Annotated in this window: 96 protein-coding genes and 1 riboswitch (1 of these 97 running past the window's edge); of the genes, 64 read left to right on the top strand and 32 right to left on the bottom strand. The window is 73.3% G+C overall.

What is annotated here, in order from left to right:
- Together ABZ721_RS24545 and ABZ721_RS24540 are read right to left on the bottom strand one after the other, a co-directional pair.
- Positions 1-615 carry the 5' portion of a DNA-formamidopyrimidine glycosylase family protein gene (locus ABZ721_RS24545; protein WP_358790829.1) on the bottom strand. 177 nt of this gene lie to the left of the window's left edge, so the window shows 615 of its 792 coding nt (coding positions 1-615); it begins with the start codon at positions 613-615; the stop codon falls past the left edge of the window.
- 139 nt (positions 616-754) lie between these two features.
- A complete protein-coding gene (locus ABZ721_RS24540; RefSeq protein ID WP_358790828.1) occupies positions 755-5,458 on the bottom strand; it encodes a DEAD/DEAH box helicase in 4,704 nt (1,567 codons plus the stop codon).
- 105 nt (positions 5,459-5,563) lie between these two features.
- Here ABZ721_RS24540 and ABZ721_RS24535 point away from each other — a divergent pair, with 105 nt between their 5' ends.
- From ABZ721_RS24535 to ABZ721_RS24525, 3 genes are all read left to right on the top strand, one after another.
- Positions 5,564-6,430 carry an AraC family transcriptional regulator gene (locus ABZ721_RS24535; protein WP_358790827.1) on the top strand — a complete coding sequence of 289 codons (867 nt, stop codon included), beginning with the start codon at positions 5,564-5,566 and terminating at the stop codon, positions 6,428-6,430.
- 142 nt (positions 6,431-6,572) lie between these two features.
- Positions 6,573-7,328 carry an AzlC family ABC transporter permease gene (locus ABZ721_RS24530; protein WP_358790848.1) on the top strand — a complete coding sequence of 252 codons (756 nt, stop codon included), beginning with the start codon at positions 6,573-6,575 and terminating at the stop codon, positions 7,326-7,328.
- Complete coding sequence (locus ABZ721_RS24525; protein WP_358790826.1) at positions 7,328-7,639, top strand: AzlD domain-containing protein; 312 nt, start codon at positions 7,328-7,330, stop codon at positions 7,637-7,639. The genes ABZ721_RS24530 and ABZ721_RS24525 overlap by 1 nt, the downstream gene beginning before the upstream one ends.
- A 21-nt stretch (positions 7,640-7,660) precedes the next feature.
- Here the strand turns inward: ABZ721_RS24525 and ABZ721_RS24520 are convergent, their stop codons facing one another.
- The 3 genes from ABZ721_RS24520 to ABZ721_RS24510 form a co-directional block, all read right to left on the bottom strand.
- A complete protein-coding gene (locus tag ABZ721_RS24520; protein WP_358790825.1) occupies positions 7,661-8,575 on the bottom strand; it encodes a hypothetical protein in 915 nt (304 codons plus the stop codon).
- Positions 8,576-8,700: 125 nt separating this feature from the next.
- Positions 8,701-10,068, bottom strand: a complete 1,368-nt coding sequence (locus ABZ721_RS24515) for a chloride channel protein (RefSeq protein WP_358790824.1) — start codon at positions 10,066-10,068, stop codon at positions 8,701-8,703.
- Positions 10,065-10,628, bottom strand: coding sequence for a potassium channel family protein (locus tag ABZ721_RS24510; RefSeq protein WP_358790823.1), 564 nt, complete (start codon positions 10,626-10,628; stop codon positions 10,065-10,067). Before ABZ721_RS24510 ends, ABZ721_RS24515 begins: the two co-directional genes overlap by 4 nt.
- 124 nt (positions 10,629-10,752) lie before the next feature.
- On the opposite strand from ABZ721_RS24510, the gene ABZ721_RS24505 reads away from it, so the two are divergent.
- The 4 genes from ABZ721_RS24505 (at position 10,753) to recX (ending at position 14,048) form a co-directional block, all read left to right on the top strand.
- Positions 10,753-10,947, top strand: a complete 195-nt coding sequence (locus ABZ721_RS24505) for a DUF3046 domain-containing protein (protein WP_358790822.1) — start codon at positions 10,753-10,755, stop codon at positions 10,945-10,947.
- A gap of 114 nt (positions 10,948-11,061) precedes the next feature.
- The gene (locus tag ABZ721_RS24500) at positions 11,062-12,147 is read left to right on the top strand and encodes an AI-2E family transporter (RefSeq protein WP_358790847.1); all 1,086 of its coding nucleotides are present in this window, start codon (positions 11,062-11,064) and stop codon (positions 12,145-12,147) included.
- 202 nt (positions 12,148-12,349) lie between these two features.
- Complete coding sequence (gene recA, locus ABZ721_RS24495; RefSeq protein ID WP_358790821.1) at positions 12,350-13,474, top strand: recombinase RecA; 1,125 nt, start codon at positions 12,350-12,352, stop codon at positions 13,472-13,474.
- A 4-nt stretch (positions 13,475-13,478) separates the two neighbouring features.
- Entirely contained in the window at positions 13,479-14,048 is a 570-nt protein-coding gene (gene recX / locus ABZ721_RS24490; RefSeq protein ID WP_358790820.1) for a recombination regulator RecX, read from the top strand.
- A gap of 78 nt (positions 14,049-14,126) precedes the next feature.
- Here the strand turns inward: recX and ABZ721_RS24485 are convergent, their stop codons facing one another.
- From ABZ721_RS24485 to ABZ721_RS24465, 5 genes are all read right to left on the bottom strand, one after another.
- Entirely contained in the window at positions 14,127-15,866 is a 1,740-nt protein-coding gene (locus ABZ721_RS24485; RefSeq protein WP_358790819.1) for an FAD-dependent monooxygenase, read from the bottom strand.
- Positions 15,867-16,080: 214 nt separating this feature from the next.
- The gene (locus ABZ721_RS24480; RefSeq protein ID WP_358790818.1) at positions 16,081-16,932 is read right to left on the bottom strand and encodes an amino acid ABC transporter permease; all 852 of its coding nucleotides are present in this window, start codon (positions 16,930-16,932) and stop codon (positions 16,081-16,083) included.
- Positions 16,929-17,576, bottom strand: a complete 648-nt coding sequence (locus ABZ721_RS24475; RefSeq protein ID WP_358790817.1) for an amino acid ABC transporter permease — start codon at positions 17,574-17,576, stop codon at positions 16,929-16,931. Before ABZ721_RS24475 ends, ABZ721_RS24480 begins: the two co-directional genes overlap by 4 nt.
- Positions 17,577-17,780: 204 nt before the next feature.
- Positions 17,781-18,704 (bottom strand): glutamate ABC transporter substrate-binding protein, encoded by a 924-nt coding sequence (locus tag ABZ721_RS24470; protein ID WP_358790816.1) that lies wholly within the window; start codon positions 18,702-18,704, stop codon positions 17,781-17,783.
- 148 nt (positions 18,705-18,852) lie between these two features.
- Entirely contained in the window at positions 18,853-19,629 is a 777-nt protein-coding gene (locus ABZ721_RS24465; protein ID WP_358790815.1) for an amino acid ABC transporter ATP-binding protein, read from the bottom strand.
- Positions 19,630-19,922: 293 nt separating this feature from the next.
- Here ABZ721_RS24465 and ABZ721_RS24460 point away from each other — a divergent pair, with 293 nt between their 5' ends.
- Both ABZ721_RS24460 and ABZ721_RS24455 read left to right on the top strand, forming a co-directional pair.
- Positions 19,923-20,663 carry a response regulator transcription factor gene (locus ABZ721_RS24460; protein ID WP_358790814.1) on the top strand — a complete coding sequence of 247 codons (741 nt, stop codon included), beginning with the start codon at positions 19,923-19,925 and terminating at the stop codon, positions 20,661-20,663.
- 15 nt (positions 20,664-20,678) lie between these two features.
- Positions 20,679-22,085 carry a HAMP domain-containing sensor histidine kinase gene (locus ABZ721_RS24455; protein ID WP_358790813.1) on the top strand — a complete coding sequence of 469 codons (1,407 nt, stop codon included), beginning with the start codon at positions 20,679-20,681 and terminating at the stop codon, positions 22,083-22,085.
- Positions 22,086-22,134: 49 nt separating this feature from the next.
- Here the strand turns inward: ABZ721_RS24455 and ABZ721_RS24450 are convergent, their stop codons facing one another.
- Both ABZ721_RS24450 and ABZ721_RS24445 read right to left on the bottom strand, forming a co-directional pair.
- Positions 22,135-24,090, bottom strand: coding sequence for a bifunctional serine/threonine-protein kinase/glutamate ABC transporter substrate-binding protein (locus ABZ721_RS24450; protein WP_358790812.1), 1,956 nt, complete (start codon positions 24,088-24,090; stop codon positions 22,135-22,137).
- A 43-nt stretch (positions 24,091-24,133) separates the two neighbouring features.
- Positions 24,134-25,117, bottom strand: a complete 984-nt coding sequence (locus tag ABZ721_RS24445) for a TAXI family TRAP transporter solute-binding subunit (protein ID WP_358790811.1) — start codon at positions 25,115-25,117, stop codon at positions 24,134-24,136.
- Positions 25,118-25,263: 146 nt separating this feature from the next.
- Here ABZ721_RS24445 and miaB point away from each other — a divergent pair, with 146 nt between their 5' ends.
- Both miaB and ABZ721_RS24435 read left to right on the top strand, forming a co-directional pair.
- A complete protein-coding gene (gene miaB, locus ABZ721_RS24440; protein ID WP_358790846.1) occupies positions 25,264-26,748 on the top strand; it encodes a tRNA (N6-isopentenyl adenosine(37)-C2)-methylthiotransferase MiaB in 1,485 nt (494 codons plus the stop codon).
- 66 nt (positions 26,749-26,814) lie between these two features.
- On the top strand, positions 26,815-27,543 hold the full coding sequence (locus ABZ721_RS24435; RefSeq protein WP_358790810.1) for a hypothetical protein: 729 nt from the start codon (positions 26,815-26,817) through the stop codon (positions 27,541-27,543).
- Between the two features lie 100 nt (positions 27,544-27,643).
- On the opposite strand, the gene ABZ721_RS24430 is transcribed toward ABZ721_RS24435, so the two are convergent.
- Positions 27,644-27,904: a hypothetical protein gene (locus tag ABZ721_RS24430; RefSeq protein ID WP_358790809.1), complete on the bottom strand. Its 261-nt coding sequence runs from the start codon at positions 27,902-27,904 to the stop codon at positions 27,644-27,646.
- 195 nt (positions 27,905-28,099) lie between these two features.
- On the opposite strand from ABZ721_RS24430, the gene miaA reads away from it, so the two are divergent.
- The 6 genes from miaA (at position 28,100) to hflX (ending at position 36,240) form a co-directional block, all read left to right on the top strand.
- Positions 28,100-29,050 carry a tRNA (adenosine(37)-N6)-dimethylallyltransferase MiaA gene (miaA, locus tag ABZ721_RS24425; protein ID WP_358790845.1) on the top strand — a complete coding sequence of 317 codons (951 nt, stop codon included), beginning with the start codon at positions 28,100-28,102 and terminating at the stop codon, positions 29,048-29,050.
- Between the two features lie 106 nt (positions 29,051-29,156).
- Positions 29,157-29,633 (top strand): hypothetical protein, encoded by a 477-nt coding sequence (locus tag ABZ721_RS24420; RefSeq protein ID WP_358790808.1) that lies wholly within the window; start codon positions 29,157-29,159, stop codon positions 29,631-29,633.
- Between the two features lie 50 nt (positions 29,634-29,683).
- Positions 29,684-30,580, top strand: coding sequence for a diaminopimelate epimerase (gene dapF, locus ABZ721_RS24415; protein WP_358790807.1), 897 nt, complete (start codon positions 29,684-29,686; stop codon positions 30,578-30,580).
- Between the two features lie 230 nt (positions 30,581-30,810).
- Positions 30,811-32,988, top strand: a complete 2,178-nt coding sequence (locus tag ABZ721_RS24410) for an HD domain-containing protein (RefSeq protein ID WP_358790806.1) — start codon at positions 30,811-30,813, stop codon at positions 32,986-32,988.
- A gap of 193 nt (positions 32,989-33,181) precedes the next feature.
- Complete coding sequence (locus tag ABZ721_RS24405; RefSeq protein ID WP_358790805.1) at positions 33,182-34,654, top strand: M1 family metallopeptidase; 1,473 nt, start codon at positions 33,182-33,184, stop codon at positions 34,652-34,654.
- Positions 34,655-34,734: 80 nt separating this feature from the next.
- Positions 34,735-36,240: a GTPase HflX gene (gene hflX, locus ABZ721_RS24400; protein WP_358790804.1), complete on the top strand. Its 1,506-nt coding sequence runs from the start codon at positions 34,735-34,737 to the stop codon at positions 36,238-36,240.
- Between the two features lie 84 nt (positions 36,241-36,324).
- Here the strand turns inward: hflX and ABZ721_RS24395 are convergent, their stop codons facing one another.
- On the bottom strand, positions 36,325-37,485 hold the full coding sequence (locus tag ABZ721_RS24395; RefSeq protein ID WP_358790803.1) for a hypothetical protein: 1,161 nt from the start codon (positions 37,483-37,485) through the stop codon (positions 36,325-36,327).
- A 199-nt stretch (positions 37,486-37,684) separates the two neighbouring features.
- Between ABZ721_RS24395 and ABZ721_RS24390 the strand changes: the two genes are divergently transcribed.
- The 5 genes from ABZ721_RS24390 to ABZ721_RS24370 all read left to right on the top strand — a co-directional run bounded on the left by ABZ721_RS24390 (position 37,685) and on the right by ABZ721_RS24370 (position 44,282).
- Positions 37,685-39,133, top strand: a complete 1,449-nt coding sequence (locus ABZ721_RS24390; protein WP_358790844.1) for a diaminobutyrate--2-oxoglutarate transaminase family protein — start codon at positions 37,685-37,687, stop codon at positions 39,131-39,133.
- Positions 39,134-39,208: 75 nt separating this feature from the next.
- Positions 39,209-41,065 (top strand): IucA/IucC family protein, encoded by a 1,857-nt coding sequence (locus tag ABZ721_RS24385; protein ID WP_358790802.1) that lies wholly within the window; start codon positions 39,209-39,211, stop codon positions 41,063-41,065.
- A 27-nt stretch (positions 41,066-41,092) separates the two neighbouring features.
- Positions 41,093-41,785, top strand: a complete 693-nt coding sequence (locus ABZ721_RS24380) for a GNAT family N-acetyltransferase (RefSeq protein WP_358790801.1) — start codon at positions 41,093-41,095, stop codon at positions 41,783-41,785.
- Positions 41,786-41,943: 158 nt separating this feature from the next.
- Positions 41,944-43,698 carry an IucA/IucC family siderophore biosynthesis protein gene (locus ABZ721_RS24375; protein ID WP_358790843.1) on the top strand — a complete coding sequence of 585 codons (1,755 nt, stop codon included), beginning with the start codon at positions 41,944-41,946 and terminating at the stop codon, positions 43,696-43,698.
- An 80-nt stretch (positions 43,699-43,778) separates the two neighbouring features.
- Positions 43,779-44,282, top strand: a complete 504-nt coding sequence (locus tag ABZ721_RS24370) for an FHA domain-containing protein (RefSeq protein WP_358790800.1) — start codon at positions 43,779-43,781, stop codon at positions 44,280-44,282.
- Here the strand turns inward: ABZ721_RS24370 and ABZ721_RS24365 are convergent.
- On the bottom strand, positions 44,260-45,537 hold the full coding sequence (locus tag ABZ721_RS24365; protein ID WP_358790799.1) for a protein kinase: 1,278 nt from the start codon (positions 45,535-45,537) through the stop codon (positions 44,260-44,262). The genes ABZ721_RS24370 and ABZ721_RS24365 overlap by 23 nt on opposite strands.
- A gap of 103 nt (positions 45,538-45,640) precedes the next feature.
- Here ABZ721_RS24365 and ABZ721_RS24360 point away from each other — a divergent pair, with 103 nt between their 5' ends.
- Positions 45,641-47,749 carry an ATP-dependent DNA helicase gene (locus ABZ721_RS24360; RefSeq protein ID WP_358790798.1) on the top strand — a complete coding sequence of 703 codons (2,109 nt, stop codon included), beginning with the start codon at positions 45,641-45,643 and terminating at the stop codon, positions 47,747-47,749.
- 66 nt (positions 47,750-47,815) lie between these two features.
- Here ABZ721_RS24360 and lexA read toward each other — a convergent pair whose 3' ends face one another.
- Complete coding sequence (gene lexA / locus ABZ721_RS24355) at positions 47,816-48,586, bottom strand: transcriptional repressor LexA (protein WP_358790797.1); 771 nt, start codon at positions 48,584-48,586, stop codon at positions 47,816-47,818.
- Between the two features lie 562 nt (positions 48,587-49,148).
- Between lexA and nrdR the strand changes: the two genes are divergently transcribed.
- The 9 genes from nrdR to ABZ721_RS24310 all read left to right on the top strand — a co-directional run bounded on the left by nrdR (position 49,149) and on the right by ABZ721_RS24310 (position 58,703).
- Positions 49,149-49,661 carry a transcriptional regulator NrdR gene (nrdR, locus tag ABZ721_RS24350; RefSeq protein ID WP_358790796.1) on the top strand — a complete coding sequence of 171 codons (513 nt, stop codon included), beginning with the start codon at positions 49,149-49,151 and terminating at the stop codon, positions 49,659-49,661.
- 132 nt (positions 49,662-49,793) lie between these two features.
- Complete coding sequence (locus ABZ721_RS24345) at positions 49,794-52,688, top strand: vitamin B12-dependent ribonucleotide reductase (RefSeq protein WP_358790795.1); 2,895 nt, start codon at positions 49,794-49,796, stop codon at positions 52,686-52,688.
- Between the two features lie 287 nt (positions 52,689-52,975).
- The gene (locus ABZ721_RS24340) at positions 52,976-53,758 is read left to right on the top strand and encodes an MBL fold metallo-hydrolase (protein ID WP_358790794.1); all 783 of its coding nucleotides are present in this window, start codon (positions 52,976-52,978) and stop codon (positions 53,756-53,758) included.
- Complete coding sequence (locus ABZ721_RS24335) at positions 53,755-54,600, top strand: arylamine N-acetyltransferase (RefSeq protein ID WP_358790793.1); 846 nt, start codon at positions 53,755-53,757, stop codon at positions 54,598-54,600. Before ABZ721_RS24340 ends, ABZ721_RS24335 begins: the two co-directional genes overlap by 4 nt.
- Before the next feature lie 142 nt (positions 54,601-54,742).
- Entirely contained in the window at positions 54,743-55,351 is a 609-nt protein-coding gene (locus ABZ721_RS24330; RefSeq protein ID WP_358790792.1) for a YdbC family protein, read from the top strand.
- Positions 55,352-55,515: 164 nt separating this feature from the next.
- Positions 55,516-56,184, top strand: a complete 669-nt coding sequence (locus ABZ721_RS24325) for a histidine phosphatase family protein (protein ID WP_358790791.1) — start codon at positions 55,516-55,518, stop codon at positions 56,182-56,184.
- A 56-nt stretch (positions 56,185-56,240) separates the two neighbouring features.
- Complete coding sequence (locus ABZ721_RS24320) at positions 56,241-57,155, top strand: ADP-ribosylglycohydrolase family protein (RefSeq protein WP_358790790.1); 915 nt, start codon at positions 56,241-56,243, stop codon at positions 57,153-57,155.
- A gap of 155 nt (positions 57,156-57,310) precedes the next feature.
- Complete coding sequence (locus tag ABZ721_RS24315) at positions 57,311-57,997, top strand: ribonuclease HII (protein WP_358790789.1); 687 nt, start codon at positions 57,311-57,313, stop codon at positions 57,995-57,997.
- A gap of 46 nt (positions 57,998-58,043) precedes the next feature.
- Positions 58,044-58,703, top strand: a complete 660-nt coding sequence (locus ABZ721_RS24310) for a hypothetical protein (RefSeq protein ID WP_358790788.1) — start codon at positions 58,044-58,046, stop codon at positions 58,701-58,703.
- 42 nt (positions 58,704-58,745) lie between these two features.
- Here the strand turns inward: ABZ721_RS24310 and ABZ721_RS24305 are convergent, their stop codons facing one another.
- Positions 58,746-59,336: a hypothetical protein gene (locus ABZ721_RS24305; RefSeq protein ID WP_358790787.1), complete on the bottom strand. Its 591-nt coding sequence runs from the start codon at positions 59,334-59,336 to the stop codon at positions 58,746-58,748.
- 222 nt (positions 59,337-59,558) lie between these two features.
- Positions 59,559-61,742: a DEAD/DEAH box helicase gene (locus ABZ721_RS24300; RefSeq protein WP_358790786.1), complete on the bottom strand. Its 2,184-nt coding sequence runs from the start codon at positions 61,740-61,742 to the stop codon at positions 59,559-59,561.
- A 132-nt stretch (positions 61,743-61,874) separates the two neighbouring features.
- Here ABZ721_RS24300 and ABZ721_RS24295 point away from each other — a divergent pair, with 132 nt between their 5' ends.
- Complete coding sequence (locus ABZ721_RS24295) at positions 61,875-63,104, top strand: DUF4192 domain-containing protein (protein ID WP_358790785.1); 1,230 nt, start codon at positions 61,875-61,877, stop codon at positions 63,102-63,104.
- On the opposite strand, the gene ABZ721_RS24290 is transcribed toward ABZ721_RS24295, so the two are convergent.
- The gene (locus ABZ721_RS24290; RefSeq protein WP_358790784.1) at positions 63,016-64,326 is read right to left on the bottom strand and encodes an alpha/beta fold hydrolase; all 1,311 of its coding nucleotides are present in this window, start codon (positions 64,324-64,326) and stop codon (positions 63,016-63,018) included. The two genes, ABZ721_RS24295 and ABZ721_RS24290, sit on opposite strands and share 89 nt — an antisense overlap.
- 116 nt (positions 64,327-64,442) lie before the next feature.
- Here ABZ721_RS24290 and ABZ721_RS24285 point away from each other — a divergent pair, with 116 nt between their 5' ends.
- The 6 genes from ABZ721_RS24285 to ABZ721_RS24260 all read left to right on the top strand — a co-directional run bounded on the left by ABZ721_RS24285 (position 64,443) and on the right by ABZ721_RS24260 (position 72,891).
- Complete coding sequence (locus ABZ721_RS24285; RefSeq protein WP_358790783.1) at positions 64,443-66,458, top strand: glycogen debranching N-terminal domain-containing protein; 2,016 nt, start codon at positions 64,443-64,445, stop codon at positions 66,456-66,458.
- 125 nt (positions 66,459-66,583) lie between these two features.
- Complete coding sequence (locus ABZ721_RS24280; protein WP_358790782.1) at positions 66,584-67,318, top strand: NUDIX hydrolase; 735 nt, start codon at positions 66,584-66,586, stop codon at positions 67,316-67,318.
- Between the two features lie 49 nt (positions 67,319-67,367).
- Positions 67,368-69,083, top strand: coding sequence for an ATP-binding cassette domain-containing protein (locus ABZ721_RS24275; protein WP_358790781.1), 1,716 nt, complete (start codon positions 67,368-67,370; stop codon positions 69,081-69,083).
- 111 nt (positions 69,084-69,194) lie between these two features.
- The gene (locus ABZ721_RS24270) at positions 69,195-70,154 is read left to right on the top strand and encodes a FadR/GntR family transcriptional regulator (protein ID WP_358790780.1); all 960 of its coding nucleotides are present in this window, start codon (positions 69,195-69,197) and stop codon (positions 70,152-70,154) included.
- Positions 70,155-70,411: 257 nt separating this feature from the next.
- A complete protein-coding gene (locus tag ABZ721_RS24265; protein WP_358790779.1) occupies positions 70,412-71,959 on the top strand; it encodes an RNA polymerase sigma factor in 1,548 nt (515 codons plus the stop codon).
- 83 nt (positions 71,960-72,042) lie between these two features.
- Positions 72,043-72,891, top strand: coding sequence for a serine protease (locus ABZ721_RS24260; protein ID WP_358790778.1), 849 nt, complete (start codon positions 72,043-72,045; stop codon positions 72,889-72,891).
- A gap of 85 nt (positions 72,892-72,976) precedes the next feature.
- On the opposite strand, the gene ABZ721_RS24255 is transcribed toward ABZ721_RS24260, so the two are convergent.
- Complete coding sequence (locus tag ABZ721_RS24255; RefSeq protein WP_138357478.1) at positions 72,977-73,207, bottom strand: hypothetical protein; 231 nt, start codon at positions 73,205-73,207, stop codon at positions 72,977-72,979.
- 422 nt (positions 73,208-73,629) lie between these two features.
- On the opposite strand from ABZ721_RS24255, the gene ABZ721_RS24250 reads away from it, so the two are divergent.
- The 3 genes from ABZ721_RS24250 to ABZ721_RS24240 all read left to right on the top strand — a co-directional run bounded on the left by ABZ721_RS24250 (position 73,630) and on the right by ABZ721_RS24240 (position 78,017).
- The gene (locus ABZ721_RS24250; RefSeq protein ID WP_358790777.1) at positions 73,630-75,753 is read left to right on the top strand and encodes a DNA topoisomerase IV subunit B; all 2,124 of its coding nucleotides are present in this window, start codon (positions 73,630-73,632) and stop codon (positions 75,751-75,753) included.
- Between the two features lie 168 nt (positions 75,754-75,921).
- The gene (locus ABZ721_RS24245) at positions 75,922-76,392 is read left to right on the top strand and encodes a DUF485 domain-containing protein (RefSeq protein WP_358790776.1); all 471 of its coding nucleotides are present in this window, start codon (positions 75,922-75,924) and stop codon (positions 76,390-76,392) included.
- The gene (locus tag ABZ721_RS24240; protein WP_358790775.1) at positions 76,392-78,017 is read left to right on the top strand and encodes a cation acetate symporter; all 1,626 of its coding nucleotides are present in this window, start codon (positions 76,392-76,394) and stop codon (positions 78,015-78,017) included. Before ABZ721_RS24245 ends, ABZ721_RS24240 begins: the two co-directional genes overlap by 1 nt.
- 63 nt (positions 78,018-78,080) lie before the next feature.
- Here ABZ721_RS24240 and ABZ721_RS24235 read toward each other — a convergent pair whose 3' ends face one another.
- Positions 78,081-78,773, bottom strand: a complete 693-nt coding sequence (locus ABZ721_RS24235; RefSeq protein WP_358790774.1) for a response regulator — start codon at positions 78,771-78,773, stop codon at positions 78,081-78,083.
- Positions 78,770-80,461: a sensor histidine kinase gene (locus ABZ721_RS24230; RefSeq protein WP_358790773.1), complete on the bottom strand. Its 1,692-nt coding sequence runs from the start codon at positions 80,459-80,461 to the stop codon at positions 78,770-78,772. Before ABZ721_RS24230 ends, ABZ721_RS24235 begins: the two co-directional genes overlap by 4 nt.
- A gap of 215 nt (positions 80,462-80,676) precedes the next feature.
- On the opposite strand from ABZ721_RS24230, the gene ABZ721_RS24225 reads away from it, so the two are divergent.
- From ABZ721_RS24225 to ABZ721_RS24215, 3 genes are all read left to right on the top strand, one after another.
- Positions 80,677-81,492 carry an ABC transporter ATP-binding protein gene (locus ABZ721_RS24225; RefSeq protein ID WP_358790772.1) on the top strand — a complete coding sequence of 272 codons (816 nt, stop codon included), beginning with the start codon at positions 80,677-80,679 and terminating at the stop codon, positions 81,490-81,492.
- Positions 81,482-82,387 (top strand): ABC transporter permease, encoded by a 906-nt coding sequence (locus ABZ721_RS24220; protein ID WP_358790771.1) that lies wholly within the window; start codon positions 81,482-81,484, stop codon positions 82,385-82,387. The genes ABZ721_RS24225 and ABZ721_RS24220 overlap by 11 nt, the downstream gene beginning before the upstream one ends.
- Positions 82,388-82,466: 79 nt before the next feature.
- Positions 82,467-83,495: an ABC transporter substrate-binding protein gene (locus ABZ721_RS24215; protein ID WP_358790770.1), complete on the top strand. Its 1,029-nt coding sequence runs from the start codon at positions 82,467-82,469 to the stop codon at positions 83,493-83,495.
- 24 nt (positions 83,496-83,519) lie between these two features.
- Here the strand turns inward: ABZ721_RS24215 and ABZ721_RS24210 are convergent, their stop codons facing one another.
- Positions 83,520-84,434 (bottom strand): sucrase ferredoxin, encoded by a 915-nt coding sequence (locus tag ABZ721_RS24210; RefSeq protein ID WP_358790769.1) that lies wholly within the window; start codon positions 84,432-84,434, stop codon positions 83,520-83,522.
- Positions 84,435-84,517: 83 nt separating this feature from the next.
- Positions 84,518-86,968: a DNA topoisomerase IV subunit A gene (locus ABZ721_RS24205; RefSeq protein ID WP_358790768.1), complete on the bottom strand. Its 2,451-nt coding sequence runs from the start codon at positions 86,966-86,968 to the stop codon at positions 84,518-84,520.
- Positions 86,969-87,161: 193 nt separating this feature from the next.
- Between ABZ721_RS24205 and ABZ721_RS24200 the strand changes: the two genes are divergently transcribed.
- The 4 genes from ABZ721_RS24200 to ABZ721_RS24185 all read left to right on the top strand — a co-directional run bounded on the left by ABZ721_RS24200 (position 87,162) and on the right by ABZ721_RS24185 (position 92,001).
- Entirely contained in the window at positions 87,162-88,520 is a 1,359-nt protein-coding gene (locus ABZ721_RS24200) for a pitrilysin family protein (RefSeq protein ID WP_358790767.1), read from the top strand.
- Positions 88,517-89,908, top strand: coding sequence for a pitrilysin family protein (locus ABZ721_RS24195; protein WP_358790766.1), 1,392 nt, complete (start codon positions 88,517-88,519; stop codon positions 89,906-89,908). Before ABZ721_RS24200 ends, ABZ721_RS24195 begins: the two co-directional genes overlap by 4 nt.
- A gap of 200 nt (positions 89,909-90,108) precedes the next feature.
- A riboswitch (cyclic di-AMP (ydaO/yuaA leader) is annotated at positions 90,109-90,267 on the top strand.
- Positions 90,268-90,282: 15 nt separating this feature from the next.
- Positions 90,283-91,122, top strand: coding sequence for a M23 family metallopeptidase (locus tag ABZ721_RS24190; RefSeq protein ID WP_358790765.1), 840 nt, complete (start codon positions 90,283-90,285; stop codon positions 91,120-91,122).
- A gap of 177 nt (positions 91,123-91,299) precedes the next feature.
- Positions 91,300-92,001 (top strand): GntR family transcriptional regulator, encoded by a 702-nt coding sequence (locus ABZ721_RS24185; protein ID WP_358790764.1) that lies wholly within the window; start codon positions 91,300-91,302, stop codon positions 91,999-92,001.
- A 169-nt stretch (positions 92,002-92,170) separates the two neighbouring features.
- Here the strand turns inward: ABZ721_RS24185 and ABZ721_RS24180 are convergent, their stop codons facing one another.
- Positions 92,171-92,452 carry an HPr family phosphocarrier protein gene (locus ABZ721_RS24180; RefSeq protein WP_277440470.1) on the bottom strand — a complete coding sequence of 94 codons (282 nt, stop codon included), beginning with the start codon at positions 92,450-92,452 and terminating at the stop codon, positions 92,171-92,173.
- A gap of 170 nt (positions 92,453-92,622) precedes the next feature.
- Here ABZ721_RS24180 and ABZ721_RS24175 point away from each other — a divergent pair, with 170 nt between their 5' ends.
- The 4 genes from ABZ721_RS24175 to ABZ721_RS24160 are packed head-to-tail and all read left to right on the top strand — an operon-like array spanning position 92,623 to position 97,970.
- Entirely contained in the window at positions 92,623-95,379 is a 2,757-nt protein-coding gene (locus tag ABZ721_RS24175) for a GNAT family N-acetyltransferase (protein ID WP_358790763.1), read from the top strand.
- A gap of 27 nt (positions 95,380-95,406) precedes the next feature.
- Positions 95,407-95,991 carry a DUF5998 family protein gene (locus ABZ721_RS24170; protein WP_138357495.1) on the top strand — a complete coding sequence of 195 codons (585 nt, stop codon included), beginning with the start codon at positions 95,407-95,409 and terminating at the stop codon, positions 95,989-95,991.
- On the top strand, positions 95,991-97,190 hold the full coding sequence (locus ABZ721_RS24165; RefSeq protein ID WP_358790762.1) for a nucleotide pyrophosphatase/phosphodiesterase family protein: 1,200 nt from the start codon (positions 95,991-95,993) through the stop codon (positions 97,188-97,190). The genes ABZ721_RS24170 and ABZ721_RS24165 overlap by 1 nt, the downstream gene beginning before the upstream one ends.
- 57 nt (positions 97,191-97,247) lie before the next feature.
- Positions 97,248-97,970, top strand: a complete 723-nt coding sequence (locus ABZ721_RS24160) for a thymidine kinase (protein ID WP_358790761.1) — start codon at positions 97,248-97,250, stop codon at positions 97,968-97,970.
- Here ABZ721_RS24160 and ABZ721_RS24155 read toward each other — a convergent pair.
- Positions 97,951-98,724, bottom strand: coding sequence for a VOC family protein (locus ABZ721_RS24155; protein WP_358790760.1), 774 nt, complete (start codon positions 98,722-98,724; stop codon positions 97,951-97,953). The two genes, ABZ721_RS24160 and ABZ721_RS24155, sit on opposite strands and share 20 nt — an antisense overlap.
- 214 nt (positions 98,725-98,938) lie before the next feature.
- On the opposite strand from ABZ721_RS24155, the gene ABZ721_RS24150 reads away from it, so the two are divergent.
- Entirely contained in the window at positions 98,939-99,766 is an 828-nt protein-coding gene (locus ABZ721_RS24150) for a sulfurtransferase (RefSeq protein WP_358790759.1), read from the top strand.
- Positions 99,767-99,863: 97 nt separating this feature from the next.
- Here the strand turns inward: ABZ721_RS24150 and sepH are convergent, their stop codons facing one another.
- A complete protein-coding gene (gene sepH, locus ABZ721_RS24145) occupies positions 99,864-100,928 on the bottom strand; it encodes a septation protein SepH (RefSeq protein ID WP_358790758.1) in 1,065 nt (354 codons plus the stop codon).
- A 425-nt stretch (positions 100,929-101,353) separates the two neighbouring features.
- On the opposite strand from sepH, the gene ABZ721_RS24140 reads away from it, so the two are divergent.
- Positions 101,354-102,166, top strand: a complete 813-nt coding sequence (locus ABZ721_RS24140; RefSeq protein WP_358790757.1) for a hypothetical protein — start codon at positions 101,354-101,356, stop codon at positions 102,164-102,166.
- 25 nt (positions 102,167-102,191) lie between these two features.
- Here ABZ721_RS24140 and ABZ721_RS24135 read toward each other — a convergent pair whose 3' ends face one another.
- Both ABZ721_RS24135 and ABZ721_RS24130 read right to left on the bottom strand, forming a co-directional pair.
- A complete protein-coding gene (locus ABZ721_RS24135; RefSeq protein WP_358790756.1) occupies positions 102,192-103,520 on the bottom strand; it encodes a D-arabinono-1,4-lactone oxidase in 1,329 nt (442 codons plus the stop codon).
- Positions 103,471-104,721 (bottom strand): MFS transporter, encoded by a 1,251-nt coding sequence (locus ABZ721_RS24130; RefSeq protein WP_358790755.1) that lies wholly within the window; start codon positions 104,719-104,721, stop codon positions 103,471-103,473. Before ABZ721_RS24130 ends, ABZ721_RS24135 begins: the two co-directional genes overlap by 50 nt.
- Before the next feature lie 115 nt (positions 104,722-104,836).
- Between ABZ721_RS24130 and ABZ721_RS24125 the strand changes: the two genes are divergently transcribed.
- Both ABZ721_RS24125 and ABZ721_RS24120 read left to right on the top strand, forming a co-directional pair.
- Positions 104,837-105,964 carry a ferrochelatase gene (locus ABZ721_RS24125; protein ID WP_358790754.1) on the top strand — a complete coding sequence of 376 codons (1,128 nt, stop codon included), beginning with the start codon at positions 104,837-104,839 and terminating at the stop codon, positions 105,962-105,964.
- A complete protein-coding gene (locus ABZ721_RS24120) occupies positions 105,961-106,761 on the top strand; it encodes an inositol monophosphatase family protein (protein WP_358790842.1) in 801 nt (266 codons plus the stop codon). The genes ABZ721_RS24125 and ABZ721_RS24120 overlap by 4 nt, the downstream gene beginning before the upstream one ends.
- Before the next feature lie 190 nt (positions 106,762-106,951).
- Here ABZ721_RS24120 and ABZ721_RS24115 read toward each other — a convergent pair whose 3' ends face one another.
- Positions 106,952-107,125, bottom strand: coding sequence for a hypothetical protein (locus ABZ721_RS24115; RefSeq protein WP_283464665.1), 174 nt, complete (start codon positions 107,123-107,125; stop codon positions 106,952-106,954).
- 236 nt (positions 107,126-107,361) lie between these two features.
- Between ABZ721_RS24115 and ABZ721_RS24110 the strand changes: the two genes are divergently transcribed.
- The 4 genes from ABZ721_RS24110 (at position 107,362) to ABZ721_RS24095 (ending at position 110,831) form a co-directional block, all read left to right on the top strand.
- Positions 107,362-108,015, top strand: coding sequence for a response regulator transcription factor (locus ABZ721_RS24110; protein ID WP_358790753.1), 654 nt, complete (start codon positions 107,362-107,364; stop codon positions 108,013-108,015).
- An 87-nt stretch (positions 108,016-108,102) separates the two neighbouring features.
- The gene (locus ABZ721_RS24105; RefSeq protein ID WP_358790841.1) at positions 108,103-109,296 is read left to right on the top strand and encodes a HAMP domain-containing sensor histidine kinase; all 1,194 of its coding nucleotides are present in this window, start codon (positions 108,103-108,105) and stop codon (positions 109,294-109,296) included.
- Positions 109,297-109,757: 461 nt separating this feature from the next.
- On the top strand, positions 109,758-110,060 hold the full coding sequence (locus ABZ721_RS24100) for a DUF4193 domain-containing protein (protein WP_138356502.1): 303 nt from the start codon (positions 109,758-109,760) through the stop codon (positions 110,058-110,060).
- Positions 110,061-110,075: 15 nt separating this feature from the next.
- Positions 110,076-110,831 (top strand): hypothetical protein, encoded by a 756-nt coding sequence (locus tag ABZ721_RS24095; protein ID WP_358790752.1) that lies wholly within the window; start codon positions 110,076-110,078, stop codon positions 110,829-110,831.
- Here the strand turns inward: ABZ721_RS24095 and ABZ721_RS24090 are convergent.
- Together ABZ721_RS24090 and ABZ721_RS24085 are read right to left on the bottom strand one after the other, a co-directional pair.
- The gene (locus ABZ721_RS24090) at positions 110,818-111,264 is read right to left on the bottom strand and encodes a DUF3093 domain-containing protein (protein ID WP_358790751.1); all 447 of its coding nucleotides are present in this window, start codon (positions 111,262-111,264) and stop codon (positions 110,818-110,820) included. The genes ABZ721_RS24095 and ABZ721_RS24090 overlap by 14 nt on opposite strands.
- A gap of 46 nt (positions 111,265-111,310) precedes the next feature.
- The gene (locus tag ABZ721_RS24085; RefSeq protein ID WP_358790750.1) at positions 111,311-112,195 is read right to left on the bottom strand and encodes an SDR family oxidoreductase; all 885 of its coding nucleotides are present in this window, start codon (positions 112,193-112,195) and stop codon (positions 111,311-111,313) included.
- A 131-nt stretch (positions 112,196-112,326) separates the two neighbouring features.
- Between ABZ721_RS24085 and ABZ721_RS24080 the strand changes: the two genes are divergently transcribed.
- From ABZ721_RS24080 to ABZ721_RS24070, 3 genes are read left to right on the top strand one after another with little or no spacing between them, the layout of a single operon-like run.
- On the top strand, positions 112,327-112,890 hold the full coding sequence (locus tag ABZ721_RS24080; protein WP_358790840.1) for a PaaI family thioesterase: 564 nt from the start codon (positions 112,327-112,329) through the stop codon (positions 112,888-112,890).
- The gene (gene dut / locus ABZ721_RS24075) at positions 112,887-113,417 is read left to right on the top strand and encodes a dUTP diphosphatase (protein WP_358790749.1); all 531 of its coding nucleotides are present in this window, start codon (positions 112,887-112,889) and stop codon (positions 113,415-113,417) included. Before ABZ721_RS24080 ends, dut begins: the two co-directional genes overlap by 4 nt.
- 2 nt (positions 113,418-113,419) lie before the next feature.
- On the top strand, positions 113,420-114,199 hold the full coding sequence (locus tag ABZ721_RS24070; RefSeq protein WP_358790748.1) for a DUF3710 domain-containing protein: 780 nt from the start codon (positions 113,420-113,422) through the stop codon (positions 114,197-114,199).
- The last annotated feature ends 91 nt before the right edge of the window (positions 114,200-114,290 follow it).

The raw sequence follows: 114,290 nt of genomic DNA, 5'->3' as shown, positions 1-114,290 counted from the left end.
ACGGTTCTTGTTGGCCTCCAGCAGCTTCTTGGCGAGCAGGACCAGCTTCTCCACGCCCGCGTCGCCGGCCGGTGTCCAGGGGGTGATGCCGCGCAGGAAGCAGAGCTCCGACACGTAGACGTTGCCGACCCCGGCCAGATTGCGCTGGTCCAGGAGCGCTTCGCCGATGGGTCGGGCGGGGTCGGCCGCCAGCCGCGCGGCGGCCTCGGCCGGATCCCAGTCCGGGCCCAGCAGGTCGGGGCCGAGATGGCCGACGACACTGTCCTCCTCGGAGGTGGGCAGCAGTTCCAGCACCGGGAGCCGGTAGCCGACCGCCACCCGGGCGGAGGTCTCCAGCACGGCGCGGACCTGGTGGAGGGGCCCGCCGCGCCAGCGCTCGCCCGGCGCGTACAGGTGCCAGGAGCCGTCCATGCGCAGATGGGAGTGGAGCGTCAGATCCCCGTCGAGCCGCGTCATCAGGTGCTTGCCGCGGGCGACGACTTCGAGGACGCGGCGGTTCGCGAGGTCGGCGGTGGCGAGCTGCGGCACGCGCAGGTCGGCGCGGACGAGGGTCTGGCCGGCCAGGGCCTCGTCGAGTCGGCGTACGGTCAGCCAGACCGTGTCTCCTTCGGGCACCTTTCCATGATGCCTCCCGGGTCTGACACACCCCGTCGGGTCCGACACACCCCGTCCGGTTCGTCCCGGCGGCGCGGACCGGCCGGGCCCCGGGGCCGGAGCGCAGGGTGTGCGGCCCGCCGCCGGGGCCAGGCGCCCGTCAGGCCCGCAGGCGCAGGCCGCGCGGGGTCGCGTGGAAGCCCGCGGTCTCCAGGGCGCGGCCCAGCGGCGAGGTCAGGGCGGACTCGCCGTTGGTGCGCTCCACCGTGAGCCGCCCGAGCGCGCCCTCCCGGGCCGCCAGCGCGAGGGCGTCCGCGGCGGCCGAGAGCCGTTCCTCGTCGTCGGGCCAGGCCAGCAGCGTCTTCCCGCCCCGCTCCACGTACAGGGCCAGCTCGCCGTCGACGAGGACCACCAGGGCGCCCGCCTTGCGGCCCGGCTTGTGCGTGACGCCCTCCGGCTGCGCCGGCCAGGGCAGGGCGGCGCCGTACGCGTTGGCGGGGTCGGCGGCGGCGAGGACGACGGCCCGCTGGCCTGCGCGGGTGCCCTCCTCGCGGTCGCGGGCGGTGTTGATGGCGCGCAGCCGGTCCACCGCGCCGTCCATCGCGAACTGGGCGGCGCCGAGCCCCTCGACCACGTAGCCGCGCCGGGTCTGGCCGGTCTCCTCGAAGGCCGACAGCACCCGGTAGGCGGCGGAGAAGCCGCCCTCGACGCCCTCGGCGGCGACCGCCCCGCGCGTGACGACCCCGTGGCGGTCCAGCAGGCTGTGGACCAGGGCGTGCGCCCGCAGCGTCGGGTCGGACTCCGGGGCCGGGACGAGCGACCAGCGGCCCGCCGTCGTCGGGGGTCCGGTGCGGGACGCGGTCCCGCGCGAGGCGCGGCCGGCGAGGGTGCCGTACCGCCCCCGGGGGACCGAACGCGGTGCGCGGTGCGCGGTGGACCCGGCGGTGCGGCCGGAACCGAGCAGGGCGCGCAGCGGGGCCAGGGTGTCGTTGGTGAGCCGGCCGGACCACGCCAGGTCCCAGACCGCGTCCGCCAGTTCCAGGTCGGAGGTGGCCACGCCCGCCGCCCGCACCTGGTCGGCGATCTGCCGGAAGAACAGGCCGTAGCCGCCGGTGAGGGCGTCCAGGGCGGCCTGGTGCAGCGGGGAGAGTTCGAGCGGGTGCGGATCCTTGAGCAGCAGCGGCGCCGTGTCGGCGAGATGGAGCGAGACCCAGCCGTCCTTGCCGGGCAGCGCCCCCGCGCCGGACCACAGCACCTCGCCGGATGCGGTCAGCTCGTCCAGCATCGCCGGGGTGTAGCCGGAGACCCGGGACGGCAGCACGAGCTTCTCCAGCGCGGAGGCGGGCACCTCGGCGCCCTGCAACTGCTCGACGGCCCGGACCAGACCGTCGACACCGCGCAGGCTGTGGGTGCCGACGTGCTGCCACTGGGGGAGGAAGGTGGCCAGGGTGGCGGGCGGCACCGGCTCCACCTCGTGCCGCAGCGCCGCCAGCGAGCGGCGCCGCAGCCGGCGCAGCACCGCCGCGTCGCACCACTCGTGGCCCGCGCCGCCGGGCCGGAACTCGCCCTGCACGACGCGGCCGCTCGCCGCCAGCCGCTGCAGCACGCCGTCCGCCACGGCCGTGCCGAGACCGAAGCGCCGCGCGGCTTCGACGGAGGTGAACGGGCCGTGGGTGCGGGCGAAGCGGGCGAGCAGGTCCCCGAGCGGGTCCTTGACCGGTTCCGTGAAGGCCTCGGGGACGCCGACGGGCAGCGCCGTACCCAGCGCGTCCCGCAGCCTTCCGGCGTCCTCGACCGCGGCCCAGTGCTCGCTGCCGGCGATCCGGACCCGGATCGCGCGGCGCGCCGACTCCAGCCCCGCCGCCCAGTCCGGCTCGGCGCCGCGCACCGCCAGCTCGGCTTCGGTGAGCGGTCCGAGGAGCCGCAGCAGGTCCGCGACGCCCTCGGCGTCCTTGATCCGGCGCTCCTCGGTCAGCCACTGCAACTCCAGCTCCAGCTCGGCCAGGACGTCGGCGTCCAGCAGCTCGCGCAGCTCGGCCTGGCCCAGCAGCTCGGCCAGCAGCCGGGAGTCCAGCGAGAGGGCGGCGGCGCGGCGCTCGGCGAGCGGGGAGTCCCCCTCGTAGAGGAACTGGGCGACGTAGCCGAAGAGGAGGGAGCGGGCGAAGGGGGAGGGCTCGGGCGTGGTGACCTCCACCAGCCGCACCCGGCGCGCCTCGATGTCACCCATCAGCTCGACGAGCCCCGGCACGTCGAAGACGTCCTGCAGGCACTCGCGGACCGCTTCGAGGACGATCGGGAAGGAGCCGAAGTCCGACGCGACCTGGAGCAGTTGGGCGGCGCGCTGGCGCTGCTGCCACAGCGGGGTGCGCTTGCCGGGGGAGCGCCGCGGCAGCAGCAGCGCGCGGGCCGCGCACTCGCGGAACCGGGAGGCGAACAGCGCGGAGCCGCCGACCTGGTCGGTGACCAGCTGCTCGACCTCGCCCTTGTCGAAGGCGACGTCGGAGGCGCCGACCGGCGACTGGTCGGGGTCGAGCGCGGTGCCCGGCCGGCCGGGGCCGGTGCCCGGCTGATCGCTGCCGGGGCCCGCGTCGAGCAGGTCCAGGCCCATCAGGTCCGCGTCGGGCAGCCGCAGCACGATGCCGTCGTCGGCGTGCATCACCTGGGCGTCCAGCCCGTACCGCTCCATGAGGCGGGCGCCCAGCGCCAGCGCCCAGGGCGCGTGCACCTGCGCGCCGAAGGGGGAGTGGACCACCACCCGCCAGTCGCCCAGCTCGTCACGGAAGCGCTCCACGACGATCGTCCGGTCGTCCGGGATGTGGCCGCAGGCCTGCCGCTGCTCCGCCAGGTACGCCAGGACGTTGTCCGTCGCCCAGGTGTCGAGCCCGGCCTCGGTCAGGCGGTCGCGGGCCGCCTCGGGGCCCAGCCGTCCGACCTCGCGGACGAACGCGCCGACCGCCCGGCCGAGCTCCAGCGGGCGGCCCAGCTGGTCGCCCTTCCAGAAGGGGAGCCGGCCCGGGACCCCGGGCGCGGGGGAGACGAGCACCCGGTCGCGGGTGATGTCCTCGATCCGCCAGGACGTGGTGCCCAGCGTGAAGACGTCGCCGACGCGCGACTCGTAGACCATCTCCTCGTCCAGCTCGCCGACCCGGCCCCCGCCCTTCTTCGGGTCGGAGCCGGCCAGGAAGACACCGAACAGCCCGCGGTCCGGGATGGTGCCGCCGGAGGTCACGGCCAGCCGCTGCGCCCCGGGGCGGCCCGCGACCGTGTTCGCCACCCGGTCCCAGACGATGCGCGGCCGCAGCTCCGCGAAGGCGTCGGAGGGGTAGCGGCCGCCCAGCATGTCGAGGACCGCCGTGTACGCGGAGTGCGGGAGCGCCGCGAAGGGCGCCGCCCGGCGCACCAGGGCGAGCAGCTCGTCCACGTCCCAGGTGTCGAGCGCGGTCATGGCGACGATCTGCTGGGCCAGGACGTCCAGCGGGTTCGCCGGCACGCGCAGGGACTCGATGGAGCCGGTCCGCATCCGCTCGGTGACGACCGCCGCCTGCACCAGGTCGCCCCGGTACTTGGGGAAGACCACACCTGTCGAGACGGCACCCACCTGGTGCCCGGCCCGGCCGACGCGCTGCAGCCCGGAGGCGACGGACGGCGGCGACTCCACCTGGATGACGAGATCGACCGCGCCCATGTCGATGCCCAGCTCCAGGCTGGACGTCGCGACCACGGCCGGCAGCCGCCCGGCCTTGAGGTCCTCCTCGACGATGGCGCGCTGCTCCTTGGAGACCGACCCGTGGTGGGCGCGGGCCATCAGGGCGGGCGCGCCCTGCGCGGCGCCCGACTGGGCCATGACCTCGGCGGGCGACGCGCTCTCCGGCAGCGGTTCGCCGGTGGCCCGCTCGTAGGCGATCTCGTTGAGCCGGTTGCACAGCCGCTCGGCCAGCCGCCGGGAGTTGGCGAACACGATGGTCGAGCGGTGCGCCTGCACCAGATCGGCGATCCGCTCCTCCACATGCGGCCAGATCGACGCCCGCTGCTCCGCCCCGGCCGCGGCACCGGAGTGCTCGGCGACGGGGGAGCCGCCCAGCTCGCCCAGGTCCTCCACGGGCACGACCACCGACAGGTCGAACCGCTTCTGCGACGCCGGCTGGACGATCGTCACCTTGCGCTGCGGCGAGAGGTAGCGGGCGATCTCCTCGACCGGCCGGACGGTCGCGGACAGCCCGATCCGCCGGGCGGGGCGGTCGAGCAGCTCGTCCAGCCGCTCCAGGGACAGCGCCAGGTGCGCTCCGCGCTTCGTGCCGGCGACGGCGTGCACCTCGTCCAGGATCACCGTCTCCACGCCGCGCAGCGCCTCGCGGGCGGCCGAGGTGAGCATCAGGAAGAGCGATTCGGGGGTGGTGATCAGGATGTCCGGCGGGCGGGTGACCAGGGCGCGGCGCTCGGCGGCGGGGGTGTCCCCGGAGCGGATGCCGACCCGGACCTCCGGCTCGGGCAGCCCGAGCCGGACGGACTCCTGGCGCAGACCCGTGAGCGGGCTGCGCAGGTTGCGCTCCACGTCGACCGCGAGGGCCTTGAGCGGGGAGATGTAGAGCACCCGGCAGCGGCGCTGGGTCTCGGCGGGCGGCGGGATGCTCGCCAGCCGGTCCAGCGAGGCCAGGAACGCTGCCAGGGTCTTGCCGGAGCCGGTCGGCGCGACCACCAGGACGTCGGAGCCCTCCCCGATCGCCCGCCAGGCACCGGCCTGGGCGGAGGTGGGCGCGCTGAAGGCTCCCGTGAACCACGCGCGGGTGGCCGGGGAGAACGCTTCCAGGGCGGCGGCCGGGTCCCCTTCCGGTTCCGGCTCTCCCTGACTGGTCCGTCGCGACATGTCCCCATCCTGCCCCGCCCCACTGACAACGGCCTCGGGACCCGCGTGCGGGGCCGCCCCCGGGACCCGCGCGCGGGGCTCCGGGCCCGTCGGCAGAATGGGTGCATGGCACGGCGCGAACCGGCACCCGAGCGGGCACGGCACTGGCAGCACCCGCAGCTGCCGGGCGTGGACCTGCTGAGCGCGCGGTACGTCAGCCACACGTTCTCCCGCCACTCCCACGACGGATACGTGATCGCGGCGGTCACCCGGGGCGTCGAGGGCATCGGCATGCCCGGCGGCGACCTGCGCGCGGGCGCGGGCGGGGTCGTCCTCATCAATCCCGAGACCCCGCACTCGGCGTACGCGGGGACCGAGGACGGCTGGAGCTACCGCGTCCTCTACCCGAGCGTCGACGTGGTGGCGGCCGTCGCCGCCGAGACGGCCGGCCGGCACGGCACCCCGGCGTTCACCGGCACCGTCCTCGACGACCCGGACTGCGCACGGCTGATCGCGGACATCCACGCCGCCGCGGAGCGCGACAACGCGCTCGCGGCCGACACCCTGCTGCGGGTGGCCGTCGCCCGGCTGCTGCGCCGCTACGGCGCGGACACGGCGGCGCCCGGCGCGCTGCCCTCCGCGGGGGCGCTCGCCGCCGGGCGGGCCAGGGAGCTGCTCGTCGAGCGGATCGCTTCCCCGCCGACGCTGGACCAGCTGGCCGCGGAACTGGGCACCAAGCCGTTCGCGCTGCTGCGCGCGTTCAAGAGCGCCTACGGGCTGCCGCCGCACGCCTGGCTGACCGGCGAGCGGGTGCGCGCGGCCCGCCGGATGCTGGACACGGGCACCGCGCCCGCCGAGGCGGCCCTCGCGGTGGGCTTCACCGACCAGCCGCATCTGAACCGGCACTTCACCCGGATCGTGGGCGTGCCCCCGGGCGCCTACCGTCGCGAACGCGCAAGAACGTACAAGACGGGTGAGGACCCCGCTCCGTAACGTTCGGCGAGTGACACGAGCAGCACGCATACACGGTGACAGCGGGGGACCGGACAGCGCGGAGGCCGGGGAGCGGCCCGGGGGGTCGGAGGCGCCGGAGACATCGGGGGCATCGGAGGCCGCCGCGCGGCCGACGTCCGCCGTGGTCCGGGACGCGCTGGCCGTCGGTGTCGCCGTCGGCCTGTCCGGGTTCGCCTTCGGCGTGACGTCGGCCGGAGCCGGCCTGACCGTCGCGCAGACCTGCGCGCTCTCCCTGCTGGTCTTCAGCGGCGCCTCGCAGTTCGCCCTGGTCGGCGCGCTGGGCGCGGGCGGCAGCCCGTTCGCCGCGGCGGCCGGCGCGTTCTTCCTCGGCGCGCGCAACGCGTTCTACGGCCTGCGGCTGTCGCAGCTGCTGCGCTTCCCGCGCGCGGTGCGCCCGTTCGCGGCCCAGTGGGTGATCGACGAGACCTCCGCCGTGACGCTCGCGCAGCCCGACCGGCGCAGCGCGCGGATCGGCTTCACCGTCACCGGAGCCACCATCTACCTGCTGTGGAACCTGACCACGCTGCTGGGCGCCCTCGGCGCCTCGGCGCTGGGCGACCCGGCGGCGTGGGGGCTGGACGCGGCGGGCCCGGCCGTCTTCCTCGCGCTGCTCGCACCCATGCTGAAGGGCCGGCGCGAGCGCATGGTGGCCGGGCTCGCCGTCGTCCTCGCCCTGGCCTGCCTGCCCCTGCTGCCCGCCGGGGTGCCGGTGCTCGTCGCGGCCCTCGCCGCCCCGGTCGTCCTGATCGCGGCACGCCGCGGAACGGCCCGCGAGGACGCGGCGGCCACGACCGCCGGCCAGGACACCACCGACACCACCGACATCACCGACGCTACGGCCACGACCGACACCGCACTCCGGACGGGGAAGCACTGATGACCACCTGGATCGCCATCGGCGTGACCGCCTTCGGCTGCTACGCGGTGAAACTGCTCGGCCTGTCCGTTCCGGCCGGGATCCTGGAGCGGCCGCTGGTGAAGCGGCTCGCCGCCCTCGTCCCGCTCGCCCTGCTGGCCGCGCTCACCGCGCTGCAGACGTTCGGCACCGATGAGCTGAAGCTCGTCGTCGACGCCCGCGCGGCCGGGCTGGCCGCCGCCGCGGTGGCGCTGCTGCTGCGCGCGCCGTTCCTGGTCGTCATCGCCGCGGCGGTCCTGGTGACCGCCGCCGTACGGGCGCTGACCGGCTGACCGGCTGACCGGCCCGGCGGCTCAGATGATGGGACGGCCGTAGGCGCGCAGCGTGCGCAGCGCCTCGATGGTGATGATCGGCCGCCACTCCAGCCGGGTGCCCGGCGCCCACGCCCGCCACCGCATCGGCCAGCCGCCGTCGTCGCCCTGCTCCGCCGTCAGGAAGTCCAGCGACCGTTCCAGCTCGTCGTCGCTGAACCACTGCCGGGCCAGCGACTGCGGGGCGCGCGCGTAGTCGTACGCGAAGTGGTGCTCGCCCGGCGCGTATCCGGCGGGCAGCGGGCAGTCGTCCGCGCGGTCCGGCTCCAGCACCACCAGCTGCTGGTCGCGCACCGACTTCCCCAGCCGGTGGGCCGCGTCCCGGGCCCGCGCCCGGTCCGGGACGGCGTCCAGGAACGCCACGGCCGCCTGGACCTCGTACGGGTGCGTCGCTTCCAGCGCCTCGATCGCGGCCCAGCAGAACTCCGTGGCCCGGAACAGCCACGCGTGCCACACCTCGTTGGCGTGCAGCACGCCCACCACGGGGGCCGTCGCCAGCAGCGCGCCCCCGGGCGCCTCCGTCACCGGGATCCACGGGGCGGCAGGGTAGCCCCGCAGCGACGGGTGCACGGCGGGCAGCGCGCCCTCCACGGTCGAGACCTCCGTCAGGTACCGGCACACCCGCTCGGCGCGCTGGCCGCCGCAGCGTCCGATCCCGTCGAGCACGTGCAGCGCGTGCGCGGTGTGCAGCGGCTGGCTCACCGGTCCCCGCAGGTCCGGCTCCAGGGCGTGCCCGAAGCCGCCGTCGTTGTTGCGGTACGCGTTCAGCGCGGTCTCGACCGCGTCGACCGCCGCGTCCGAGTCGTCGAGGAAGTAGTACGTGAACCTGCGCTGCTCGAGGACGCGTGCGGTCAGCCACACGAAGTGCTCGGCGCGCGCGAGGGGGGTTCCTGGCATGCCCGCACAGTAGGGCGCCTTTCCCGCACTGCATACGCCTGATGCAAGGGTGCACCCGGCCGTGCGACACCCAGCCCCCGTGTGCGGGATTCCGCCGCCCCGAAGTTGACGCGCGCGGCCGCCGCTCAGGCCTTCGCCGCGCCTTGCCGCGCCTCGGCGTCCGCCGGCGCTCCGGCGTCCGCCGGGATCCGGGGCCAGGGAGGCAGCAGCTCGGTGGTGACGAAGGCGACGACGGCCGCCAGGATCACGACGGGCATCATCGCGGAGCCGCCGAGCAGCAGGCTGACCAGGACCACGCTGCTGACCGGCAGCCGCAGGGCGCTCGCCGCCGAGGCCGCCATGCCGGCCGCGAGGGCCGGCACGAAGCCCAGGCCGGGAAGGGACGAGAACAGGACGCCCGCGGCGGCGCCCAGGAAGAGCGAGGGGAAGATGGGCCCCCCGCGCAGGCTGCCCAGGCACAGCGCGTACGCGGCGCCCTTGAGCAGCAGGACGGCGACGAGCGCGCCGATCCCCCAGGCGTGCGGGTCGGCGGCCAGCGCGGTCAGCGTCGCCTGTCCCGACGAGGCGACCTCGTCGGGCGCGCGGTCGGTGATCAGCGCGTAGAGGGCGGCGCAGCCGCCCGCGGCCAGTGCGCAGAGCACGGTCCGGGGGAGCGTCCGCACCGGGACGAACGCCGCGGTCAGCCGGCCAGCGCCCAGCACGAAGTGCACGAAGACGCCGATGGCCACGGCCAGGAGCAGCGTCCAGAGGATGTCCGGCGCGTCCAGCCGCGGCAGGGGGCCGGGCAGTTTCAGCGCCAGGCTGCCGGTCTGCAGCCCCGTCCACCGGCCGAACCCGGTGAACACCAGCGCCCCCACCCCGCTGGACAGCAGGGCGGGCAGCATGACGGCGAACAGCTGCGGTCCGCCGACCCCGGCCACCTCGATCAGCAGCACGGCCGCGATCAGCGGGTTGCCGAAGATGGCGGCGATGGCCGCGGCGGCGCCGGCCGCGCCGACGAGGGCCGTGCTCTGCGGTGTCGCCGCACTCCTGACGAGGTTCCGGAAGAGCAGCGCCAGGCCGCTGCCGAGCGCGATCAGCGGCGCCTCGGGCCCCAGCACCGCGCCGAACGGCAGGCTCGCCGCTGCGGCGAGCAGCACACCGGGCAGGGCGGCGGCCGAGGCGCCGCCGGTGTGCAGGCCGGCGGCGGGGATGTGGCCGCCGCCACCGGGCAGCCGGGTGGCGATCAGGCCGACGCAGACGCCGGCGATCGCGAGGAGGGGCAGCGGCCACCACCACGGGGGTGCGTCCCAGCCCCAGGCCTGCGGAAGGTCGGCCCACAGCAGGTGGCCCAGCTGGTGCATCCCGACGAGGAACCAGAACGCGGCGAGGGACACCGGGATGCCGACGAGCGCGCAGAGGACGAGCGTCCTGAGGTAGCCCGGCGCCAGCAGCAGGCCCCGCAGCGGATCCGCCGCCCCCGGTTCGGCCGGCCGGGGTTTCGCTTCGTTCATGGGCCGTCCTCCAGGGTTTCCGGCGGGGAGTCCGCCGACGAGTCCCGCCGCCGCAGCCCGATCCGGACCGCGCCGAAGAGGACCTTCGCGATCAGGCCCACGATGATCAGGTCGGCGACCATCTGCACCGTGGTCAGCACCCGGCTGGGTTGGCTGAGGGGTGTGATGTCCCCGAATCCCACGGTCGCGAACACCGTGACCGTGAAGTACAGCGCGTCCGTCCGGGTCAGCGGCTCCGAGAACGACGCCGGCCGGTCTCTGGCGACCAGGTAGTACGCGGCCGAGAACAGCAGCAGGAACAGCGGCACGGCGGTGGCCAGCACCTCGACGGCGCGCAGCCCCGGATACGCCGCACGGGTGACGGCGGTGACCTGCCGGACGACCAGGCACCCGAAGGCGACCAGGCCCAGGACGAGCAGCACGGCACTGGTGGCGCCGAGTTCCCGGTCGAGCGGCACCAGGTAGTACAGCCAGGTGAGCAGCGCGGCCGAGGCCGCCGAGCGGAGCAGGCACTTCACCAGGAGCCGCCGGTGGTGCCGCGTGCTGGGGATTGCGCCCATCACCTCTCCTCCGACGAGCCGCACCACCCCCGCGCCCATTCCAGCACCCACCCACCCGCCCCGCACCTCGCCCCGGGCCCACCCCGTCCCGTTCCCGCCACTCGCGTCGCGGGATACTGGGGGCATGAAGTTGACGGTGTTCTGGGAGCGGATGCGGGTGCAGTTCGGGGAGGGGTACGCGGACTCCTTCGCCCGGGATCATGTGATGGCGGAGCTCGGCGGGCGGACCGTGTGGGAGGCGCTGGACTCGGGGTGGGAGGCCAGGGACGTGTGGCGGGCGGTCTGTACGGCGATGGACGTGCCGGCCGGGCGGCGCTGAGTCCGCGGAGGGTTGATCCCGGACTTTTCGGTCATCGCGTCCAGACTGGGGTGCGTGTCAGGAACCGGTGGGAGCAGCGTCCAGGAAGAGGAGCCGTCGGCTCCCCGTGCGCGGATGCCGCGGTGGCTGCCGCGCGCGATGGTGCTCGCGCTGGTGCTGGCGGGCTGCTTCCAGCTGGCCGGCTGGGCGTTCCACCAGCTGACCGGGCTGCTGATCAACATCCTGATCGCGTTCTTCGGCGCGCTGGCGATCGAGCCGGCGGTGGGCTGGATGGCGGCGCGCGGGGTGCGGCGCGGGGCGGCGACGGGGGTGGTGCTGCTGGGGGCGTGCCTCGCGATCGGGGCGTTCGTGGTGGCGCTCGGCTCGCTGCTCGTGGACCAGATCACGACGATCGGCCAGAACTTCCCGCAGTACGTCGACGACGTGGTGGTGTGGGTCAACCGGACGTTCCACACGCAGCTGGACGTCGGGACGCTGCAGGACAACGTCCTGCACTCGGACTGGGTGCGCAACTACCTGCAGAACAGCGCGGGCAACGTGTGGGGGCTGTCGGCCACGGTCCTCGGGATCGTCTTCCAGCTGTTCACCGTGGCGCTGTTCGCGTTCTACTTCGCGGCCGACGGGCCGCGGCTGCGCCGGGGGCTGTGCTCGGTGCTGCCGCCGGCCCGGCAGGCGGAGGTGCTGCGGGCCTGGGAGATCGCGGTCGCCAAGACGGGCGGGTACATCTACTCGCGGGCGCTGATGGCGCTGGTGTCGGGCGTGGCGCACTACGTCCTGCTGCAGGTGCTGGGGGTGCCGTACGCGCCGGCGCTGGCGGTGTGGGTGGGGCTGGTGTCGCAGTTCGTGCCGACGGTCGGGACGTATCTGGCGGGCGCGCTGCCGATGCTGATCGCGTTCACCGAGGATCCGTGGGACGCGGTGTGGGTGCTGGGCTTCGTCGTGGTCTACCAGCAGTTCGAGAACTACGTGCTGCAGCCGCGGATCACGGCGAGGACCGTGGACATCCACCCGGCCGTCGCCTTCGGGTCGGTCATCGCCGGCACCTCGCTGCTGGGGGCGGTGGGCGCGCTGGTCGCTATCCCGGTGACCGCGACGCTGCAGGGGTTCTTCGGGGCGTACGTGAAGCGGTACGAGGTGACGGATCCCCGGGCGCACGGGCCGCGGCGGCGGCCGTGGCTGCGGAGGCGGCGTCGGACGTGAGGGACGTGAGGGATCGGACAGTGCGTCCGGGGCCCAGCGTGTCGCTTGACACGCAAATCGAACATCCATTCTGATGGGTGGTCCGGGCCGGTTCTCCACGGAGGTTTTCCACAGCTCGGAGCGACGTCCAGGCGCATTGTCAGTGGCAGGGACTAGCGTCATGGACGTGAAGCGATCGACTCAAACATCCCGGGTGGAGCCCATGGCAGGTAACGACCGCGAGAAGGCGCTGGACGCCGCGCTCGCACAGATTGAACGGCAGTTCGGCAAGGGCGCGGTCATGCGCCTGGGCGACAAGCCGAACGACCCCATCGACGTCATCCCCACCGGGTCGACCGCCCTGGACGTGGCCCTCGGTGTCGGCGGCATCCCGCGCGGCCGTGTGGTGGAGGTCTACGGGCCGGAGTCCTCCGGCAAGACGACCCTCACGCTGCACGCGGTGGCCAACGCGCAGAAGGCCGGCGGCACGGTGGCGTTCGTCGACGCCGAGCACGCGCTCGACCCCGAGTACGCCAAGGCCCTCGGCGTCGACACGGACAACCTGCTGCTCTCCCAGCCGGACACCGGCGAGCAGGCGCTGGAGATCGTGGACATGCTGGTCCGCTCCGGCGCGATCGACCTCATCGTGATCGACTCCGTGGCCGCCCTCGTGCCGCGGGCCGAGATCGAGGGTGAGATGGGCGACTCGCACGTGGGTCTGCAGGCCCGGCTCATGAGCCAGGCGCTGCGCAAGATCACGGGTGCGCTGCACCAGTCCAACACCACGGCGATCTTCATCAACCAGCTCCGCGAGAAGATCGGTGTGATGTTCGGCTCGCCGGAGACCACCACCGGTGGCCGCGCGCTGAAGTTCTACGCCTCCGTGCGGCTCGACATCCGCCGCATCGAGACCCTCAAGGACGGCACGGACGCGGTCGGCAACAGGACCCGCGTCAAGGTCGTCAAGAACAAGGTCGCGCCGCCCTTCAAGCAGGCGGAGTTCGACATCCTCTACGGCCACGGCATCAGCAAGGAGGGCGGCCTGATCGACATGGGTGTCGAGCACGGCTTCGTCCGCAAGGCCGGTGCCTGGTACACGTACGAGGGCGACCAGCTCGGCCAGGGCAAGGAGAACGCCCGCAACTTCCTCAAGGACAACCCGGACCTCGCCGACGAGATCGAGAAGAAGATCAAGGAAAAGCTCGGCATCGGTGTCCGGGCCGTGGCCCCCGGCGCCGAGCCGGGAGCCGACGCGGCGGGTGGGGCGGCCGACACCGCCGCTCCCAAGGCCGAGGTCCCGGCGCCCAAGACGGTGAAGGCGACCAAGGCCACCGCGGCCAAGGCCTGAGGCCATGGCGAGTCGGCACCCCGATCGCGGCGGCTCTTCCGAGTCGAGGGCCTCGAAAGAGCCGCCGCTCAGCCCGGAGGAGCAGGCGCGGGCGCTGTGCCTGCGCCTGCTCACCGGGAACCCCCGCACGCGGAAGCAGCTCGCCGACGCGATGCGCAAGCGGGAGATCCCGGACGACGTGGCGGAGCAGCTGCTGGAGCGGTTCCAGGAAGCCGGCCTGATCGACGACCAGGCGTTCGCCAACGCCTGGGTGGAGTCCCGGCACCGCGGGCGGGGCCTCGCCCGCCGGGCGCTGGCGAGGGAGCTGCAGACTCGGGGGGTGGACGCGGAGCTGGTCACCGAGGCGGTGGCCCAGCTCGACTCCGACCAGGAGGAGGAGCGGGCCCGCGAGCTGGTGGACCGCAAACTGCGGACCACGCGGGGGCTGGAACGTGACAAGCGGCTGCGCCGCCTCGCGGGCATGCTCGCCCGCAAGGGCTACCCGGAGGGGCTCGCCCTCCGGGTGGTCCGCAGGGCTCTGGAGGAAGAGGGCCAGGACGAACCGGACGTCCTGGAGTACCACCCGCTGGGATGACGGTGCCCGCGGGCAGGGCACCGCGGTCTCCGCGGGCCCGGGCGTTTCCGCCCGGGCGGTGCGGTCGCCGGTACGGCGTCAGGGTGTCCGGTTGCCGACCGGGTCGTCCTGGGGGGCGGTCCGGTGCGGGGGGCCGCCGCGGGCCAGGTCCGCGTAGGAGTACAGCTCCGCGGGACGGCAGCCGACCATGGCCGTCACGAGGTGGCCGTCCGGGCGGATCAGCAGCACGCTGTGGGCCGTCGCGCCCGGGTAGGCCTCGGCCACGAGCAGCTCGGCGCGCATCGGCAGCGCGGCGACCGCCGACGCGAGCCGCGGCATCAGGCCGGCCGTCAGCCAGTGCCGGCTGTCCCACACCCCGGTGCCCGGGGCGATCAGCATCACCAGCAGGTTCTGGCCCAGCCGGTCCCGCAGGCGGCCCGTCGAGCCGTCCAGCGCCGTCACCGGCACGTCGACGACCAGCCCGCCCGGGGGAGTGGCGCAGGTCGCGACCAGCGGTGAGCCGACGGTCTTGCCACCGCCGGTGCCGCCCCCTCCCGGCCGCGGTGCGGGCAGCGCCAGCGGCGAGCGGCCGTATACCGGCGGGGAGGCGACCGGCCCCCGGCCGAGATGGCTGTCGGTCAGCAGCTCCGCGTACCCGCGGGCGGACCCGGAGAGCAGCGTGTGGCGGACCGCGGTCCAGGCCCCGCCGGCCCGCACCAGCGGCAGCGCCTGGTCGGTGGCGCGCAGCCGGGCCCCGACCGCCTCGCGCCGCTCGGCCTGGTAGCTGTCGAGCAGGGTGTCGGAGGCGCCGTCGTGCCAGGCGATCGCGAGCTTCCAGGAGAGGTTCTCGGCGTCCCGCAGGCCCTCCTCCACGCTCTGGGCGCCCAGCGCGCCCATCAGGTGGGCGGCGTCGCCGGCGAGGAACGTCCGGCCCACCCGCCAGCGGCGGGCGAGCCGCTGGTGCACCGGGTACTCGGCCGAGCCGACCAGTTCGTACGGCACGACGCTGCCGCACCATGTGGTCAGTATCGAGCGGACGCGGGTCACCAGCTCGTCGGCGGTCAGCACCTCGCCCCGGCCGGGCAGCAGCCAGTCGAACCGCCACAGGCCGTCGGGCAGCGGGCGGGCCGTCACTTCCTGGCCGGTGCCGAGGCCGGGGGGATCGCGGTGCAGCAGCGCCACGCCGGGCTCGGGGAGGTCGACGCGCAGCGCGGCGACGGCGTGCCGGTCGACGGCCGTCTTGCCGGGGAAGCGGACCGCGAGCAGCTTGCGGACGGTCGAGCGCGGCCCGTCGCAGCCGACCAGGTAGCTGCCGCGCCACCAGGTGCGGTCGGCGCCGCGGGTGTGCACGGTGACACCGGTGGCGTCCTCGTCGATCTCGTCGACGCGCGAGCCGGTCACGATCCGCACGAGGCCGTGGCCGTGCAGGGTCTCCCGCAGCCCCCGTTCCAGCCGGTGCTGGGAGATGTGCACCGGCGACGGTTCCACGGGTTCGTCCTCGAACGCGGACTCGAACTCGGACGCGGGTCCGGACCCGCCCCCGGACCGGGCCTCGGCCCCCGGGTCGAAGTCGATGCGCAGCACCTCCTGCCGCCGGCGCAGGGTGCGCCAGCCGGCCCAGGTGGTGCCGTCCGCGTACACCCGCGGGTAGCCGAGCCGTTCCAGCAGGGCGGCGGTGTCGGCGCTCAGGACGGTGGTGCGGGGATGGCGCAGGTCGTCACGGGCGTCGGCCGGCCCCTCGGCTTCGTCGAGGACGATGGTCGGGACACCGCGTTTGGCCAGAGCGAGCGCGAGGGCGAGGCCCGTGGGGCCCGCCCCCGCGACGATCACCGGGTCCACAGGGCGGTCCCCGGAAGATGTGCAGTCACGATACGTATGCAATCCACTGCGAGTGCGTGCGTCAAGTGACGGCGGAACGTCGGCGCGGTGCGAACCGACGCACCGTCACCGAATGAGCCGACGTACCGTCACTTCAGTGACCGGTGGGCCGCCCGTGACCCACCGGCGACCCACCGACGCACCGTCAGTTCCACAGCGCGGGAGCGCCGACGCGTCACTCCGCGGTGGCGACCAGCGCCTCGGCCTCCGGCGTGGGAGGCGGCGCCCCCTTCGGGCTGCGCCGGGCGCGCTTCTCGACCCAGGTGGCCACGGCGGACAGCAGCATGCACATCGCGATGTAGATCGTGCCGATGACGAGCAGCACCTGGAAGTACGGGTAGTTGCCGGGCGTCGGCGTGTTCCCCGCCAGGATGCGGCCCACGTACAGCAGCTCGGTGTAGGCGATGAGGTACCCCAGCGAGGTGTCCTTCAGGGTCACCACGAGCTGGCTGATGATGCTGGGCAGCATGGCCCGGACGGCCTGCGGGACCAGGATGGTCAGCATGACCTGGGTCTTGCGCATGCCCAGCGCGTAGGCGGCCTCGCCCTGGCCCCGGGGGACGGCGTTGATGCCGGCCCGGAAGATCTCCGCCTGGACCGACCCGTTGTAGAGCGTCAGGCCGATCACCAGGGCCCAGAAGGGCTCGAAGACCGTCGCCCACAGCAGGTAGATCATGATGATCAGCGGCAGTGCGCGGAAGAACTCCACGGCCGACGAGGCGACCAGGCGGATCGGGGTGTGGTCCGAGAGCCGTCCGGCGGCCAGCACGGTGGCCAGCAGCAGCGAGAAGACCGCCGCCAGCGCGAACGCCTTGAGGGTGGCGACGATGCCGTCGGTGATCTGCTGCTGGACCCCGGAGTACTGGAACAGGTCCCACATGTAGGACTTGAACTCGCCCTTGGACTCCAGCCGCATGGCCGCGAAGACCAGCAGCCCGGCGAGACCCAGGCTGCCGAGGACCGTGTAGATCCGGTTGCGCAGCCGGGTCCGGGGTCCCGGGGCGTCATACAGGACACTCGCCGTCATCGGGCCACCGCCAGCCGGTTCTCGAGCAGCCGGAACAGGCCGCTGATCGCAAAGGTGATGATCAGGTACGCGAGGGCGATCCAGATGAAGATCACGGTGAGGTTGAAGCCCTCGTCGCTCAGCAGCTTCTGGGTGGAGAACAGCTCGGTGACGCTGAACGCACCGGCGATCGCCGAGTTCTTGGTGAGCGCGATCATGAGGCTGCCGATCGGCGCGATGACCGTACGGGCCGCCTGCGGGAGGATGATCAGCCGCAGGATCTGGCTGAAGGTCATCCCGATGCTGCGCGCGGCCTCGGCCTGGCCGAGCGGCACGGTGTTGACGCCGGAGCGCACCGCCTCGCAGACGAACGCCGAGGTGTAGAAGCCGAGGGCGAGCACCGCCAGCTGGTACGAGCTGAGGCCGGTCGCGACGACCTCGGGCACGATGAACGTGGCCACGAGGAAGAGCAGGGTCAGCGGGGTGTTGCGCAGCAGCGTCACCCACAGCGTGCCGAAGGCCCGCAGCGGAGGCACCGGCGAGACCCGGAACGCGGCGATGAGTACCCCGAGCAGCAGGGCGAGCACCGCGCTGGCGCCGGTGAGCGACAGCGTCCCGAAGAACCCCTGGCGGAACAGGGCGAAATTGTCGAACAGCACGTTCATCGCGGCTCACCTCGCCGGTTCGCTGGGGGCTGGCAGGGCCAGGAGGGCATCGTCGGTCCAGGGCGTGCGGGGGGTACGACGGGTCGCGCCCCGGCAGGAAGCAGCATCGAGGTAGGCCTCACGAGGGCGTTGCGGCCCGCCGGCCGGCCACCGGTGGACCGCCGTGGGAACGACGGGACCGGGGCCGGCCGGCGGGCCGGCGGATCAGTAGCGGTCGAGGGCCGGCGGCGCGGTGTACGGCGCGCCGGACAGGCCCAGCGTCGCGTCGTAGGCCTTCTTGTAGTCGCCGTTGTCCTGGTGCGCCTTCAGCGCGTCGCTGATCGCGTCGCGCAGCGCCTTGTCGTCGTGCGCGAGGCCGATGCCGTAGGGCTCCTGGGAGAACGTCTTGCCGACGACCCGGAACTTGCCGGGCGCCTGCGCGGCGTAGCCCTTGAGGATCGCGTCGTCCGTGGTGACCGCGTCGACCTGGCCGGTCTGGAGCTGCTGCACGCAGTCCGAGTACTTGCCGAGGGCGACGACGGTGGCACCGTACTTCGGGTCCTTGATCCGCTCGAGCGGCGTGGAGCCGGTGATGCTGCAGACCTTCTTGCCCTTGAGGGCGTCCGGGCCGGTGATGTCGGTGTTGGTCTTGGCCACCAGCAGGTCCTGGCCGGCGATGTAGTACGGGCCGGCGAAGGAGATGTCCTTCTTGCGGGCGTCGTTGATCGTGAAGGTGCCGACGTAGTAGTCCGCGTCACCCTTCTTGATCGCCGGCACGCGCAGGCTGGAGTCGAAGGTCTTCCACTCGATCTTGTCGGCACCGAAGCCGAGGTCGGCGGCGACCATCTTGGCGATCTCGATGTCGAAGCCGTTGCGGTCGTTGGTGCCGGGCGGCTGGAAGCCCAGGAACGGCTGGTCGGCCTTGACGCCGATGACCAGCTTGCCGCGCTGCTGTGCCTTCTTCAGCACGGCGGAGTCGATCGTCACGCCCGTCTTCGCGGCGTACGTCGGCAGCTTGGGGGCGTTGGCACCGGTGGTGGCCTTGGCACCGGGCGCGTCCGGCGTGCCCTCCTTGCCGCCACAGGCGGTCGCGGATGCGGTCAGCGCCAGGACGACGAGCCCGGCGGCGGCGGATTTACGGATATTCATGGGGACATCCCTTGCGTCGTCAGTCGTCAGTGCGTCGTCGGTCAGTGCATCGTCAAGCGTCGGTCGTCGAGCGTGAAGCCCGGTTTCAGCCGTTGGCGGCTGTCGTGCGGGCCGGCCGCGTGCGGGAGCGGACGGCCGTCGGGCAGCGTCAGTGGTGGAGGATCTTGGAGAGGAAGTCCTTGGCACGGTCGCTGCGCGGGTTGCTGAAGAACTGCTCCGGCGTCGCTTCCTCGACGATCCGTCCGTCGGCCATGAACACGACCCGGTTGGCGGCGGAGCGGGCGAACCCCATCTCGTGGGTGACGACGATCATCGTCATGCCGTCCCGGGCGAGCTGCTGCATGACCTCCAGCACCTCGTTGATCATCTCCGGGTCGAGCGCGGAGGTCGGCTCGTCGAAGAGCATGACCTTCGGGTCCATCGCCAGCGCGCGGGCGATCGCCACCCGCTGCTGCTGGCCGCCCGAGAGCTGCGCCGGGTACTTGTCCGCCTGGACGCCCACGCCGACCCGGTCGAGCAGCTGGCGGGCCCGGTCCTCGGCGGCCTTCTTGTCGGTCTTGCGGACCTTGACCTGTCCGAGCATCACGTTCTGCAGAACGGTCTTGTGCGCGAAGAGGTTGAAGGACTGGAAGACCATGCCCACATCGGCACGCAGCCGGGCCAGTTCCCGGCCCTCCTGCGGTAGCGGCCTGCCGTCCACGGTGATGGAGCCCGAATCGATCGTCTCCAGCCGGTTGATGGTGCGGCACAGCGTGGACTTGCCGGACCCCGAAGGACCGATGACGACCACGACCTCACCGCGGGTGATCGTCAGATCGATGTCCTGGAGCACGTGCAGGGCGCCGAAGTGCTTGTTCACGCCACCCAGTACGACCAGGTCGTCGGTCGCCGGCGCGGCGTCCTTGGTCACTGAGACTTCGGTCATCGGCGTGTGCTCCATCCTCGTCGGTTCGGCAGACCCTAGTGATGCATGATGACGAGCGTCATTACATCTGAGCTGAACTTGAGCATCACGATTCGGATACTCTCCGCCACGGCCGATGCGCCCTGCGTTGCCGTGCGTACCGGCTGGATAACAGTCCGGGGCAGGCACCGGTGCCCACTTGACGCGCCCCTCGCCGGTCGGGGTGTATTCCGGGTAGGTACCGGACGCCGGCCGACGGCGCGGGTCCGGACGGTGAACGAATCGACGCTGATGTGGGAAAGGAGGGTGAACCGATGAGATTGCTGCTGGTGGAGGACGACGACCGGGTCGCCGCCGCACTGTCGGCCGTGCTCGCGAAGCACGGCTTCGACGTCACCCACGCCCGCAGCGGCGAGGAGGCCCTGCGCGCGCTGTTGCCCGCCCAGGGCCCGTCGTACGGGTGCGTGCTGCTCGACCTCGGCCTGCCCGACCAGGACGGCTTCGAGGTGTGCAGCCGGATCCGCCGCCGCACCTCGACCCCCGTCATCATGGTCACCGCGCGTGCCGACGTGCGGTCCCGCATCCACGGCCTGAACCTCGGCGCCGACGACTACGTCGTCAAGCCGTACGACACCGGTGAGCTGCTCGCCCGGATCCACGCGGTCGGCCGGCGGCCGCCGCTGCGGCCCGCGGAGTCCGCCGCCGCCCCCGGGCCGTCGGGCGGCGCCGAGGCCGGCGCGGCCGAGCGGCCGCCGTCGGGCAGCGTGCGGCTCGGCCCGGTCGACATCGAACTGCCCACCCGCCGCGTTATGGTGAGCGGCGAGCCGATCGCGCTCACCCGCAAGGAGTTCGACCTGCTGGCCCTGCTCGCGCAGCGGCCCGGGGTGGTCTTCCGCCGCGAGCAGATCATCAGCGAGGTGTGGCGCACCAGCTGGGAGGGGACGGGGCGCACCCTGGAGGTGCACGTCGCCTCGCTGCGCTCCAAGCTGCGGATGCCGTCCATGATCGAGACGGTGCGCGGGGTCGGTTACCGGCTCGTCGTCCCAGCCGCCTGAGACCCAGGACCCCGCTTGAGCTCGCGTCTCCTCCCCCTGCTGCTCGCGTTGATGGCGGGCGTCCTGCTGGCGCTGGGCTTTCCGCTGGCCGCCAGCATGGCCGCGGCCCAGCAGCAGCGGGTGGTCGTCGACCGCATCGACGACACCGCGCGCTTCGCGTCGCTCGCCCAGTTCGTCACCGCCCGCACGCCGCAGTCCGCGAGCGCCGTTGGCGACGACGAACGGCTGCACGTACTGCGCTCGGAACTCAGCCGGTACGAGGAGCTGTACGGCATTCGCGCCGGGGTGTTCTACCGCGACGGCACCGCGATGGGTGTCGCCCCCGCCCAGTGGCGGCTGCCCGCGGCGGGGGAGGCGAACGCCGCCTACAGCGCGGCGCTGGCCGGCCGCCGCAGCCACGACCCGCGGCAGGTGTGGCCCTGGCAGCGCCGCACGCTGGCCGTCGCCTCACCGATCATCCGCGACGGGGACGTCGTGGCCGTGGTGCTCACCGAGTCGCCCACCGGGGCGCTGCGTTCGCGCATCCTGCACGGCTGGCTGCTGCTGGGCGCCGGCGAACTGGCCGCGATGGCCATCGCGGTGCTGTTCGCGTTCCGGCTCACCGGCTGGGTGCTGCGCCCGGTCGCGATCCTGGACCGCGTCACGCACGACATCGCCACCGGCCGGATGAAGTCCCGGGTCGCGGCGGCCGGCGGGCCGCCCGAACTGCGCCGGCTGTCGCGGTCGTTCAACGAGATGGCCGACAACGTCGAGCAGGTGCTGGAACAGCAGCGGGCCTTCGTCGCCGACGCCTCCCACCAGCTGCGCAACCCGCTGGCCGCACTCATGCTGCGGATCGAGCTGCTCGGCTTCGAACTTCCCGAAGGCAACCAGGAGGTGGCCTCCGTCCAGGACGAGGGCCGCCGGCTCGCCCAGGTGCTGGACGACCTGCTCGGCCTGGCGCTGGCGGAGCACGCGGACGCCGACCTCGCGCTCGTCGACATCGCCGCGCTCGTCGGCGAGCGGCTCGGCGCGTGGCGGCCGGTCGGCGCGCGCGAGGGCGTCGCCCTGGAATACGCGGGCAAGACCGCGGTCACCGGCTGGTCCGATCCCATCGCGCTGTCCAGCGCGTTGGACGCCGTCATCGACAACGCGCTGAAGTTCACGCCGCGCGGCGGACGGGTCCGGGTGCTGGTCGCGGGGGAGGGCGACGAGGTGGCCGTCACCGTCTCCGACGGCGGTCCCGGCCTGACCGAGGAGGAGCTCGCCCGGATCGGCGACCGCTTCTGGCGCAGCCCCCGCCACCAGAACATCGACGGCTCCGGGCTCGGACTCTCCATCGCCCGCGTCCTGCTGGCCCAGAGCGGCGGCCGGCTCTCCTTCGCGGCGAACGAGCCCACCGGCCTCGCGGTGACGCTTACGGTGCCGCGCTCGGCGCGGTGACACCTGCCCGCGCCGCCGCCCGCGTTCCGCCCGCCCCCGACCGATGCCGCTAGCCGCACTCCGTCTGGTCGGGGGGCAGCTGGTCCGCCAGCTCCTTCGGGGCGAGCGGCTTGAGATACGTGGTGTACGACGACTTCCAGTGCCCCGAGGCGATCTCCTCCCTTATGGCGTCGCACACCGCGCCGCGCAGCGCCGGCTCGCCCCGGCGCAGGCCCACGCCGTACTGCTCGCGGCCGAACGGGGCGCCGAGCAGCCGCAGTTCGGTGGGGTGCTGCGCCCGGTAGCCGGCCAGGATCACGTCGTCGGTGGAGACCGCGTCCACCCTGCCGGAGAGCAGGTCGGCGACGCACAGCCCGTACGAGGCGCGCGGCTCCAGCAGTATCCGCGGGTACCCGGTGCGCAGCCGCGCCTCCGGCGTGGAGCCCTGCACGGTGCACACCCGGTGGCCGTCCAGGTCCGCGACGCCGTTCACGCCGGTCGACCGGGCCGGCACCAGGAAGTCCTGTCCCGCCACGTAGTACGGACCGGCGAAGTCCACCGTCTCCTTGCGCTCCTGGGTGATCGAGTAGCTGGCCACTATCAGGTCGACCTGCCCGGTGCTCAGCCGGTACTCGCGGCTCTGGGTGTTGACCACCTCGAAACGCACCGTGGTGAAGCCCAGGTGCTTGGCCACCGCCCGCGCGATGTCGATGTCGAACCCGCGGAAGCCGCCGGGCGCCTGCGCGGCGCGCTCGCTGAGCCCCGGCTGGTCGCCCTTCACGCCCACCAGCAGGTAGCCGCGCTCCCGGGCCGCCCGCAGGGTCTCCGAGCTGCCGAGGGAGGGGCCGGCGGACGCGGTGAGGCGGTCCACGGCGAACCAGCCGGCCGCCGCCAGCACCACCAGCGCCAGCGCCCCGGCCGCCCAGGCGCGCCGGCCGCGGAACCGGGCGGCGGGGCGCCGTGGCGGGGCGGCGGCGGAGTCGGGACCCGGGCCGGAACCGGCCGCACCGGAGGTCTCGGGGGGAGGGGCCGGAGCGGTCGGGCCCGGCAGGTCGTCCGGTCCCAGCGGCCCCGTGTCGACGCCGCCGGCGACGCTGTCGCCGTCCCTCCACGGCAGCTCGGCGACCGGCGTGTGGCCGTCCTCCGGGTAGAACGACGTCGCGTACTGCGGGGTCTCCTGCGCCACGTGCTGCAGCAGCTGCTCGGCCCGCTGCGCCGTCAACCGCGCCAGCGGGTCCTTCACCAGCAGGCCGTCGATGAGCGGCCGCAGCGGCCCGCAGTACGTCATGGGCGGCGGCTCGCTCTCGCGCACCGCCTCCAGCACCTCGTACGGGGTCGGCCCGCGGAAGGGCGCGCGCCCCTCGACCGTCTCGTAGAGCGTCACCCCGAGCGACCACAGGTCGGCGGCGGGGGTGGCCTCGCGCGGCGCCGTGCCGTGCGGGGCGCACAGCTCCGGTGCCAGGTACCGGGGGGTGCCGACGAGCTCGTGCAGCCGGGTCACCTGCGCGGCGCCCTCGAAGGTCGCGATGCCGAAGTCCATCAGCACCGCGCGCCCGTCCCGGCGGAAGAGGATGTTGTGCGGCTTCACGTCCCGGTGCAGCACTCCCGCCGCGTGCACCGCCCGCAGCCCGCGCAGCACCTCCAGGCCGATCCTGGCCGTCTGCAGCGCGGCCAGCCGGCCGCGCTCCTGCAGCTGGTCCGCGAGCGAGCGCGGATTGACCTGCTCCATCACGATCCAGACCTGGCCGTCGGCCTCGATCACGTCGTGCACCGCCACCACGTGCTCGTGCCCGATCCGGGCGATGGCCCGCGCCTCGCGCCGCGCCCGCTCCACCCACTGGGCCTGGGTGTCGGGATCGACCGCACCCCGGAACAGCAGTTCCTTCACGGCGACCTGGCGGCCCAGCCGGTTGTCGTACGCCTCCCACACCACGCCCATACCGCCACGGCCCAGCGGGCGCTGCAGCTCGTACCGGCCGTCGACAAGAGTGTGGGGCCCGCCGTCTGGTGTACCCCCATTACGCATGCGTAGAGATTAGGGCCTCCGCATGTGTGTGCCAGGAGCTGGCCTACGGTTTCACGGACCGGTAGTAGCGCCGGGCGCCCTCGTGCAGCGGGAGGGGGTCGGTGAAGACGGCGGTGCGCAGGTCCACCAGCTGGGCGGCGTGGACCTTGTTGCCGATCTCGTCGCGGCTGTCGATGACCGCGCGGGTGAGCCGCTCGACGAGCCCGGTGTCCGCCCGGTCGGTGGTCACCAGCAGGTTGGCGACGGCGATGGTCGTGACGGCCGTGCCGTGCTGCATCGTCGGATAGGCGTCGGCGGGCATCACCGCCTGCCGGTAGTAGCCCGTCGACGCGCCCATCGAGTGCAGCGTGTCCACCAGGTCGCCGAGCTGGACGAGCTTGACCTTGCTGGAGGCCGCCAGGTTGGTCACGGTGTTGGTCGGCAGGCCGCCGGACCAGAAGAACGCGTCCAGCTCGCCCGCCTTGAGCATCCCGGGCGCCGTGTCGATGCCGACCGGCACCGCGGTGAGGTCCCTGGCCGGGTCGAGCCCCGCGGCGGCCAGCAGCCGGCGCGTTATGAGGTTCACCCCGGAGGCCGCCTGGCCGACGCCGACCCGCTTGCCGCGCAGGTCGCGGGCGGAGCCGATCGCCGAGTCCCGGGGGACGACGAGCTGCATGTAGTCGTCGTACAGCCGGGCGCAGGCGCGCAGCCGGTCCTTGCCCGGGCCCCGGTAGTCGGCCACCGCGTCCGCTGCGGCGATGGTGAAGTCGGCCTGCCCGGAGGCGACGCGCCGCACGTTGTCGACCGAGCCCTGGGACTGCAGGAGGTCCACCCGCACCCCGGGCAGCTGGTCCCGCAGGTCGCTCCTGAGCATCTTCCCGTAGGTCTCGTAGACCCCGGCGGCGACACCGGTGGAGAACGAGACCGGGTCCTTCGGGTACGAGGGGCCGCGGGACGGCAGCAGCCACCACAGGAGCAGCGCGAGGGCGGCGGCGGCCGCGAGGACCGACTGCAGCGCGCGGCGTCTGCCGATGTGGGGCACGTTCATGGTGCGGATCCTGCCAGGCGGGCGCCGCTGTGGGTAGCGCCGGCCCGGCGGGCCGGGGCCCGCGGGGCGGGACGGCCGGGGGAGGCGGGGCGCCCGCGGCTCCCGGTACCCGCGCGCCCCCGTACCCTGGTCGGGTGAGCGGTGAGGTGGCTGGTTTGAAGACATACGAGGTCCGCACCTACGGGTGCCAGATGAACGTGCACGATTCGGAACGGCTGTCCGGCCTGCTGGAGGGCGCGGGCTACGTCCGCGCGCCCAAGGGGGCGGACGGGGCGGACGTCGTCGTCTTCAACACCTGCGCGGTGCGGGAGAACGCCGACAACCGGCTCTACGGCAACCTCGGCCAGCTCGCCCCGCAGAAGGCGGCCCGGCCGGGCATGCAGATCGCGGTCGGCGGCTGCCTCGCCCAGAAGGACCGCGACACCATCGTGAAGCGGGCCCCCTGGGTCGACGTGGTCTTCGGCACCCACAACATCGGCCGGCTGCCGGTGCTCCTGGAGCGGGCCAGGATCGCCGAAGAGGCACAGGTCGAGATCGCCGAGTCGCTGGAGGCGTTCCCCTCCACGCTGCCGTCCCGCCGCGAGTCCGCCTACGCCGCCTGGGTCTCGGTCTCGGTCGGCTGCAACAACACCTGCACCTTCTGCATCGTGCCCGCGCTGCGCGGCAAGGAGGAGGACCGGCGGCCCGGCGACATCCTCGCCGAGGTGGAGGCGCTGGTCGCCGAGGGCGTCGTCGAGATCACCCTGCTCGGCCAGAACGTGAACGCGTACGGCTCGGGCATGGGCGACCGCGAGGCGTTCTCCAAGCTGCTGCGGGCCACCGGGCAGGTCGAGGGCCTGGAGCGGGTGCGCTTCACCTCCCCGCACCCGAAGGACTTCACCGACGACGTGATCGCCGCGATGGCCGAGACGCCGAACGTGATGCACCAGCTGCACATGCCGCTGCAGTCCGGCTCCGACACCGTCCTCAAGGCGATGCGCCGCTCGTACCGGCAGGACCGTTACCTCGGCATCATCGAGAAGGTGCGCGCGGCCATGCCGGACGCCGCCATCTCCACCGACATCATCGTGGGCTTCCCGGGCGAGACCGAGGCGGACTTCGAGCAGACGATGCACGTGGTGCGCGAGGCGCGCTTCGCGCAGGCCTTCACCTTCCAGTACTCCAAGCGCCCCGGGACCCCGGCCGCCGACATGGACGGGCAGATCCCCAAGGAGATCGTCCAGGAGCGCTACATGCGGCTGTCCGCGCTCCAGGAGCAGATCTCCTGGGAGGAGAACAGGACGCAGATCGGCCGCACGCTGGAGGTCCTGGTCGCCGAGGGCGAGGGCCGCAAGGACAAGGCCACCCACCGGCTCTCCGGCCGCGCGCCCGACAGCCGCCTGGTGCACTTCGAGAAGCCCGCGGGCACCGACCCGCGCCCCGGTGACATGGCCATGGTGGAGATCACCTACGCCGCCCCGCACCACCTGCTCGCCGAGCGCCCCGCGCTCTCGGTGCGGCGTACCCGGGCCGGGGACGCGTGGGAGCTGCGCAACGCCGCCCCCAAGGCGCCGGCCGGCGTGATGCTCGGGCTGCCGACTATCGGCGCCCCGGCGCCGCTGCCCGTGGTGGAGAGCGGCTGCGGGCTCTGACTGCTCCGCGCGGGGCCGGTCCGCCCGGTCCTGCGGGAGCATGATCGGCGCGGCTAGGCTGCGGGCATGCTCGTAGCCGCCGCAGTCTGCCCGTCCGCCCCGCTGCTCGTACCCGAGGTCGCGGCGGGCGCCGCCGCCGAACTGGACGCGCTGCGTGCCGCGTGCGCCGACGCCGTCGGGGTGCTCGCGGCGTCCCGGCCCGACCGGCTGGTGGTGATCGGCCCGGCGGAGCAGCCCGGCCGGGGGCGGCACCACGAGGGTGCGCGCGGCTCGTTCCGGGAGTTCGGCGTCGACCTGGACGTACGCCTCGGCTCGGGACCCGCTCCCGAGGCCTCGGCGCAGGACACCGGGGCCGACCGCCCGCTGCCGCCGTCGCTGGCCGTCGCCGCCTGGCTGCTGCGCGGCTGGGCCGCCGCTCCGCTGGAGGCGCTGGGCGTGGGCGAGCAGCTCGAACAGGACCGCTGCGCCGCCACCGGCGCCATGATCGCGGGCACGGCGGACCGGGTCGCGCTGCTGGTGATGGGCGACGGCAGCGCCTGCCGCACCCTCAAGGCCCCCGGCTACCTGGACGAGCGTGCGGAGCCCTTCGACGCCTCGGTCGCCGCGGCGCTGGCCGCCGCCGACCTCGGGGCGCTGGCCGCGCTGGACGCGGAGCTGGCGCAGGAGCTGCAGGCCGCCGGACGGGCCACCTGGCAGGTCCTCGCGGGCGCCGCGCAGGGCGCGGGCCTGGCCGGACAGCTGCTCCACGAGGACGCCCCCTACGGCGTCGGCTACTTCGTCGCCACGTGGACGTAGTCCCCGCCCCCGGGGACACCGGGAAACCAGGACGCCGATAGGCCAGGACGCCGGTGGGCCGCGGGGCCGGAGCGCCGCGGCCCATCGGCGTTCGCGCCCTCTAGGCGCGGGCGCCCTCGCCGGCCTCGCTGTCGGCGGCGTCCGCCGTGGACTGCTGCTTCGGGATGCCGACCGGCTCCGCCTCGTCGGCGGCCTCCGCCGCCGGCTCCGCGGCCCCGTCCGCCGCCGCGTCCTGCTCCGCTGCGACGGGCTCAGCGACCGCCTCGGCGCCCTCCTCCGGCTCCGCCGTCAGAGTGACGGCTTCCGCCGCCTCGCTTGACGGGTCGGCCGACTGACGTCGAAACCATCCGAAAACGCCCATTTCTACTCCAGACCATGTTCGTGAGGTCGAGATCCCGCGTCGCCCGGGGCACGTCGTTGCGCCGCTCGGGTCCGGCCGGCCCGAAAAACCCGGGATCCGGCCTGCGGAATCTCTCCAGAGGCAACGAGTGCGGCAGCGCTCCGTCACGTCCCTCGATCGTGGGGGTGCCCGCGGGTTTGGGAGACTGGACCCGTGCTGCACTCTCCCGGGGAGCGACCCCCCGTACTTCCGAGCAAAGATCTCGTCATCGCCGTCGTCGGCCCCACCGCGGCCGGCAAGTCCGACCTGGGCGTGGCCCTGGCCCAGGCGCTGGACGGCGAGGTCGTCAACGCCGACTCCATGCAGCTCTACCGCGGCATGGACATCGGCACCGCCAAGCTCGCCACCGACGAGCGCCACGGCGTGCCGCACCACCTGCTGGACATCTGGGACGTGACCGAGGCCGCGAGCGTCGCCGAGTACCAGCGCCTCGCCCGCGCCGAGATCGACCGGCTGCACGCGGCCGGGCGGACCCCGGTGCTGGTCGGCGGCTCCGGGCTGTACGTGCGCGGCGCCATCGACGCGCTGGAGTTCCCCGGCACCGACGCCGCCGTCCGGGCCCGGCTGGAGAAGGAGCTCGCCGAGCGGGGCCCCGCGGCGCTGCACGCGCGGCTGGCCGAGGTCGACCCCGAGGCGGGCCGGGCGATCCTGCCCAGCAACGGCCGGCGGATCGTCCGGGCGCTGGAAGTGGTGGAGATCACGGGACGGCCGTTCACGGCCAATCTGCCGGGCCCGGACTCGATCTACGCCACCGTCCAGATCGGCGTCGACGTGCCGCGGCCCGAGCTCGACGAGCGCATCGCGCTGCGCGTCGACCGGATGTGGGACGCGGGGCTCGTGGACGAGGTGCGGGAGCTGGAGGGGGCCGGGCTGCGGGAGGGCCGCACCGCCTCGCGGGCGCTCGGCTACCAGCAGGTTCTCGCCGCGCTCGGGGGCGAGTGCACCGACGGGGAGGCCCGCGCGGAGACCGTCCGGGCCACCAAGCGCTTCGCCCGCCGCCAGGACTCCTGGTTCCGCCGCGACCAGCGGGTGCACTGGCTCTCGGCACGGGGCCAGGAACTCACCGATCAGGCGCTGACGTTGGTCGAAGCTGCGGTTACAGCCTGATCACGTGATGGCATCGGGACGCCTCAGCGTGATGAGACGGCCACGCGGCCGTGCCATCATCGAGCATCGAGTTACGGGCGTCGGAGATGGGGGAGGGCGCGTGGCGATGGAAGCCGGTCCCCAGAACTCCTCGTCCGACCGCCCCGCCGACCTGGACGCACGCCTCGGAACGGACGCGCTGATCGAACCCGGGACGCTGATGGAACCCGGCGCGCTCCTCGACCCGGACGCGCTGATCGAGCCGGAGCTCGTTCCGGTGGAGCTGCGGCCGCAGCGCCGGCTGCGGATCTGGCAGCTCGCCCCGATCGTCGCCCTCGGCGTCGGCGGCTCCCTGATGTTCGCCTTCCCGCTCGCCTTCGAGTTCGGTGACGGCGGCGCGGTCGTGGCCATGCTCGGCCTGCTGCTGAGCTGCTGCTCCGCGGGCTGGGGCATCATGGCCGCCCGCCGGGTCGGCCACACCTGGCCGGGGCTGCCCGCCCGCGGCTCCGGCCGCCGCGCCGACTGGCGCTACATCGTCGGGTACACGCTGTTCAGCGCCCTGCTGGCGGTCCTCGCCATCTGGCGCGTCGCCCGCCTGCGCTGAGCCCGCCCCGCCGCCGGGCCCCCCGTCCCGGTGGCCTTAGGCTGGTCCTTGTGACCACCACGCAGCAGGGCCTGTCCTTCCTCAAGGGCCACGGCACCGAGAACGATTTCGTGATCGTCCCCGACGCGGACGGCCTCCTCGAGCTGTCCCCGGCCGCCGTCGCGCGGCTCTGCGACCGCCGGGCCGGCGTCGGCGGCGACGGGCTGCTGCGGGTCGTGCGCTCCGCGGCCCACCCGGAGGCGGCCGGCATGGCCGGCGAGGCCGAGTGGTTCATGGACTACCGCAACAGCGACGGCAGCGTCGCCGAGATGTGCGGCAACGGCGTCCGGGTCTTCGCCCGGTACCTGCAGCGCGCCGGGCTGGCCGGCGCCGGCGACCTGGCGGTGGCCACCCGGGCGGGCGTCCGCCGGGTGCGCATCGCCAAGACGGACGCCGACGGCACGCTCGGCGAGATCACCGTCGGCATGGGCCGCGCCGTCCTGCCCGAGGGGGAGGTGACCGTCACCGTGGACGGCCGCAGCTGGCCCGCGCGCAACGTGAACATGGGCAATCCGCACGCCGTCGCCTTCGTCGGGAGCCTGGACGACGCGGGCACCCTGTACACGGCGCCCGCCGTCACCCCCGCCGCCGCGTACCCGACGGGCGTCAACGCGGAGTTCGTGGTCGACCGCGGCGAGCGCCACGTGGCGCTGCGCGTCCACGAGCGGGGCTCCGGCGAGACCCGCTCCTGCGGCACCGGCGCCTGCGCCGTCATGGTCGCCGCCGCCCGCCGCGACGGCGCGGACCCGGCCGTCACCGGACGGCCCGTCACCTACACCGTGGACGTCCCCGGCGGCCGGCTGGTGATCACCGAGGGCGCCGACGGCGAGATCGAGATGACCGGGCCGGCCGTGATCGTCGCCGAGGGCGTGGTCGACGCCGCGTGGTGGGACGCCCCGTCCGCCTGACGCTCCGACAGCGTCCGAAACCCGCAGGGGAATCGGACTCCTGAGCGACCTTTCCGAACTGGCCTCCCGTACTGTTTTCCCGCACTTGTTCCCTCGAACGGGTGATGGCGATCACTCTGGACGAGAGCGCAGCCGCCGCACGTGGTGGGCTCGGTAGCATCAAGCACCGGCGCGGCCCCCACTCTCCGTGGAGAGCGCCCGCCGCCGGGTGACGCTGCCGGAGGTGCCCGATGAGCGCGGACAACGCAGTGGATGCCGCCCCCGCCCCCGACGACGAGGGCCGCAGGCGCGGACTGCGCCGCATCGACCTGCGCAGGCTCGGCCGGGCGGCACTGCTCGGACCGGGCGGCCGGGAGTGGGGCCTGCCCGCCGGCGGCCGCGGCCAACGGGTGCCGGGCGCCATCGAGCACCTCGCCAAGGTGCACCGGCTGCGCCATCCCGGGGTCGGCGCGGCCGGCATCGAGACGCTGCGCCGCGCGTACCTGCTCGCCGAGTCCTCGCACCGCGGCCAGATGCGCAAGAGCGGCGAGCCGTACATCACGCATCCGCTCGCCGTAACGCTGATCCTGGCCGAACTGGGCGCCGAGACAACGACCCTGACGGCGTCTCTGCTGCACGACACCGTCGAGGACACCGAGGTGACGCTCGATCAGGTGCGGGAGGAGTTCGGCGAGGAGGTCTGCTACCTCGTCGACGGCGTCACCAAGCTCGAACGCGTCGACTACGGCGCCGCCGCCGAGCCCGAGACCTTCCGCAAGATGCTCGTCGCCACCGGCAGCGACGTCCGCGTCATGTCGATCAAACTCGCCGACCGGCTGCACAACATGCGCACCCTCGGGGTGATGCGCCCCGAGAAGCAGGCGCGGATCGCCAAGGTCACCCGGGACGTGCTCATCCCGCTCGCCGAACGGCTGGGCGTGCAGGCCCTCAAGAGCGAGCTGGAGGACCTGGTCTTCGCCATCCTCCACCCCGAGGAGCACGCCCGCACTCGCGCGATGATCCTCGCCAACGCCGCCCGCCCGGACCCGCTGGCGGCCGTCGCCGACGCCGTGCGGACCGTGTTGCGCGAGGCCGGGATCGCCGCCGAGGTCGCCATCCGGCCCCGGCACGCCGTGTCCGTGCACCGCGTGCTGCTCAAGCGCGGCGCGGACGAACTCGGCGGCTGCGAGTTCGGGCGGCTGCTGGTGCTCGTCGCGGAGGACGCCGACTGCTACGCCGTCCTCGGTGAGCTGCACACCTGCTTCATCCCGGTGATCGCGGAGTTCAAGGACTTCATCGCCGCCCCCAAGTTCAACCTGTACCAGTCGCTGCACACCGCCGTCGCCGACGAGGAGGGCCGGATCGCCGAGGTGCTGGTCCGCACCCGGCGGATGCACCGGGTCGCCGAGGCCGGGGTCGTCGCGCTGGGCAATCCGCACACCCTTGCCGAGCCCCCGCAGGCCGCCGACGGCGAGCGGGTCGACCCGACGCAGCCGGGCTGGCTGTCGCGGCTGCTGGAATGGCAGCGCGACGCCCCCGACCCGGACACGTTCTGGACCGCGCTGCGCGCCGACCTCGCCCAGGACCGCGAGGTCACCGTCTTCTCCACGCGCGGCGGGGACACCACCGGCACCATCCGGCTGCCCGCCGGGGCCAGCTGCGTGGACGCCGCCTACGCGCTGCACGGCGAGGCCGGCCACTCCTGCGTCGGCGCCCGCGTCAACGGCCGCCTCGCCCCGCTGCGCAGCAAGCTGCGGGACGGCGACATCGTGCAGATCCTGCTGGACGAGTCCGGCGCGTCGGGGCCGTCCGCCGACTGGCTGGAGCACGTGCGCACCCCCGCGGCCCGCATCGCCGTCACCCGCTGGCTGGAGCTCCACCCGGTGCCGCCCGCCGACGAGGAGCCCGCCGCCCGCGCGGAGCGGCCCGCGTACAGCGCGGACACCGCGGCCGACGAGGAACCGGTCGCCGTCACCGACCTGGCGGGCGCCGCCGTCCGCCTGGCGCGCTGCTGTACGCCGGTGCCGCCCGACGAGGTCACCGGCTTCGTCATCCGCGGCGGCACGGTCGCCGTGCACCGCGAGGAGTGCCCGACGGCGTTCCGGATGACCGGCGCCGGCCGGGAGCCGGTCCCCGTCCGGTGGCGGGGCGGCCGTCCTGCGGGAGCCGGGTTCCGCGCCACGCTGCTCGCCGAGGCGCTCGGCAGGCCGCGGCTGCTCGCGGACCTCACCGAGGCCATCGCGGGCGAGGGCGTGGGCATCGTCTCCGCCTCCGTGGAGCCCCCGCAGGAGCACCGGGTGCGCCACACGTACACCGTCGAGCTGCCCGACGCCGAGGCGCTGCCGGGGCTGATGCGCGCCATGCGGTCGGTGCCCGGCGTGTACGACGTCTACCGGGCCCAGCGCGTGGTCGCCGCCGCGCGGCGGTGACGGCCGGGCGCCAACGCTCCCAGTCACCCTGAACGGTCCCCTCCGGTCCCTTCCGGTCCCTTCCGGTCCCTTCCGGTCCTTTCCGATCGGGTCCGGTCGGGGTCCGGACAGGCGGCGGGGCCGATCGCAGCCGATCGGGTGGGCCGCTGCGCGTCGCGCACTGCGGGGCGCCGCCCCCTGATAGCGGTAGCGCATGATCCCCATCACGCGGCGCAGCGGCGCCGTGCTCGCGGCGGTCGCCGCCGTACTGACCCTGACCGCGGCGGACCTGCCCGGCGACCCCGCCGCAACGGCGTCGGGGCTCGGCGACCGGCTCTACCCCGACCTCGGCAACCCCGGCTACGACGTGGCCGCCTACGACCTCTCCTTCGACTACCGCGGCAACGACCGGCCGCTGGACGCCGTCACCCGCATCACGGCCCGCGCGCTGCGGCCGCTGACCGGGTTCCACCTGGACTTCGCCGCGGGCACGGTCTCGTCGGTCCAGGTCAACGGGCGACCGGCGGCCTACGAGCGGGAGCGCGAGGAGCTGGTCGTCACCCCCGAGGAGCCGGTTCCCGGCGGCGGCGAGCTGCTGATCACCGTCGTCCACACCAGCGACCCGCGCACGCCGGACAGCGGCTGGGTGCGGACCGCCGACGGGCTGGCGATGGCCAACCAGGCCGACGCGGCGCACCGCGTCTTCCCCTGCAACGACCACCCCTCGGACAAGGCCGCCTTCACCTTCCGCGTCACGGCCCCCGAGGACCTCACGGTGGTGACCAACGGCGTCCCGGACGCCGCCCCGGCGCCCGCGCCCGCGTCGGCGCTCACCTGGACGTACCGGCCCGCGAACCCGATGGCCACCGAGCTGGCCCAGGTCTCCGTCGGCCGCTCCACCGTACTGCGCAGGACCGGCCCGCACGGGCTGGCGCTGCGCGACGTGGTCGGGGCCGCCGACCGCGACCGGCTGGAGGCCCGGCTCGCGATGACGCCCGGGCAGATCGCGTGGATGGAGGAGCAGGTCGGCCCCTACCCCTTCGAGACGTACGGGATCCTCAGCGCCGACACCACCACCGGCTTCGAGCTGGAGACGCAGACCCTCTCGCTCTTCGAGCGCCGCGTCCTGCTCGCCCCCGAGGCGGTCGCCGCCCCGCTGATGGTCCACGAGCTGGCCCACCAGTGGTTCGGCGACAGCGTCACCCCCGCCGCCTGGTCGGACCTCTGGCTCAACGAGGGGCACGCCACCTGGTACCAGGCGCTGTACGCGGCGCAGAAGTACGGCGTCGGCCTCGACGAGCAGCTCCGCGCCGCCTACGAGGGCGACACCCGGGTCCGGCAGGCGGACGGACCGCCCGCCGCGCCCAAGCCGCCCCGGCCGGGCAAGCTCGGGATCTTCCGGAACAACGTCTACGCCGGCGGGGGGCTGGTCCTGTACGCGCTGCGCCAGGAGATCGGCGCCTCCGCCTTCCAGCGGCTGGAAAGGGCCTGGGTGGGCCTGCACCGGGACGGGAACGCCTCGACGGCCGACTTCACCGCCCTGGCCTCCGCGGTCGCCGGACGGGACCTGAGCGGCTTCCTGGAGGCCTGGCTGTACGGGGCCGCCACCCCGCCGATGCCCGGTCACCCCGACTGGGTGGCCGGCTCCGCGGGGCACCGCACACCGATGGCGCCGAAACCCGCGTGACCAGCGGCGGCGGGCGTGCGACCATCGTAGGGACGGACAACACGCCCGTCGCCTTCCCAGCCGTTCGACCAAAGGATCCAATGACCTCCTCTTCCTCCTCTTCAAACGACCGCCAGCGCCTCCCCGAGAGCCTTCGGGCCGACGCCCTGATGGAAGAGGACGTCGCCTGGAGCCACGAGATCGACGAAGAGCGGGACGGTGCTCAGCTCGAACGCTCCGAGCGCGCCTCGCTGCGCCGCGTCGTGGGTCTGTCCACCGAGCTGGAGGACGTCACCGAGGTCGAGTACCGGCAGCTCCGCCTGGAGCGCGTCGTACTCGTCGGTGTCTGGACCTCCGGGACCGTGGACGACGCGGAGAACTCCCTCGCGGAGCTCGCCGCCCTCGCCGAGACCGCGGGCGCCCTGGTGCTCGACGGCGTGATCCAGCGCCGCGACAAGCCGGACCCGGCCACGTACATCGGCTCGGGCAAGGCACAGGAGCTGCGCGACATCGTGCACGAGACGGGCGCCGACACCGTCGTCTGCGACGGTGAGCTCAGCCCCGGCCAGCTCATCCACCTCGAGGACGTCGTCAAGGTCAAGGTGGTCGACCGCACCGCCCTGATCCTCGACATCTTCGCCCAGCACGCCAAGTCCCGTGAGGGCAAGGCCCAGGTCTCGCTCGCGCAGATGCAGTACATGCTGCCGCGCCTGCGCGGCTGGGGTGCCTCGCTCTCCCGCCAGATGGGCGGCGGCGGGTCCAGCGGCGGCGGGGCCGGCGGTGGCGGCGGCATGGCCACCCGCGGTCCCGGTGAGACCAAGATCGAGACCGACCGGCGCCGCATCCGCGAGAAGATGGCCAAGATGCGCCGGGAGATCGCGGAGATGAAGACCGGCCGCGACCTCAAGCGGCAGGAGCGCAAGCGCAACAAGGTGCCGTCCGTCGCGATCGCCGGATACACCAACGCGGGCAAGTCCTCGCTGCTCAACCGCCTCACCGGCGCGGGCGTGCTGGTGGAGAACACGCTGTTCGCCACCCTGGACCCGACCGTGCGCCGGGCCGAGACGCCGGGCGGCCGGCTGTACACGCTGACCGACACCGTCGGGTTCGTGCGGCACCTGCCGCACCACCTCGTCGAGGCGTTCCGCTCCACCATGGAGGAGGTCGCGGAAGCGGACCTCATCCTGCACGTGGTGGACGGCTCGCACCCGGTCCCGGAGGAGCAGCTCGCCGCCGTGCGGGAGGTCTTCCGCGAGGTCGAGGCGCTCAAGGTGCGCGAGATCGTCGTGATCAACAAGGCGGACCTGGCCGACCCCCTCGTGCTGCAGCGCATGCTGCGCAACGAGAAGCACGCCATCGCGGTGTCCGCCCGCACCGGCCAGGGCATCGACGAGCTGCTCGCGCTGCTCGACGAGGAACTGCCGCGGCCCGAGGTCGAGATCGACGTCCTCGTGCCGTACAGCCAGGGCGCGCTGATCGCCCGGGCGCACGCCGACGGCGAGGTGCTCTCCGAGGAGCACACCGGCGAGGGCACGCTGCTCAAGGCCCGGGTGCACGAGGACCTGGCCGCCGAGTTCGAGCCGTTCGCGCTCGTCGCCAAGCACTGACCGGTCCGCCGGAGCACGCACGGAAGGGCCCGCCCCCGACGGGGGCGGGCCCTTCCGTGCGTCAGCTGCCTGCGTGAGCGCCGTCTACTGGAACTGCTTGCTCACCTTGTCGTACACGGCCTTCGCCTCGGCGCCCAGGTGCGGGCCCGCCAGCCAGGTCGCCGTGACCGGGCCGATCGAGGTGTTGCTGACCAGCGCCACCTCACCGTTCGGCTGCTTGGCGTACCAGCCGCCGCCGGACGAACCGCCCGTCATCGTGCAGCCGAGCCGGTACTCGGTCGGCTGGTCGGCGAAGATCGACAGCCGGCCGGGCTTGCCCGTGCAGTTGAACAGCCGCTGGCCGTCGAAGGGCGGCGCGGCCGGGTACCCCCAGGCGCCGATGCTGCCCACCTTCGCCGCGGTCGGGGCGTTGAACCAGACCGGCAGCGCGGACCCGACCTTCTCCTCCAGCGACTTGGTGCCGCTCGCCTTGTCCGGGGCCACGTGCAGCACCGCGAAGTCGTACGGGGAGCCCTTGCCGCCGGTCTCCGCACCGGTCGCGATCCACTGGTCGGAGGTGGCGGCGCCGTCGGCCCAGAACACGCCGAGCGGTGCGAGCTGGTCGCGCTTGGCGCCCTTCAGCTGCGCCGCGGTCTTCCCGCCGTCGTTGTAGGACGGGACGAAGATGACGTTGCGGTACCAGCCGCCCGCGCCACCCGCGTGCACGCAGTGACCCGCGGTCCACACCAGGTTGGACTTGCCCGGGTGGGCGGGGTCCTTCACCACCGTGCCGGAGCAGACCATCGAGCCCTTGGGGCCGTCGAAGAAGATCTTCCCGTCGCCCGGCCCGTTCTCGTGGTACGGCGCCTCGACGGCCTTGGCCTTGTTGACGGCGGGCACCGGGTCGGTCTTGCCCTTGTCGGCCGCGACGTCGTCGGGCACCTTCTTGTCGTTCTGCTCCGCGCCCTTCATCCGGTCGTCGTCCCACAGACCGTCGATGACCGGGTTGACGAACTCGGAGGCCTTGCGCAGCCACTGGTTCTTGTCCCAGTTCTTCCAGGCCCCGTCGCGGTACGCCTTCTTCCACTTCTCGAGGTCCCCGAGACTGGTGGGCAGGGCGGACGGGAGCTTCGCGCCGCCCGTGCTCGGGACCGAGGCGCTCGGCTGGGGATCCGCCTTGTCGTCGGACGGCCCGCAGGCGGTCGCCGAGACCGCGAGCAGGGCCGCGACCGCGGCGGCGGCCAGTGGCCGGCTTATGGATGGCATGGGTCGTGTCCCCCTGGTTGTGTAGCGGCGTTCGTGCCCCCGCGAGGGGGCGGTTCCCACTATGCCGTTGCTGTGGGGGACGGCGCCCGGCGGGTCCGCGGTTCCGCGCGAAAGATCTTCCGGCCGACCGTGATCGGACCAGCGGCCCGTCGTTAGTGCGGACAGGGGACGTCGACCGGAGGAGTGAGCAGTGGCCGCCATCTCGAGCGTGCCGGGCCAACTGGCGGCCTCGGCGGACGACTTCGCGGCGGGGGAGGGGATCCTGCGGCGGCAGTCGCTGCGCGAGTCCGCGGCCCGCACCTACGCCCGTTCGCTGCCGGTCGTCCCGGTCAGGGCGCGGGGGATGACGGTCGAGGGCGCCGACGGCCGCCGCTATCTGGACTGCCTGTCCGGCGCGGGGACCCTGGCGCTCGGGCACAACCACCCGGTCGTCCTGGAGGCGATCCGCGCGGTCCTGGACTCCGGGGCCCCGCTGCACGTCCTCGACCTGGCCACACCGGTCAAGGACGCCTTCACCACCGCCCTGTTCGAGACGCTGCCGCCCGAACTGGCCGCCCACGGGCGGGTGCAGTTCTGCGGACCGGCCGGCACGGACGCGGTCGAGGCGGCCATCAAGCTGGTGCGCCACGCCACCGGCAACAGCGGCCTGCTGGCCTTCACCGGCGCCTACCACGGCATGACCGCGGCCGCGCTGGCCGCGACCGGGGACACCGCGGCGCGCGCCACGGTCGGCGAGGCCGACGCGCGGGTGACCCGGCTCCCGTACCCGTACGACTACCGCTGCCCGTTCGGCACCGGCGGCGACCGCGGGGCGGAGCTGTCCGCCCGGTGGACGGCCAGCCTGCTGGACGACCCCAAGGGCGGGGTCCAGCCGCCCGCCGGGATGCTGCTCGAAGTGGTGCAGGGCGAGGGCGGGGTGATCCCCGCGCCCGAGGCGTGGCTGCTGCGGATGCGCGAGATCACCGCCCGGCGCGGGATCCCGCTGATCGTCGACGAGGTGCAGACGGGCGTCGGGCGCACCGGCACCTTCTGGGCCGTCGAGCGGAGCGGGATCGTGCCCGACGTGATGGTGCTCTCGAAGGCGATCGGCGGCAGCCTCCCGCTTGCCGTCATCGTCTACCGCGAGGAGCTGGACACCTGGGCACCCGGCGCCCACGCGGGCACCTTCCGGGGCAACCAGCTCGCCATGGCGGCGGGCACCGCCACCCTGCGGTACGTCCGGGAGAACGAGCTGGAGACGCGGGCCGGCGCGCTGGGCGGCCGGATGACGGCCCGGCTGCGCGGACTGGCCGCGCACCATCCGTGCGTCGGCGACGTGCGCGGCCGGGGCCTGATGATCGGCCTCGAACTCGTCGACACCGAGGCCGAACCCGACGAGTACGGGTCGCTGCCCGCCGCTCCGCAGCTCGCGGTGGCCGTGCGGCGGGAGGCGCTGCGACGCGGCCTGATCGTCGAACTCGGCGGCCGGCACAGCAGCGTCGTCCGGCTGCTCCCGCCGCTCACCATCACCGACGAGCAGGCCGAGGCGGTGCTCGACCGGCTCGCGGACGCCGTCGCGGCCGCCGAGCGGAGCGTGCGCGGGACGCACGGCGCTTTCGGGACACACGGTGTGTCCACCGGCGCCCCAGAGGTGGAGGATCGCGTATGACGAACTCCTCGGGCCACGACTGATGCACCCCCAGACCTCCGGGCCGACGGGCCCACCGACCCACGGAGTACCGGCATGACCGCAGGCCCCGGCACGAACGCCGATCCCGGCACGACCGCAGATCCCGGCGCCGGCCCGGGCGCGGCCGCCCCGACCCACGTGCCCCCGCAGACGCGGCGGACCCTGCCGTCACCGGCCGGGCCCGACCCCCTGGAGGCGTCCGACGCCTACGCGGCGGCCGACGCGGCGACGGTCGAGGGGCTGCTGCGCTGCTGGGTGCGCGAGAACGCGCTCACCGAGCCCCGGGACGGGGTGCTGCGGGTGCCGCTGCCCGCCAGCGGCACCGGCTTCGACGTGCGCGTCCGGCACTGGTCGGCGACCGGGCACCACCGGTTCGAGCACGCCCGGCTCGCCCCCGGCGGCCAGGCGCCGCTGACCGCCGTCTGCCTGGCGGCGCTGCTGGCCCGCGAGGCGGGCACGGACGCGGCCGGGGGCGCCGATCTGATCGGCCGGGTCGCGGACTCGGCGCGCCGCACGGCCCGGTTCATCAGCGACCGGCGGGAGCGTCCCGGGGCGCCCGCCACCACGGACCCGTTCCTCGAAGCCGAGCAGTCGCTCATCCTGGGCCACTCCCTGCACCCCACGCCCAAGGGCAGGGAAGGGCTCTCCGAGGCGGAGTCCCGCGCCTTCTCGCCCGAGCTGCGCGGCTCCTTCCCGCTCCACTGGTTCGCCGTCGACCGCGCCCTGATCGCGTCCGACTCCGCCTGGACCGTCCGGGGCCGCACGGTTCCCGCCGACCGGCTCCTCGCCGACCTCGCGGGCCCCGGCCTGGACCTCGCGGACGGCGAGGCCGTGCTGCCGCTGCACCCCTGGCAGGCCCGCGAGGTGCGGCACCGGCCCGAGGTGCGGGGGCTGCTCGCGACGGGACGGCTGCGCGACCTCGGCCCCCTCGGCGGCCCCTGGCACCCGACCTCGTCCGTCCGCACGGTGTACCGCTCGGGCGCCCCCGCCATGCTCAAGCTCTCGGTGGCGCTGCGCATCACCAACTCCCGCCGCGAGAACCTCCGCAAGGAACTGCGGCGCGGCACCGAGGTCCACCGGCTGCTGCGCAGCGGCCTCGCCGGGCAGTGGAGCGCCGCGCACCCCGGCTTCGACATCGTCCGCGACCCGGCGTGGCTTGCGGTGAACGCGCCCGACGGCGAGCCGCTGCAGGGCCTGGACGTGGTGCTGCGGCACAACCCGTTCGGCCCCGGCGACCAGGCCCACTGCGTGGCCGGCCTCACGTCGCCGCGCCCCTGGCCCGGCCTGCCGGCGACCGCGCTGCGCTCGCGGCTGGCCGACCTCGTCGGCCGCCTCGCGGCCCGTACCGGCCGGCCGCCCGCGGCCGTGGCCGCCGAATGGTTCCTGCGCTACCTGGACACCGTCGTCCGCCCCATCCTGTGGCTCGACGGGGAGGCGGGGGTCGCCCTGGAGGCGCACCAGCAGAACACCCTCGTGCTGCTGGACGCGGACGGCTGGCCGTGCGGCGGCCGCTACCGGGACAACCAGGGGTACTACTTCCGGGAGTCGCACCGGGCCGCGCTGGAACGGCGGCTGCCCGGGATCGGCGCGCGGAGCGATACCTTCGTGCCGGACGCCATCGCCGACGAGCGCCTCGCCTACTACCTCGGCATCAACAACGTCCTCGGCCTGATCGGCGCGTTCGGCTCGCAGGAGCTGGCCGGCGAGCACCTGCTGCTCGCCGCCTTCCGCCGGTTCCTCGGCCAGGAGGCGGCCACCGGCCGCTCACGACTGCCCGAGCAGTTGCTCGGGGCCGCGACACTGCGCTGCAAAGCGAACCTGCTGACCCGGCTGCACGGTATGGATGAACTCGTCGGCCCCGTCGACACCCAGTCCGTCTACGTGACGATCCGCAATCCGCTGGCCGCCTGAGCGGTCCGACCAGGAGAGGAGGGAGCCGTGCTGCCGCCCGCCGACTCCACCACCGAGGACACCCTGGACCTGCCCCTGTCCGACGAAGTCCTCGCCCTCCTCAACGCGCCGGATCCGGCGCGCGGCGCCGGGGCCCCGGACACGGACGGCGGCCTGCTCGGCGGGGTCGCGGAGTGGGGGCCGATGGCCACCCGGGCGGGCACCTTCCAGCTCGTGCCCGTGGCCGTCGCCCGCGACCTGTCCATGATCAGCGGCTGGATGAACGACCCGGCGGTCGCCGAGTTCTGGGAGCTCGCCGGGGAGCCGGGCGTCACCGAGCGGCACCTGCGCGGCCAGCTCGACGGCGACGGGCGCAGCGTCCCCTGCCTCGGCGTCCTGGACGGCGCCCCCATGAGCTACTGGGAGCTGTACCGGGCCGACCTCGACCCCGTCGCCCGCTACTACCCCTCCCGCCCCCACGACACGGGGGTCCACCTGCTGATCGGGACCGTCGACAACCGGGCGCGCGGACTGGGCGGCACGCTGCTGCGAGCCGTCGCGGACCTCGTCCTGGACCGCCGCCCGGCGTGCGGACGGGTGATCGCGGAACCCGACCTGCGCAACACCCCCTCCGTCGCCGCGTTCCTCGCCGCGGGGTACCGGTTCTCGGCCGAGGTGGAGCTGCCCGGCAAGCGGGCGGCCCTGATGATGCGCGACCGCGCCGTACGCCACCACCTCTGACCTCCAGCCCTTTCGCCCCCGTCCGACCGTCCGACCGTCCGCCCCCGACCCCCTGGCCCTCCAACCGTCCGCCGTCGCGCCGCCCCAGCAGAGGAGCACCGACCTTGCCCATCCGACCCCCGCTCCGAGGCACCGGCTGGCAGCGCGCCGGCCGCCGCATGCTGGCCAAGATGCTGGCCGAGTACGCGTACGAAGCCGTCATCACCCCCGAGCCGGACCCCGACCCCGACGCCGACCACGCCGCCACGGCCGCCGCCGACAGCGGCGTCGGGGACGGCTCGGCGCCCTACCGGCTGCCGCTGCGCGACGACGTCGTCTACCGGTTCCGCGCCCGCCGCGGCGCCTACGGCAGCTGGTACGTCGACCCCGCCTCCATCACGCCGACCGGCGACCCCCTGCACTTCCTCACCCACGCGCACGACACCGTGCTGCACCTGTCCGGTGACACCACGGGGCACCTGATCCGCGAACTCCTGGCGACCCTGACGGCCGACGTCCGGCTGGACGCCACGGCCCTCACCGCCGCCGAGCTCGCCGCGCTCGACTACGCCGACCTCGAAGGCCACCAGACCGGCCACCCCTGGCTCGTCGCCAACAAGGGCCGGCTCGGCTTCTCGGCCGCCGACGCCGCCCGGTGGGCCCCCGAGGCCCGCCGGCACCACCGCCTCCCCTGGATCGCCGTCCACCGCGACCTCGCCCGGTACCGGGGTGTCGCCGCCCTCGCCACCCCCGACCGGCTCTACGCCGGGGAACTGCCCCCCGACGTCCGCGCCGCCTTCGCCCGCACCATCACCGACCAGGGCCGCGACCCGGCCGACTACCTCCTCTTACCCGTCCACCCCTGGCAGTGGGAGGAGACGATCGCGCCCCTGTTCGCCGCCCATCTCGCCGACGGTTCCATCCTGCACCTCGGCACCGACAACGACCTGCGGCTGCCCCAGCAGTCGATCCGCACGTTCCTCAACACCAGCCGCCCGGACCGCCGTACGGTCAAGCTGCCGCTGTCCGTCCTCAACACCCTCGTCTGGCGCGGGCTGCCCACCGAGCGCACCCTGGCCGCGCCCGCGGTCACCGCCTGGGTGCACGCGGTGCGGGACGCCGATCCGTTCCTGCGCGACGAGACCCGGGTGATCCTGCTGGGCGAGGTCGCCTCGATCACCGTCGAGCACCCGCAGTACGACCGGATCCCCGGCGTGCCCTACCAGTACCGCGAACTCCTCGGCTGCATCTGGCGCGAGCCGCTCACCGGCCGCCTCGTCCCCGGCGAGCGGGCCCGTACGCTCGCGGCGCTGCTGCACACCGACCGCGTCGGGCGCTCCTTCACCGCCGAACTCGTCGAGCGCTCCGGTCTGGCCCCGCACGTCTGGCTGCGGCACCTGTTCGCGAGCCTGCTGCCCCCGCTGCTGCACTTCCTGTACCAGTACGGGACGGTCTTCTCCCCGCACGGCGAGAACGCCATCGTCGTCTTCGACGAGCACGACGTCCCCGTCCGGCTCGCCGTCAAGGACTTCGTCGACGACATCAACGTCTCCGCGGAGCCGCTGCCGGAGCACGACACGATGCCCGCGGACGTCCGGGCCGTGCTGCTCACCGAACCTCCGTCCTTCCTGACCCAGTTCATCCACTCCGGGCTCTTCATCGGGGTGTTCCGCTACCTCGCGCCGTTGTGCGAGGAGCAGTTGGGCGTCCCCGAGGGCGACTTCTGGGCGCTGGTGCGCGAGGGCGTCCTGCGCCACCAGGACCGCTTCCCCGAGCTGAAGGAGCGTTTCGCGACCTTCGACCTGCTCACCCCGCGGATCGACCGGCTGTGCCTCAACCGCAACCGGCTGCACCTCGACGGGTACCGCGACCGCCCCGACCGCCCGCACGCCGCCGTCCACGGCACCGTCCGCAACCCCCTGAGCGGGCCCTGACACCCCCTGCGCACTCCGTGCCCGGTGACGGGTGGGGATACCGTGTCGGGACACCACGGGAGCGGGAGGCGGGGGACGCGATGCACGACGGTGACGACGAGGGCGCCGGCCGGGCGTGCCCGGAGTGCGGCCTCGCGGGCGCGGTCACCGGCCAGCTCGTCTGCCGGGGCTGCTACGTGCCGTTCGCCCTGATGACGGCGGCGTCGAGGGCCGTCCCGTCGACGGTGACGGTACCCGCGCCGGTGCCGGTGCCGGGCATCACCCGGCGTGACGCGCCCGGCCGGGCGCTGCGGCTGGTCTTCGCCGACGGCGCGGCGGTCGTCGAGCCGGGCGGCCGGATCCGGCTCGGCCGGGATCCGCAGCAGTGCCCGGCGGTGCGCTTCCTCGCCGGCCGCGACAACCTGTCCCGGCTGCACGCCAGCGTCGCCGTCGACCCCGACGGCTCCGGCTGGATCACCGACGAGGGCTCGACCAACGGCACCTTCGTGCGCGGCGCCCGGATCCCCGCGGGCGAGCGGGTGGCCCTGCACCCGGGAGACGCGCTGCGGCTGGCGGCCGACGTCAGCGCGCGGGTGGAGTCCTGACCGCCGCGTAGGACGCCACGCAGCGCGCCAGCGGGTGGTCGGGACCGAGCGCCGCCTCGGTACGCGCCGACAGGTCCGTCAGCCGGCGGACGATCGTGGCCGCGCCGTTGAACCCCTCCAGGACCCGCGCCCGGCCGAACAGCGCGGCGAACGCGGCCGGCTCGTCCTCCCCGCCGGACCTGCTGAGCTGCTGGTAAAGGTTCCAGTAGCAGCGGTCGGCGTCGCCGAACCGGCCCGCGACGAGCAGCCGTTCGGCCTCCTCCAGCCGTGACCAGGCGCTGTCCCGCGGCCCGCGGTCCAGCATGGTCGGCGTCCGCGGCACGGCCCGCTGCCCGGCCCGCGCGGGCTCCGTGGACCCGGACCCGCGGGGTTCCTGGGGCCTCACGGGCCGCGTGGGCGGCAGCGCCGCGCGCAGCCGCTCCGCGGTCTCCGCGGCGCCGGCCGGCCGGTCCGCCGGGTTCTTGGCGAGCAGCGCGTGCACCACCTCGGCGAGCGCGGCGGGGACCTCGGGGCGGCGGACGGCCAGCGGTGCCGGCTCCTCGTGCACGTGCAGGTAGGCGTAGCCGACGGTGTTCCCCGCGGAGAACGGCGGCGCCGCCGTCAGCAGCGCGTAGAGCACGCACCCCAGCGAGTACAGGTCCGACCGGCCGGTCACCTCGCCCCCCAGCGCCTGCTCGGGGGCGAAGTACGGCGGGGAGCCCAGCATGGACATCGGCTCGGTGTACCGGGTGACGTTCCCGTCCCGCTCCGCGACCAGCCCGAAGTCGCAGATCTTGACGATGCCCCGGGGCAGCAGCATCAGGTTCTCCGGCTTGATGTCCCGGTGGACCAGCCCCTGGCCGTGCGCGTGCTCCAGCCCCGCGCAGATCTGGATGCCGTACGCCACCACGTCGGCGACCGGCAGGGCGCCCCGCTCCGACAGGACCTGCCGCAGGTCTTTGCCGCGCAGCAGCTCCATCACGATGAACGGCGCACCGGCGTGCTCGCCCGCGTCATGGACGGCGGCCACGTTCGGATGGCTGAGCCGGGCCGCGGCCGTCGCCTCCCGGCGGAACCTGCCCTGCCGCGCCGACCGCTCGCCGTCCGCCCACTCGGGGCGCAGCGTCAGCACCTTGACCGCGACCTGCCGGCCGAGCGCCTGGTCGCACGCCGAGTACACCTGCCCGAAGCCGCCGCCACCGAGCGCGACCTCCAGCCGGTACCGGCCGTTGAGCACGGTCCCGACGCCGATATCCCCGGCCAACTCGAACGACATGCGCCAGAAGTTAGCACCGGGCACCGGATTGCGTACGGCGAACGATCACCGCGTGCGGGTGCGGGACCGCGTTGTCAGTGCGCCCCCTTAGTCTGGTTTCCCTATGACGAAGCCCGCCCTCACCGAACTCCTCCACGCAGCCGTCACCGCCGTCGGCGGTGTGGAGCGCCCCGGCCAGGTCACGATGGCCCAGGCCGTCGAGACCGCAGTGGACGACAGCGCCCATCTGCTCGTCCAGGCCGGCACCGGTACCGGAAAGTCCCTCGGCTACCTGGTCCCCGCCCTCGCCCACGGCGAGCGGGTGGTGGTCGCGACCGCCACCCTCGCCCTGCAGCGGCAGCTGGTCGAGCGCGACCTGCCGCGCACCGTCCAGGCCCTGAAGCCGCTGCTGCGCCGTGAGCCGCAGTTCGCCATGCTCAAGGGCCGGTCGAACTACCTCTGCCTGCACCGCCTGCACGAAGGCGTGCCGCAGGAGGAGGAGGACGGCCTCTTCGACGTCTTCGAGGCCGCCGCGCCCACCAGCAAGCTCGGCAAGGACCTGCTGCGGCTGCGCGACTGGGCGGACGAGACGGAGACCGGCGACCGGGACGGGCTCACGCCCGGCGTCTCCGACAAGGCCTGGTCGCAGATCTCCGTCACCTCGCGCGAGTGCCTGGGCGCCACGAAGTGCGCGTACGGCGCGGAGTGCTTCGCCGAGGCGGCCCGCGAGCGCGCCAAGCTCGCTGACGTGGTGGTCACCAACCACGCCCTGCTCGCCATCGACGCGATCGAGGGCGCGCCCGTGCTGCCGAGCCACGAGGTCCTGATCGTGGACGAGGCGCATGAGCTGGTCTCCCGCGTCACGGGCGTGGCGACCGGCGAGATCAGCCCCGGCAGCGTCAACCGCGCCGTCCGGCGGGCCGCCAAGCTCGTCAACGAGAAGGCCGCCGACGCGCTGCTCAGCGCCGCGGAGGGGTTCGAGCGGCTGATGGAGCTGGCGCTGCCCGGCCGCCTGGAGGAGATCCCGGAGGACCTCGGCTACGCGCTGGCGGCGCTGCGCGACGCCTGCCGCCAGGTGATCACCGCGATCGGCGACACCCGCGACAAGTCCGTCCAGGACGAGAACGCGGTGCGCAAGCAGGCGCTCGCCTCGGTGGAGCACGTCCACGAGGTCGCCGAGCGCATCGTGCAGGGCTCCGAGTACGACGTGGTGTGGTGCGAGAGCCACGACCGGTTCGGCGCCTCGCTGCGGGTCGCCCCGCTCAGCGTCTCCGGCCTGCTGCGCGAGAAGCTCTTCACGGAACGGTCGGTGGTGCTCACCTCCGCCACCCTCCGGCTCGGCGGCGACTTCAACGGGGTCGCGGCCTCCCTCGGGCTCTCCCCGGAGGGAGTCGAGGGCGAGGACGCGCCCCCGTGGAAGGGCCTCGACGTCGGCTCGCCCTTCGACTACCCCAAGCAGGGCATCCTCTACGTCGCCAAGCACCTGGCCCAGCCGGGCCGTGACAGCCGCCGCGAGGACATGCTGGACGAGCTCGCCGAGCTGATCCAGGCCGCGGGCGGGCGCACGCTGGGGCTCTTCTCCTCCATGCGGGGCGCCCAGGCGGCGGCCGAGGAGCTGCGGGGCCGCCTCGACAACCCCATCCTGCTGCAGGGCGAGGAGACGCTCGGGGAGCTGATCCGCACCTTCTCCGAGGACGCGGCCACCTGCCTGTTCGGCACGCTCTCGCTCTGGCAGGGGGTGGACGTGCCGGGGGTGAACTGCCAGCTGGTGGTGATGGACCGGATCCCGTTCCCGCGCCCGGACGACCCGCTGATGAGCGCGCGGCAGAAGGCGGTGGAGGAGCGCGGGGGGAACGGCTTCATGTCGGTGGCCGCCACGCACGCGGCGCTGCTGATGGCGCAGGGCGCCGGCCGGCTGATCCGCGCCTCGGGCGACCGCGGCGTCGTCGCCGTCCTGGACCCCCGGCTCGCGACCGCGCGGTACGGCAGCTTCCTGCGGGCCGGGATGCCGGACCTCTGGTACACCACCGACCGCAACCAGGTGCGCCGCTCGCTGGCGGCCATCGACGCGACGGCGAACGCCATCGCCGAGACCGCGGAAGCGGTGACGGAGGAGGCGGCGACCGAGCCGGCCACCGAGGCGCCGGCAGCCGTCGTGGAGGCCGTCGAGGCCGGGGAGGACGTGACGGCCGGGGAGACCCTGGCGGAGGAGGACGTGCCCGCCGCGGGGTGAGGCGGTCCGGACATGGCAGGGCCCCGGAACCGGCGCAGAGGTCCCGGGGCCCGGTCGAGGGGGTCGTCAGACCCGGCGCAGCACCGCGACCACCTTGCCGAGGATCGTCGCCTCGTCACCGGGGATGGGCTGGTACGCCGCGTTGTGCGGGAGCAGCCAGACATGGCCGTCCTCCCGCTTGAAGCGCTTGACGGTCGCCTCGCCGTCGAGCATGGCGGCGACGATGTCGCCGTTCTCGGCGACGGGCTGGCGGCGGACGGTGACCCAGTCACCGTCGACGATGGCGGCCTCGATCATCGAATCGCCGACCACCTTGAGGACGAACAGCTCGCCGTCACCCACCAGCTGGCGGGGAAGCGGGAAGACGTCCTCGACCGACTCCTCCGCGAGGATCGGCCCACCGGCGGCGATCCGGCCGACGAGCGGCACGTACGACGCGGAGGGCTTGCCGGTGGTGTCGGTCGGCTGCGAGTGCGTGGCGTCCGAGCCGCGGACCTCGTAGGCGCGCGGGCGGTGCGGGTCGCGGCGCAGGAATCCCTTGCGCTCCAGTGCCATCAGCTGGTGGGCGACCGAGGAGGTGCTGGACAGGCCGACGGCCTGGCCGATCTCGCGCATGGACGGCGGGTAGCCGCGGCGCTGCACGGAATCGCGGATCACTTCGATGACCCGGCGCTGGCGGTCGGTGAGTCCGGAGCTGTCCGCGCGGATCCCGGGCGGACGGCCGGGGAGGGAGCGGGCGGGCTTGGGCGTTTCGTCGTTCATCGCGTCCATCGGGCCGAGCCGATCATGGGAGCGGTCCTGGGCGGTCAATGCTGCGGTGTCTGCGGTGGTGGTCACGGCGGCCCCTCTCGAGATGTTCTCCCTGTGACAGACGCTTCGCAGACTGCCCGGTGGCAAGGTCTCCACGTCCTACGACCGCGCCACATGTGTGCGGTCGGCCCGCTCAACTGTCGCGGACAGTTAGTACAACGGTAGTGGGTTTCGAAAGGTTGCGCCAAACACACGTTCGAGTGAAATTTTGTAAATCACCTGACGTGATCAAGGTATCGGGTGTATTGATCGAACGGTCATTCGATTGCCTGTGCGGGCAGGCGGTCTTGACGGCCGGTGCCCCAAGTGTTGCACCACCGCCCTCCCCTCCGGTCGAGGCGCGGCGTCACGTAAGCTCCGACGCGCCGCGCCACCGCGACACGCGGAATAACGCGCTTGGGACTAAGGCACCAGATCTAGTGGTTAAGTAAGTGCCGGCCACCAGTGGTAGTGGTCCCCGGGGTTCAACCCCTCAGGGGATCCCCTATGCTGGGGGCTGTTCCCAGGGGTCGAGAGCGGGCCCCGGGAGCGTCATCGTCGTGCGCTCAGCCGCCGGACCGGGCTGTAGGAAGAAGGGGGATAGGGAATCATGCACTGCCCCTTCTGCCGACACCCCGACAGCCGTGTGGTCGACAGCCGCACCACGGACGACGGGACCTCGATCCGCCGCCGCCGCCAGTGCCCGGACTGCGGCCGCCGCTTCACCACGGTGGAGACGGCGTCCCTGATGGTGATCAAGCGCAGCGGCGTCACGGAGCCCTTCAGCAGGAACAAGGTCATCGCGGGCGTCCGCAAGGCGTGCCAGGGCCGCCCGGTCACCGAGGACGCGCTCGCCCAGCTCGGGCAGCGGGTCGAGGAGGCCGTCCGGGCGACCGGCAGCGCCGAGCTCTCGACCCACGACGTGGGCCTGGCCATACTCGGCCCCCTGCAGGATCTCGACCTGGTCGCGTACCTGCGCTTCGCCTCGGTCTACCGGGCCTTCGACTCGCTCGAGGACTTCGAGGCCGCCATCGTGGAGCTGCGCGAGCAGGTCCCCCTCACGAACCTTCGCGGGCTCGACGAGGACCTCGGGGTCCCCGCGCCCGTCCCCGCCGCTGACTGACCGAGCGGCAGACCAGCGGCGGTACCCACACAGATTTGCCGAGGCGCGCTGCGCCGAGGCGTTGGACAAAGAACCGTGCTGCGGGATGATCCGCGCACTTCTAGGCGTTTTGCCTGTATTGGGAGGCGGCACATGACTGAGACGACGAACGGCGCGGCACGGGGATCCCGGACCAAGGGATCCAAGGGCGGCAAGGGCCTGCGGATCGAACGCATCCACACCACCCCGGGCGTGCACCCGTACGACGAGGTGGTCTGGCAGCACCGCGACGTCGTCATGACCAACTGGCGCGACGGCTCGATCAACTTCGAGCAGCGTGGCGTCGAGTTCCCCGACAGCTGGTCGGTGAACGCGGTCAACATCGTCACCAGCAAGTACTTCCGCGGCGCGGTCGGCAGCCCGACCCGCGAGTCGAGCCTGAAGCAGCTCATCGACCGCGTGGTGAAGTCCTACCGCAAAGGCGGCGAGGACAACGGCTACTTCGCCTCCCCGGCCGACGCGGAGATCTTTGACCACGAGCTGACCTACGCCCTGCTGCACCAGGTCTTCAGCTTCAACTCGCCGGTCTGGTTCAACGTCGGCACCGCCCAGCCGCAGCAGGTCTCGGCGTGCTTCATCCTCTCCGTCGACGACTCCATGGACTCGATCCTGGACTGGTACAAGGAAGAGGGGATGATCTTCAAGGGCGGCTCGGGCGCCGGCCTGAACCTCTCCCGCATCCGCTCCTCCAAGGAGCTGCTCTCCTCCGGCGGCAACGCCTCCGGCCCGGTCTCCTTCATGCGCGGCGCCGACGCGTCCGCCGGCACCATCAAGTCGGGCGGCGCCACCCGCCGCGCCGCCAAGATGGTCGTCCTGGACGTCGACCACCCGGACGTCGAGGCCTTCATCGAGACCAAGGTGAAGGAGGAGGAGAAGATCCGCGCCCTGCGCGACGCGGGCTTCGACATGGACCTGGGCGGCGACGACATCACGTCCGTCCAGTACCAGAACGCCAACAACAGCGTCCGGGTCAACGACGAGTTCATGAAGGCCGTCGAGTCCGGCTCGAAGTTCGGGCTGCGCGCCCGGATGACCGGTGAGGTCATCGAGGAGGTCGACGCCAAGTCCCTCTTCACCAAGATGGCCGAGGCGGCCTGGGCCTGTGCCGACCCCGGCATCCAGTACGACGACACCATCAACCACTGGCACACCTCGCCGGAGACGGGCCGCATCACCGCCTCCAACCCGTGCAGCGAGTACATGCACCTGGACAACTCGTCCTGCAACCTCGCGTCGCTGAACCTCATGAAGTTCCTGCGGGACGACGACAAGGGCAACCAGTCGTTCGACGCGGACCGCTTCGCGAAGGTCGTCGAGCTGGTCATCACCGCGATGGACATCTCCATCTGCTTCGCCGACTTCCCCACCGAGAAGATCGGCGAGACCACCCGCGCCTTCCGCCAGCTCGGCATCGGCTACGCCAACCTCGGCGCCCTGCTGATGGCGACCGGCCACGCGTACGACAGCGACGGCGGCCGCGCGCTCGCCGGCGCCATCACCTCGCTGATGACCGGCACCTCGTACAAGCGGTCGGCCGAGCTGGCCGCGGTCGTCGGCCCGTACGACGGCTACGCCCGCAACGCCGACGCCCACCTGCGCGTCATGAAGCAGCACTCCGACGCCAACGGCGTGGCGCTGCGCAGTGACGACCTGGACGTCCCGGTCTGGGCCGCGGCCACCGAGGCCTGGCAGGACGTGCTGCGCCTGGGCGAGAAGAACGGCTTCCGCAACGCGCAGGCCTCCGTGCTCGCGCCGACCGGCACCATCGGCCTGATGATGGACTGCGACACCACCGGCGTCGAGCCCGACCTGGCGCTCGTCAAGTTCAAGAAGCTCGTCGGCGGCGGCTCCATGCAGATCGTCAACGGCACGGTCCCGCAGGCGCTGCGGCGCCTGGGCTACCAGCCGGAGCAGGTCGACGCGATCGTCGCCCACATCGCCGAGCACGGCAACGTGGTCGACGCCCCGGCGCTCAAGACCGAGCACTACTCGGTCTTCGACTGCGCCATGGGCGAGCGGGCGATCTCGGCCATGGGCCACGTGCGCATGATGGCGGCGGCCCAGCCGTTCCTGTCCGGCGCGATCAGCAAGACGGTCAACGTGCCCGAGACGGCCACCGTCGAGCAGATCGAAGAGGTCTACTACGAGGGCTGGAAGCTCGGCCTGAAGGCGCTCGCGATCTACCGCGACAACTGCAAGGTCGGCCAGCCGCTCTCCGCGAAGAAGAAGGAGCCGGTCGCCGAGGCGGCCGCCCCGGCCGAGGTCCAGAAGATCGTCGAGTACCGCCCGGTCCGCAAGCGCCTCCCGAAGGGCCGTCCGGGGATCACCACCTCGTTCACCGTCGGCGGCGCCGAGGGCTACATGACCGCCAACTCCTACCCGGACGACGGTCTGGGCGAGGTCTTCCTCAAGATGTCCAAGCAGGGCTCGACCCTCGCGGGCATGATGGACGCCTTCTCCATCGCGGTGTCGGTGGGCATGCAGTACGGGGTGCCGCTGGAGACCTACGTCTCGAAGTTCACCAACATGCGCTTCGAGCCGGCCGGTCTGACCGACGACCCGGACGTGCGGATGGCGCAGTCGATCGTCGACTACATCTTCCGCCGCCTGGCGCTGGACTTCCTGCCGTTCGAGACGCGCTCTGCGCTCGGCATCCACTCGGCCGGCGAGCGTCAGCGCCACCTGGACACCGGCTCCTACGAGCCCGGTGACGACGACGTGGACGTCGAGGGCCTGGCCCAGTCGGCACCGCGCCAGGTGGAGGCCCCGGCCCCCAAGGCCGCGCCGAAGCCGGTCGCCGTCGCCAAGACGGAGAACCCGGCCGCCGTGCCGGCCCCGAAGCAGGCGCACAACTCCACGGAGCTGCTGGAGATCCAGCTCGGCCTGAACGCCGACGCCCCGCTCTGCTTCTCCTGCGGCACGAAGATGCGCCGTGCGGGCAGCTGCTACCTGTGCGAGGGCTGCGGCTCGACCAGCGGCTGCAGCTGATCGAGCGCGTGCCGCGGCCGTGAGCCGCGGATGGGGGAGTGAGAGGTCCGGTGCCGACGGGAGTCGGTGCCGGGCCTCTCCCGCGTCGGGGGTCCGGGGGCGGGAAGGCGCCCGGGAGACGGGAGGACCACGCGCCCGGGAGGCGGCATACCGGTCGCCCGAAAGACGGGAATACCCGTGATCTTGGCGGACTTGTCACCGGTGATGCGATCCGGGGGCAGTGGTGCGGGCGGGGTGCCCGTACGGTGTTCCGCTACCGGATTCCTTGATGACAGGGGGTAGTCGCGATGAGCGAGCTGGAGATCCACTACGTGGGCGGACCGACCGCGGTGATCGGGATCGGGGGGTTGCGGCTGCTCACCGATCCGACGTTCGACGCGCCGGGGGAGTACCCGATGGGCGACCGGGCGCTGGTGAAGACCACCGGGCCCGCGCTCGACGCGGACGCGGTCGGGGCCGTCGATGCCGTCCTGCTCTCGCACGACCAGCATCCGGACAATCTCGACGCGGCGGGCCGCGCCTACCTCGCGGACGTGCCGCTGACCCTGTCCACCGCCTCGGCGCTGGAGCGGATCGGCGGGAACGTCACCGCCCTGCCGAACTGGGAGCACACCGAGCTGCCCCGGCCGGACGGCGGGACGCTGCGGATCACCGGCGTGCCGGCGCAGCACGGGCCGGACGGCACCGAGCACCTGGTCGGCGAGGTCACCGGATTCGTCCTGTCGGGCGAGGGCCTGCCGACGGTGTACGTCAGCGGGGACAACGCGTCGCTGCGGGTCGTCCGGGACGTCGCGGAGCGGTTCGGCCCGTTCGACGTGGCGGTGCTGTTCGCCGGTGCCGCGCAGACCCCGCTGCTGCCGGGGGCCGACCTGACGCTGGGCAGCGCCCACGCCGCCGAGGCGGCCGGGATCCTGGGCGCCCGACAGGTCGTACCGCTGCACTTCGAGCACTGGGGGCACTTCACCCAGGACGGCGAGACCCTGGTGGCGGCCTTCGAGCAGGCGGGCATCGGCGACCGGCTGCACCTGCTGAAGCCGGGTGCGCGCTTCGCGTCCGCGACCTCGCGGTGACGGCGGGCGAGTCCGTCTGGGGAGGCGACCGGCTCGACCTGGACGCCTATCTGGCGAGGACCGGGTACGAGGGCGGCCTGGAGCCGACGGCCAAGACGCTGCGGGCGCTGCACAGCGCGCACACCGCGGCGATCCCGTTCGAGAACCTGGACGTCGCGCTGGGCCGCGAGGTCCGCCTCGACCTGGACAGCGTGCAGCGCAAGCTCGTCACGGAGCGCCGCGGCGGGTACTGCTACGAGCAGAACTCCCTCTTCGCGGCGGTCCTCGAACGCCTGGGCTTCGCCGTCACGGCGCACGGCGCCCGGGTCCGCACGGCGGGCCCGACCCTGCGTCCCATCACGCACTTCCTGCTGCGGGTCGTCGTGGACGGCGCGGAGTGGCTCGCGGACACCGGCTTCGGTGCTCCGGGGCCGCTGGAGCCGGTCGAACTGCGGACGGGGACGCCGTCGTGGCAGGGCGGCTGGGCCTTCGAGACCGCCGAGGAGGAGGGCGGCGTGCGCGTGCTGCGCTCCCTGGGGGCGCAGGGCTGGTCCGACCTGTACGCGTTCGCGCCCAACCCGCTGTACCCGGTGGACGCCGTGGTGCTGAACCACTACACGTCGACGCACCCGCTGTCCCGGTTCACCGGCCAGCTCGTCGTGCAGCGGACGACGCCGCAGGCGCGGTACTCCCTGGTGCGGGACGAGCTGACGGTGACCGGCGCCGGTGCCCCGGAGGGCACGCAGGAGCGGCGGAAGGTGACCGCGGGGGAACTGGCCGGGGTCCTGGAGGGCACCTTCGGGCTCGTCCTCCCGGCGGCCGACACCGAACACCTGAGCGGCCTGCCGGTCCCGGTCCGGTAGCGGGGCGCGGTCCGCCCGCGGTGGCGCGCCGCCGCGGCGGCGCGCCCCTTCGCGACCCACCGGCCGTATTCGCCACCCCCGGAGGGGAATTGAGCGGGTGAGCGGGCACGGAAGGGGTGCCGGTCGGACTTAGGATGGCGCGGTGCTGGTGAAGTGGATTCGCTGTGGGGTCGTGGACCGGGCGGGGTTCGAACGGGGGCAGCGGAAGTGGGCGGGGCTGCGGGGACAACCGGGGTTCCGGGGCCAGGGCGGCGGCTGGAGCCGCGCCCAGCCGGGCGTGGCGCACCTGTTCGCGGTCTGGGACAGCAGGGCGGCGTACGAGGCCTTCATGACGGGCGGCGCGCACGACCAGCTCGCCGGATCGCAGGCCGACTCGTACGAGAACCTCGGGGTGCTGCTCTTCGAGCACCTGCTGGACGTGCGGGTGGGCTTCGACGCGCGCTTCGCCGACGCCGATCTGCTGCGGGTGGCGCACTCGCGGGTGCGGCCGGGCCGGGCCGAGCACTTCGTCGAGATGCAGAAGAAGGTGTGGAACCCGGCGATGGCCGGGTCGCCGGGACTGCTGCGCGGCACCTTCGCCGAGGGGCCGGACAACAACTTCCTGGTGCTCTCCCTGTGGTCCTCGGTGGACGAGCGCGGCAAGTACCGGCCCACCGCGATGGCGCGGCTGGCGGAGCGCACGGAGCTGGAGGACGACGTGTCCTCGGTGGCGGGCGACGTCGTGGACCTCGTGCAGGCGTGGACCGTGTGACGGGTGGCCGGTGCGACGGGGGCGGGCCCGTGCGACGGGGGCGGATCGTCGGCCGGGGCGGCCGGTGTGACGGGGTGGTTGGTGTGACGGGGTGGCCGGTGTGACGGCGGGGCCGCGGGCCGTACCGGCGCGCCCGGGGTCCGTCCCGGGAATAGGGTGATCACATGGCCCGACCACGCCACATCGTCCTGATCCGGCACGGGGAGTCCGAGGGCAACGCCGACGACTCCATCTACGAGCGGGTGCCGGACCACGCCCTCGAACTCACCGCAACCGGCCGCCGGCAGGCCGCCGACGCGGGCAGGGGCCTGCGCGCGCTGTTCGGCGACGAGCCGGTCCAGGCGTTCGTGTCGCCCTACCGCCGCACCTGGCAGACCTTCCGCGAGCTGAACCTCGATCCCTCGCTGACCCACGCGACGGAGGAGCCCCGGCTGCGGGAGCAGGACTGGGGCAACTGGCAGGAGGTCGAGGACGTCCAGCGGCAGCGCAAGGCCCGGGACGCCTACGGGCACTTCTTCTACCGCTTCGCGCAGGGCGAGTCCGGCGCGGACGTCTACGACCGGGTGGGCGCGTTCCTGGAGACCCTCTACCGGGCCTTCGACAAGCCGGACTTCCCGCCCAACGTCCTGCTGGTCACCCACGGGCTGACCATGCGGCTGTTCTGCATGCGCTGGTTCCACTGGACGGTGGAGGAGTTCGAGTCGCTGTCCAACCCGGGCAACGCCGAGAGCCGCACCCTGCTCATCGGCGACGCGGGCCGCTACACCCTCGACCGGCCGTTCGCGCGGTGGCGGCTGCCGGACGCGGTGCCCGGCGAGGAATTCCGCGGGTGAGTTTGCGCACAGGGTGATTGACCGGGATCAGGCACGATGTCAGAGTTTCCGACGCGATGACCGCTCACCCTGTTGACTCAGAAAACACCTCCCGCGCCCTGGCAAGTCTGCGCGGGCTGGCCGTCGGCGACGCCCTCGGCTCCCAGTTCTTCGTCCCCTCCAACTACCAGGCCCTCCAGAACGGCGGGCTGCCGCCCGGCGTCTGGCAGTGGACCGACGACACCGAGATGGCCTGCTCCGTGCTGGCCGTGCTCGCCGCCCACGGACGCATCGACCAGGACGCCCTGGCGATGTCCTTCGCGGAGCACCACGACTTCGACCGCGGCTACGGCCCGGCCGTGAACCGCATGCTGCGCCTGATCCGGCAGGAGGGCGCCGACTGGCGCGAGCTGGCGGCGGGCCTCTTCAACGGCCAGGGCTCGTGGGGCAACGGCGCCGCCATGCGGGTCGCCCCGCTGGGCGCCTGGTACGCGGGCGACGCCGAGCAGGCCACCCACCAGGCCGAGATCTCGGCGTACACCACCCACCAGCACCGCGAGGCGGTCGTCGGCGCGATGGCCGTGGCGGCGATGGCGGCGCTCGTCGCGGACCCGGACGGTCCGAAGGACCCCTCGGCGCTGCTCGGCGGCGTGCTGGACCTGGTGCCGACCAGCGCGGTGAAGGCCGGCATACGGCGGGCGCGCGACATGCTCGACTACGCGGACGTGGCGACGGTGGCGGCGGTGCTCGGCTGCGGCCGGCGCACCAGCGCGCACGACACCGTGCCGTTCGCCCTGTGGGCGGCGGCCAGGAACCTGGACGACTACCGGCAGGCGTTCTGGACGACGGCCAAGGCGGGCGGCGATGTCGACACCACCTGCGCGATCGTCGGCGGGATCCTCGCCTCACGGTCCACGGGGCAGCCGCCGGCCGAGTGGCTGGAGCGCACCGAACCGCTCCCGCTGTGGGCTGCGGCGCCCGCTGAGGCCTGAGGTCTGAGGCATTCGGCCTGAGGTCTGAGCTCTTCGGCCTGAGGTCTGAGGGCACATATGCGGGGCCTGCCGCGCCGCCCGGCCGCGTCGAGCGGAGCGGGCGGCGTGGGCTCCCGCCGCCCCGCCCCCGGCGGGGGAGTACCCTGGTGCCCGCCATGCCGTACGAACCTCCCACCCACAGCGTCGAACGCTCCCTGCGCGCCACCCTCGGGGCGAAGATCGTCGCAGGCGTCGACGAGGTGGGACGTGGCGCGTGGGCCGGCCCCGTCACCGTCTGCGCCGCCGTCACCGGCCTGCGCCGGGCGCCCGAGGGCCTCACCGACTCCAAGTTGATCCCCGCGCCCCGCCGCGCCCCGCTCGCCGCGCTGCTGGCCGACTGGGTGACGTCCTACGCGCTGGGCCACGCGAGCGTCGAGGAGGTGGACGCCCTCGGCATGACGGCCTCCCTGCGGCTGGCGGCCGTCCGCGCGCTCGAAGGCCTGCCGGAGCGCCCCGACGCGGTGATCCTCGACGGCAAGCACGACTACCTGGGCGGGCCTTGGCGGGTGCGGACCGTCATCAAGGGCGACCAGTCCTGTGTCTCTGTCGCCGCGGCCTCGGTCATCGCCAAGGTGCACCGCGACGCCGCGATGGCCGAACTCGGCGTGGAACACGAGCCGTTCCGCTTCGCCGACAACGCCGGCTACCCCTCGCCCGTGCACCGCGCGGCGCTGGAGGAACTCGGCCCCACACCGCACCACCGGCTGTCCTGGTCCTATCTCGACGCGCTGCCGCGCTGGCGGCACCTGAAGAAGGTCCGCGCCTCCGCCGACCCTGGGGAGCAGCTCGGTTTCGATTTTTGACGACCCACCGCTGCGCAACCGCGGCGTATTTGATAGACATCAGCCCATGCCTCTCATCCCCGAGGAGCCTCAGATTCACGAGACTGTCCCGGGTCCCCGCTCAGCTCCGGCCACCGGCCGCAGCGCGTCGACCCCCCGTCCTGTCCCCGGTCCCCGTCCTACACCCCGTCCCGGGCCTCCGCGCCCCGGTTACGCGGCCAACGCCGGGCCCGGTCGGCCCGGTCCGGCCCGCGGACCCGCCCCGACCGCGGGCGCCACCGTCACGGCCGCCGCGCCGCCGGTGCCGCGTTCGCCGGCCGGAGCCGGAGGCGTTACCGCAACAGCGCAGATCCAGCTGATCCCGGCTCCCGCCGACGGTGCGATCGACGCCGCCGACGAGGCCGTCGACCTGCTGTTGGACACCGGCCGCGCGCCCGGCGAGATCCTGGTGCTCACGACCGGCGAGCAGCACCCGTGGGCCGCCCACGAGTTGTCCTTCGGCGAGGCGTCCTACTGGGCGCAGCACGACGCGGGTGACGACGTCTTCTACGCGGGCATCACGGCCGAACGGGCCGCCGGACGCCAGGTCGTGGTCGTCGCGGTCAACGGCGGAGCCGACGAGGCCACGGCGTCGGGGCTGCCCACCGCGCTGGCCCGCGCCGGCACCCTGCTGATCGTGTGCGGCGACCCGGTGCTGATCAACGGGATCGTCGCCGCGAACGCCTGAGCCGTCCGGTTTCCGTTCGGTTCCGTCCGGTCTCCGTCCGGGTCACCGAGCGGCTGTGCGGCGCAGCGCCTCCGGCGCCCCTTGCGGGCGCAGGGCCGCCGCGCCGCCCGGCCGCTCGGTCAGGTGCCCGGAATTCGGCGTGCGCCCGCTCCGGTTCTCGCCGAGCACCTGCCAGCCGTCCCGGGCCAGCGTGACGTAGGCGCCGCAGCGCAGCCCGTGCAGCCCGCACGCGTCGCGCAGGCCCCACATCCACGCGCCGTCCTGCTCGGTCCAGCCGGGGGGCCCGTCGCGGCACAGCAGCAGCACCGCGGTGCGGGCCGGCGTGCGCCGCCGCAGATCGTGCGGGAGCACCCGGCGCAGATGCGCGAGTATCGCGTTGCGGTGCTCCCAGCCGTCGACGAGCCCGGTGCTGCCGCTGAAGGAGGCGCTGGCCACGAGCCGGCCCTCCGGTGCGAACACCGCGACCACGGCGGTGACGGGCGTGGGGAGGTGACGGGACAGCAGATCCTTGACGACCTCGCGCGGATTGGCGAGCAGCGGGACTCCCGCGGCCGTCCACTCCGCGGGCTCCAGGCTGCGGGAGTCCCGGGAGGAGGGGCGCGTCGTGGTCCGTGAAGCGAAACCTGTGGTCACGTCCCTCCCCCTGCTACCGCTGGAGGTGCCCCCAGCGGGTGGACACACCCGGGGACCGGGCGCGGGCGCACGCCGGTCAGGGGGCTCGGTGAGCCGGTCGGGGATCCACCGTCGATTCTTCCCCCCACGCCTGCGGGCGGCAACGGGGGGTCGAATCTTCTGACCGGTTATGGACGCCTCCGCCGGATAGATCCCGCTCGGCGTCCCCAACGTCGGTACGGGTCATCCCTGCGCGGCCAGGACCAGCGGGAACACCGCGGTCGCGCCCGCCTTGCGCAGCAGCCGGGCGGCGACCGCCAGCGTCCATCCCGTGTCGGCCAGGTCGTCCACCAGCAGCACGGGGCCGGGCGTCGCGGCCAGGGTCGCGGCCAGTTCCGGCGGGACGGTGAACGCGCCGTGCAGCGCGCGCACCCGCTGTGCGCTGTTGCTGCGCGGCACCCGGCCGGGCCCCTCCTCCTGCGCCGCGTACGCGATCTGCCCGAGCAGCGGCATCCGGCCGATTTCGGCGATGCGCGCGCCCAGGGTCCCGATGAGCTGCGGGCGGGTGTGGGACGCGACGGTGACGACGCCGACGGGCCGCTGCGGGGCGTCCGCCTCGCCGCTCGCCCACCCGCCGTGGCCCTTGGCCCAGTCCGCCAGCACCCGCACCACCGCGTCCGCGGCATCGGCGGGTACCGCCTGGTCAGGTGCCCCCTCGGCCAGCAGCGGGCGCAGCCGGTTGCCCCAGCCGATGTCCGAGAGCCGGCCCAGCGCCCGCCCGGACGACGCCTGCTCCCCGGCCGGGATGCGGCCCTTGAGATTGAGCCCGACCGCCTGTAGGCCCGTGGGCCACATCTTGCGCGGCTCCACCTCGATGCCGGGACGGCCGAGCGCCGCCCGCGCGGCGTCCAGCGCCGCGGCGGAGACCTCGGTGTCGAACCGCGCGCCGGCGCAGTTGTCGCAGCGGCCGCACGGCTTCGCCTCCTCGTCGTCCAGCTGGAGCCGCAGGAACTCCATGCGGCAGCCGGCCGTCGAGGCGTAGTCGCGCATCGCCTGCTGCTCCGCCTCGCGCTGGCGCGCGACCCACGCGTACCGCTCGGTGTCGTACGCCCACGGCTGCCCGGTGGAGGTCCAGCCGCCGCGCACCCGGTGCACCGCCCCGTCCACGTCCAGGACCTTGAGCATGATCTCCAGCCGGGACCTGCGCAGGTCGACCCGCGCCTCCAGCGCCGGGACCGACACCGGGCGGCCGGCCTCGGCCAGCACCTCCAGCGTGCGGCGCACCTGCTCCTCGGTGGGGAACGCCAGGGAGGCGAAGTAGCGCCAGATCGCCTCGTCCTCGCGCCCGGGCAGCAGCAGCACCTCCGCGTGGTCCACCCCGCGCCCGGCGCGGCCGACCTGCTGGTAGTAGGCGATGGGGGAGGACGGGGAGCCGACGTGCACGACGAATCCGAGGTCCGGCTTGTCGAAGCCCATGCCGAGCGCGGAGGTCGCGACCAGCGCCTTGACGCGGTTGGCCAGCAGGTCCGCCTCGGCGGCCATGCGGTCGGCGTTCTCCGTCTTGCCCGAGTAGGACGCCACCGCGTAGCCGCGGCCGCGCAGGAACGCGGTGATCTCGTCGGTGGCGGCGACCGTGAGGGTGTAGATGATGCCGGAGCCCGGCAGGGTGTCGAGATGGTCCGCGAGCCAGGCGAGCCGGTGGGCCGCGTCCGGCAGCCGCAGCACGCCGAGCGACAGGCTCTCGCGCTCCAGCGGGCCCCGGAGCACGAGCGCGCCCTCCTCGCCCGTCCCGGCCGTGCCGGTGCCGAGCTGGTCGGCGACGTCGGCGGTCACCCGGGCGTTGGCGGTGGCGGTGGTGGCCAGCACCGGGACCCCCGGCGGCAGGTCCGTCAGCATCGTTCGCAGTCGCCGGTAGTCGGGGCGGAAGTCGTGGCCCCAGTCGGAGATGCAGTGTGCCTCGTCGACGACCAGCAGTCCGGTCGTCGCCGCGAGCTTGGGCAGCACTTGGTCCCGGAAGTCCGGGTTGTTCAGCCGCTCCGGGCTGACCAGCAGCACGTCCACCTCGCCCGCCGCGACCTCGGCCTCGATGGTGTCCCACTCCTCGGTGTTGGCCGAGTTGATCGTCCGGGCCCGGATCCCCGCCCGCTCGGCGGCCTCGACCTGGTTGCGCATCAGCGCGAGCAGCGGCGAGACGATCACGGTGGGCCCGCCGCCGCGCTGCCGCAGCAGCGCGGTGGCCACGAAGTACACCGCGGACTTCCCCCAGCCGGTGCGCTGCACGACCAGTGTTCTGCGGCCGTGCGCCACCAGCGCCTCGACCGCCAGCCACTGGTCCTCGCGCAGCCGGGCGGTGCCGGTGGAGTCGCCGACGAGGCGGCTGAGGACGGTGTCGGCCGCGGTACGCAGCTCGGTGGGGGAGTCAGTCATGCCCCCATGCAACCCGATGCCACCGACAACGCGCGAACCGCGCACCGAACCTGTGGACAACGTGGTCTCAAAGTTATCCACAGGTTTTTGGGGGGTCTGGCGGGAAGCAGCGGCCTGCGGGACTGTCGGGCCATGACACAGCACACCGAATCGCCCCGGTCCGAGAACGATCCCAAGGTCACCCTGCGCAGCCCGGCGGACCTGGCCGACGCCCTGCCGTACCTGATGGGTTTCCATCCCACCGACTCGATCGTGATGGTCGCCCTGCACGGGGAGCACGGCCGCTTCGGCGGCCGGCTGAGGCTGGGGATCCCGCAGGACCGCGGGGAGTGGCCCGAGGTCGCCGCGCAGCTCGCGGACTGCCTGGTGCGGGGCAGCGAGCAGCGTGGCGACCGGGCCGCCTCGATCGTCCTGTTCCTGTGCCAGGACCCGGCGGGCGCCGAGCGGCCCGCCGAGGTGATGGAGCGGCTGCGACCGCTGGCGCAGCGGCTGCGCACGGCCTGCGGCGCCCTGGACGTGCCGGTGGTCGAGGCGCTGTGCGTCTCGGCGGGCCGCTGGTGGTCGTACTGCTGCTCCGGCACCGACTGCTGCCCGGCCGACGGCTTCACCATCGCGACCTCGGGCGACTCGGTGATGGCGGCGGCCGCCGCGTACGCCGGCATCAACGTGCGCGGCTCGCTGCGGGACATGGAGGCCCGGCTCGTCCCGCCGCCCGCGGACCGGACCGCCGGGCAGGCGCTGGCGCTGGACCGGGTCTGCGCCGAACTCGTCCCCCGGCTGCTGGACGTGGGGGACTGCGAGGCCGTGCGGCACCGGACGCTGACGCTGGTCGGCGCCGCGCTCGAACGCTTCCGCGCCACCGCGGCGGACCCGGACCAGGCTCGCGGCGACCGGCGGGACGACGGGCTGCTCGGCGACGACGAGGCCGCCGAGATCATCCTCGGCCTCCAGGACCGCACCGCGCGGGACCGGGCGGCGGAGTGGATGGAACCGCCGTACACCGACCCCGCGCTGCGCCTGTGGCGGGCCCTGGCCCGGCGGTGCGTCGGGCCGTACGAGGACCATGCCGCCGCCCCGCTGACGCTGGCGGGCTGGGTCGCCTGGTCGTCGGGGGACGAACCGGAGGCGCGCGTCGCGCTCGGCCGCGCGCTCGACCTCGACCCCGGCTACACCTTCGCGCGGCTGCTCCACCATTCGGTGAACGAGGGGCTCGACCCCGAGCCGCTGCGCCAGTGCCTGCGCCAGGAGCGGCGGCAGCGGGTGATCGACGCGTCTAGAGCTCGCCGCGGACCAGTCGGATCAGCCGGTCGAGGACCCGGCCGCCGCTCACCCGGAGACCGTCGTGCTCGTACTCGTCGGTGACCCAGGTGCGCAGCCCGCGCACCGCGCGCGCGGTGGCCAGCGAGTCGGCCGTGTCGACGTACATGTCGTCGTGGTAGATCGCCGCGGCCACCGGCACCTCGTTGCGGGCCAGCTGTTCGGGGTCGTAGAGGTCCGGCCAGCCCTCGCGCAGCGCCAGCCGTTCCGCGGCGTCCCGGAGCGGGACGAGCGCGGGGTCGTCGGTGAACATCCAGGGATAGATCATCTCGCCGGTGAAGAGCACCGGCCCATCGCCCGCCAGCGCCTTGTCCACATCGAACTGGGGGAATTCCCGATGCGCAGCCTGCGCCGCCCAGCCGGTACCCGCGGCCGACACCGAGCGCTGTCCGTAGATCGACTCGTGGAGCACGGCGTAGAGCGGACCGGCCGCGAACGACAGCCGGCTCTGCGCCTCGGCGAGGAAGCCGTCCGAGAGCACCGGGTCGGCGGTGCCGGGGACGAAGGCGTCCTCCAGCAGGTAGTGCAGGGTGTGCGAGCCGGTGCCCGTGCCGAGCAGCATGCCCAGCGACTGGAAGGCCTCCGCGGTGAACCGGCCGCCGCCCGGCAGCGTGACGTCGTGGTCGCGCAGGTGCCGGGCGACGGCGCGCGCGGTCTGCACGTCCCCGGGATAGCGGTCGTAGTGCGCGGTGTTCTTGCGCTCCACGCGGGGGAAGGCCGCGCGGTAGACGTCGAGGGCGCTGCTGCGCAGCCCCGGCAGGCCGCCGGTGATGAACGCCTCCCGCAGGCCGTCGGGGGCCAGCGAGAGGTAGGTCAGCGCGCAGAAGCCGCCGAAGCTCTGCCCCAGCAGGCTCCACCGCCCCTCCGCGCCGAGCAGCTCACGCCGGATCAGTTCGCAGTCCCGGACGATGGAGTCGGCCCGGAAGTGCGCGAGATACGCCGCCTGGGCGCCGCCGTCGCCGCGCGCGGGCAGGGTCTGCCGGTCGGCGGGGGTGGAGCGTCCGGTGCCGCGCTGGTCAAGCAGCAGGACCCGGTAGTCGTCCAGGGCGCGGACCAGCCAGCCGTCCCGGCCCAGCGGGCGCGGGGAGCGGCCGCCGGGGCCGCCCTGCAGGAACAGCAGCCACGGCAGCGGTTCGCCCTCCCGGCCCGCGGCGACGACTTCCCGGGCGTACACCTGGATCCGCTCGCCGGTGGGGGCCGCGTGGTCGAGCGGTACGTCGAACGTGTGGTCGGTCACTACGGTGCCGGGCTGGCGGTACACGGCCATGGCGTCTCTTTCCGGTGGTGCGGGCGGATACCGGGGATGCGATCCCCGTCCAGGAACGGTAGACGGGCCGTGACCCGGGTGCCCACACGGCCGTTCACCGGGATGTGAACCCGGCCATGACGACCCCGACTGTTCCGACGCCGCCCGCCCTGACCAGGACCGCTGCCGCTCCGCAGCCCGTGCACACCTCGGTGATCTGTGTCGCCGCCCCCTCGCTCGCCGTCTCCGCCGAGGACGGGCAGCTGCGAGGCAAGGGGCTCGACGGCTTCTACCAGGAGGGCCGGCGGGTGCTGGCGCGCTGCGAGGTGCGGCTGGCGGGGGCCGAGCCGGTCCCCGTGCTGGGCGCGCTGCTCAGCGCGGACCGGGCCCGGTTCGTGGCGGTGGTCAGGACCCCGGCGGACACCGGTCCCGATCCGGCCGTCACGGTGGAGCGGCTGCGGGACGCCGACGGCTGCGAGCGCATCACGGTGGTCAACACCGGGCCGACCGAGCTGCGGGTGCCGCTGGAGGTGGCGCTCGGCACCGACCTCGCCGAGCTCGGCGCGGCCGCCGCGGGGCGGGCGGGGCCCGACCTGCCGGCCGGCGTCTGTGCCGCAGGGCTGCGCTGGTCCCACGCCGGCGTCGGGGTCAGGGTCACCGCGCGGCCGGCTCCCGCCAGCGTGCTGGCGTCGGCGGGGGTGCTCCGCTGGGACCTGGCGGTGCCCTCCGGGGCCGCGCGGACCTTCGAGCTGCGGGTGTCCCGGGAGTCCGCGGCGCCCGGGGCGGCTCCCGGGTCCGCCGTCCCCGTCCCCGCGCCGGTGCGCGGCGACCGGGCACCCGTGCCCTGGTCCGCCGCCGAGCTGTCGGGCGACGACGCGCGGGGCGGGGCGCTGCTGCGGGGCAGCCTGGACGGGCTGCGGGCGCTGCTGCTGCGCGACCCCGCGCGGCTCGCCGACGTCCATGTGGCGGCGGGTGCCCCCTGGCGGATGGGGCTGGCGCCCGCCGACGCGCTCTGGGCCGCCCGGATGCTGCTGCCGCTGGGGACCCGGCTGGCCGCCGGCACCCTGCGCACCCTCGCGCGGCTCCAGGACCGGGACAGCGGCCGGATCCCGGGCCCCCTGCGGCACGCGGGACCGCACCTGCCGCCCACCTGCTCGGGCGTCGAGGCGACGCTGCTGTTCGTCACCGTTCTGGCGGAGGCGCGGCGCTGGGGGATGCCGGCGCGGGAGGCCGAGCTGCTGCTGCCCGCGGCCGAGCGGTGCCTCGGCTGGCTGCGCGGGGCCGCCGACGCGGCGGGCTACGTGCCGGACCCCGCCCCCGCCGGGCCGCTGCGCTGCGAGGTCCAGGCCCACGCGCACCGGGCGGCGCTGCACGGCGCCGACCTGCTGGACGCGTACGGGCGCCCCGGCGCCGGGGCGTGGCGCGAGTACGCGGCGGGGCTGCGCGAGCGGTTCGCGGAGGACTTCTGGGTCGACGACCGCGGCGGCGGCCGGCCCGCCGCGGCGCTCGCCCCCGGCGGTCGGCAGGCGGTCCACCTCGGCTCGGCCGTGGTCCACCTGCTGGACACCGGGCTGCTCGGCGGCGGGATGCTGGCCGAGGGGCTGCTCGGCAAGGCGCGGACCGGGCAGCTGGCACGGCTGCTCGGGGCCCCGGACCTCGACTCCGGGTGGGGCCTGCGGACTCTGTCGACCCGGACGCCCGGCCACAGCCCGTTCGGCCACCGCAGTGGCGCGGTGCGGGTCCACGAGAGCGCCCTCGCCGTGTCGGGACTGGCCGCCGCCGGATACGAGAAGGAGGCGGGCGCCCTGCTGTGCGGGGTGCTGGACGCGGCCGGGGCGTTCGGGTTCCGGCTCCCGGAGATGTACGCGGGCGAGCAGCGCACCGCCGATCGCACGCCGCTGCCGCACCCGACCGCGTGCCGGCCCTCCGCGGTCGCCGCCGCGGGCGCCGTCCAGCTGCTGGCCTCGCTCGCGGGGGTGCGGCCCGACGCTCCCGGGGGCGTCGTCGCGGTGCGCCCGATGAGCACCGCCCCGCTGGGCGCGGTGCGCCTGTCCGGGCTGCGGGTGGCCGAGCAGCCGTTCGCGGTGCGCGTCAGCCGGCTCGGCATGGCGATGGTCGAGGAGGCGGCCCCCGCCCTCCAGCTCGGCGCGTGAGGGGCGCCGCGGCCCGTGGGGCGGGCCGGCCCGGGGACCCCGGCTCTGGGAACAGGGTGAAACAAGGGGCGGGCGCAGGGGGCCATCCTGCTGTTTATCGTCAGGCAGACGACTATGATCGCGCCATGTCGCCCTACGACCCGTCGGCCTTTCCACCCTTCGCCGTCACCGTCGACCTGGTCGTGCTCACGGTGCGGCACCACGCCCTGTGCGCGCTGGCCGTGCGCCGGGGCGAGCCGCCCTACCAGGGGCGCTGGGCGCTGCCCGGCGGGTTCGTCCGCGCGGACGAGGACCTGTCCCAGGCCGCGGCCCGCGAACTCGCGGAGGAGACCGGGCTGCGCGCCCAGAGCGGCGCCCACCTGGAACAGCTGGCCACGTACGGAGACCCGCACCGCGACCCCCGGATGCGGGTGGTCAGCGTCGCCCATCTCGTCCTGGCGCCCGACCTGCCCGCGCCCCGCGCGGGCGGCGACGCGCGCAGCGCCCGCTGGGCCCCGGTGGGCTCGCTGCTGGAGCAGGACGGGTTCGACTCCTCGGGCGAGCCCGCCCCGCTCGCCTTCGACCACGCGCGGATCCTCTCCGACGGGGTCGAGCGCGCCAGGTCGAAGATCGAGTACTCGTCGCTGGCCACCGCCTTCTGCCCGCCCGAGTTCACCGTCGGCGAGCTGCGGCGGGTCTACGAGGCGGTGTGGGGCGTCGCCCTCGATCCCCGCAACTTCCACCGCAAGGTGACGGGCACCGTCGGCTTCCTCGTACCGACCGGCGGCACGACGACCCGTCAGGGCGGCCGTCCGGCCCAGTTGTTCCAGGCCGGGGGAGCCGCGCTGCTCAATCCGCCCATGTTGCGACCAGAGGTCTGATTTCGGGCGTTATGGTGCAAGGGTGATCCAGGCCATCGGATTGACCAGCATGCCCCGCCGTCACGGTCCGCCCGCGGTCGACGACCTCTCCTTCGAGGTCCGCCCCGGGCAGGTCACCGGCCTGCTCGGCCCGCCGGGCGCGGGAAAGTCGACGACGCTGCGCCTGATGCTCGAACTGGAGGCGGGCCGGGGCGTCACCCTCTTCGACGGCGTCCCGCTGCACGAACTCCGGCACCCCGCCCGCGAGGTCGGCGTCCTCCTCGGCGATGTGCCGGGCCATCCCGGCCGCACCGCGCGCGGCCACCTGCTGATGCTCACCGCCGCGCTCGGGGTGCCGGCGGAGCGGGCCGACGAGGTGCTCGACATCGTCGGGCTCACCGGTCTCGCGGACCAGCGGCTGAGCACCTACTCGCTGGGCATGGACCGGCGGCTCGGCCTGGGGGCGGCGCTGCTGGCCCAGCCGCGGACCCTCTTCCTGGACGAACCGTCGTTCGGCCTCACCCCCCGTGAGGCGGCCTGGGTGCACGCGCTGCTGCGGGCCTACGCGGCCGACGGCGGAGCCGTCCTGGTCACCGGGCGCGACGCCAAGGCGATCGCCAGGACGTCCGACCGGGTGGTCTCGCTCGACGCCGGCCGGCTGGTGGCGGACCAGTCCGCCGAGGAGTTCAACCGCACCCGGCTGCGCCCGCACGTGGCCGTGCACTCCCCGCACGCCCAGCGCCTCGCCGGGGTGCTGACCGAACGCGGTGCCGAGATCGCCTCCGCCGACGGCAGCCGCCTCGTCATCTACGGCACCACCTCCGCGCACATCGGGGAGATCGCCTACCGGAACGGGATCCTGCTGCACCGGCTGACGGACGAGGTCGCCGACCTCGGCGCCGTCGCCACGCTGCACCGCGCCGACGGCCGGGGCCCCGCCCCGGACGCCCCGGACGCCGCGGACGAGACCGCCGCGCCGCCCGTCAGGATCCCCGCTCCGGCCTGGGCGGCCGTCGCGCCGCCCACCCCCGCCCAACCGCTGCGGTACGAACTGCTCCGCCTCAGCGGCATCCGCACCCCGTGGTGGATCGCCGCGCTCTCGCTGCTCGCCTCGGTGGCCGGCGCCCTGCTGCTCTCGCGCACCGGGCAGGCGTCGGCGCTGTCGATGATGTCCGGGTGGGTGCCGCACCTGCCGCTGCCGCCCGCCGCGCTGGGCGCCGGCCTGCTGGGCGCGCTCGCCTACGGCCAGGAGTTCCGCTACCCGGCGCTGGCCCCCGCCCAGGTGCCGGTGCCCCGGCGGCTGCGGCTGCTCGCCGCCAAGATGCTCGTGTCCGGCGCCGCCGCGCTGCTGATCGCGGCGGCCGCCGCGGTGCTCGACACCGTCGTGCTGCGCGTGGTCCTGGGCCCCGGCGCGGTCCCGCTGCCCACCGACCGTCCCACCCAGGCCGCCGGCTGGGCGGCGCTGGCCGTCGGCTGCGCCTGGGCCGGGCTGCTGGCCGCCGGGCTCTTCCGCACCACCGCGCTGGGCATGGCGGCGGTGCTGGCGGTCCCGCTGGTCGTCGCCCCCGCGGTCCGGCTGGTGGTCCGCAGCCGCGCCGGAAGCCACCTGATCGACGCCTCGGGGGCGCTGCTCAGCGTCGTCGGCGGCTGGCCGGGCGGCGTCGGCAGCACCGCGGCGGGGGTGACCGGAAGGGCCGTCCAACCGGTCGGCTGCGCCTTCGTGTTGTCGCTCACCGTGCTGCTCTGCGCCCACCTCGCAACGGTGTTGCGAGGTCGCGGACGTTGACGCCGCCCAACTCGCGGTCGGATAAAAGGAAGTGTCGCCGTGGCCTGTCACGCAGGGCGTTTCATTCCGATAAAGCGTCAATTATCAGGTGATGAGCGCTCACCCTTTCGTGTGCTTTTCAGCAAAGCCCTCAAGGCCCGCACCGGCATCGCCGACAAAGGATGCGTGAGTACCCTTGCGCACCCCCTGATGACCACGGCTCGTTCCGCCGACTCCAACCTCGTCGGCCCGGCCGAGCTCGACCGCTACTCGTACGCCGACGCCTCAGGTGTCGACCGTCCCGGACTGCCCTCCTGGGACGGCGCCGATTCGGACATGGGCCGGGTGGGCCGCCGGGCCGGCGGCAGCCGTGGCCGCGGGCTGCACGGCCAACTCGTCCAGCAGCTCGGACAGATGATCGTCTCCGGCGACCTGGGCGCCGACCGCCCGCTCGTGCCCGAGGAGATCGGCCAGCGTTTCGAGGTCTCCCGCACCGTGGTGCGCGAGTCCCTCCGCGTCCTGGAGGCCAAGGGCCTGGTCAGCGCCAGGCCCAACGTCGGCACCCGGGTCCGCCCGGTCGCCGACTGGAACCTGCTCGACCCCGACATCATCGAATGGCGCGCCTTCGGCCCGCAGCGCGACGACCAGCGCCGCGAGCTGTTCGAGCTGCGCTGGACCATCGAGCCGCTCGCGGCCCGGCTCGCCGCCGGCCACGGCCGCGAGGACGTGCAGCAGCGCCTCGCCGACATGGTGGAGATCATGGGCCACGCCGCCGCCCAGGGCGACTCCCTGACGTTCTCCCGCGCGGACGCCGAGTTCCACTCCCTGCTCCTGCAGGTGGCGGGGAACCGGATGCTGGAGCACCTCGCCGGCATCGTCTCGTCCGCCCTGCACGTGTCGGGCGGCCCGATCACCGGCTGCGAGCGGCCCGGCGAGCCCGCCGTGACCCTGCACCGGCGGATCGTCGACGCGCTCGCGTCCGGTGACGGCGCCGGCGCCGAGGCCACCATGCGCCAGCTCCTCGCCGTCCACACCGAGGTCGCCGCGGCCGCCCCGTCCGAGCACGTCGTTCCCTCCCCGCGGGAGCACTGACGGTACGGCCGGCCCGCAGTCGGCCCCGGACCACCGGTCCGGGGCCGGCGGCAGCCCGGTGCGAAGAGTGTCCCGCTATCCGATGAGTACAGTTGGTATGGGGTGTGACTCGGGCCACGTGGGCCGGGCGTAACGCTTGGCGAGGCAGCGCGATGACTTAAGAGGTGGTGGCCGCACGAGGAATAGCAGTGTCCCTGTCGACGCTGTGTTCCTGAGCGGTTCCACCGAGTCGTTCCCATCGTTCCGAGAGGTTGTTCGTGTCGGCCAGCACATCCCGTACGCTCCCGCCGGAGATCGCCGAGTCCGAGTCTCTGATGGCGCTCATCGAGCGGGGTAAGGCTCAGGGGCAGATCGCCGGCGACGACGTGCGTCGGGCCTTCGAAGCGGACCAGATTCCGGCAACCCAGTGGAAGAACGTTCTGCGCAGCCTCAACCAGGTCCTCGATGAGGAAGGTGTGACGCTGATGGTCAGTGCCGCTGAGGAGCCCAAGCGCACTCGCAAGAGCGTCGCAGCCAAGAGCCCGGCGAAGCGCACCGCCACCAAGACGGTCGTCACCAAGGCCACCGTCGCCAAGAAGACCGTCGCCGCCAAGGCCGCCACCGCTCCCGGTGCTGTCGAGGCCGAGACGGTGGATCCGGTCGAAGAATCCGACGCACCCGCCGCGAAGCCGGCGGCCAAGAAGGCAGCGGTCAAGAAGACCGCCGCCAAGAAGACGGCGGCCAAGAAGACCGCCGCCAAGAAGGGCGACGACGAGGCCGCCGACGGCGAGGAAGCCGACGAGACGACCACGCCCGGCAAGGGTGACGAGGAGTCGGACAAGCCCGAGTCCGAGAGCTTCGTGCTCTCCGACGACGACGAGGACGACGCTCCCGCCCAGCAGGTCGCGGTGGCCGGTGCCACCGCCGACCCCGTCAAGGACTACCTGAAGCAGATCGGCAAGGTCCCGCTCCTCAACGCGGAGCAGGAGGTCGAGCTCGCCAAGCGCATCGAGGCCGGCCTGTTCGCGGAGGACAAGCTGGCGGCGGCGGACAAGCTCGCCCCCAAGCTCAAGCGCGAGCTGGAGATCATCGCCGAGGACGGCCGCTGGGCCAAGAACCACCTGCTGGAGGCCAACCTCCGCCTCGTGGTCTCGCTGGCCAAGCGCTACACCGGCCGCGGCATGCTCTTCCTGGACCTGATCCAGGAGGGCAACCTGGGCCTGATCCGTGCGGTCGAGAAGTTCGACTACACCAAGGGCTTCAAGTTCTCCACGTACGCCACGTGGTGGATCCGCCAGGCGATCACCCGCGCGATGGCCGACCAGGCCCGCACCATCCGTATCCCGGTGCACATGGTCGAGGTCATCAACAAGCTGGCCCGCGTCCAGCGCCAGATGCTCCAGGACCTGGGCCGCGAGCCCACCCCGGAGGAGCTGGCCAAGGAACTCGACATGACCCCCGAGAAGGTCATCGAGGTCCAGAAGTACGGCCGCGAGCCGATCTCCCTCCACACCCCCCTGGGTGAGGACGGCGACAGCGAGTTCGGAGACCTCATCGAGGACTCCGAGGCGGTCGTGCCGGCCGACGCGGTCAGCTTCACGCTCCTGCAGGAGCAGCTGCACTCGGTGCTCGACACCCTGTCCGAGCGCGAGGCGGGCGTGGTCTCCATGCGCTTCGGCCTCACGGACGGGCAGCCGAAGACGCTCGACGAGATCGGCAAGGTCTACGGGGTCACGCGCGAGCGGATCCGCCAGATCGAGTCGAAGACGATGTCGAAGCTCAGGCACCCGTCGCGCTCGCAGGTCCTGCGCGACTATCTGGACTGATCCTTCGCAATCCAGCGGATGCGGCCTCCGGTCCTATGGATCACTCTGGGTTTCCAGAGGGATCCACAGGGTCAGGAGGCCGTATGCGTTGCACGCTCCGGAGGCTGCTCACCGGATCGACGGTGGCACTGGTGGCGCTGATCGCCCCGCTCGCCGTACCGGGAGTCGCGGCGGAAGCCGGGGCGGCGGTCATAGGCGGCGACCAGGCCGTCGCGGGGCAGCAGCCCTGGGTGGTGGCGCTCGCCAGCCGCAACCGGTTCGGACCGGCGAGATCCGGCCAGTTCTGCGGCGCGGCCGTGGTCTCCGCCTCGACGGTGGTCACCGCCGCGCACTGCTTCGGCCGGGACGTGCTCGGCGGGGACTGGCGGACCGTGCGGGACCTGCGCGTCGTCGCCGACCGGGTCGATCTGCGGAGCGGGGAGGGCCGGGAGATCCGGCTGCGCCAGGTCCGTATCAACCCCGGATACGACCCCGTGACCAATGCCGGGGATGTGGCGGTCATCACACTGCAGAGCCCTCTGTCGGCCGAATCCGCCATCGCGCTGGCGGGGCCGGGCGACCAGGCCTCCTACCGGGCGGGCTCAGCGGCCCGCGTCTACGGCTGGGGCGACACCACGGGGGCCGGGGCGTACTCGTCGGTGCTGCGCTCCGCGCAGGTGGAGCTGCTCGCCGACGGCGTCTGTGAGCGGGCCTACCCGGGCACCGCGGACGGAACGTACCTCCGCCGGACCATGCTGTGCGCGGGGGAGCCGCAGGGCGGCAGGGACGCCTGCCAGGGCGACAGCGGCGGGCCGCTGGTGGTGCGGGGGAAACTGGTCGGCCTGGTCTCCTGGGGCACCGGGTGCGCCGAGGCGGGCCATCCCGGGGTCTACACCCGGATCTCCTCGGTCAGCGCCCTGATCGCGGGCAGGCCGGCCGAGCGGCACCCGTGACAGGCCCCGGAAGAGCCGACGGGCGGCCCGGCCCCAGCTGGGGTCCGGCCGCCCGTCGGTCCGAGCTCGTCGCAGGTGCGATGTGTCAGTGCTCGTCCTCGACCGTTTGCGCCGGGGTGTCGGTGAGTCGGCCGGTTTCGTCCTGTATTTCCGCAGCGATCTTCTTGAGTTCGGGCTCGAACTTGCGCCCGTGGTGCGCGCAGAAGAGCAGTTCGCCGCCACTGATGAGGACGACGCGCAGGTATGCCTGGGCGCCGCAACGGTCGCAGCGGTCCGCCGCCGTCAGCGGGCTCGCGGGGGTCAGAACTGTAGTCACGTCGCCTCTTCTCTAGCTCGACGAGCTGTCGTACCAGGGTCAACATCCAACCAGGCCGAAAACGTTCCCGCTCGTGGCTTTTCCTCGAAATATGACTTCAAGGTGACTGGATGCTACCTGTTGGTAGCGGATTGGCCTCTGATGCGTTAGTTGTCGCTTTTGGGGCGCTTGTCCGATTGTGTCCGCCGACTGGCTTGCCGGTTGTTGGTGAGGACGTGCCCGGAGCCTAAATGGTTCATGCCTCAATGTGAACGTGACATGTGTATCACTCAAATGAGGTATCGAACGTATGATCGAAACAGGGCTACTGTGAGGCCCGGATACCGGGTCGCGGCACTACGGGCGCACCAGGTCTCGGTACCCTTCCACCGACACGGCCGAAGAAGTTTACGGCAGAAGAACTTTATCGAGGAGCTGCCCGCGTGACCGCCGAAACATCCGTGCCGTCCTCCGCGCTGCTGACGGGCGCAGATCGCGACGGTTCCAACTACACCGCGCGGCATCTGCTCGTCCTCGAGGGGCTGGAGGCGGTCCGCAAGCGCCCCGGTATGTACATCGGGTCCACCGACAGCCGCGGCCTCATGCACTGCGTGTGGGAGATCATCGACAACTCCGTGGACGAGGCCCTCGGCGGCCACTGCGACCGCATCGAGGTCTTCCTGCACGCCGACTCCTCCGTCGAGGTCCGCGACAACGGCCGGGGCATCCCGGTCGACGTGGAGCCCAAGACCGGGCTGTCCGGTGTCGAGGTCGTGATGACCAAGCTGCACGCGGGCGGCAAGTTCGGCGGCGGCTCGTACGCGGCCTCCGGCGGCCTGCACGGCGTCGGCGCCTCCGTCGTCAACGCCCTGTCCGCCCGCCTCGACGTCGAGGTCGACCGCAGCGGCCACACGCACGCCATCAGCTTCCGGCGCGGCGTCCCCGGCGCCTTCTCCGGACCGGGCCCCGACTCCTCCTTCGAGGCGGCGAGTGGCCTGAAAAAGACCAAGAAGGTCCCCAAGACCCGGCTCGGCACCCGCATCCGCTACTGGGCGGACCGGCAGATCTTCCTCAAGGACGCCAAGATCTCGCTGGAGAACCTCCACCAGCGCGCCCGCCAGACCGCCTTCCTGGTGCCGGGGCTGACCATCGTGGTCCGCGACGAGCGCGACCTGGAGGGCGACGGCAAGCCCGTCGAGGACGTCTTCCACTACGACGGCGGCATCAGCGAGTTCTGCGAGTACCTCTCCCAGGACCGGCCGATCTGCGACGTCCTGCGGTTGACCGGCAGCGGCAGCTTCAAGGAGACCGTCCCCGTCCTGGACGGCCGCGGCCACATGACGGCCACCGAGGTCACCCGTGAGCTGGGCGTCGACATCGCGATGCGCTGGGGCACCGGGTACGACACCGTGTCCCGCTCGTTCGTGAACATCATCGCCACCCCCAAGGGCGGCACCCACGTCACGGGCTTCGAGCGGGCCATCACCAAGACCGTCAACGAGGTGCTGCGCTCCTCGAAGCTGCTGCGGGTTGCCGAGGACGACGTCGTCAAGGACGACGCCATGGAGGGCCTGACGGCGGTCGTCACCGTCCGGCTGGCCGAGCCGCAGTTCGAGGGCCAGACCAAGGAGGTGCTCGGCACCTCGGCCGCCAACCGGATCGTGGCCAACGTGGTGGCCAAGGAGCTCAAGGAGTTCCTGACCTCCACCAAGCGCGACACGAAGCTGCAGGCGCGGGCGGTGCTGGAGAAGACCGTCGCCGCCGCGCGCACCCGCATCGCGGCCCGCCAGCACAAGGACGCGCAGCGCCGCAAGACGGCGCTGGAGACCTCCTCGCTGCCGGCGAAGCTCGCGGACTGCCGCAGCGACGACGTGGACCGCACCGAGCTGTTCATCGTCGAGGGCGACTCGGCGCTCGGCACCGCCAAGGTGGCGCGGAACTCGGAGTTCCAGGCGTTGCTGCCGATCCGCGGCAAGATCCTCAACGTTCAGAAGTCGTCGGTCTCCGACATGCTGAAGAACGCCGAGTGCGGCGCGATCATCCAGGTCATAGGAGCCGGCTCGGGTCGCACCTTCGACATCGACCAGGCGCGCTACGGCAAGGTGATCTTCCTCGCGGACGCCGACGTCGACGGCGCGCACATCCGGTGCCTGCTGCTGACGCTCTTCCAGCGCTACATGCGTCCGATGGTCGAGCAGGGCAGGGTCTTCTCGGCCGTGCCCCCGCTGCACCGCGTGGAGCTCGTCCAGCCCAAGAAGGGCCAGGACAAGTACATCTACACCTACTCGGACGCCGAGCTGCGCCGGACCCTCCTCGACCTGCAGCGCCGCAACGTCCGCTACAAGGACGGCATCCAGCGCTACAAGGGGCTGGGCGAGATGGACGCCAACCAGCTCGCGGAGACCACGATGGACCCGCGCCACCGCACCCTGCGCCGGATCAACATCAGCGACCTCGAAGCCGCGGAGCAGGCGTTCGACCTGCTCATGGGCAACGAGGTGGCGCCGCGCAAGGAGTTCATCACCAACTCGGCGGCGACGCTCGACCGGTCCCGCATCGACGTGTAGCCGCGCGGGCAAGGTCGTCGGGCATGTCCAGCGGCACCGGCCGCGGGCATGCCCGACGGCACCCCATCACCTGATGGGGTGAACGTTTCAGCTTGATGGCACCGGATCTTCCCACTCTGTCCATGCTTGGGCGCACGGCCGATCGGCCCGTGAAGCGAGGAGAGTTCGGTGGACAAGCACGACGGGGGCGACCCGGGTGCGCTGCGGGTGGACGACCCCTGGTACGACGCCCTGGCCGCCGGACTGTGGGTACCGGACCCGACGGCTCCGGCGCCTCCACCCGTGCCGGCGCCCGCCGCCGCGGGCACCGCGGGAGCGGACCGGGACCGTACCGCCATCTACCTCGAGGTGCAGCGCAGCGCCGCGTTCCAGGAGGTGCGCGGGCAGTACCGCCGGTTCGCCTTCCCCGCGGTCGCGGCCTTCCTCGGCTGGTACCTGCTCTACGTGGTGGCGGCCACGGTCGCGCCGGGGCTGATGAGCCGCCCGGTGGCCGGTGAGCTGAACGTGGCGATGGTCGCGGGGCTGGGGCAGTTCGCCACCACGTTCCTGCTGACCTGGGCCTACTCCCGGCACGCCCGGCTGCGCAGGGACCGGGCCGCGCTCGACCTGCGTTGGGACACCCAGGAGCGGATGCGCTGATGGTCCGGTACCTGGCAGATCCGGCGAACGAGCACCAGGGGCTCGCCCTCGTCCTGTTCACGATCTTCGTCTCCGTCACCCTGGCGATCACCGCCTGGGCGGGCCGGCGGCGCAGCTCCTCGGTCGAGTTCTTCGCCGGGGGCCGGCTCTTCTCCCCGCTGGAGAACGGCTTCGCCATCGCGGGCGACTACATGTCGGCGGCGTCCTTCCTCGGCATCTCGGGGCTCATCGCGCTCTTCGGCTACGACGGCCTGCTGTACTCGGTCGGCTTCCTGGTCGCCTGGCTCGTCGTCCTGCTGCTGGTCGCGGAACTGGTCCGCAACTGCGGCCGCTACACCCTCGCCGACGTGCTGTCCGCCCGGATGCGGCAGCGGCCCGTCCGGATCGCCGCCGGCACCTCCTCGGTCATCGTCTCGGTGCTCTACCTCGTCGCGCAGATGGTCGGTGCGAGCAGCCTGGTGGCGCTCCTGCTGGGCGGCCAGGGCGGCGCGGCCCGCACCTGGACGGTGATCGGGGTCGGCGGCCTGATGGTGGTCTACGTGTCGTTCGGGGGCATGCGCGCGACGACCTGGATCCAGATCGTCAAGACCGTGCTGCTGATGGGCGGCACGATCACCCTCGTCGTGCTGGTGCTGATCCGCTTCCACGGCGACCTCAACGGCCTGCTGCGCTCCGCGGCGGCCGGCAGCGGGCACGGCAGCGCCTTCCTGGCGCCCGGCCTCAAGTACGGCGGGAGCTGGACGTCGAAGCTGGACTTCATCAGCCTCGGGATCGCCCTGGTGCTCGGCACGGCCGGGCTGCCGCACATCCTGTCGCGCTTCTACACGGTGCCCACCGCCCGCTCCGCCCGCCGCTCGGTGGTCTGGGCGATCGGGCTGATCGGCTCCTTCTACCTGATGACGATCGTCCTCGGGTTCGGGGCCGCGGCCGTCGTGGGCTCGGACGCCGTGCGCACCTCCAACGCGGCCGGCAACACCGCCGTGCCGCTGCTGGCCCAGGACCTGGGCGGGGGAGCGGGCTCCACGGGCGGCACGGTGCTGTTCGCCGTCGTCGGCGCGGTGGCCTTCGCCACGATCCTGGCGGTGGTCGCGGGCATCACCCTGGCCTCGTCCGCCTCCGTCGCGCACGACCTGTACGCCACGCTGCGCCGCGCCGGCCGGCACGCGGGCCCTGCGACCGGGAACGAGGAGGTGCGGGTGGCGCGCTTCGCCGCCGTCGGGATCGGCGCGGTCGCCATCACGCTGAGCCTGTTCGCGCAGGGGCAGAACGTCGCCTTCCTCGTGGGCCTCGCCTTCGCGGTGGCCGCCTCGGCGAACCTGCCCGCGCTGCTGTTCTCGCTGTTCTGGCCCCGCTTCACCACCAGGGGGACGGTCTGCGCCATCTACGGCGGACTGCTCCCCGCGCTGGTCCTGGTCGTGCTGTCGCCCGTCGTCTCCGGACGCCCCGACGCGCTCTTCCCCGGGGTGGACTTCCACCTCTTCCCGCTGGAGAACCCCGGGCTGGTCTCCATCCCGCTCGGCTTCCTGGCCGGCTGGCTGGGCACCGTGCTCTCCCCGAAACCCGGCGACGAGGGCCGGTTCGCGGAGACGGAGGTCCGTTCCCTCACCGGCGCGGGAGCGGTGTGACGCGGCCCCCCGGGCGCTGCGGGAGCCGTGGGACGCGGCCCCCGGGCAACCGGTGCTGCCCCGTCAGTCCGCCGCCGACCAGGCGTAACGGTGCTCGGGGCGGCCGGTGTCGCCGTACTTGAGCGTCAGGCCGATCCTTCCGGCCTGCTCCAGGTACTTCAGATAGCGCTGCGCCGTGGAGCGGCTCAGCCCGGCCAGCTCGGCGACCTCCTGGGCGGACAGCGGATGCCCGGCCTCGCGCAGCACCCGGCGGATCAGGTCCGCGGTCGGCGCCGAGTGGCCCTTGGGCAGCTCGGCGGAGGCCGCTCCCGCGCTCCGCAGCGCGCCGAAGATCCGGTCGACCTGCTCCTGGCCGGCCTCGCCCGCGCCGCCGACCCCGTCCAGGGTGCGGCGCAGCGCCGCGTACCCGTCCAGCTTCGCCCGCAGCCCGGCGAACGTGAACGGCTTGACGAGGTACTGCAGCGCCCCGTACCGCATCGCGGCCTGGACCGTCGCGACGTCGCGGGCGGCGGTCACCATGATCACGTCGGCGTGGTGGCCGAGCTGGTGCAGCCGCCGCACCAGCGTCAGCCCCGTCTCGTCGGGCAGGTAGTGGTCGAGGAGGATCAGGTCGATCCGGGTGCGCTCCAGGGTCGCCAGCGCGTGGGCGGCGGTGTGCGCGCGGCCGGCCACCCGGAAGCCGGGGACCTTGGCCACGTAGGCCGCGTTGATCTCGGCGACGCGGAAGTCGTCGTCCACGACCAGTACCTCGATCATCGTGTCTCCCTCGCGGCGACGAGTTCCCCGGACCGGACCGGTTCCCCGGGCCGAACGGATGCGGTGGGCCGGCCGGGGCGGTGGCCGGTGACGTCCTCGGCGACCAGCGCCTCGGGCAGCACCACGGTGAAGACCGCGCCGCCGCCCGCGCGGGCGGTGACCCGGGCGATGCCGCCGTACCGCTCGGCGAGCCGCCTGACCAGCGCCAGGCCCAGCCCGCGGCCGCGGTGGGCGGGGCGCTCCTTCGTGGACCAGCCCTCGGTGAAGATCAGGTCGCGCGCCTCGGGCGGCACCCCGGGGCCGGTGTCACAGACCCGCAGCACGGCGGTCGTCTCCTCCTCGGTCCGCAGCTCGACCTCCACGAAGGAGGCGGCGGTGCGGTGCGCGGCGGCCGCGTCGAGGGCGTTGTCGATGAGGTTGCCCAGCACGGTCACCAGGTCGCGGGGGTCGACGGCGCGGTCGGGCATCCCGGTCGCGGCGGAGATCCGCAGCGCCACCCCGCGTTCGGCGGCGATGGCCGCCTTGCCGACGAGCAGGGCCGCCAGCAGCGGGTCCCGCACCTGCTGCGCGATCTGCTCCGCGGACGAGCGGTGGGTGTCGGCGACCTCCACGACGAACTCCACCGCCTCGTCGTGCAGCCCCAGCTCCAGCAGGCCCAGCAGGGTGTGCAGCCGGTTGGCGTGCTCGTGGTCCTGGGCGCGCAGCGCGTCCAGCAGGCCGTGCGTGCTGTCCAGCTCCCGGCCCAGCAGCTCCAGCTCGGTCCGGTCGCGCAGGGTGGCGACCGCGCCGCCGTCGCCGGTCGGCATCCGGTTGGTGACCAGCACCCGGCCGCCGCTCACCGTCAACAGGTCGGTTCCCTCGACCCGGCCGGTCAGCACGTCCGCGGTACGGCCCGGCGGCAGGACGTCGTCCAGCACGTGCCCGGTGGCGTCGGGCCCGAGCCCGAGCAGCCGGCCGGCCTCGTCGTTGACGAGCCGGACCCTGCCCTGGCGGTCGAGCGCCACGACGCCCTCCCGGATGCCGTGCAGCATCGCCTCGCGCTCGTCGAGCAGCGAGGAGATGTCGGCGAACGCGAGCCCGTGCGTGCGGCGCTGCAGCCGGCGGGAGCCGCCGAACGCGGCCAGCACGCCCACCGCGAGCGCGGCGGCCGCGTACAGCAGCAGCCCGGGGACGGCGCCGAGCAGCCGTTCGCGGACGCTGTCGTAGGCGATGCCGACGGAGACCGCGCCGACGATCCGGCCGTCCCGGTCGCGCAGCGGCGTCTTCCCCCGGGCGCTGCGGCCCAGGGTGCCGTTGTCGATCTGCATGACGTCCTCGCCGGCCAGCGCCCCGCCGGGGTCGGTGGAGACGTGCTCGCCGATCCGGTCCTGCGTGGTGTGCGACCAGCGCGTGCCGTGCAGGTCCATCACGACGACGTACTCGGCGCGGGTGGCGAGGCGGATCCGCTCGGCCTCGGCCTGCACCGGGCCGTCGGCGGTGGGTGCCGAGGAGAGCAGCGCGTCCGCGAGCCGGGGCTCCGCCGCGGCGGTCTGCGCGATGGACAGGGCGCGGCGCATCGCCTGGTCGTCGAGCTGGTGGCTGAGCGGGGCGAGGAAGAGCGCGGTGGCCAGCAGGGTGACCCCGGTGGTGATCGCCACCTGGGTCAGCAGGACCTGCGCGGAGACGCGGCGCGGCCACCGGATGCGCATGCGGTCTCCCTGGGGTGGTGGGGGCGGGGCCTGGAGGGCCGCCGTGTCCCGGCGGTGAACGCAACGTAAACGCCACAGAGGCGGATGCACAGACTCCGTTTCCCTTTCGTTGCGAGGGAGCGAGCAGAACGAGCAGAACGGCGGTTGTGGGCAGAAGGCGCCCTGTGCTCACAAGGCTCCCGCCGGGCCCCGGGCCGCACCTAACGTCCCGGCCCATGAGCAGTCAAACGAGTCCCGCCATCGAGTTGCGGGGAGCGAGCAAGGCGTTCAGGACCCCGTCCGGGGCGCTGCACACCGCCGTGCGCGACCTGGACCTGACCGTGGAGCGCGGCGAGTTCGTCGCGGTCGTCGGACCGACCGGATGCGGCAAGTCCACGACGCTGACCCTGGTCAGCGGCCTGGAGGAGCCGACCGAGGGCGAGGTGCTGGTGGCCGGCGAGCCGGTCCGCGGCATCGGCGACAAGGTCGGGTTCGTCTTCCAGCAGGACGCCGTCTTCCCCTGGCGCACCGTGCTGTCCAACGTGATGGCCGGCCCCCGCTTCCGCGGCACACCCAGGGCCGAGGCGAGGGAACGGGCCCGCGAGTGGCTGGCCCGGGTGGGCCTGACGTCCTTCGAGGACCGCTATCCGCACCAGCTGTCGGGCGGCCAGCGCAAGCGCGTGGCGCTCGCCGCGACCTTCGTCAACGACCCCGAGATCCTGCTGATGGACGAGCCCTTCTCGGCGCTCGACGTCCAGACCCGGGCCCTGATGTCGGACGAGCTGCTGGAGCTGTGGGCGGGCACCGGCTCCTCGGTCGTGTTCGTCACGCACGACCTGGAGGAGTCCATCGCACTGGCCGACAAGGTCGTGGTCATGACGGCCGGGCCCGCGACCGTCAAGGAGGTCTTCACGATCGACCTGCCCCGGCCCCGCAAGGTCGAGGAGGTCCGGATGGAACCGCGGTTCCTGGAGATCTACCGGGAGATCTGGTCGTCGCTGGGCGAAGAGGTCCGCATCACCCGCGAGAGGGGAGCCGGCCATGCCGCCTGAAGCCGCCACCAGCACCGCCACCAGCACCGTCACCGAGGCCGTGACCACGAAGGACGGCCCCGCCGCGGCTCCCAACGAGCGCACCCGGGCCAGGGCGCGGGCCGCCCGCAACCGCCGGGCGCTGGTCTACGGGACCCGGCTGCTGCTGCTCGTCGCCGTGATCGGCCTGTGGGAGTGGTTCGCCCGCACCGGGATCATCGACCCGTTCAACTTCTCGATGCCGTCGAAGATCTGGGACCAGATCCGGCAGTGGGCGCTGCACGGCACCGCGCAGGGCTCGTTGTGGGAGCAGATCTGGTACACGCTCTACGAGGCGCTGTTCGGCTGGATCATCGGCGTCGTCGCCGGCGTGCTGCTGGGCATCGTGCTCGGCCGGGTGCGCTTCCTGGCCGACGTGCTCGGCCCGTACATCAAGGTGCTCAACGCCCTGCCGCGCATCGTGCTGGCGCCGATCTTCCTCATCTGGTTCGGCCTCGGCCCGGCGTCCAAGGTCGCCTCCGCGGTCGTCCTGGTCTTCTTCCCGGTCTTCTTCAACGCCTTCCAGGGAGCCAGGGAGGTCGACCGCAACCTGGTCGCCAACGCGCGCATCCTCGGCGCCTCCAACCGCCGCGTGACGCTGCAGGTGGTCATCCCGTCCGCCACGTCCTGGATCTTCACGAGCCTGCACGTCTCGTTCGGCTTCGCGCTGATCGGCGCCATCGTCGGCGAGTACATCGGCGCGACCAAGGGCCTGGGCCTGCTGGTCTCCGCCTCGCAGGGCACCTTCAACGCGGCCGGGGTGTACGCGGCCATGGTGATCCTCGCCGTGGTGGCGCTGCTGGCCGAAGGGCTGCTGACCTTCGGCGAGAAGCGGCTGTTCCGCTGGAAGCCGGAGCAGCCGGGCGCCGACCGCTGAGCCCGCGCCCCTGAGACACCGTCCCCCGAACACGACATTCCCCCCTCCCCTTTCGCAGCACCCTCACAAGGACGTGAACATGCGCAGCATGGCCAGAATCTCCGCGGCCGCGGTCGCCGGAGCGCTCGCCCTCACCACCCTCACCGCCTGCGGCGGCGACTCCTCGGCGGCGGGCGACAACGGCAAGGTCAAGATCATGGTGGGCGGCCTGGACAAGGTCATCTACCTGCCCGCGATGCTCACCCAGCAGCTCGGCTTCTTCAAGGCCGAGGGCCTGGACGTCACGCTGCTCACCGAGCCCGCCGGGGTGCAGGCCACCACCTCGCTGGTCTCCGGCGACGTGCAGGGCGTCGTCGGGTTCTACGACCACACCCTCGATCTGCAGGTCAAGGGGAAGACCATCGAGTCGGTGGTGCAGCTGGCGCAGGCCCCCGGCGAGGTGGAGGTCGTCTCCACCAAGGCGGCCGGCGACATCTCGTCGGCCAAGGACTTCAAGGGCAAGAAGCTCGGGGTGACGGGCCTCGGCTCCTCCACCGACTTCCTCACCAAGTACCTCGCCGTCAAGAACGGCGTGGACGTCAGCGACTTCACCCCGGTCGCCGTCGGCGCCGGCCAGACGTTCATCGCGGCCCTGCAGCAGGGCTCGATCCAGGGCGGTATGACCACCGACCCGACCGTCGCGCAGATCCTCGACAAGGGCATCGGCAAGGTGCTGTACGACATGCGCACCCCCGAGGGGTCGAAGGCGGCCCTCGGCGGCCTCTACCCGTCGTCCAGCCTCTACATGAGCACCGACTGGGTGAACGGCCACAAGGCGACCGTGCAGAAGATGGCCAACGCCTTCGTCAAGACCCTCTCCTGGATGTCCACGCACACCCCGGAGGAGATCGCCGCGAAGATGCCGGCCGACTACGCGCAGGGCGGCAAGGAGCTGTACGCGCAGTCGATCAAGGCGACGCTGCCGATGTTCACCAAGGACGGGGTCATGCCGCCCGACGGCCCGCAGACCGTCGAGAAGGTCCTCAAGGCGTTCAACCCGGCCCTGCAGCACGCCACGGTGGACCTGGAGAAGACCTACACCTCGGAGTTCGTGAAGAAGGCCGGCTGAGCCGCGTCCCCGACGCCGCCGCGGTCAGCGGCCCCCGGCCACCGCCTCGATCCCCGTGACATCCATCCGGGCGGGTGAGCCGAGGGCCGCTCCGCAGCTCTCCGGGCGCGGCGGCAGCGCCGCGGTCCCGGTGACGGCGACGTCCCAGGCCCGGCCGTCGGTGTGCGCCACGCGCACCGTCCAGGACGGCGACGAGCCCTCCGTCCGCTCGACGGCCAGCGCCCGCGCGCGGTCCTCGCCGGTCAGGGCGCGCACCGCGAGGTCGGCGGCCTGGCCCGGCCGCTCCCACGCCGAGGCGCCGCGGCAGCCGTCGAGCGCGACCCGGTCGTCGCGCGCCGCCTTGAGCACCCGGTGGGCCTGCTCCGCGTCGATCCGCCCGTAGGCGTAGCCGGTCGGCAGGACGAGCATGGTGGGGGAGAAGCGGTGGCCGCCGATGTGCGTGATCTCCCAGACGTCGCCGCCGCCCTCGGCGGCCAGCCGCGCGGCCAGCGGGCGGCCGTGCAGCGCGCAGCAGCGGTCCCGCCTGCCGTTGGTGCAGACGAGCGCGACCGGCTCCCCGTGCGGCTCCCCGAACCCCCCGTGGTCGCCGGCGCCCAGGGCCGCGAAGTCCAGCTCCAGCAGGGCGGCGGGGTCGGCGGTCACGTCCTGCCGGACCCAGGACCGGCCGGGGACGGTGTGGGAGACGATCACCCGGCGCCGGGAGGGCGGGACGCGGTGGTCCGCGTGGCGGCCGGGCCGCCGGATCAGCGCGACCCTGACGTCCGTGCCCTTCGCGGCCTTCTCCAGGGCGCGGCCCACCGCCGGGTCGAGATGGCTGGAGGTGAGGGCCTTCGCCCCCCAGGGGCCGGCCTGTTCGAGCAGGAGCCAGGTCCTGGCGGTGGCGGCGGTGGCGGCGAGCGGTTCGGCCAGCTCCGCCGAAGCGTTCGTGCACGTACTCACACAGGGCAGCCTAACCGCAGCGCGACAGGGCGCGGCACCGACGGCGCCGCGCCCTGCGAGCCGCCTTCCGGCGGAACCGCTGATCAGACCGGTCCGGCCACCACCGTGATCGGCTTGGCCAGCGCCACGCCGGAACCGTCCCTGCGGGGGTCCTTCGGGGGCAGGTCGGCCGGCATGCCCGTCGCCGTCGCGGCGCGGGCCGGGACCGCGCCCGCCCAGGCGAGCACCAGACCGTCCTCACCGCGCAGGAAGCGCTGGCAGCGCACCCCGCCGGTCGCCCGGCCCTTGCGCGGGTACTGCTCGAAGGGGGTGAGCTTGGCCGTGCCCTGGACCGAGCCGTCGAGCGTGCCGTCGGCGCGGGCCACCGTGAACACCACCGCGTCCCCGGCCGGGTCGACGGCCGTGAAGGAGATCGCCTTCGCCCCGTCGGTCAGCTTGATGCCGGTCATGCCGCCCGCCGGGCGCCCCTGGGGGCGCACCTGCGAAGCCGGGTACCGCAGCAGCTGGGCGTCGTCGGTGATGAAGACCAGGTCCTCCTCGCCGGTGCGCAGCTCCACGGCGCCCACCACCCGGTCGCCGTCCCGCAGGCCGATGACCTCCAGGTCGTCCTTGTTCGCGGGATAGTCCGGGACCACCCGCTTGACGATGCCCTGCTCGGTGCCGAGCGCGAGCCCCGGCGAGGACTCGTCGAGCGTCGTCAGGCACAGCACCCGCTCGCCGGCCTCCAGGGACAGGAACTCCGAGACGGGCGCGCCGCCCGCCAGGTTCGGCGCCCCATGGGTGTCCGGCATCATCGGCAGGTCGATCACGGTGAGCCGCAGCAGCCGGCCGGCGGAGGTGACCGCGCCGACGTCGGCGCGCGCGGTGGTCGGCACCGCGGAGACGATGACGTCGTGCTTGGCGCGCTTGCCCTCGCTGTCGTCGAACTCCTCGCCGTTGGCGGTCCGCGCGAGCAGCCCCGTCGAGGACAGCAGCACCCGGCAGGGGTCGTCGGCGACCTCCAGCGGGACGGAGGAGACCGGCGAGCCGGCCGACTCCAGCAGGACCGTGCGGCGGTCGGTGCCGTACTGCTTGGCCACCGCCGCCAGCTCGTTGGAGACCAGCTTGCGCAGCTCGGCGTCCGACTCCAGGATCACCGTCAGCGCCTCGATCTCGGCGTTGAGCCGGTCGCGCTCGGACTCCAGCTCGATGCGGTCGAACCGCGTGAGCCGGCGCAGCGGGGTGTCCAGGATGTACTGGGTCTGGATCTCCGACAGCCCGAAGTGGGCGATCAGCCGCTCCTTGGCCTGCGCCGAGTTGTCGCTCGACCGGATGAGCGCGATGACCTGGTCGATGTCGATGAGGGCCACGAGCAGGCCGTCGACCAGGTGCAGCCGGTCCCGGCGCTTGGTGCGGCGGAACTCGCTGCGGCGCCTGACCACCTCGAAGCGGTGGTCGACATAGACCTCCAGCAGCTCCTTGAGGCCCAGCGTGAGCGGCTGCCCGTCGACCAGCGCCACGTTGTTGATGCCGAAGGACTCCTCCATCGGCGTCAGCTTGTAGAGCTGCTCCAGCACGGCCTCGGGGTGGAAGCCGTTCTTGACCTCGATCACCAGCCGCAGGCCGTGCGACCGGTCGGTGAGGTCCTTCACGTCGGCGATGCCCTGGAGCTTCTTCGCGCCGACCAGGTCCTTGATCTTGGCGATGACCTTCTCCGGGCCGACCGTGAACGGCAGCTCGGTGACGACCAGGCCCTTGCGGCGCGGCGAGGTGTCCTCGACCGAGACGGTGGCACGGATCTTGAACGTGCCGCGGCCGTTCTCGTACGCGTCCCGCACGCCGGCCAGGCCGACGATGCGGCCGCCGGTGGGCAGGTCGGGGCCCGGCACGAAGCGCATCAGCGTCTCGAGGTCGGCGCCCGGGTGCTTGATCAGGTGCCGGGCCGCGGCGATGACCTCGCCGAGGTTGTGCGGCGGCATGTTCGTCGCCATGCCGACCGCGATCCCGGAAGCGCCGTTGACCAGCAGGTTCGGATAGGCGGCCGGGAGCGTGACCGGCTCCATCTCCTGGCCGTCGTAGTTGGGCGAGAAGTCGACGGTGTCCTCGTCGATGGACTCCACCATCAGCGTGGCGGCCCCGGCCATCCGCGACTCGGTGTAGCGCATCGCGGCGGGCGGGTCGTCGTTGCCCAGGGAACCGAAGTTCCCGTGCCCGTCGACGAGCGGCAGGCGCATGGAGAATCCCTGCGCCATGCGGACGAGGGCGTCGTAGATGGAGGCGTCGCCGTGCGGATGCAGCTTGCCCATCACCTCGCCGACCACGCGGGCGCACTTCACGTAGCCGCGGTCGGGGCGCAACCCCATCTCGTTCATCTGGTAGACGATGCGCCGGTGCACGGGCTTGAGCCCGTCACGGGCGTCGGGCAGGGCGCGCGAGTAGATGACCGAGTAGGCGTACTCGAGGAAGGAGCCCTGCATCTCATCGACGACGTCGATGTCGAGGATGCGCTCCTCGAAGTCGTCGGGAGGTGGGGTCTTCGTGGTGCGGCGGGCCATCGCGGCTGCTGCTCCTTTTCCTGGACCTGGACGGGGCTGACGCGGACCATTGTGGACCGGCCCGCTGACACTGGTGACCACCGCCCGGCATAAGCGTGCCGTGAGCGGGAACTTCGCGTGGTGTCGGCACGCTTGCCTAGAGTGTCAGCACTCGACCACGACACGTGCATACGACCGGAAGGACAGCTTGCCCATGGGTCTCACGGCCACGTCGGACGGCACACCGCCGCAGGACTCCGACGGCCTGACAGCAACCGAACACCGTTTGGCGAACGGCCTGCGTGTGGTGCTCTCCCAGGACCACCTCACCCCGGTCGCCTCGGTGTGCCTCTGGTACGACGTCGGTTCCCGTCATGAGGTGAAAGGCCGGACCGGACTGGCCCACCTGTTCGAGCACTTGATGTTCCAGGGCTCGGCCAGTGTGCAGGGCAACGGTCACTTCGAGCTGGTCCAGGGCGCGGGCGGTTCGCTCAACGGCACCACCAGCTTCGAACGCACCAACTACTTCGAGACGATGCCGGCCCACCAGGTGGAACTGGCGCTGTGGCTCGAGGCCGACCGGATGGGCAGCCTGCTCACCGCGCTGGACGAGGAGAGCCTGGAGAACCAGCGCGACGTCGTCAAGAACGAGCGCCGCCAGCGGTACGACAACGTGCCGTACGGCACGGCCTTCGAGCGGCTGACCGCGCTGGCCTACCCGGACGGCCACCCGTACCACCACACCCCGATCGGCTCGATGGCCGACCTGGACGCGGCCTCCCTGGAGGACGCGCGGGCCTTCTTCCGCACGTACTACGCGCCGAACAACGCGGTGCTGGCCGTGGTCGGCGACATCGACCCGGAGCAGACGCTGGCGTGGGTCGAGAAGTACTTCGGCACCATCCCCGGCCACGACGGCAAGCCCACCCCCCGCGACGGGTCGCTGCCCGACGTGATGGGCGGGCAGCTGCGCGAGGTCGTCGAGGAGGACGTGCCCTCCCGCGCCCTGATGGCCGCGTACCGGCTGCCGCACGACGGCACCCGGGAGTCCGACGCGGCCGACCTGGCGCTGACGGTGCTCGGCGGCGGCGAGTCGTCCCGGCTGCACAACCGGCTGGTGCGGCACGACCGCAGCGCCGTGGCGGCCGGCTTCGGCCTGCTGCGGCTGGCCGGCGCCCCGTCGCTGGGCTGGCTGGACGTCAAGGCGTCCAGCGGCGCCGAGCTGACCGACATCGAGGCGGCCGTCGACGAGGAGCTGGCCCGCTTCGCCGCCGAGGGCCCCACCCCGCAGGAGATGGAGCGGGCCCAGGCCCAGCTGGAGCGCGAGTGGCTGGACCGGCTCGCGACCGTGGGCGGCCGGGCCGACGAGCTGTGCCGCTTCGCGGTGCTCTACGGCGACCCGCAGCTGGCGCTCACCGCCGTCCAGCGGGTGCTGGAGATCACTCCGGAGGAAGTGCGGGCCGTCGCCGCGGCCCGGCTGCGCCCCGACAACCGAGCCGTCCTGGTCTACGAGCCCACCGGCTCGCCCGACGAGGCGGCCGAAGAGACCGAGCAGGAAGGCGCGGACCAGTGACCGACGTCGCCGCGACCATGACGTTCCACCCCCAGCCGCAGCCCGGCGCCCCCAAGCCGTGGGCCTTCCCGGCCCCCGACCGCTCCACGCTCGGCAACGGGCTGACCGTGCTCACCAGCCACCGCCCCGGCCAGAAGGTCGTCGCGGTGGAGGTGCTGCTGTCGGCGCCGCTGGACGCGGAGCCCGAGGGCCTGGACGGCGTGGCCACGATCATGGCCCGCGCCTTCTCCGAGGGCACCGACAAGCTCACCGCGGAGGAGTTCGCCGCCGAGCTGGAGCGCTGCGGCGCCACCCTGGACGCGCACGCCGACCACCCGGGCGTCCGGGTCTCCCTGGAGGTCCCGGCCTCCCGCCTCGACAAGGCCCTCGGGCTGCTGGCGGACGCCCTGCGCGCCCCGGCGTTCCCGGACAGCGACGTCGAGCGGCTGGTCAACAACCGCCTCGACGAGATCCCGCACGAGCTGGCCAACCCGGCCCGCCGCGCCTCCATGGCGCTGTCCGCCGAGCTGTTCCCCGCGCACCTGCGCTGCTCCCGCCCGCGCCAGGGCACCGAGCAGACGGTGGCGCGGATCGACGCGGCGGCCGTCCGGGCGTTCTACGAGGCGCACGTGCGCCCCGCCACCACCACGGCCGTCGTCGTCGGCGACCTGACCGGCATCGACCTGGTCGCGCTGCTGGACGAGACGCTCGGTGAATGGACCGGCTCGACCGCGCAGCCGCGCCCGCTGCCGCAGATCACCTCCGACGACACCGCGCGCGTGGTGATCGTGGACCGGCCGGGAGCGGTGCAGACGCAGCTGCTGATCGGCCGCACCGGCTCCGACCGGCACGACCCGGTCTGGCCGGCGCAGGTGCTCGGCACGTACTGCCTGGGCGGCACCCTGACCTCCCGCCTGGACCGGGTGCTGCGCGAGGAGAAGGGCTACACGTACGGCGTGCGGGCCTTCGGCCAGGTGCTGCTGTCCACCCCGGAGGGCACCGGCGCCTCGCTGCTCGCCATCAGCGGCTCGGTGGCCACCGAGGTCACCGGACCCGCGCTGGCCGACGCCTGGCAGGTCATCCGCACCCTGGCGGCCGAGGGGCTGACCGACGACGAGCGCGACGTCGCCGTGCAGAACCTCGTCGGTGTCGCCCCGCTGCGCTACGAGACGGCCGCGGCCGTCGCCGGCACGCTCGCCGACCAGGTCGAGCAGTTCCTGCCGGACGACTTCCAGGCGCAGATGTACGCGCGCCTGGCGCGGACCGGCACCGTGGAGGCGACCGCCGCGGTGGTCAGCGCCTTCCCGCCGGAGCGCATGGTCGTCGTCCTGGTGGGCGACGCCTCGGCGATCGAGGGGCCCGTCACGGAGCTGGGCCTCGGCCCGGTGAAGGTCATCGCGGCCGGCTGACCGGCTCCGGCCGCGACAGCCGGCGGAACCCCGGCGCTCCCCTTGGGACGCCGGGGTTCCGGGCGTTTTGGATCTTTATCGGCCCGCAAACCGTCCTTGTGGCGAACGCAACAAATCACCTGATCTGTTTGGCGTAACCCGGGCGGTCCGATTAGCGTCCTCCTGCTGCCCGTCACCATCCGCCGCGTCCTGCGGCAACCGGGCAGTGATCGCCGAGTCCCCGTCAGGCGCGAGCCTGGGGAGCCGGGGACCCACGTCCCTGGGGTGAATCGGGCCGACCCCGCCGTGCGGGGCAGCCCGTAGGAGACCTTCCTGCTCCGAACCCGTCAGCTAACCCGGTAGGCGAGAAGGAAGGAAAGGATCTCGCCGCACCCATGGCGTTCAACGTTCTGCCCGCGCCCAGCGGGAAGCACCGCCGTCCCCGTCGTGCCGCTCTGCGCACCGGGACCACCCTGGCCGGCGTCGCGGTCCTGACCGCGGCCGGCACCTTCGGGGCCACCGCCGCCACCGCGCTCTCCACGCCGGGCGACGTCGCTCCCCAGGCGATCGAGGACATCGCGTTCGCCCGCGCCGTCACCGCCTCGGACAGCCTCGCCGACTCCCTCGCCGCCCAGGCCGCCGCCCAGCACAAGGCGGCCGACGAGACCAAGCGCAAGGCCGCCGAGGCCAAGCGCAAGGCGGACGAGGCGAAGCGGCTGGCCGACGCCGCCGCGAAGAAGGCCGCCGCCGAGGCGAAGGCCAAGGCGGACCGCGAGGCCGAGCGCGTGGCCCAGGCCCGCGCCGCCCGTGACGAGGAGCGCAGGAAGCTCAACTCCTTCGTGCTGCCCGTCGACAGCGGCATCGGCACCGAGTACAAGGTCGCCGGCTCCATGTGGTCCTCCGGCTACCACACCGGTGTCGACTTCACCGCGTCCACCGGCACCCCGGTGCACGCCGTCGGCGCCGGCACCGTCGTCACCGCGGGCTTCGACTCGGCCTACGGCAACAACGTCGTGATCCGCCACAGCGACGGCATCTACACGCTCTGCGCCCACCTGTCCTCGCTCAGCGTGTCGGTCGGCCAGACCGTCACCACCGGCGAGCAGATCGGCCTGTCCGGCGCGACCGGCAACGTCACGGGACCGCACGTGCACTTCGAGGCCCGCACCACGGCCGAGTACGGCTCGGACATCGACCCCGAGGCGTACCTGCGCTCGCACGGCGTCGCCATCTGATCCCTCCCGGATCCCAGCACTCCCGTCCCCCCTCGAAGGCCCCGGCTCCCCGCCGGGGCCTTCGTGCTGCCGTGGCGCGGTGCCGCCGTGCTGTCCAAAAATAATCCATGAATTCTGGACTGCGGTCGGAATCGCGGATGTGCTGGAATAGAGTCGCCGAAGAATACGGGGAAATGAATGGAGACCGGCGATGCGGAATCGGGTGTGAACGGGACGGACGGCGCGGGGCGCCGTATCTCCGCACAGGTCGTGTGCACCGCGATCCGTGACGACATCGTCGGCGGTTTCTACCCGCCGGGCAGCCGGCTCACCGAGGAGCTGCTGGCGAGGCGCTACGGCGTCTCCCGGGTCCCGGTGCGCGAGGCGCTGCGCACGCTGGAGTCCGAGGGGTTCGTCAGGACCCGGCGGCACGCGGGCGCCTCCGTCGCGGAGCCGACGGAGCAGGAGGCGGCCGACCTGCTGGAGATCCGCGGGCTGCTGGAGCCGCTGGGGGCCGCGCGGGCCGCCCAGCGGCGCACGGACGCCCACCTCAAGGTGTTGCGCGGGCTGGTGCGGCTGGGCCAGGAGCGGTCCCAGCAGGGCCAGCTGTCGGACCTGCCGTCGCTGAACGGCTGGTTCCACGAGACGCTCGCCCAGGCCTCGGGCAGCGCCACCCTGGCCGCCCTGCTCACCCAGCTGCGGCACAAGATCGCCTGGGTGTACGGCGAGGGCGAGCCCGGCCGGGCCGTCGAGTCCTGGGAGGAGCACGGCGCCATCGTCGACGCGGTGGCCCGCGGCGACGCGGAGCGGGCCCGCAGGATCTCCGCCGGACATGTGGAGCGCGCGGTCGCGGTGAGAACTCCGAAACATCCTGTATACGCGGCGCGCCGGAGGAATTAACAATGGCGCCGTATACAAGTGGGCAGAATTATCGGCGCTCGGAAACGGAGCCGGAAACGTACTCTTCAACGCGCCCGGAAACGGCGCGCGGAATGGAAAAGGCGGGGCCGCGTTATCCCGTCGGACAACGCGGCCCCGCCCATTCCCGCACGGGCATGCGCCCAGGGGTTCAGACGGCCTCGGGGAGCTCCTCGAGACCCTCGGAGACCAGCTTGGCCAGCCGGTCGAGTGCGGCGTCGGCGCCCTCGGCCTCCGACGCGAGCACGACCGGCTCGCCGCCCTGCGCGCCCAGGCCGAGCACGGCCAGCATCGAGGCGGCGTTGACGGCGTTGCCGTCCGCCTTCGCGATCGTCACCGGGACGCCGGCGGCGGTCACCGCGCGGACGAAGAGTGAAGCGGGGCGGGCGTGCAGGCCCTCGGCCCAGCCGACGGTGACACGGCGCTCAACCATGGTGTAGCCCTTCAGGTCGTTCCTGTTGTCTAGACCAGTTTCGCACGGGGAGAAGACTGCTCAGACACCTCGACGCAGCTCAGCCTGCCCGCTGCGGGGAGCCGACGCCAGACGGACGCGCCCGGACAGCATCGAGCCGGCCGGGCGCACGAGGTCGCTACCCTGACCCCATGACGACTCCGGCCTCCCGCCCCTATCCGGTGCACTGGGAAGCGGACGTCGTCCTGCGCGACGGCGGCATCGCCCACATCCGGCCCATCGGCCCCGACGACGCCCAGCGGCTCGTGGACTTCTACGAGCAGGTCTCCGACGAGTCGAAGTACTACCGCTTCTTCGCGCCCTACCCCCGGCTCTCCGACCGGGACGTGCACCGCTTCACCCACCACGACTACGACGACCGCGTGGGCCTGGCCGCCACCGTCGGCGACGAGTTCATCGCCACCGTCCGCTACGACCGCATCGACGCCGACGGCCGCCCGGCCAGCGGCGACGCGTACCGCGCCGAGGTGGCCTTCCTCGTCCAGGACGCCCACCAGGGCCGCGGGGTGGCCTCGGCGCTCCTGGAGCACATCGGGGCGGTCGCCCGTGAGCGCGGCATCCTGCGCTTCATCGCCGAAGTGCTGCCCGCCAACCGCAAGATGGTCAAGGTCTTCACCGACGCGGGCTACACCCAGCAGCGCAGCTTCACCGACGGCGTCGTCCACCTCGAACTCGACCTGGAGCCCACCGAGGCGTCGGTCCAGGTCATGCGGGCCCGCGAGCACCGGGCCGAGGCGCGCTCGGTGCAGCGGCTGCTCACCCCGCGCTCGGTGGCCGTGATCGGCGCGAGCCGGCGGCCCGGCGGCGTCGGCCGCACCCTGCTGCGCAACCTGGTCGCGGGCGGCTTCACCGGCCGGGTGCACGCGGTCAACAGCTCGTTCCCCGAGGGCGAGAGCACCCTCGACGGCGTCCGCGCCCACCGCACCCTCGCCGGCATCCCCGAACCCGTCGACCTGGCGATCGTCGCGGTGCCCGCCGCGAACGTGCCCGCCGCCGTCGCGGCCTGCGGGGAGAACGGCGTGCAGGGGCTGGTCGTGGTCACCGCCGGCTACGCCGAGGCCGGCCCCGAGGGCCGGGAGCGGCAGCGCGAACTGGTGCGCCAGGCCCGCTCGTACGGCATGCGGGTCATCGGCCCCAACGCCTTCGGCATCATCAACACCGCCGAGGCCGTGCGCCTCAACGCCTCGCTCTCGCCCGAGGTGCCGGCCACCGGACGGCTCGGGCTGTTCACCCAGTCCGGCGCGATCGGCATCGCGCTGCTGTCCGGGCTGCACCGGCGCGGCGCCGGCCTCTCCTCGTTCGTCTCGGCGGGCAACCGGGCCGACGTCTCCGGCAACGACCTGCTGCAGTACTGGCACAACGACCCGGACACCGACGCCGTCCTGATGTACCTCGAATCCTTCGGCAACCCGCGCAAGTTCACCCGGCTCGCCCGGCGGACCGCCGCGAGCAAGCCGGTCGTGGTCGTCAAGGGCGCCCTGCACTCCGGCACCACCCCGGCGGGACACGCCGTGTCCCCGACCCGGATCCCGGACAGCACGGTCTCCGCGCTGTTCCGGCAGGCCGGGGTGATCCGCGTCGACACCGTCACCGAACTCCTCGACGTGGGCCTGCTGCTCTCGTTGCAGCCCATCCCGGGCGGCACCCGGCTGGCGATCCTCGGCAACTCCGACTCCCTCGGGCTGCTCGCCTACGACGCGGCCCTGACCGCGGGCCTGCGGCCGGTCGCGCCGATCGACCTCACCACGTCGGCCGCTCCCGACGACTTCCGCACCGCGCTGGCCGCGGCGCTGGCGGACGACGCGAGCGACGCGGTGCTCGTCACCGCCATCCCGCGGGTCGGCTGCGAGGACGCCCCCGACCCGGAGTCCGGCGACGACCCCGCCCTCGCCCACGCGCTGCGCGAGGCGGCGGCCGGCGCGGCCAAACCCGTCGTCGTCGCCCACCTCGCGCTGGAGACGATGGCCGACCGGCTGGGCGCCCCGGTCGCCCCCGGCGAGGGGCCGGACCGGGCGCGGGTCCCGGCCTACCCCGCCGCCGACCGCGCGGTGCGCGCGCTGGCCGAGGCCGCCGAGTACGCGCTGTGGCGGAAGGGCGCCGGGACGCCCGGCCGGGTCCCGCAGTTCGCGGACATCGAGGAGAGCGCGGCGGCCGCCGACGTGGCCCGGCTGCTGGACGCGGGGGAGAGCGGGGGCGAGCACGGCGTCGTCCTCGACGACGCGGCCACCGCCACGCTGCTGGGGCGGTACGGGATCACCGTGCGGTCCGCGCTGCCCGCGCCCGGGATCACCGCCGCGCTCGCCGCCGCCCGGCGGCTCGGCTACCCGGTGGCGCTCAAGACGACGGCCCCGCACCTGCGGCACCGCGCCGACCTGGGCGGCGTCCGGCTCGACCTCGCCGACGAGGACGACCTGCGGCGCGCCTTCGAGGAGCTGACCGCGCGCCTGGGCAAGCCGGAGGAGCTGCTGCTGGTCGTGCAGGCGATGGCGCCGCGCGGGGTGGACACCGTCGTCCGCGCCACGGTCGACCCGGCGGTCGGCGCCGTGCTCTCGTTCGGCCTGGCCGGAGCCCCCTCGGAGCTGCTGGGGGACACCGCCCACCGGCTGGTGCCGGCCACCGACCGGGACGTGGCGGAACTGGTGCGCTCCATCAAGGCCGCCCCGCTGCTCTTCGGCTGGCGCGGCAGCGAGCCGGTGGACACCGCCGCGCTGGAGGAGTTGCTGCTGCGGGTGTCGCTGCTCGTCGACGACCTCCCGGAAGTGGTCGCCGTGGACCTGGAGCCGGTGGTCGTCGCGGCCCGCGGCCTCACGGTGCTCGGAGCCTCCGTCCGCCTGGACCGCCCGCCCGCCAGAACCGACCTGGGACCACGCGCACTGTCGTCCTTCTGAGCGGTGCCCGCCCTTAGGATGGACCTCATGGCGAAGACCGGTATGACGACCCAGGGCCTGCGCACGGCCATCGAGCGCAGCGGCTACTACCCGGCCCTGGTGGCCGAGGCCGTCGAGGCCGCGGTGGGCGGCGAGCCGGTGGCGTCGTACCTGGTCCACCAGGAGACGACCTTCGACGCGAACGAGGTGCGCCGGCACGTGACGGTGCTGGTCATCACCGACCACCGCTTCATCGTCAGCCACACCGACGAGCAGGCCGCCGACGACACCTCCCCGACCCCGTACGCGACCACCTCCACCGAGTCCGTGAAGATCGGCCGGATCTCGTCCGTGGTGGTGAGCCGCGTGGTGGCCAACCCCGAGGCCTACGTGCCGGGCACGCTGCCGCGCGAGGTCGTGCTGACCATCGGCTGGGGCGCGGTCAGCCGGCTGGACCTGGAGCCCGCCGCCTGCGGCGACCCCAACTGCGACGCCGACCACGGCTACACCGGCTCCTCCACCGCCGACGACCTCTCCCTGCGGGTCAGCGAGGCCGGCGACGGGCCGGACGCCGTCCGCCAGGCCCTGGCCTTCGCGCAGGCGCTCTCCGAGGCGACGGCGGCCGACCGCTGATGGCGCGCGCCGTACCCGCCTACGAGCCCGCGCCCCTGGATCCGCGTACCGCACCGGCACCGCTCTACGGCACCGCCTCGCTCTGCGACGTCTTCCCCGCGGCCGCGGCCGGGCTCGCCGTCCCCGGCATGCCCGCCACCGGCCTCGAACTGGCCCCCGCCGACCGCGTCTGCGTCTTCCTGGTCGACGGCATGGGCTGGGAGGCGCTGCGCGCGCACCCGCAGGAGGCGCCCTTTCTCGCCTCCCTGATGCACACCTCGCGCGGCGGCGCCGGGCAGCCGCTCACCGCCGGCTTCCCGTCCACCACCGCGACCTCGCTCGCCTCGGTCGGCACCGGCCTGGCGCCGGCCCATCACGGGCTCGCCGGCTACACCGTCCTGGACCCGTCCTCGGGCCGGCTGATGAACCAGCTGCGCTGGCAGCCGTGGACCGACCCGCACGTGTGGCAGCCGTACCCCACCGTCTTCCAGCTCGCCGACGCCGCCGGGGTCGCGACCTGCCAGGTGTCCTCGCCCGGCTTCCAGCACACCCCGCTGACGAAGATCGCGCTCAGCGGCGGCACCTTCCACGGCCGACTCACCGGCGACGAGCGGATGGACCTGGCGGCCGACCGGCTCGGCGCCGCCGACCGGACGCTCGTCTACACGTACTACAGCGAGCTGGACTCCATGGGCCACCGGCACGGCATCGACTCCGACGCCTGGCGCGGCCAGTTGATGATGGTCGACCGGCTCGCCCAGCGGCTGGCCGAGCAGCTCCCGCCGCGCTCCGCGCTGTACATCACCGCCGACCACGGCATGATCGACATCCCGTTCGACCCCGAGTCCCGGATCGACTTCGACGAGGACTGGGAGCTGGGCGCCGGCGTCGCCGTCCTCGGCGGCGAGGCCCGGGCCCGCCACGTCTACGCCGTGCCGGGGGCCGCCGCCGACGTGTACGCGGTGTGGAGCGAGGTGCTCGGCGAGCAGATGTGGGTCGCCACCCGTGAAGAGGCCGTGGCGGCGGGCTGGTTCGGCCCTCCCGGCGACCCCGTCGACGCACGGGTGCTCGGCAGGATCGGCGACGTGATCGCCGTCGCCCGCGACGACATCGCGATCGTCGCCAACCGCACGGAGTCGGGGGAGTCCCAGATGGTCGGCCTGCACGGCTCGATGACCCCCGTCGAGCAGCACGTGCCGCTGCTCGAAGTACGCTCCTGATCCGCAGCGCACCCCCTTCCCACCCAGAGTCCTCCCCGAAAGGCCGTCGCCCTCCTCATGCCCGAGCTCGTGTTCTTCTCCGGAACGATGGACTGCGGAAAGAGCACCCTCGCTCTTCAGATCGAGCACAACCGCTCGACCCGGGGGCTGCAGGGCATGATCTTCACCCGGGACGACCGGGCGGGCGAGGGCGTGCTCTCCTCGCGGCTGGGGCTGTCCACCAAGGCGATCGAGGCCGCCGCCGACGTCGACTTCTACGGCTACGTGGTCTCGCACCTGTCGGGCGGCGGCCGCGCCGACTACGTCCTGGTGGACGAGGCGCAGTTCTTCGCGCCCGCGCAGATCGACCAGCTCGCCCGGATCGTGGACGACCTGGGCCTGGACGTCTTCGCCTTCGGCATCACCACCGACTTCAGGACCAAGCTCTTCCCGGGCTCGCAGCGCCTCGTCGAGATCGCCGACCGCATCGAGGTGCTGCAGGTCGAGGCGTTGTGCTGGTGCGGGGCCCGCGCGACGCACAACGCCCGCACCATAGACGGCCAGATGGTGGTCGAGGGCGCGCAGGTCTTCGTCGGGGACGTCAACCGCCCGGCGGGCGAGGTGGGTTACGAGGTGCTGTGCCGCCGCCACCACACCCGGCGGATGACGGCGGCGAGCGCCCAGGCCGCGGCGCTCTCGCCGGACGTGCTGCCGGTGGACCAGGCCGGCGACCGGAGCGGCGACCGGCCTGCGGACCGGATCGCGGACCGGACCGCCGGGGTCAGCGGGCCGAGTCGATGACGGTGAAGACGGCGCCCTCGGGGTCGGCCACCGTCGCCAGCCGCCCGTAGCCCGAGTCGCGGGCCGGCTGCAGCACCCGGCCGCCCAGCTCGACCACCCGGCGGACCGCCGCGTCGGTGTCCGCCACCGCGAAGTACGTCATCCAGTGCGCGCCCCGGTCGCGGGGCAGTGACGGGCCGACCCCGTGGATCCCGGCCACCGGCCGGCCCTTCAGCCGCAGGGTGAGGTAGTCGAAGTCCGGCGCGGCCTCCGTCTCGGTCTCGTAGCCGAAGACGTCGGTGTAGAACTTCTCGACGCTGGACGACTCCCGCGTGATCAACTCGTTCCAGGCCAGCGTCCCCGGCTCGCCCATGACGCCGGCGCCGGGGTGCCGCTGCGCCTGCCAGATCCCGAAGACCGCGCCCGACGGGTCGACCGCCACCGCCATCCGCCCCTCGTGGTCGGCGTCCAGCGGCCCGACCCCGACCGTGCCGCCGCACTCGCGGATCAACTCCGCGGTGACGTCCGCGTCGTCGCAGGCCAGCAGGGTCGTCCAGGACACCGGCAGGTGCCGGTCCTTCGGGCCGTCGCCGATCCCGGCGATCTGCCGGCCGCCCAGCTCGGCCCGGACGTAGGGGCCGAGGTGCTGCGGGCCCTCGTGGAACTCCCAGCCGAACAGGGCCCCGTAGAACCGCTGCGCCGCTTCGAGATCGTGTGCCATCAAGCTGACCCAGCAGGGCGTGCCGGGGGGACGCCGGCTCGGTACCTCGGTCATTGAATTTCTCTCCTCGGGGCCGGCGCGCGGGGCATACGGGGGAGTGCCGAAGTCGATGGTTCCATCACCGGGCCCGCGGCGCCCCCCGGCCGCGCCGCATCCAACCCCTAAGTGCTGAATCCTGCCCGATTTGGTGTTCCGCATCCGTTTCGGGACGACGGCCGCGCGACGGCTTTCAGTCGAACGTCCAGCGTGCGAGGCCCACAATGGACGTATGGAACCCATTATCGCTGCAGCCGAACTCGCGAGCGAGCTGAGCGGCACCACCGTGCTGGACGTCCGCTACCGGCTCGGCGCCCCTCCCGGCCGCCCGGAGTACGAGGCCGGCCACATCCCCGGGGCGGTCTACGTCGACCTCGACTCCGAGCTGGCCGGCCCGCCCGGCGCGAACGGCCGCCACCCGCTGCCCGACCCGGAGGTCTTCGGCGCCGCGATGCGCGCGGCCGGCGTCAGCGCCGACCGCGACGTGGTCGTCTACGACGCGGCGCAGGGCTGGGGTGCGGCCCGCGCCTGGTGGATGCTGCGCTGGACCGGTCACACGCGGGTGCGGGTGCTGGACGGCGGGCTGGCCGCGTGGACCGCGGCCGGGCAGCCGCTGGAGACCGGCTCGGTGGAGCCGGAGCACGGGGACTTCACCCCCGCGGTCGGTTCGACGCCGCTGCTGACCGCCGACGACGCGGCGGCGCTGGCCCGGCGCGGCCTGCTGCTCGACGCACGGGCCGGTGAGCGCTACCGGGGCGAGGTGGAGCCGATCGACCCCGTCGCCGGCCATATCCCGGGCGCGGTGAGCGCGCCGACGACGGAGAACCTCGCCGAGGACGGACGCTTCCTGCCGGCCGACGTGCTGGCGGCCCGCTTCGCGGAGTTGGGCGCCAAGGACACGGCCGAGGTCGGCGTCTACTGCGGCTCCGGCGTCTCGGCGGCGCAGCAGGTGCTGGCGCTCGCCGTCGCGGGCATCCCCGCCGCGCTCTACGTCGGCTCGTGGAGCGAGTGGACGGCCGACGCGGACCGCCCGGTGGCCACCGGCCCGCAGCCGGGCTGATCCACGAGGGCGGGGACCGGCCTCCGGGCAGGGGTCGGCAGCGACAGGTAAGGGGCGGCGCACCCGGTGCGCCGCCCCTTACCGTCGCCTGCTGTGGCTACTCCTGCTTCTTGCGGCGGCTGCCGAAGACGATCTCGTCCCAACTGGGCACCGTCGCGCGGCGCCCCGGCCGGACGCCGTCCGCCTCGGCCTGCCGGTCCGTGGTGCCGACCAGCCGGTCGCGGTGGCCCGCGACGGCCCGCGGCATCAGGACGTCCGCGTAGGCGGAGCCCGCTCCCGCGCTCGCGGCGGGCGGAGCCGCCTCCTCGGCCGCCGGCTCCTCCGGCTGCTCCGCCGGAGCGGTCTCCGGCGGAGCAGCCGGCGGCGCGGGCACGACCATGTCGCCGCGGAAGCTCGGTACCGCCTCCAGCAGGCTGGTCAGCGAGTCCCGGTCCTCCTCGGCCCGTTCGGCGGCGCGCTCCTGCGGCCGGTCGGGGCGCTCCAACTGCCGTTCGAGGGCCCGGTCCAGCGGGCGGTCCCTGGGCAGCCGGGCGATCCGCGGCACGAAGGGGAAGCTCGGCGGCTCCTTCGAGTCCTGCGGCTCCTGGGTCTCCTGCTGGGTGGTCTCGCCGATCAGCGCCCGTGCCTCGTCGTCCACGGCCTGGACGAGCCGCCGCGGCGGGTCGTACGTCCAGCTCGCGGAGTGCGGCTCACCGGCCACCCGGTAGACCAGCAGGACTTCCCAGGTGCCGTCGTCGCGCCGCCAGGAGTCCCAGAGGACGGTGTCCTTCTCGGCACCGCGCAGCAGCAGCCGCTCGGCGACCGCCTCACCGAGCTGCGGTCCGGCGCTCTCGCCGTGCCGCCGCACCGGGGTCTTCCTGGCCCGCTCCGCCATGAAGGCGCGCTCGGCCAGCACCGGGCCCTCGAAGCGGCGCACCCGCTCCACCGGAATGCCGGCGGTCTGGGCGACCTCTTCAGCCGAGGCTCCGGCTCGTATCCGTGCCTGGATGTCCCGTGGCCGCAGGTGGCTCTCGACCTCGATCTGGCCGAGGCGGGCACGGTCGTTGCGTACCGCTGCCCGGAGTCGCTCGTCGATGGGGAGCGAGTATTCCGTGCTGTCTGCAGCCTTGAGCACCAGTCGTGTGCCGTCGTTGCTGACGGCCACGACACGCAGTTCGGGCATGGGAACCTCCCGGGTGGTGCCTGCCGACGTCACGTTGCGTCGCTGCTCCCGTTGGACGAGTGTGGCCTGCTCAGGTGCGGCACGCCACAACCTTGCAGGGTTACCCGGCGTGTCGGGCAGGTGCCGTGACGCGCCGTTATGGGACGGTGCACAGTTGGCCACTCAGAGTGACCAAACGCGGCACCCCGGGATGAGCACCGCCTCCGGGCTCCCCTCCCGTGGTCCGGGCAACCGGACGGGAAGCCGGAGCCAGGATTCGCCACAGTACTCCATTCGGGCCACTGAGGTGGGTTGCGGCGTCGGCGAAGTTCTCCGGTGGCAAGGGAGTTGAGTGGCGAGGCTCACAGAACCTCCGTAAGTGGAACTCCTGGCTTCGCCCAAATGTCTCTTCTCTGTGCAAGGAGGATGAGATCGGCTACCCAGGTATGGATATGGACGAAAAGGACGAGCGAGAGGAAACGTCCCCGAGGGGACGGCTGGACCTGAGCGTCCCCCAGGTGGCGGGCAGCGCGCTCGCGGCCGTGGCCGCCGCGCTGCTGGCGTCGCAGCTCGGTGTGTACGGGACGATCATCGGCGCCGGCGTGGTCAGCATCGTGGCCACCGCGGGCGGCACGCTCTTCCAGCACTTCTTCCGGCGGACCGGCGAGCAGATCCGCACGGTCTCCATCCGGCACCTGCCGGTCTCCGTCCCCGGGACGGAACCGGGGGCGCGGGCCGGCTCCACGCGACTGCTCCAGGAGCTGCCGCCACCGGGCGGGGAGGGCGTTCCGGACGCCCCGCCGGACGGGGAGTACGGCGAGGCGACCGTGCACGGCACCACCAGACGGGGCTGGCGCAGGTCGGCGATCGGCGCCGTGGTCGTCTTCGTGCTGGCGATGGGCACCGTCACGACGATCGAGCTGGCCAGCGGATCGGAGCCGTCCGTCACGGCGGTCTTCGACGGCGGCGGCTCGCACGGCGGCTCGCCGTCCGAGCGGCCGAGCCCTCCCGCGTCCGATCCCGCCGGCACCCCGGGCGGCACCCCGTCGTCGGGAGCGGCGACGGCCCCCTCCGGGTCCGCGTCGCCGACGCCGACCCCGTCGGGCAGCGGCAGCGGCTCGCCCACGCCGGATCCGAGCCGCTCTCCTTCCACGAGCACGCCGAGCACGCCGAGCGGCAGCCCGAGCACGGGCTCCTCGGCGAGCCCGGACCCCGCGACCCCCTCGGGCGGCGGCACGTCCCCCGGCGCCCGGAACTGAGCCCCGGGGGCCGGGCCGGGCCGGCCTACGCGCCGAGCACCCGCCGCAGGTAGTCGTTGGCGAAGAGCCGCTGGGGGTCCAGCCGGTCGCGCAGGGCGGTGAACTCGCCGAACCGCGGGTAGACCGAGGAGAAGTACTCCGCGTCACGGGTGTGGACCTTGCCCCAGTGCGGCCGGCCCTGGTGCGCCGTCATGATCTTCTCGGCGGCGGTGAAGTACTCCTGGTAGCGGCTGCCCCGGTACATGTGGACGGCGATGTACGCGCTGTCGCGGCCGGAGGCGGTGGACAGGGTGATGTCGTCGGCGGGCGCGATCCGCACCTCCACGGGGAAACTGATCCGCAGGTCCGAGGCCTCGACCATCGCCTTCAGCTCGCGGATCGCCCCGACCGCCGCCTCGCGCGGCACCGCGTACTCCATCTCCACGAACCGCACCCGGCGCGGGCTGGTGAAGACCTTGTACGCGATGTCGGTGTAGGTGCGGGCCGACAGCGCGCGGCTGGAGACCTTCGCGATGCCGGGGATGGTGCCGGGGGCGGCCCGGCCCAGCGCGCAGACGGCCTGGAAGAGGCCGTTGGACAGCAGCTCGTCGTCGATCCAGCCCTTGACCGGCGAGAGCGGGGCGCGCGGGCCCTGGCTGCGGTTGTTGCGCTTGGTGTTGCAGCTGTCGGTGTGCGGGAACCAGTAGAACTCGAAGTGCTCGTTCTCCGTCGTCAGCTGGTCGAACTCCGCCATGACCCGGTCGAAGGCCATCGGCTCCTCGCGGGCGGTGAGCAGGAAGAGCGGTTCCACCGCGAAGGTGATCGCGCTGATCACCCCGAGGGCGCCGAGCCCGAGCCGGGCGGCGGCGAAGACGTCGGCGTTCTCCCGCTCCGAGCAGGTCAGCACCGAGCCGTCGGCCAGGACCAGTTCCAACCCCTTGATCTGGGCGGATATCGAGCCCGAGTCGCGGCCGGTGCCATGGGTGCCGGTGCTGGTGGCGCCCGCCACCGTCTGCTCCATGATGTCGCCCATGTTCGTCAGCGACAGGCCCTCGGCGGCCAGCGCCGCGTTCAGCTGGTGAAGCGGAACCCCCGCCTCCACGGTGATCGTGCCGCCCTCGCGGTCGATCTCCCGGATGGCCGCCAGCCGGTCCGGCCGGATGAGGACCCCGCCGGTCGCGGCCGCGGCGGTGAACGAGTGCCCGGTCCCCACCGCCTTCGCCGTCAGCCCGTCCTCGGCGGCCCCGCGGACGGCGGCGGACAACTCGTCCACCGAGGCCGGCGACACGCTGCGCCGCGACTGGGAGGTGACGTTCCCCGCCCAGTTACGCCACGCCTTCCCGTCGGTTCCGTTCGTCGTGCTCGTCGTGCTCATGCGTACGCGGCCCCTCCTGCTCCGGCGCCGGCCGCAGCCGGCGGAACCCCAGGACTGCCACCACCACGGCGAGTGCCCCGGCGGCGGCCGGTACCGCGAACGCCGCCTCCGCCCCCGACGAGTCGATCACCCAGCCGGACACCGAGGCTCCGAGAGCCACGCCGACCGTGATGCCGGTGCTCACCCACGTCATGCCCTCGGTCAGCTTCGCGCGCGGTACCAGCTGTTCGACCAGGGCCATGGTGGTGACCATCGTCGGTGCGATGGACAGGCCCGCGACGAACAGCGCTCCGGCCAGGAACCACAAGTTCCCGACCAGTAGGAGCGGGATCATACTCACAGCCATCACGCACACGCCCAGCAGGAAGGCCCGGGAGGCGGGTCCCTTCAGCCGGAGCAGCCCGAAGGCGAGCCCCGCGACGCAGGAGCCGAGCGCGTACACCGCCAGGACGAGACTGGCCGCGGCCTTGTGGCCCAGCTCGTCGGCGAAGGCCACCGTCGTGACCTCGACCGAGCCGAAGATCGCGCCCGTGCAGGCGAAGGTCGTCACCAGCACCTGCAGCCCCGGGGAGCGCAGCGCGGAGCCGGGCACGTGGGAGGTGGCGGGGTGGGGGACCGGTTCGGTGGAGCGCTGGGCGGTCAGCAGGAACGTGCCGACCGCGAGGAAGAACGCCGCGAGCAGCGGGCCGGCCTCGGGGAACCAGACGGTGCACAGCCCGATCGACAGGATCGGGCCGACGATGAAGCAGACCTCGTCGACCACCGACTCGAAGGAGTACGCGGTGTGCATCGCGGGGGTGCCGTGGTGGATCACCGCCCAGCGGGCCCGGACCATCGCGCCCAGGCTCGGGGTGGCGCCGGCCAGAGCGGAGAAGACGAAGAGCGTCCAGTCCGGGGCGTGCCACGCCACGCACGACAGGAGCCCCGCTACCGCCATTACGGTGACAGCCGCGGCCGGCCGCAGCACGCGCCGCTGCCCGTAGCGGTCGACCAGCCGGGAGACCTGCGGGCCGATCACGGCGCCGGACATCGCGAGCGTCGCGGAGAGCGCGCCCGCCAGCCCGTAGCGGCCGGTGACCTGCGAGATCATCGTCACGACGCCGATGCCCAGCATCGACAGCGGCAGCCTGCCGATGAACCCCGCGGCCGAGAATCCCTTGGTTCCGGGTGCTGCGAAGATCGCGCGATACGGGCTGGACACGGGCACTCCACGGCGTCGTCGCCGGTGTCGGTAAGGATTGGGGCTGTCCTCCACAGGTTACGTGGGGGCGCAATCGTTTTTTCGGGCGTCGCGCACCAATGGCAGGATCGGACCCATGTCCGATCACAACGAGGCCGGTCCCGCGGCCGGGCCCTACGACGCCCTGCTCCTGCTGTCCTTCGGCGGCCCGGAGGGACCCGACGACGTCGTGCCCTTCCTGGAGAACGTCACCCGCGGCCGGGGCATCCCGCGCGAGCGGCTGAAGGAGGTCGGGCAGCACTACTTCCTGTTCGGCGGGGTCAGCCCGATCAACGCGCAGAACCGCGACCTGCTCGACGCGCTGCGCAAGGACTTCGGCGAGCACGGTCTGGACCTGCCGGTCTACTGGGGCAACCGCAACTGGGCGCCGTACCTGGTCGACACGCTGCGCGAGATGACCGACGACGGGCACCGCCGCATCCTGGTGCTCGCCACCAGCGCCTACGCCTCGTACTCGGGCTGCCGCCAGTACCGCGAGGACCTGGCCGGCGCCGTCGCGGAGCTCGCGGCCGAGGGCCGTCCGGTGCCGCGCGTCGACAAGCTGCGGCACTACTTCAACCACCCCGGCTTCGTGGAGCCCATGACCGACGCGGTGCTCGCCGCGCTGGACGAACTGCCCGAGGACGTCCGGGCCGGCGCCCACCTGGCGTTCACCACGCACTCCATCCCGACCGCCGCCGCCGACACCTCGGGCCCGGTGCCGGGCCACGGGAACGGCGGCGCCTACGTGGCGCAGCACCTGGACACCGCACGGGTCATCGCCGACGCGGTACGGGAGGCGACCGGCACCGACCACCCGTGGCAGCTCGTCTACCAGTCGCGCAGCGGCGCCCCGCAGATCCCGTGGCTGGAGCCGGACATCTGCGACCACCTGGAGGAGCGGCACGCGGCCGGCGTGCCCGCCGTCGTCATGGTGCCGATCGGCTTCGTCTCCGACCACATGGAGGTGAAGTACGACCTCGACACCGAGGCGGCCGACCGGGCCGCCGAGCTGGGGCTGCCGGTCGCGCGCGCCGCGACCGTGGGCGCCGACCCCCGGTTCGCCGCCGCCGTGCGCGACCTGGTGCTGGAGCGGGCGGCGGGCGAGCGCGGCCTGAACGTGCGGCCCTGCGCGCTGGGCGCGCTCGGCCCCAGCCACGACGTCTGCCCGGCGGGCTGCTGCCCGGCCCGCAACCCCAAGCCCGCCGTCGCGGGCCTCGACTGAGGAGAGCCGTGAGCACCGAACTGCTGGAGATCGCGCTGGAAGCCGCCCGCAGGGCGGGCGAGCTGCTGCGCACCGGCCGGCCCGCCGACCTCGGGGTGGCGGCGACCAAGTCCAGCCCGATCGACGTCGTCACCGAGATGGACCTCGCCGCCGAGAAGCTGATCACCGAACTGATCGCGGAGCACCGTCCCGACGACGGCTTCCTCGGCGAGGAGGGCACCGAGAGCACCGGCACCAGCGGGGTGCGCTGGATCGTCGACCCCCTCGACGGCACCGTCAACTACCTGTACGGCCTGCCCTCCTGGTCGGTGAGCATCGCGGCCGAGCGGGACGGCGAGACGCTGGTGGGGGTCGTCGAGGCCCCGATGCGCGGCGAGACCTACCGGGCGGTGCTCGGGCAGGGCGCCTTCGTCAACGACGTGCCGGCCCGGCCCCGCCCGGTGCCCGAGTTCGCGCACGCGCTGGTGGGCACCGGGTTCGGCTACCTCACCGAACGCCGGGTGCGGCAGGCGGACGTGGTCCGCACCCTGCTGCCGCGGGTGCGCGACATCCGGCGCGGGGGATCGGCCGCGATCGACCTGTGCGACGTGGGCTGCGGACGGCTCGACGCGTACTACGAGCGCGGCCTGAACCCGTGGGACTTCGCGGCCGGCGCCCTGTTCGCCCGGGAGGCGGGGGTGCGCACCGGCGGCCGACCGGGGCAGCCCGCGTCGCACGAGCTGACGGTCGCCGCCGGCGCCGGGCTCTTCGAGACGCTCCAGGGGCTGCTGGAGGACCTGGGAGCCTGGCACGACTGACCTGGGCCGACGCGGCCGCGCGCGGTCCGCACAGGCGCGCCGAGGCCCCTTCGCGGCCGCCGCCGGCCTCCGGCCGGTCCGGTGCCGGGGAACGCGAACGCCCCGGCACCGTGAAGGTGCCGGGGCGGGTCCACGGCTGCTGCGCCGCCGTCCCGGGTCGGGTGCCGGGCGGCGTGGTCGAAGCGGTCGGTCAGGCGACCTTGGACTGGATGTTGACGCCGTGCTCCGCGGCCAGGCGCCGCAGATCGTCGAGCTCGCCCTGTTCGACCTCGGCGAGGAACTCGTCGCCGGCCTCACGGGCGTGGTGGAGGTCGGATTCTGTGCTGTGTATCCGCTGCAGGATTCCGGTGGTGAATGCGTCCATCAGCTGGCGCCCCCTCGTCGTCGTCGTTGACACGGGGTGTGTCAAAGCCCATAACGGCGCGTCGGGAAGCGCGTCAGGGCTTGGTCAGTGGGTGTACGACGGGTCCTCCCCGGGCCCGGCGACGCAGAAACCTCGAGGGGACGACGAATTCCGGTCCGGTCGGCACTTACCGCCGATTTACGGCCCTCCGGTGCAGGATGGGGGCACATTCGTACTGCTCACGGAAGGAAAGCGCCTTGCGCGTACTGGTCGTCGAGGACGAGCAACTGCTCGCCGATGCGGTTGCCACCGGACTCCGCCGCGAGGCCATGGCCGTCGACGTCGTGTACGACGGCGGCGCCGCCCTGGAGCGGATCGGAGTGAACGACTACGACGTCGTGGTGCTCGACCGGGACCTTCCCGTCGTCCACGGGGACGACGTCTGCCGGCAGATCGTCGAGCTGGGGATGCCGACCCGGGTCCTGATGCTCACCGCCGCCGGCGACGTGAGCGACCGGGTGGAAGGGCTGGAACTGGGCGCCGACGACTACCTCCCCAAGCCCTTCGCGTTCAGCGAGCTGACCGCGCGGGTCCGCGCGCTGGGGCGCCGGACGACCACGGCGCTGCCGCCGGTGCTGGAGCGCTCCGGCATCAGGCTCGACCCGAACCGCCGGGAGGTGTTCCGGGAGGGCGTGGAGGTGCACCTGGCGCCGAAGGAGTTCGCGGTGCTGGAGGTGCTGATGCGCAGCGAGGGCTCGGTGGTCTCCGCCGAGCAGCTCCTGGAGAAGGCGTGGGACGAGAACACCGACCCGTTCACCAACGTGGTGCGGGTGACGGTGATGACGTTGCGCCGCAAGCTCGGGGAGCCCCCGGTGATCGTCACCGTGCCGGGCTCCGGATACCGGATCTGACCGGCGGTGACCACGCACTCCGCGCCGCCCCCGCCCCCCGCCCGGCCACCGGCCGACCGGGCCGCCCCCCGCCGCCCCGGCTGGGACCTGCTGCCGGCCGAGACGCCGCCCCCGTGGCTGCGGCCGACGATCCGGATACGGCTGACCGTCCTGTACGGCGGGATGTTCCTGATCGCGGGCGTCCTGCTGCTGTGGATCATCTACCTGCTGGCCGCCCAGGCGCTGCACCAGAGCAGCGAGATGCCCTTCCGCATCCTGAGCGCCAACCTGGAGCCGACGGACGCGTGTCCCAACCTGCGCAGCAGCAGCGGCACCACCCCCGTCGACCAGTTCAAGTCCACGCTGGACCTGTGCATGCAGCACCAGCGCGAGCTGGCGCTCAACACCCTGCTGCGGCGCTCGCTGATGGCCCTGATCGGGCTGACCGTGGTCGCCTTCGCCTTCGGCTACGTGATGGCCGGGCGGGTGCTCTCCCCGCTGGGCAGGATCACCCGCACCGCGCGCGGCGTGGTCAGCTCCGACCTCAAGCGCCGGATCGAGCTCGACGGCCCGGACGACGAGCTCAAGGAGCTCGCGGACACCTTCGACGACATGCTCGACCGGCTGGAGCGCTCCTTCGACGCGCAGCGCCGCTTCGTGGCCAACGCCTCGCACGAACTGCGGACACCACTGGCGATCAACCGGACGCTGCTGGAGGTGCAGATGTCCGACCCGGAGGCGTCCGCCGACCTCCAGCAGCTCGGCAAGACGCTGCTGGCCACCAACGAGCGCAGCGAGCAGCTCGTGGAGGGCCTGCTGCTGCTCGCCCGCAGCGACAACGAGATCGTGGACCGCAAGCCCGTGGACGTCGCGGAGGCGGCCTCCCAGGCCCTGGACCAGACCCGCGCCGAGGCGCAGGCCAAGGGCGTGGAGCTGCGCAGCGAGCTGGGGGAGGCGGTGGTGCAGGGCAACGGCGTGCTGCTGGAGCGCATCGCGCTGAACCTGGTGCAGAACGCCGTCCGGTACAACGCGGCCGACGGCTGGGTCGAGGTGCGGACCACCTCGGAGGCGGGCCAGGCCCTGCTGATAGTGGCCAACACCGGCCCGGTGGTGCCCGCCTACGAGGTGGACAACCTCTTCGAGCCGTTCCGCCGGCTCCGTACGGAGCGCACGGGCAGCGACAAGGGCGTCGGCCTGGGGCTGTCCATCGCGCGCTCGGTGGCGCGCGCCCACGGCGGCTTCATCTCGGCGGAGCCGAGGGAGGGCGGTGGCCTGGTCATGCGGCTGGTCATCCCGCAGTGACCGCCGCTGTAGGGTCCGTCACGCTCGGTCCTGTTGGCCGGGGTTCTTCGCGGTCCGCGACGGACCGCGGATTCCCTCGTGAGGGTCGATCGTGTTCGCTTTGCGAGTAATTTCGCGGTCTGCGAAGCAGCGGGTGCTGGTGTGATTGATCACACCTGTCAGCCGGGCCCCGCCTACCCTGCGTGATCACTACGTCCGAAAAAAGACCGGAAAATCCATGTTTCCGCAGGTCATGATCACGGGAAGTACACGTGTTGGCACCAGTGATGTGCGACCTTCGGACCCGAGCAGGTCCTGATCGACCACTGCCGCGACCGCCCTGTCCAGGGTGACGTTGGGTGTCGATTGAGTAACAGGCCTTGATGTGAGGCAAAATCTCCGCTTCGGGTCGGGCACAAGTCCGGCCTCCCGCGCGTTACGTGCGCAGACACCAGCAGATACCCAGAGGGGGAGAGCGACACATGGCAACGGATTACGACACACCACGCAAGACTGACGATGATGTCAACGAGGACAGCATCGAGGAACTGAAGGCTCGCCGGAACGAGAAGTCCACGTCCGCGGTGGACGTCGACGAGTTCGACCAGGCCGAGTCCCTGGAGCTGCCCGGCGCCGACCTCTCCAACGAGGAGCTCTCGGTCCGGGTCCTGCCCCGCCAGGCGGACGAGTTCACCTGCATGACCTGCTTCCTGGTGCACCACCGCAGCCAGCTGGCCGGCGAGGCGAAGAACGGCGACCCGATCTGCCGCGACTGCGCGGCCTGAGGCAGTGGGTTCGCCGTGAAGGGCTCGAAAGGCTCACCGGAGGGCCGTGAGGACGACGAGCGGGGCCGTGCGGCCTCGCTCGCGGCCGCCATGGCCCGCGGGGTGCGGAGCGGGGCCAGGAGGGGCGGCAAGGGCGCGTGGGTCAGCATGGGCTCGCTCGCCGAGCGGCTCCTCGAAGCGGCCCCGCGCATCCCCGTGCGCGACCTGGACACCCTGCGCAAGCAGTTCCCGGGTCTGGGCGTCGAGGAGATCGCGGACAAACTCATCGCCGGTGCCGTCAAGGGCACCATGACCGTCGGCGCCGGCGTGGGAGCGGCCGCGATGCTGCCGGCCCCGCCCGCCATGCCCGCGGAGCTGGCAGCCGACACGCTCGGCGTCGCGGCGGTCGAGTACAAGCTCATCGCCGAGCTGCACGAGGTCTACGGGCTCCGTGCGGCCGGCAACGTGCGGGAGCGCGCGACCGCCTACCTGTGGTCGTGGACCGAGCAGCGCGGCATCGACGTGCTCAAGCTGTCCTCGGTCAACGTCGCCCTCGGCGGCAGGATGAAGCGCGAGCTGCGCCAGCAGCTCGTCAAGCGCACGGCACGGCACCTGCCGATGCTGACCCCGTTCATGATCGGAGCGGCCGTCGGCGCCGCGATGAACCGGCGTGACACCAAGAAGCTGGCAGCGAAGATCAGAAAGGACCTGCGCGCCGCTCAGATCCCCTGGGACGCGCTGCCGAGCCCCGTGCCGCCCATGACCCCGCTGCCCCCCGCTATCGAGCTCTGACGGCTTCCAGGGCCCGCGCCAGCCGCTCGGGGGAGCGGGTCGACAGGTAGGCGTACGGCGTCGGGTCCGCCGGATCCGTGATCTCGATCCGCAGCGCGGTCGGCACGTAACTGCGCAGCAGCATGAAGGCGCGCGGATCGGCCTTCCGGCCGCGCCAGGCCACCGCCTCCTCCGGATCCAGCACCGTCGCGGCGCCCAGCGCCGTGACCGGGATCCGCGCCTCGCCGGCGACCAGCGTGCCGGCCACCACCCGGATCCGCGCCGAGCCGTACGAGCTCAGGCCCATCGCCGCCAGCGCCGTCCCGCCGGCCAGGCCCGCCAGCATCGCCAGCACCCCGAAGGGAAAGAGGATCAGCGCGGCCGACACCCCCGCCCCCAGGGCCAGGAGCCACCAGGAGCGCGGAACGGTGAGGCGTTCGTCGTAGGGCTGCATGGCACCAGCTTGGCAGACGCCCCGCAGCCGTCCGCCGCCCGGCCGGTCACCTCCCGCGCAGCCGCTCCACCGCCCGCGCCACCCGCGGCGGGGCGGACCGCAGACCGGTCGCGAGCTGCTTGGCCCAGTCCGTCGCCGCGGTCGGCGCCACCGCGTCCAGCGTCGCCGCCGAGCGGGCCCCGCCGCCCACCAGGTAGCGCGGCAGGGGGCGCCGGGCGTTCAGCGCCTTGAGCACCGCCAGCGCCACCGGGCGCGGACCGGGCAGCGTCCGGGCGTCGCGCACCACGTGGTCGGCGGCGGCGTACTGGTCGCGGTAGGCCGACGTCCGCTCGGCCGGCAGCAGCTCCGCGCCCCGCTCCCAGATCCCGGTGCGGTGCGAGCGCGGCTCGACCAGCACGACCTTCACGCCGAACGGCGCGGTCTCCATGCGCAGCGCGTCGGTCACCGACTCCAGGCCCTGCTTGCTGGCGCAGTACCAGCCCAGCATGGGCAGCGAGATCCGGCCGGCGACCGAGGAGATGTTGACGATCCGGCCCGCCCGGCGCTCCCGCATCGCCGGCAGCACCAGCCGCGCGATGCGGGCCGGGGCGACCAGGTTCGTCTCCAGCTGGCGCCGCACCTGCTCGTCGTCCACGTCCTCGATCGCGCCGGGCTGCGCGAAGCCCGCGTTGTTGACGACCGCCCAGGGGCCGCCGTCCGTCAGCATCGCGATCTCGGTGAACGCCTGGACGCACGAGGTCGCGTCGGCCACGTCCAGCAGCACCGTGCGCACCGCCGCCCCCGTGCGCTCCACCACCCCCCGCAGCGCCTCGGCCTTCTCCGGCGTCCGCACCGTGCCGATCACGTCGAATCCGGCGTGCGCGAGTTCGAGGGTGACGGCGAGGCCGATGCCTCGGCCGGCTCCGGTGACGACGACGGACTTGGGACTCATGTGCGCTCCGGTCAAGTGGGGGTAGAAGCCGGTACGGGTCAACGGACGGCCGACGGGAAAGGATCCCGCAGGAGGGTAGGGTCTCGGGCGTGAGTGGAGCTACCGCATCCGAAAGCCCTGGCCGGCCGGGCCTGAAGCCGCCGCCCGACGCCGTCCCGCCCGTCCGGCACCCCGGCGCGCCCGCGCCCGGTGAGCTGCTGGGGGCGCACTACGACCAGTGTTTCGGCTGCGGCGGGGGACAGCCGCACGGACTGCACCTGGAATCCCGTGCGGGTGACGGCGTCAGCGTCACGGCGGAGTTCACCGTACAGACCGCCCACCAGGGCGCGCCGGGCCTCGCGCACGGCGGCGTGCTGGCCTCGGCGCTGGACGAGACGCTCGGCTCGCTGAACTGGCTGCTGCAGGTCATCGCGGTGACCGGCCGGCTGGAGACGGACTTCGTCCGCCCGGTGCCCGTCGGCACCACCCTGCACCTGCGCGCGCACTGCCGGGCGGTCGCCGGACGCAAGATCTACAGCACCGCCGAGGGCAGGATCGGTTCCCCCGACGGCCCGGTCGCGGTCCGCGCCGAGGCGCTCTTCCTGGAAGTGAAGCTCAACCACTTCACGGACAACGGGCGCCCCGAGGAGATCCAGGCCGCGATGTCCGACCCGGACCAGGTCAAGGTCGCCCGCGCCTTCGAGGTGAACCCGTGAGCGGGCAGCGGCGTCCTGTGGACGTCCTCATCCGCCGTCTCGACGCCTCGGTGCCCATCCCGGCGTACGAGCACCCCGGCGATGCCGGTGCCGACCTGGTGACCACCCAGGGCGCGGAACTCGCACCCGGCGAGCGGACGGTGCTGCCCACCGGCGTGTCCATCGCGCTGCCGGACGGGTACGCGGCCTTCGTGCACCCCCGCTCGGGCCTGGCCGCCCGCTGCGGGGTGACTCTCGTGAATGCCCCGGGAACGGTGGATGCCGGGTACCGTGGGGAGATCAAGGTGATCGTGGTCAACCTGGACCCACGCGAGAGCGTGCGGTTCGAGCCGGGAGACCGGATCGCCCAACTGGTCGTCCAGCAGGTCGAACGGGTCCGCTTCCACGAGGTCGTGGAACTCCCCGGTTCTGCCAGGGCCGCCGGGGGCTTCGGCTCCACCGGGGGGCATGCCTCGGTGGGCGGCGCCCCGGACGGCCTGACCAGTAATGGATTCGCTTCGGTCGTTGAAGACCGGGAAGGACAGTGACCGTGTTCCGTCGTCGTCGCAAGGAGCGCGAAGACGCCCTCGACGAGCTCGAGGGCGCCAGCCCGGACGAGCTGGCCGAAGACGCCGAAAACGCCGGGGAGTCCGACGACTCCGGCGCATCGGGTCGGTACAACCTTCCGCCGGCCCCCAGGCCCGACGGGCCGTGGGACCTGAGCGAGGTCAAGCAGCCCGGCGAGGGCCGGGTCGACCTCGGCGGTCTGTTCGTGCCCGGTGTCGAGGGCATGGAGCTGCGCGTCGAGGTGGCGGGCGAGTCGATCGTCGCCGCGACCGTGGTGCTGAACGACAGCGCTGTCCAGCTCCAGGCGTTCGCCGCCCCGAAGTCCGAGGGCATCTGGGGCGAGGTCCGCGACGAGATCGCCTCCGGCATCACCCAGCAGGGCGGCGTCGTCGACGAGATCGAGGGTTCGCTGGGCTGGGAGCTGCGCGCCCAGGTGCCCGTACAGCTGCCGGACGGCACGAACGGCGTGCAGCTGGTCCGCTTCATCGGCTGCGACGGCCCGCGCTGGTTCCTGCGCGGCGTCATCTCCGGCCAGGGCGCGGTGCAGCCGCAGGCCGCCGGCCTGCTGGAGACGGTCTTCCGCGACACCGTCGTGGTGCGCGGTGACACGCCGATGGCGCCGCGCGACCCGATCGTGCTGAAGCTGCCGACCGACGCGCAGATGGTGCCCGAGGGCATCGCGCAGGAGGAGAGCGAGGGGCCGAAGTTCGGCGACGGGCTCGACCCGATGCGCCGCGGCCCCGAGATCACCCAGATCCACTAGGGAGTGTCTTCACATCGGCGTCGTCCGCCCGGAGGGCGGGGTCGGCGGGGTCTGGTGCGTGCGATCGCAAGGCGGAGGAGGGAGTCCATGC

This window comes from Streptomyces sp. NPDC006733 (genome assembly GCF_040636125.1).
Lineage (GTDB): Bacteria > Actinomycetota > Actinomycetes > Streptomycetales > Streptomycetaceae > Actinacidiphila.
The sequence above is the reverse complement of the archived record's forward strand: the minus strand, read 5'-3'. Positions and strand labels throughout refer to the sequence as shown.

What these genes read in the sequence shown, in the direction of transcription:
- ABZ721_RS24275 (WP_358790781.1), top strand. Translation starts at nt 67,368, where the DNA reads ATGCCCCGCCGTCACGGTCCGCCCGCGGTCGACGACCTCTCCTTCGAG.
- ABZ721_RS24175 (WP_358790763.1), top strand. Translation starts at nt 92,623, where the DNA reads ATGACGACTCCGGCCTCCCGCCCCTATCCGGTGCACTGGGAAGCGGAC.
- ABZ721_RS24320 (WP_358790790.1), top strand. Translation starts at nt 56,241, where the DNA reads ATGACCGCTCACCCTGTTGACTCAGAAAACACCTCCCGCGCCCTGGCA.
- ABZ721_RS24520 (WP_358790825.1), bottom strand. Translation starts at nt 8,575, where the DNA reads ATGCCAGGAACCCCCCTCGCGCGCGCCGAGCACTTCGTGTGGCTGACC.
- ABZ721_RS24240 (WP_358790775.1), top strand. Translation starts at nt 76,392, where the DNA reads ATGGTCCGGTACCTGGCAGATCCGGCGAACGAGCACCAGGGGCTCGCC.
- ABZ721_RS24525 (WP_358790826.1), top strand. Translation starts at nt 7,328, where the DNA reads ATGACCACCTGGATCGCCATCGGCGTGACCGCCTTCGGCTGCTACGCG.
- ABZ721_RS24160 (WP_358790761.1), top strand. Translation starts at nt 97,248, where the DNA reads ATGCCCGAGCTCGTGTTCTTCTCCGGAACGATGGACTGCGGAAAGAGC.
- ABZ721_RS24225 (WP_358790772.1), top strand. Translation starts at nt 80,677, where the DNA reads ATGAGCAGTCAAACGAGTCCCGCCATCGAGTTGCGGGGAGCGAGCAAG.
- ABZ721_RS24085 (WP_358790750.1), bottom strand. Translation starts at nt 112,195, where the DNA reads ATGAGTCCCAAGTCCGTCGTCGTCACCGGAGCCGGCCGAGGCATCGGC.
- ABZ721_RS24115 (WP_283464665.1), bottom strand. Translation starts at nt 107,125, where the DNA reads ATGGACGCATTCACCACCGGAATCCTGCAGCGGATACACAGCACAGAA.
- ABZ721_RS24285 (WP_358790783.1), top strand. Translation starts at nt 64,443, where the DNA reads ATGACGACCCCGACTGTTCCGACGCCGCCCGCCCTGACCAGGACCGCT.
- ABZ721_RS24480 (WP_358790818.1), bottom strand. Translation starts at nt 16,932, where the DNA reads ATGACGGCGAGTGTCCTGTATGACGCCCCGGGACCCCGGACCCGGCTG.
- ABZ721_RS24475 (WP_358790817.1), bottom strand. Translation starts at nt 17,576, where the DNA reads ATGAACGTGCTGTTCGACAATTTCGCCCTGTTCCGCCAGGGGTTCTTC.
- ABZ721_RS24435 (WP_358790810.1), top strand. Translation starts at nt 26,815, where the DNA reads ATGCTCGTAGCCGCCGCAGTCTGCCCGTCCGCCCCGCTGCTCGTACCC.
- ABZ721_RS24465 (WP_358790815.1), bottom strand. Translation starts at nt 19,629, where the DNA reads ATGACCGAAGTCTCAGTGACCAAGGACGCCGCGCCGGCGACCGACGAC.
- ABZ721_RS24200 (WP_358790767.1), top strand. Translation starts at nt 87,162, where the DNA reads ATGGGTCTCACGGCCACGTCGGACGGCACACCGCCGCAGGACTCCGAC.
- ABZ721_RS24260 (WP_358790778.1), top strand. Translation starts at nt 72,043, where the DNA reads ATGCGTTGCACGCTCCGGAGGCTGCTCACCGGATCGACGGTGGCACTG.
- ABZ721_RS24220 (WP_358790771.1), top strand. Translation starts at nt 81,482, where the DNA reads ATGCCGCCTGAAGCCGCCACCAGCACCGCCACCAGCACCGTCACCGAG.
- nrdR (WP_358790796.1), top strand. Translation starts at nt 49,149, where the DNA reads ATGCACTGCCCCTTCTGCCGACACCCCGACAGCCGTGTGGTCGACAGC.
- ABZ721_RS24230 (WP_358790773.1), bottom strand. Translation starts at nt 80,461, where the DNA reads ATGCGCATCCGGTGGCCGCGCCGCGTCTCCGCGCAGGTCCTGCTGACC.
- ABZ721_RS24315 (WP_358790789.1), top strand. Translation starts at nt 57,311, where the DNA reads ATGCCGTACGAACCTCCCACCCACAGCGTCGAACGCTCCCTGCGCGCC.
- ABZ721_RS24325 (WP_358790791.1), top strand. Translation starts at nt 55,516, where the DNA reads ATGGCCCGACCACGCCACATCGTCCTGATCCGGCACGGGGAGTCCGAG.
- ABZ721_RS24165 (WP_358790762.1), top strand. Translation starts at nt 95,991, where the DNA reads ATGGCGCGCGCCGTACCCGCCTACGAGCCCGCGCCCCTGGATCCGCGT.
- ABZ721_RS24290 (WP_358790784.1), bottom strand. Translation starts at nt 64,326, where the DNA reads ATGGCCGTGTACCGCCAGCCCGGCACCGTAGTGACCGACCACACGTTC.
- ABZ721_RS24515 (WP_358790824.1), bottom strand. Translation starts at nt 10,068, where the DNA reads ATGAACGAAGCGAAACCCCGGCCGGCCGAACCGGGGGCGGCGGATCCG.
- ABZ721_RS24190 (WP_358790765.1), top strand. Translation starts at nt 90,283, where the DNA reads ATGGCGTTCAACGTTCTGCCCGCGCCCAGCGGGAAGCACCGCCGTCCC.
- ABZ721_RS24405 (WP_358790805.1), top strand. Translation starts at nt 33,182, where the DNA reads ATGATCCCCATCACGCGGCGCAGCGGCGCCGTGCTCGCGGCGGTCGCC.
- ABZ721_RS24140 (WP_358790757.1), top strand. Translation starts at nt 101,354, where the DNA reads ATGGATATGGACGAAAAGGACGAGCGAGAGGAAACGTCCCCGAGGGGA.
- ABZ721_RS24235 (WP_358790774.1), bottom strand. Translation starts at nt 78,773, where the DNA reads ATGATCGAGGTACTGGTCGTGGACGACGACTTCCGCGTCGCCGAGATC.
- ABZ721_RS24395 (WP_358790803.1), bottom strand. Translation starts at nt 37,485, where the DNA reads ATGCCATCCATAAGCCGGCCACTGGCCGCCGCCGCGGTCGCGGCCCTG.
- ABZ721_RS24340 (WP_358790794.1), top strand. Translation starts at nt 52,976, where the DNA reads ATGAGCGAGCTGGAGATCCACTACGTGGGCGGACCGACCGCGGTGATC.
- ABZ721_RS24205 (WP_358790768.1), bottom strand. Translation starts at nt 86,968, where the DNA reads ATGGCCCGCCGCACCACGAAGACCCCACCTCCCGACGACTTCGAGGAG.
- ABZ721_RS24430 (WP_358790809.1), bottom strand. Translation starts at nt 27,904, where the DNA reads ATGGGCGTTTTCGGATGGTTTCGACGTCAGTCGGCCGACCCGTCAAGC.
- ABZ721_RS24310 (WP_358790788.1), top strand. Translation starts at nt 58,044, where the DNA reads ATGCCTCTCATCCCCGAGGAGCCTCAGATTCACGAGACTGTCCCGGGT.
- ABZ721_RS24385 (WP_358790802.1), top strand. Translation starts at nt 39,209, where the DNA reads ATGACCGCAGGCCCCGGCACGAACGCCGATCCCGGCACGACCGCAGAT.
- hflX (WP_358790804.1), top strand. Translation starts at nt 34,735, where the DNA reads ATGACCTCCTCTTCCTCCTCTTCAAACGACCGCCAGCGCCTCCCCGAG.
- ABZ721_RS24300 (WP_358790786.1), bottom strand. Translation starts at nt 61,742, where the DNA reads ATGACTGACTCCCCCACCGAGCTGCGTACCGCGGCCGACACCGTCCTC.
- recA (WP_358790821.1), top strand. Translation starts at nt 12,350, where the DNA reads ATGGCAGGTAACGACCGCGAGAAGGCGCTGGACGCCGCGCTCGCACAG.
- ABZ721_RS24375 (WP_358790843.1), top strand. Translation starts at nt 41,944, where the DNA reads ATGCTGGCCAAGATGCTGGCCGAGTACGCGTACGAAGCCGTCATCACC.
- recX (WP_358790820.1), top strand. Translation starts at nt 13,479, where the DNA reads ATGGCGAGTCGGCACCCCGATCGCGGCGGCTCTTCCGAGTCGAGGGCC.
- ABZ721_RS24360 (WP_358790798.1), top strand. Translation starts at nt 45,641, where the DNA reads ATGACGAAGCCCGCCCTCACCGAACTCCTCCACGCAGCCGTCACCGCC.
- ABZ721_RS24370 (WP_358790800.1), top strand. Translation starts at nt 43,779, where the DNA reads ATGCACGACGGTGACGACGAGGGCGCCGGCCGGGCGTGCCCGGAGTGC.
- sepH (WP_358790758.1), bottom strand. Translation starts at nt 100,928, where the DNA reads ATGCCCGAACTGCGTGTCGTGGCCGTCAGCAACGACGGCACACGACTG.
- ABZ721_RS24540 (WP_358790828.1), bottom strand. Translation starts at nt 5,458, where the DNA reads ATGTCGCGACGGACCAGTCAGGGAGAGCCGGAACCGGAAGGGGACCCG.
- ABZ721_RS24215 (WP_358790770.1), top strand. Translation starts at nt 82,467, where the DNA reads ATGCGCAGCATGGCCAGAATCTCCGCGGCCGCGGTCGCCGGAGCGCTC.
- ABZ721_RS24470 (WP_358790816.1), bottom strand. Translation starts at nt 18,704, where the DNA reads ATGAATATCCGTAAATCCGCCGCCGCCGGGCTCGTCGTCCTGGCGCTG.
- ABZ721_RS24135 (WP_358790756.1), bottom strand. Translation starts at nt 103,520, where the DNA reads ATGAGCACGACGAGCACGACGAACGGAACCGACGGGAAGGCGTGGCGT.
- ABZ721_RS24280 (WP_358790782.1), top strand. Translation starts at nt 66,584, where the DNA reads ATGTCGCCCTACGACCCGTCGGCCTTTCCACCCTTCGCCGTCACCGTC.
- ABZ721_RS24505 (WP_358790822.1), top strand. Translation starts at nt 10,753, where the DNA reads ATGAAGTTGACGGTGTTCTGGGAGCGGATGCGGGTGCAGTTCGGGGAG.
- ABZ721_RS24155 (WP_358790760.1), bottom strand. Translation starts at nt 98,724, where the DNA reads ATGACCGAGGTACCGAGCCGGCGTCCCCCCGGCACGCCCTGCTGGGTC.
- ABZ721_RS24445 (WP_358790811.1), bottom strand. Translation starts at nt 25,117, where the DNA reads ATGAACGTGCCCCACATCGGCAGACGCCGCGCGCTGCAGTCGGTCCTC.
- ABZ721_RS24365 (WP_358790799.1), bottom strand. Translation starts at nt 45,537, where the DNA reads ATGTCGTTCGAGTTGGCCGGGGATATCGGCGTCGGGACCGTGCTCAAC.
- ABZ721_RS24500 (WP_358790847.1), top strand. Translation starts at nt 11,062, where the DNA reads ATGCCGCGGTGGCTGCCGCGCGCGATGGTGCTCGCGCTGGTGCTGGCG.
- ABZ721_RS24150 (WP_358790759.1), top strand. Translation starts at nt 98,939, where the DNA reads ATGGAACCCATTATCGCTGCAGCCGAACTCGCGAGCGAGCTGAGCGGC.
- ABZ721_RS24345 (WP_358790795.1), top strand. Translation starts at nt 49,794, where the DNA reads ATGACTGAGACGACGAACGGCGCGGCACGGGGATCCCGGACCAAGGGA.
- ABZ721_RS24185 (WP_358790764.1), top strand. Translation starts at nt 91,300, where the DNA reads ATGGAGACCGGCGATGCGGAATCGGGTGTGAACGGGACGGACGGCGCG.
- ABZ721_RS24170 (WP_138357495.1), top strand. Translation starts at nt 95,407, where the DNA reads ATGGCGAAGACCGGTATGACGACCCAGGGCCTGCGCACGGCCATCGAG.
- ABZ721_RS24295 (WP_358790785.1), top strand. Translation starts at nt 61,875, where the DNA reads ATGACACAGCACACCGAATCGCCCCGGTCCGAGAACGATCCCAAGGTC.
- ABZ721_RS24125 (WP_358790754.1), top strand. Translation starts at nt 104,837, where the DNA reads ATGTCCGATCACAACGAGGCCGGTCCCGCGGCCGGGCCCTACGACGCC.
- ABZ721_RS24100 (WP_138356502.1), top strand. Translation starts at nt 109,758, where the DNA reads ATGGCAACGGATTACGACACACCACGCAAGACTGACGATGATGTCAAC.
- ABZ721_RS24450 (WP_358790812.1), bottom strand. Translation starts at nt 24,090, where the DNA reads ATGCGTAATGGGGGTACACCAGACGGCGGGCCCCACACTCTTGTCGAC.
- ABZ721_RS24510 (WP_358790823.1), bottom strand. Translation starts at nt 10,628, where the DNA reads ATGGGCGCAATCCCCAGCACGCGGCACCACCGGCGGCTCCTGGTGAAG.
- ABZ721_RS24535 (WP_358790827.1), top strand. Translation starts at nt 5,564, where the DNA reads ATGGCACGGCGCGAACCGGCACCCGAGCGGGCACGGCACTGGCAGCAC.
- ABZ721_RS24420 (WP_358790808.1), top strand. Translation starts at nt 29,157, where the DNA reads ATGGAAGCCGGTCCCCAGAACTCCTCGTCCGACCGCCCCGCCGACCTG.
- ABZ721_RS24180 (WP_277440470.1), bottom strand. Translation starts at nt 92,452, where the DNA reads ATGGTTGAGCGCCGTGTCACCGTCGGCTGGGCCGAGGGCCTGCACGCC.
- ABZ721_RS24410 (WP_358790806.1), top strand. Translation starts at nt 30,811, where the DNA reads ATGAGCGCGGACAACGCAGTGGATGCCGCCCCCGCCCCCGACGACGAG.
- ABZ721_RS24460 (WP_358790814.1), top strand. Translation starts at nt 19,923, where the DNA reads ATGAGATTGCTGCTGGTGGAGGACGACGACCGGGTCGCCGCCGCACTG.
- ABZ721_RS24090 (WP_358790751.1), bottom strand. Translation starts at nt 111,264, where the DNA reads ATGCAGCCCTACGACGAACGCCTCACCGTTCCGCGCTCCTGGTGGCTC.